The following is an 87,650-nucleotide window of genomic DNA, read 5'->3' as shown; positions in this document are numbered from 1 at the left end:
GGGCTCAAGGTCGGGCGGGACAGGCTGTTTCAGATATTGGCCGAGCACCGCCTGCTGGTGCAGCCCAGGCGGGCGTATCACAAGACCACCCACAGCTTTCACCGTTTCTACCGTCATCCCAACTTGCTCAAGGCAGGGCCGGAGCTGGTCACGCCGGTGGCTCCGGAGCAAGTCTGGGTCGCCGACATCACCTATCTGCCAGCCAGGAGCGGGCCGCTGTACCTGAGCCTGGTGACGGATGCCTACTCACGCAAGATAGTGCGTCATCACGTGCACGAAGGGATGCACGCCGAGTCGGTGGCGATGGCGTTCAGACAAGCGCTGAAGCAACGGCGTGGCGGCGGGGAGCTAATCCATCACTCAGACCGCGGGGTGCAGTATTGCTCGGGTCTGTATCAGTCATTGCATGAGCGGCATGGTGTGCGGTGCTCGATGACGGATGGTTATGACTGTTACCAGAATGCGTTGGCGGAGCGGGTGAACGGAATTTTGAAAGGAGAGTTGCTGCTGCAAAGCCCGCAGGACCTGGCGCAAGCGCGGGAGATGGTGCGTGAGGCGGTGGATATTTACAACCTGGAGCGACCGCATCATGCGTTGAAATACAGAACCCCCGATGCGGTGCATCGGGGGTTCTGAGTCACGTGAAGCTAGACAAAAATGTGTAAACCTATTTCAGGACTAGACAGCGGATACCTTGTGTCGATCGCGCGGTACAGATGAGCCAAGCGATTGAATGAATGGTGCGTTTCGTGATCTTGCGAGGGGTGGTTGCGGTGCAGACAGGATAGAATCAGCCGCAAACGGGCCTGTTAGCCCAAACGCCGATTGGACAGATTTAGGTGATGAGAGCAGTAAAATGGGTGGTCAGCTGTTGCCTGATGCTGGTGTGCGCCCTGGCGCTGGCGGCAGAGCCCCCGGTCAAGAAGAGCCGCAACGGCATCTGCCACCCCCAGGGTGGCACCTACTACGGCCGCACCAAGCATTATGTTCCCTACGACAGCATGCAGGCCTGTCTCGACAGCGGGGGCCGTGCACCCAAACGTTGAGCCAGACCCCAGGGCCTGCGCGGGTGTCTCCCTTACCGGGCTTGCAGGGTAAAGAAGGCTAGGGTGGTCTTTTTCCCGCACTCGAAGCGGATGCTCTCCTCGCCCTTGACCACCAGGGTCTCGTTGATGGCCACGGCCTGGCCTGCCACCGTCAGCTGGCCGCTCAGCAGGTGGCAGAGGTAGGTCTTGTCCGCCTCCAGGGTGAGGGTCAGGGGGAAGGGCACATTGAGCACCCGCACGTTGGCGCTGATGCGCGCGGGATCGTAGATGAGCCCCAGATCCGTCACCTCCTTTTTCAGCAGCTCGCAGTGGGTCTCGTCATCCCCGCTGAAATGGGCCGCCTCGAAGGTGGCATAGGGGTGGCCGTTGAGCACGAAACCGGCGCCGCTGACGGGCAGCAGGATGCGCTGATAGCCGGGAAACTTGGAGAAGGGGCCCGCCGCCTTGATGGGGGCCGAGCTCAGCCGGTAGTCAAAGTCGAGTTTTTCCAGGCTCGATCCCGGGGGGGAGACCAGGATCTGGGCCGTGGTGCCCTGCTTGTTTTTCCAGGGCATCTTCAGCTGGTCAGACTCTTTAATCAGGGTGATCACGTTGGCGCCTCGGCGAGGAGTGGGGAGAGTGAGGCCAAGTGATACCATCCCGCAGGCCCGCCCACAAGGCGTGGGGGCCTGGGGGCGGGCCGACTGCCCAGAATGTCGCCACTGCGGCCCCTGACCCTGACGGGCCCCCGGATGGGGTGCTCAAGATATCGCCGGTCGGCGGGGGGATGGCAGGCCAAAGGTCGAGGCTGTGATCCTGACGCTGTTAAACGGGCCCGAGGTCGCTACACTGGCACTTCTGCCGTATGGAGGCCCCATGACCCACAAGATCATTCTGGATACCGATCCCGGTATCGACGACGCCATGGCAATACTCTTTGCCGAAGCCCACCCCGCCATCGACTTGCTCGCCATCACCACAGTGTTTGGCAACGCCACCATAGAGAACGGGACCCGCAACGCCCTCTGGCTCAAGCAGAAATACGGCATGAAGGCAGAGGTAGCCCAGGGCGCCGCCGCGCCACTGCTGCGCGATCCCGTGGGGCCGACGACTGTGGTGCACGGCCCGAGCGGGCTGGGTGACGTGGAGGCGGGGGAGGTGACCCTGACCCCGGATCCCCGCCCGGCCTGGCAATACATAGTCGAGACGCTGAAGGCCAACCCCGGCGAGATCACCTTGGTGACAATCGGGCCGCTCACCAACCTGGCGCTGGCGCTCGAGGCTGCCCCCGAGATCACCGCGCTGGTGAAGCAGGTGGTGGTGATGGGAGGCGCCTTTGGCGTCAACGGCCATCGCGGCAACGTGACCCCCTATGCCGAGGCCAACATTCACGACGATCCCGAGGCGGCCGATCGGGTGTTCACCGCCCCCTGGCCCGTGGTGATCATAGGGCTGGATGTGACCCAGCAGAGCTTCTTCAGCAGCGCCTACCTGGATGCGCTACGGGACGATGCCGGTGAGCCCGGTCGCTTCCTGTGGGCGGTGAGCCGCTTCTACCTGCGTTTCTATTCCGAGCGCATCGGCCTCAATGGCTGCCACGTGCACGATCCGTCCGCCATCGCCTATGTGATCGATCCCGAGCTGTTCACCCTGCGGGAGGGCCCGGTGCGGGTCATCGACCATGGCCCCGCCATAGGCCACACCCTGCAGAAGTTCGACGGCAAGTCCCATCCCCACGATGAGTGGGCTGACTACCCGGCCCAGCGGGTCGGGGTGGCGGTGCGGGATCAAGCCCTGCTGGCGCTCTATCGCGACACCCTGGTGGCCTGGGGCAAGGATTGCTGACTCGGGGATGGGCAAAACGTGATGTCCGCCCACTCCTCGCCGGCCGTCGCCACATATACTGACGCACATCGAGGCTGGCAAAGGGAGAGAGAGATGGCCTGGTTGTCGTTGTTGGTGGCAGTCGCCCTGATCGGGTGGTTGATGACCCTGGGGCGCGGCGCCCTGTTCGAGATCCGGCTTGCCCCTGGCAAGGTGCAGGTGAAGCGAGGCTCTGTGCCGCCGCGCTTCCTGGCCCAGGCCAAACAGATCCTGCAGCAGGAGCCGGTGCGAGGGCGCATCCTGGGTCAGCGCGATGGCAACGGGGTCAGGCTCGTCTTCTCCCGCTCCATCCCGGAGCCCGTGGCCCAGCGCCTGCGCAACGTCTTTCCTTACGGGGACTATAGAGGTGCGGCCCAGACCCCGGATGGGCGTCATTCTCGCTGACCGCGTTCTCTTGACGCTGTCGTTCACTTCCGGCGCCGGGCACTTTGCCCGGCGTTTTCATTTCCCATAAGCCCTGGACAGGCCGCCGTTATCAGCGCGGCCCTTGCAAGGGCTTCATCACCTCTATCAGAAAGTCGATGAAGGCGCGGGTCTGGGGCTTCAAGAAGCGGCCGCCCCTAAACACCGCATGGATCTCGTCATGACGATCCTCGTACGGGGAAGCCAGCCACTCGGGCAGCAGGGGTTGCAATGTGCCGTTGTCCAGCCCCTGCTGCACCATCCAGCTCGACAGCAGCAGTATGCCGGAGCCCGCCTCGGCCGCGCACAGCAGCGGCGTGCCGCCGACCGAGGCGAGGTTGCCCCGCACCGGGACTTTGTGCCGCTGGGCCCCTTGCCGGAAATACCAGTGCTGGCGCTGACGGCCATGGCCGCGGATCAGGCAGTTGTGGTGCGCCAGTTCATCGGGATGGGCGGGCTCGCCGTGGCGGGCCAGATAGGCGGGGGAGGCGACCAGCAGGGTCCGGTTGGTGAGCAGGTGGCGGCTATGCAGACCGCTGTCCACTGGGCGTCCGACGCGCACCGCCACGTCCACGTTTTCAGCGTCGAGATCCACCAGCCGGTTGTCGAGCTCGATCTCGAGTCGCACCCCGGGGTAGCGGGCCAGGAAGGCCGGCAGGCGCGGCGCCAGCCAGCTGGTTCCGAAGCTCTCGAACACCGAGACCCGCAGCGGGCCCTCTGGTGCCACCGGCAGGGGTTGCAGGGATTGCACCAGCTGATCGGCCTCCTCCAGCAGGCGCACCGAGCGGGCAAGGAAGTACTCCCCCTGCTCGGTCAGCACCAGCTGGCGGGTGCTGCGCTTGAACAGCGGGATCCCCAGCTGTTGCTCCAGCGCATCTATGGTGCGGGTCACCGAGGAGGGGGCCAGGTTGAGGGCACGGGCGGCCCGGGAGAAACTCCCCGACTCCACCACCTGAGCCAGGATACGGACGCGATCCAGCATGGGAGCACCTTTGCGGTAAATGCAAAACTGTTGGAGCTTGTGGCGGTATTCTATCCATGGATGAAAGCGTGAACAATGTGCTCATCGCCCATGGGGCGCTCATCCAAGGAGTATTGCCATGTCAGAACGTATCCAGCTTGCCAGCCAGGTGCCCGCCGCCATCTCGGCCATGATGGGCCTCGAGTCCTATCTCGGCGGGACCGACATTCCGCTGTCGCTCAAGGAGCTCATCAAGTTGCGGGCCTCCATGCTCAACGGTTGCGCCTACTGCATCGAGATGCACGCCGAGGTGGCGATGAAGCAGGGGGAGAGCCCCCAGCGCTTGCTGGCGCTGTCCGCCTGGCGCGAATCCCCGCTGTTTGATGCGCGGGAGCGGGCGGTGCTGGCCCTGACCGACGAGGTGACTCTGATAGCCGAAAACGGGCTCACCGAGGAGACCTACCAGCAGGCCCTGGCCCTGCTGGGGGAAACCCTGCTGGCCCAGTGCCTGATGCAGGTGGTCACCATCAACGCCTGGAACCGCATCGCAGTGGCGACCCGGATGGAGCATAAACACCCCTGAGGGAGACCCTCCGGTGGGGAGTCGTCTTAAACGGGCCTATCCGAGGCCCGTTTTTCATGGTGGGTCTCAGACAGAGCAGCTCTTTCTGCGCTTCCGTCGGCCTCGGGAAGTTAATCATACATTCGTTTGATTAATTATTTTTTTATTCCCTCTCGGAATATACGCATCCAGATCAAGGAATGGAGAGGGCACCTGTGCATCAAGTGAGGTCTGAATGGCTCTTTTTTGTCCTGTTTTTCCCTCAAAAAATAAGGGTAATGGACCTGGTTGATTAATTGGTGAACGATTTTGGCGGGGAGATAAATTAACGGGAGATGAATCGAAGGTCTGTGAATTTAATAAATTGGTCGCTGTCAAGCGATTAACATCTGATACCTGTTTTCACCACCCTTGGAACATTTTTGGGATTAATTTTTCATGTTGTTCACATGCCGGTCTGATGCAATAAAATGCGGCATTTTTATTATACCAATAAGCCTTGAAACGATGAGGACATTGCATGAGACCTTTTGAAGTAAAGAGGGGCTTGGGCGCTTTGCTGTTGATGGCAACCGCTGGCTTGCTGAGTGGCTGCGACATGGCTCTGATGAGCCCCAAGGGGCAGGTTGGTCTGGAGCAGAAGTCACTGATATTGACCGCACTCGGGTTGATGTTAATCGTGGTGATTCCTGTGATTATTATGACGGTGGCATTTGCTCGTAAATACAGAGCATCCAATACCACTGCCAAATACACCCCGGATTGGTCCCACTCCAACAAGATTGAAGCGGTCGTCTGGACCGTGCCCGTCATTATTGTTGCCATCCTGGCGGTGATTACCTGGAAAACCTCCCACTCCCTCGATCCCTACAAGCCGTTGGAATCTGACGTCAAGCCGATCCAGGTCGATGTGATTTCGCTGGATTGGAAGTGGCTGTTCGTCTATCCGGAGCTGGGTATCGCCTCGGTCAACGAGCTGGCCTTCCCGGTCAACACCCCGATCAACTTCCGGGTGACCTCAGACACTGTGATGAACTCCTTCTTCATCCCCCAGCTGGGCGGTCAGATCTACGCCATGGCCGGGATGCAGACCAAGCTGCACCTGATTGCCAACGAGGCGGGTCAGTACAAGGGGATCTCCGGCAGTTACAGCGGTGCCGGTTTCTCTGGCATGAAGTTCAAGGCGATTGCCACCCAGGACCAGGCCGGTTTCGATGCCTGGGTCGCCAAGGTGAAACAGTCTCCCAAGATGCTGAGCACCATGGGTGAGTTCGATGCCCTGGCCAAGAAGAGCGAAAACCACCCGGTTGAGTACTTCGCCAGCGCCGATCCCAAGCTGTTCGTCAACGTGATCAACAAGTTCATGGGCGGCATGTCCCATGGCGGCCATGACGCTGCAAAAGACGGCGCCATGGACCACGAGGCCATGAACCATGACGCTGCAAAAGACGGCGCCATGGACCACAAGGCCATGAACCATGAGTCTGCAAAAGAAGGGAGCATGGACCACAAGGCCATGAACCATGACGCTGCGAACGAAGAGACCATGGACCACGCGGCCATGAGTCATGACGAGCATGCCGGACACATGGCCACGTCTATGGCTGACAAGAGTGTGAAAGCAGGATCCGAGGAATAATCGATGTTTGGAAAATTGACACTCGAGGCTGTTCCGTACCATGAACCCATCATCATGGTCACGATAGCCGGTATCATCTTGGGTGGGCTGGCGATTGCCGGTCTCATCACTTATTACAGCAAGTGGCAATATCTGTGGAAAGAGTGGTTCACCTCGGTGGACCACAAGCGCCTCGGTATCATGTATCTCATCCTGGGCATGGTCATGCTGCTGCGCGGCTTCGCCGATGCGGTCATGATGCGTGGTCAGCAGGTCATGGCCTCCGCCGGTAGCGAAGGCTACCTGAACGCACACCACTACGACCAGATCTTCACCGCCCACGGCGTCATCATGATCTTCTTCGTGGCCATGCCGCTGGTGATCGGCCTGATGAACATCGTAGTGCCGCTGCAGATCGGTGCCCGTGACGTCGCCTTCCCCTTCTTGAACAACCTGAGCTTCTGGTTTACCGCCGCGGCCGTGGTGCTGATCAACGTCTCCCTCGGGGTCGGTGAATTCGCCCAGACCGGCTGGCTGGCCTATCCGCCCTTGTCGGGGCTGGAGTTCAGTCCCGGGGTCGGGGTCGATTACTGGATCTGGAGTCTGCAGATCTCGGGTCTGGGTACCCTGCTGACCGGTGTCAACTTCTTTGCCACCATCATCCGGATGCGTGCCCCCGGCATGACCATGATGCGTCTGCCGGTGTTCACCTGGACCGCCCTGTGCGCCAACATCCTGATCATCGCCTCCTTCCCGATCCTGACCGTCACCATCGCCCTGCTGACCGCAGACCGCTACCTGGGTACCCATTTCTTTACCAATGACATGGGTGGCAACATGATGATGTACATCAACCTGATCTGGGCCTGGGGTCACCCCGAGGTGTATATCCTGGTGCTGCCGGTGTTCGGGATCTTCTCCGAAATCGTGGCGACCTTCTGCAAGAAGAAGCTGTTCGGCTACACCTCTCTGGTGTGGGCCACCGTGGCCATCACAGTGCTCTCCTTCGTGGTCTGGCTGCACCACTTCTTCACCATGGGGTCTGGCGCCAACGTGAATGCCTTCTTCGGCATCACCACCATGATCATCTCCATCCCGACCGGGGTGAAGATCTTCAACTGGCTGTTCACCATGTACCGCGGTCGCATCGAGTTCAGCTCCCCCATGCTGTGGACCGTCGGTTTCATCATCACCTTCACCGTGGGTGGCATGACGGGGGTACTGCTCTCCGTGCCGGCCGCCAACTTCGTGCTGCACAACAGCCTGTTCCTGATCGCCCACTTCCACAACGTCATCATCGGCGGCGTGGTGTTCGGTTGCTTCGCCGGTATCACCTACTGGTTCCCGAAGGCATTCGGCTTCAAGCTGGATGACGTCTGGGGCAAGCGTGCCTTCTGGTTCTGGATCACCGGTTTCTTCGTGGCCTTCATGCCGCTCTACGTGCTGGGCTTCATGGGCATGACCCGTCGTGTCAGCCAGAACATAGATCCCGAGTTCCACGGCTGGCTGGTGGTTGCCGCCTGCGGCGCCGGCCTCATCGCCATCGGCGTCTTGTGCCAGCTGATCCAGGTCGTGGTCAGTATCCGTGACCGCGAGAAGAACCGTGACTGGACCGGCGATCCCTGGGGTGGCCGTACCCTGGAGTGGGCCACCTCCTCTCCGCCCCCCTTCTACAACTTCGCCATCGAGCCCAAGGTGACCGGTCTGGACGCCTTCTGGGAAGCGAAAGAGGACGGCAGCGCCTATCGCCAGCCGGCCAAGTACGCCCCCATCCACATGCCGAAGAACTCAGGTGCCGGTGTCATCATCGCCGCCTTCAGCGTGGTGTTTGGCTTTGCCATGATCTGGCACATCTGGTGGATGGCCATCGCCGGCTTCGTCGGCATGATCGCCACCTGGATCATCCACAGCTTCAACGACGATGTGGACTACTACGTACAGGTTGACGAAATCGAGCGCATCGAAGGTCAGCATTTCGACAATATCAACAAGGTGGCTTAACTCCATGGCGACTGACGTTCTACATCACTCTCATGGTGCCCATGAGGATGGGCACCATGATGCCGGCGCCACCAAGGTGTTCGGCTTCTGGATCTACCTGATGAGCGACTGCATCCTGTTTGCGACCCTGTTCGCAACCTATGCAGTCCTGGTCAACGGCACCGCCGGCGGCCCCGCCGGCAAGGACATCTTCGAACTGCCGTTCGTGTTCGCCGAAACCATGCTGCTGCTGCTGAGCTCCATCACCTTCGGGTTCGGCATGCTGGCCATGAACAAGAACAAGGTCTCTGCGGTCAACACCTGGCTGCTGGTCACCTTCATTCTTGGCGCCGGCTTCATCGCCATGGAGATCTACGAGTTCCATCATCTGATCGTCAATGATGCGGGCCCGGATCGCAGCGGCTTCCTGTCCGCCTTCTTCACCCTGGTCGGTACCCACGGTATCCACGTGACCAGCGGCCTTATCTGGATCATCGTGATGATGGTACTGATCAGCAAGAAGGGGCTGACCGAGCGCAACCGCACGCGCCTGATGTGCCTGAGCCTGTTCTGGCACTTCCTGGACGTGGTGTGGATCTGCGTCTTCACCGTGGTTTATCTGATGGGGGTCATGTAAATGAGTCATTCTGTTGACAATCACGGCGCCAGCCACGGCAGCGTCAAGTCCTACATGACCGGCTTCGTGCTGTCACTCATCCTGACCGCGATCCCGTTCTGGATGGTGATGGACGGCTCCGCCTCCCATGCCATGGTGCTCGGCACCGTAGTGGCCATGGCGGTGGTGCAGATCTTCGTGCACCTGATCTACTTCCTGCACATGAACACCTCCTCCGAGGAGCGGTGGAACCTGGTGGCACTGGTCTTTACCGTGCTCATCATCGCCATCGTGGTCGTGGGCTCCCTGTGGATCATGTACAACCTCAACATCAACATGATGGTTCACTGAGCGGCTTGATGTGATGATGAAGCAATACCTGCAAGTGACCAAGCCGGGCATCATCTTCGGTAACCTCATCTCGGTTATCGGCGGCTTCCTGCTGGCCTCGAAGGGGAGCCTGGATGTGCCCCTGTTCATCCTGACCATGGCGGGGGTGTCACTGGTGGTCGCCTCCGGTTGTGTGTTCAACAACTACATCGACCGGGACATCGACTGCATCATGGAGCGTACCAAGAACCGCGCCCTGGTGAGGGGGCTCATCGCCCCCGGTGTGTCGCTCTGGTATGCGAGCGCGCTGGGCGTTGCGGGCATTGCACTGCTCTACTTTGCGGCCAATCCGTTGGCCGCCTTGCTGGCGGTGCTGGGCTTCCTGGTCTATGTGGGGGTCTACAGCCTCTACATGAAGCGTCATTCTGTCTATGGCACCCTGGTCGGCAGCCTCTCCGGCGCCGCGCCACCCGTCATCGGCTATTGCGCGGTGAGCGGCCAGTTCGACACCGGTGCGCTTATCCTGCTGGCGATCTTCAGCCTGTGGCAGATGCCGCACTCCTATGCGATTGCCATCTTCCGCTTCAAGGATTACCAGGCCGCCAACATCCCTGTGTTGCCGGTGGTGAAGGGGATATCTGTGGCCAAGCACCACATCACCCTCTACATACTGGCCTTCATGGTGCCGACCCTGATGCTGTTCCTCGGCGGCTACGCCGGTTACAAGTACCTGATAGTCGCCACCGCGGTGAGCGTCTGGTGGCTGGGGATGGCGCTGTCTGGCTACAAGGCGGCGGTGGATGACTCCCTCTGGGCCCGCAAGCTGTTCATGTTCTCCATCGTCACAATTACTTGCCTGAGCGTGATGATGTCGGTGGACTTCCAGCCGGACGCAACACCCGTGCTGGTGAGCATGCTGCCTTGAGTCACTGTGATATGACGCAGGAAAATCAATAGAATCCAGAGCCGGGAACCTTCCCGGCTCTGTTATTATGTGGCCCGCCCCACGGGGCGCATTGTCGGCTTTTTCGGGTGCGGCGTGCCTTGTCATCCGCCCCTTTGTGTCTCCTCTCTCTGACCTATCGAGGCCATCATGAATGATTTCACCATGACGAGGGGCGAGCGCCGCGCGACCTGGGCGCTCGGCTCCGTCTTCTCGTTGCGCATGCTCGGCATGTTTATGGTCCTGCCGGTGCTGACCACCTACGGCATGTCCCTGGCGGGCGCCTCAGAGGCGCTGATTGGTCTTGCCATCGGCATCTACGGCATGACCCAGGCCCTGTTCCAGATCCCCTTCGGACTGCTCTCCGATCGCATCGGCCGCAAACCCCTCATCGTCGGCGGCCTGCTGATGTTTGCCCTCGGTAGCGTCATCGCCGCCCTGAGCGACTCCATCTGGGGGGTCATCGTCGGCCGCGCCCTGCAGGGGAGCGGCGCCATCTCCGCCGCCGTCATGGCACTCTTGTCTGATCTCACCCGGGAGCAGAACCGCACCAAGGCCATGGCCTTCATCGGGGTGAGTTTTGGCATCACCTTCGCCATTGCCATGGTGACAGGCCCCCTGATCACCCAGGCGGTGGGGTTATCCGGCCTCTTCTGGCTCATCGCCCTGCTGGCGCTGGCGGCCATCGCCATGGTGATCTGGGTGGTGCCGACCCCGGCGGCCCACCTGCAAAATCGCGAGTCCGCCATGGTGCGCGGCGGTTTTCGCACCGTGCTCACCAATGGGCGTCTGCTCAAGCTCAACCTCGGCATCCTCTGCGTCCACACCCTGCTGATGTCGAGCTTCGTGGCGCTGCCGCCCCTGCTCGAACAAGCAGGCCTGGCCCGGGAGTACCAGTGGCAGGCCTATCTGGTCACCATGTTGATCGCCTTCGTGAGCGTGGTGCCCTTCATCATCTATGCCGAGAAGCACCGCCAGATGAAGCGGGTGTTCCAGGCCTGCGTACTGGTGATGCTGGTTGCCGAGCTGGTGCTGTGGCAGGCAGGCCTGCAGCTGTGGGGCCTGCTGCTGGGGCTGCAACTCTTCTTCGTCGGCTTCAACGTGATGGAGGCGCTGCTGCCGTCGCTCATCAGCAAGGAGTCGCCGCCGGGTTACAAGGGCACCGCCATGGGGGTCTACTCCACCAGCCAGTTCCTCGGCGTCGCCATCGGCGGCAGCCTGGGGGGGCTGCTCTACAGCCTGGGGGGCGGCCCTCTGGTGTTTGGCGGCTGCGCCCTGCTTGCCCTGCTCTGGTTTGGGGTCAGCCTCACCATGGCCGAGCCTCCCTACGTCAGCAGCCTGCGCATAGTGCTGCCGGAAGGGGTGGCCGCGACTCCCGCCCTGGAGCAGCGGATCCGCGCCTGCGAGGGGGTGAGCGACGTGCTGCTGGTGCCTGAGGAGCACTCTCTCTACGTGAAGGTGGACAGCAAGCGCCTGACCCGCAGCGATCTGGAGCGGCTGGTGGCCCTCTGAGGGCAGCCAGGGGCGCGGCTGCTATGCTGAGATCCTCAATCACAGGAGGAAAGGCTCATGTCATATGTGGACGGATTCGTGATCGCCGTGCCCACGGTCAACAAGCAGGCCCTGATCGACCATGCGGGGCTATTTGACCCCATCTTTCTCGAATATGGGGCCACCCGGGTGCTGGAGTGCTGGGGGGATGACGTGCCCCACGGCAAGCAGACCGACTTTTACCGCGCGGTGGCGGCCAAGGAGGACGAAAGCGTGGTCTTCTCCTGGGTGGAGTGGCCGAGCAAGGCGGTGCGTGACGAGGCCATGACCAAGATGATGCAGGACCCCAGGATGGATCCGGCCAGCCCCATGCACCAGACCATGCCCTTCGATGGCGCCCGCATGATCTTCGGAGGCTTCACCACAGTGCTGGAGCTCAAGGGTTGAGGGGCCGCCAGAGCCAAAAGCCCGACTGGTCTTTGAGGGCTTCACCATTGTGGCTGGAGCTCAAGGGCTGAAACCCCGCCAGCGACGCCTAGGTCCGTCAGATGATGAAAAAGCCCGCCATTTGGCGGGCTTTTTGTTGGGTCGGGGAGGGGATCAGCGCTCCAGCAGGGGGGCCGAGCGGTAACTCCAGAGGCCATAGGTGCGCAGGGCGTCGCGGTAGATGCCGAGCAGCTCCTCCGGGCTCGCCTTGGCGAGGGCCGAGAGGGGCTTGTCCGGGTAGGCGACGCTGTCGATGCGGATATTGGCCGGGCCGCTCTGCCAGCAGGCTATTTCCAGCAGGGTCTGGCCCCGGCGCACGTGGCTCGCCGAGCTCACCAGGGTGGCGTACTCAATCTCGTGGCGGGCGAGGGCATAGCCGCTGTAGAGGGCGTTCTCCACCGTGCTGGTGGCGTAGTTCTCCTCGATGATGCGGGAGCGGTCGATGCCCTTCTTCGCCAGCCAGTCCGCCATCAGCTTGCCCTCGGTCTGGCGGTTCTGGGGCACGCCGCCGGTCAGTATGATGAGGGCCGCCGGGTTGGCCTGGGCCAGGGCGCGGGTGGTCTCGAGGCGCCCCAGCAGGATCTCGTGCATGCTGCCGTCGGGGTTGAGGGCATAGCCCAGGGTGACGATGGCCTGTCGCCCCTTCTTCTCGCCGCGCCCCTGGCGCTCCTTGAGGGGGGTGGCAACCACCCGGTCGACGGTGTCGAACAGCCGCTGCAGATCGGCGGCCCGACCGGCATTGAGCTCGCCGACCCGCTTGACGTAGCCATCGGATTTGGCCTGGTTGCCCTTGAAGCGCTGCCAGGTGGCCAGATAGGTGTTGAGATCCAGATCGTCCGGCGCCGTGCTGAGGGCCTGCTCGAACAGGGCGATGGCCCTGTCCACGTTGCCGTTGTAGATCTGGGCGTTGGCCGCCGAGATGAGCAGGTCGGTGCGGTAGGGTTCGAGCTGGTGGGCCTGCAGCAGGAGCTCGGTGACCTGCTGCATGTTGCTCGGCATCTTGGCGGTGAAACCGGCATCGGAGACCCGGGCGGGGGAGTGGAAGATGCGGGCGGCATCCGCCAGCAGCTGATCCACTACCTGGCGTTTGCTGATGTACTGGTCGTAATTTTGCTCCTTTTGCAGGGAGCGCACCGGGGCGGCCCAGGCATCGGAGGCGGTGACCACCGGCAGCGCCAGCAGGCTGGCCAGGGTCAGGGCAATCGCAGTTTTCTTCATCATGGCGTTCCACCTAGGGGGAGGGGCGCTATGCCATGGCATGCTCCCCTGGAGCCTTTTTCAATTAAAACAGGCGCTTGGTAATTGCCTACTCTACTCCTTTCCTGATGAAAAAAACGTGAACCGCTTCGGTTATCCCGGTCACCCCCTAGCGCAGACCCAGACGCTCGTGGAGAAACCCCAGCCAGGCCTCCACCTTGGCGGGCAGGTGACGGCGCTTCGGATAGAGGCACCAGATGCCGTGCTCGGGCAGGGCGTGGTCTGGCAGCAGGGGCACCAGCCGACCGGTGGCGAGATCCCGCTCCACGATAAAGTCCGGCATGTTGCCTATGCCGAGCCCCGCCAGCAGCGCCGTGTGGATGGCGTCGCTGTTGTTGACCTCGAAATTGCCCCGCGGGGTGATGGCCACCTCCCCCTCGGGGCCTTGCAGCCGCCACTGGGTGCCGCCGCGAAACAGGGAGTAGAAGAGGCAGTTGTGGCGCTCGAGATCGGCCGGGGTGCGGGGCGTGCCGGCCCGCGCCAGGTAGGCGGGGGCGGCGCACAATGTGCTGTGACAGGGGGCGAGGCGACGGGCGACCAGGCTCGAATCTTCCAGCTCGCCGATGCGCACCGCCACGTCGAACCCCTCGGCCACCAGATCCTGTAGGGCGTCGCTCATCTCGAGCTGCAACTGCACCTCGGGATAGAGGGCGAGAAATTCGGGGATAAGGGGGGCTATGTGGCGCCGACCATAGACCATGGGCACAGTCACCCGCAGCAGGCCGCGGGGCGCCGATTGCAGGGCGCCGATGGCATCTTCCCCTTCGCTTGCCAGGCGCACCGCATGGCGCACCGTCTCGAAGTAGCGCTCCCCCGCCTCGGTCAGGGCGAGGGAGCGGGTGGTGCGGTAGATAAGCTGGCAACCGAGGGTTTGCTCGAGCTGGCTCACCTTCTTGCTCAGCACCGACTTGCTGAGGCCGAGCTGGCGGGCGGCGCCGGAGAAAGTGCCCGCCTCCACCACGGCGACGAAGGCGGGGAGCAGGGCGAAGGCATCCTGGTTCATGTTGTTCTCAATATGGAAACAATGTTGTTCCATAAGGGTAGATTATCCCGATATCGAAAACAATTTACCCTGCTCCTCTGTTCAACCAAGGAGTGACCCCATGATCCCCCCGCTTATTGACCGCCGCCCCGGACGCCTCGCCTTCGGCCAGACACTTGGCCAGACCATAGGTGCCCTGGCGGCCTTCGCCGCCGGCCTGCTGCTGGCGCTGATGATCGCCCAGAACGGCGCCCTGGCCCGCGCCACCGACCCCTGGCTCGGAAGCTGGCTGGCCCACGGGGTCGGCACCCTGGTGGCCGCGCTCCTGTGGTGTCTCGCCCCCCGATCTCCGACGCCGGAGGCGGCCCCGCCCTGGGCCTGGCTCGGCGGCCTGCCGGGGGCGCTCACCGTGGTGCTGGCGGCCCTCTGCCTCAACTCGCCCCTCGGCATGGCGGGCACCCTGGCCCTGCTGCTGCTCGGCCAGCTGCTGTTTGGTGCCCTGTGCGACGCCAGAGGCTGGTTCGGGCTGACCTGCCGCCGCCCCTCGGGGAAGGACGCGCTCGCCGCCCTGCTGGTGCTGGCCGGCGCCCTGTTCATAGTGCTCGGCTAGGAGACACACCATGACCCTTCTGATCCTGCTGGGACTGCTTAACGGCGTGGCGGTGAGTCTGTCGCGCACCCTCAATGGCCGCCTCGCCAGCGCCCGGGGTGCCATGACGGCCTCCCTTGCCAACCACCTGCTCGGCTTTGGGCTGCTCGGCGCCCTGCTCATCCTCAAGGGGGCGCCCTGGGAGCGGCTCGCCGGGCTCGATCCCTGGCTGCTGCTCGGCGGCGTGCTGGGGGCGCTGTTCGTGGCCATCAGCAGCTGGGCCATCGGCCGGGTCGGAGCCCTGGCCTGTGCCCTGCTGATCGTCGCGGGTCAACTGGCGGGGGGCGCGCTGCTCGATGCCCTGGCCGGACGGCTGGAAGGGAGCGATCTGCTCGGCATTCTGCTGGTGCTGGCGGGCGCCGCGCTGCAACGCTGGCAAGCCAGCAAGCCGCGCCCTTCAACATGAGGGGAGCTGGCGTGGCGACACCCGCAGTGTTAGGTGATAAGAGCGCCGCCCTTGCTTTGACGGGAAAGGCCGCACACCTGCCAGATCAGGGCCCTGGCGGAAGGGAAAAAGGCGAAAGAAAGGGAGGGAAAGGAAGAAAAAGGAGAACAAAGAAAGAGAGGCCGCCTGTGCGTCAGGGCCAGCCCCAAAAAGCAGAACACCGGCGCTCGGCCGGTGTTCTGGAATAACAGGGTCGCGCCCCTGCAGGGGGCACGCGGTCAGGGCGACTTAGGCGTAGAAGGCCTCGACGGTGCCCTTGACGGTGATCAGCATGGGGTTGCCGTAGCGATCCTTTGCCTTGGGGGAGGGGATCTTCACCCAACCTTCGCTGATGCAGTACTCCTCGACATTGGTGCGCTCCTTGCCGTTGAGGCGAATGCCGATCTCGTGCTCGAAGCACTCTGCCACATGGTGCGGGCTGCGCGGGTTGGCCGCCAGACGGTCGGGCAGTGCAGGTTTGTTGTCGCTCATTTTATTTACCTGAGTTTGATAAAAAGTGGGTCATTGTAGGCAATGCCCGCCATGGGCTCAAGGCTGGGTTGCGTCCCATGGGGGTGGACAAGGTCCGGCTACAGTTGCAGCTCGGGCAACAGCGCTGCCTGCTTCTGAAAATGGTGGCAACGGCGCTCAACGTCGTCTCGGTAGCCTGCCAGATAAGCCAGCTCGGCGGGATTGTCTGTCTCAACCATGGCGATGGCGGCAGCCAGATGGTGAAGGATGTCGTTGGCCACCTTGTGCAAGGTCTGTTGCAACAGGCGTTTGGGCAGCTCACATGCTTCGGCCATCTCCAGCAACTGCCATGCGTTGACCGCCTCGGGAGCAAACTCGTCGCCGATGGCCATGGCCAGATGCTGGTTGAACTCGGGGTAAAGCCCCACATTGACCAGATCGTACCAGGGGGTGGGCGTCAGCCCTGCTTTTGATACGAAGAAGCTGTAGTTCTTGCCGTGGGCATCGTGATTGTTGACGCAGATGTTGAAGAGCAGCCATTGCAGCATGTCCAGTCTGGCCTGCGCCGGATTGACACAGAGGGCGCTGAGGTTGAACAGCCGTGGCAGGCTCACCCCTTCCCGAATATGGGCCACGTCCCGCCCGTCACCGAAGTTGCGTTCATATTTTCGGGCGACGGGAAACCCCAATCCCTGACAGGCATCGATCATATGGCGACGGCGTACCCTAACGCCATCCTCATCGAGGCGCCGATCGAAGCGTTCTACCAGCAAGCCTCGGTGGGACTTATCGCCTTGGCCGACCCTGTGCAGTTCGACCTGTGCCACCTGCATGCCCAGCAGTGCGGCCAATCGCATGGTCACAAACTCATTGATCACCAGATGAGGATGGTGCTCGAACTTGAGGAGGTGGGTGGAACAGAGCTCGCCCTCGCCAAATCCCAGCGCCCCCTCGAGTCGCAGCAGGTTGAGCTTGGCCTGCACGCCCGCAACCGAGAGGCGGGGGCGACCATCCCAGACTTCCAGCGGCCAGATCTCGGGCTGATCGAGGCGCAGCAACAGCTCTTCCGGGGTGATGGGGCGAAAATGGGTGGGGACGTCGGGCTCTGCGGGCAGGGTAAAGGTGACAGCCCCTGAGACATCGCGGCCGATGCCGTGGATCAGGGCAAAGAGATTGCTGCGCGAAACGGAGAGCGCCTCAATCAGGTGCTCCAGCCCGCGATTTTCAGGCAGCAAGTTGCCGAGATATGCCCGGACTTGGGCGCTGCTGGCCGAGCCATCCAGCGCCAGCGGGGGTGAGAGCGGGAATCCGCGCGCCTGCCACGCAGGTGTATAGCCGAGCTGAAACGCATCCCGGCTGGAGTCATATTCGAGGTGGCCGATCAGCTGGTTACCCAGCCGAAGTTCCAGCCGATGGTGCTCAGAACCACTCATCATCACCGACCTCTGGTTGGCTGTTGCCGCTCGCTACCTGTGAGCCCGTTTCTTGCACCAGTTGCAACCTCAGCCCCAGCGCCTTCATCACCTGCAACAGGGTCGAGAGGTAGACATCACCCCCTTTTTCAATCTTGATCAGGGTCTTCTTGGAGATGCCGCACAGTGAGGCCGTCACCTCCTGGGTCATCCTGGCGGCCTTGCGCCTCTCGCGGATCGCCAGCCCCAGCGAGGCGGGATCCAGTTCTTTCGGGCCGGTTTGCAACGATGCGTCTGCCATCATGATCACGGAAAAAAGTGTAGGTTGTTACACCTTAACCCATGGTAAGAGAAAACAGCAATAAAAAGTGTACGATGATGCACTTTTTATGGTCCTGGTGCTGGTTGCGAGATAAAAGTGTAGAGGAGTTCACTTTTTAGGGCGGAAAAGTTGGTGAGGGATGGTCTGGGGGATGGCCGAGGGGCAGGGAGGGGCTCGCTTGCAGAGCCGCAGTGCACTTCATGTTCACTTCACCGAACGGGATTAGGGTAAGCACCAGTTTTCAGTTGGAGCTTTATTCTATGCCCACCATAGTTACTCACGCCGCCGTACCTCTCTGTCTTGGGCTCGGGCTTGGCAGCCGGATTATCCCGCCCCGCCTGCTGTTGGCTGGGGTTGCCTAGATTGGCCCCTGGAGGATCCAGACACTTCGTCCCTCTTAACTTAAGAGGTAGTCTTGGAACTATGTTCAGTACTAGTCGCAACGAGAAGATGGTCGAAGTGTTAACAGGGGCTGAGCGCCGTCGACGCCGGACTCCGCAGGAAAAGATCACCATCGTGCAGCAGACCTTTGAGCCCGGGATGACCGTCTCTCATGTCGCTCGCTTGCACGACGTCAACGCCAACCAGCTTTTCAAATGGCGTAAGCAATTCCAGGAAGGGTCTCTCACGGCGATCACCGCCGGTGAGGATGTGGTTCCAGCCTCAGAGTTGGCTGCTGCCATCAAGCAGATCCGAGAGCTCCAGCGTCTGCTCGGGAAGAAGACCATGGAGAACGAGATCCTCAAAGAAGCCGTGGAGTATGGTCGAGCAAAAAAATGGATTGCGCATGCGCCCTTGTTACCGGGGGACGACGATTAAGTGCTGTGAGCCAGGCTCTTAATGTATCGCGTGCGCAGCTATCCGTTCGTGTTCATCGAAAACCGGGTTGGCAAGATGGTCGTCATCATCGCCAGCGTGATGATGCTGCCTTACTTGGCCGGATCATGGAGGCGATGGCAGAGCTTCCCTCCTATGGCTATCGCCGAGTCTGGGCGCTGTTACGGCGTCAGTCAGAGGCAACACGACAGCCTGTGGTAAACGCCAAGCGGGTATATCGCGTCATGCGCGATAATGGCCTGCTGCTGGAAAGAAAACCGGCTGCGCCATTGACCCAGCGGGCACATAAGGGGCGTGTTGCCGTCAAAGAGAGCAATCGACGTTGGTGCTCAGATGGCTTCGAGTTTCGCTGCGATAACGGTGAAAAACTACGGGTCACGTTCGCCATGGACTGCTGTGACAGGGAAACCTTGGACTGGGCTGCCAGTACCGGGGGTTACGGCAGTGACACGGTGCAAGATGTCATGCTGAGGTCTGTCGAACGTCGCTTCGGGGATTCGTTGCCGGCATCACCGGTGGAGTGGCTGACTGATAATGGTTCGGCGTATCGAGCCCATGAGACCCGCGCGTTTGCACGAGAAATCGGGTTGGAGCCCAAAACGACTACGGTGAGAAGCCCACAGAGCAACGGTATAGCGGAGAGCTTCGTGAAGACGATGAAGCGAGACTATATCGAGATGATGCCGAAACCAGATAGCCGAACAGCGGTAGGCAATTTGGCCATCGCGTTTGAGCATTATAACGAGCACCACCCGCACAGCGCCTTAGGATACCGTTCACCCCGGGAATTTCTGCGCAGTCGGGTATCACAACCCTAAGCGGGAAAAAGTGTCTGGATCTATGGGGTCAAATCCATTGCCATCGCCATGCTGCCCGATGCCGACGTGCTTGCCTTTAAGCTCGGGGTCGCCTACGGCCATGTCTTTGGCCACCGCGGCGTTACCCACTCCCTGCTGTTTGCCTTTGCTCTGCCCACTCTGGCCATGCTGTTTCATCGCCAGCTTAGGGCGAGCGTCGCCACTGTCTGGTCGTTTCTGCTGGTCTCTCTGCTCTCCCACAGCCTGCTCGATTCCCTCACCACCGGCGGCAAGGGGGTTGGCTGGCTCTGGCCGTGGCTGGACGAGCGTTTCTTTGCCTCCTGGCAAGTGATCCGGGTCGCCCCCTTCAAGCTGGAGGCCTACCTCACCGCCCGAGGTGAGGCGGTGATCCTCTCCGAGGTCTACTGGGTCTGGCTGCCAGGGGTTGTATTGATGCTGGTGTTGATGGGATGGCGGGTGTGGGAAAAGGGTCCTAGGGGATGCTGAGACTGGCGGCCAGGTGATGAAGATAGCCATAGCTGTGCCACTGGACGGCACAGAGAGCTAGCATGGCTGAGGCTCCCAAGGCACCTTGATCCCAGTGCCGGAGTGATATCCACAGGGCATGCAGTATGCAGAGACCCAAGCTCACCAGATATATGAGGGCTAACACCACTTCAATCAAGTCCGATATACCGTATGGATCATTTGGATTGTGATAAAGCAGGTCATAGCCAAAGGCGCGAAATCCGAGTCTTAACAGAAACAGGGAAAAGCAGATGATGGCCAGTCGTTTTGTTTTTCGGCTTCTTTCTGTCATGCAACTTTTCAAATTTTCCCACGTTAATTTTTGGGGTTGAGATGCAGCGGAGCTGGGACATCCATCATTTGAATGTTGGCTATGTTATGCCTTGTTCAGAAAGGTGGGTGTCCCTGATTTGAGATTTATGTATTGTCCAGAAAGATGAGTGTTCTAAATTTTGGGGTCCTGATTTAGTGGTTTTGCAATAGAGTTACTTGGTGCATAAGAACGAATAACATTATTTTCACCACTGCTGTATGGCGATTTTTTATAGTCTGAGTGTTTTTTAACTTGAGTAAATTTTGTTCCTCTGAGTTCGAGTGCTGACCAACACTCCTGAGCTCCAGCACCATTACAGTAGCTACCGTGTAGAGCAAGTATTAGTTGATCTCTACCGTTTTGTTTCTTCCAAGTATGTTCTTGAACTGCAAGTTCACTGTCAAAGGCTATATCCCATTGACCATTTTGTGCTTTAATAAATACGACTAATGGCGTGCCTGCACTACCTCCCAGATAGCAATGTTCACCGTCCTTTTGTGCTGCGCCAATATCTAATACGATAATATCATTGCCATCGACCATTTTATGGTAGAGAAATTTTGAATCGTCGATATATTGGTTTGGATAGATTTGCCAGTCATCTAACTTAAGATTGCTACATTCTGTGTAGGCGAGTTGTTCTTTTACCTTTTCTCGGACGATTTGTGGTGCTTCTAAGGCTTGCGCGATACCGGGTAATAGCATAATAATAAAAGATATTATTCTGTTCATTTTATTTCCTTTGCTGGTAATTATAATGAAAATTTGAATTTCCTAACTCTCGCGTAATGGGCAGGAAATGCCAAACAAAGCTGAGGCCCCTATTTCGTGTTTTTTTGTGATCAGAAAGGTGGGCATCCTAATTTTTTACTCGTCTATAATGCCATGTTGCTCCAAATAACTAATGCCTTGTTTTGTAATGCTTAATTTCTCATTGGAGTACCAGGTTAGTAGGTTTTGATTGCATGCTTGTTCAATATACTTATCAAGCGTAAATCTATGCATAGATACGTTTAGCATAAGAGATTTATACCATATATAGTCATACTCTCTTCCTTCATAGCATCTAGCTACAGCTTTCATCACTTCTTTAACGCCATCAGCTGATCTATCTGGTCTAGCACTTTCCATTGGTTTGAATGGATTTTCACCGATTGCTGGCTTTTCATATAGCGGGGCATTTAGCAGTGTTCTAAGTAAATCGTCAAAACTATATTCAATATCTGAATTGTTAGAGAAATTGATATATAGCTTCGATTTTAAAAACGTTGGGCGATAATCAGTTCCAGACTGTCGAATAATTGGTATAACTTTACGGCTATCAATTTTTGATAACAACGAGGATGTCATAATCATTTTTTCATAGCCAACACCACCTTCTCCAGCATTAGCTTTTTCAACATATTTCTCAGTACATATCATAAGAATGTAGTCAGCTGCTTCTAGCTGTGTTTCCATGAAATGGGGTAAATCATCTCCTGGTTTCAAATCCCATTGGTCTAAGACTGCATCAATTCCTCGATTTCTAAGTGTGGTTGCAAAATCTAAAACCCACTCTTTATGTGGGGCTGTATCATGTGAGTATGAAATAAAAGCTCTTGGTGGATTCATTGTCTATCCTGATGTTTAAACTAGATGCAGTTAGATTTTTTCACTTCACATCTCGTATGTTGGGCTAAAAATAGTAGGTTGGTGCTGAATGAAGTGAAGCCCAACGTTTACCGCGGAATATATCTGTAAATCTGTTTTACGGATCTGCTACATCCTTGTTTATCCCACTCTGGTGGGGGCAATAATGCTCGCCTGTTGGGCTTCGCTCCGCTCTGCGCAAACCTACAAAAACCACGCTACCGCCCCTGAGTGACAGCTCCCAGTTCGCTGCTGTTAACCTGCGAGATAACAACAATCGCTGTCATGGCGTTCTTCCGAGAGATGGATTGTCGTTTGGCTATCTTAAGGGCTCTGATCGAGGCATGGGAAGGGGTGGTTGATAGAAATCTGAGCTGGTTCAATCAATTAGTGAGCAACCGCTGCTTTTTGTGGGCCGAGGGCTGGTAGAGAGTGTGGAACTCCCCTCACCCCAGCCCTCTCCCGAGGGGAGAGGGGGCATATCTGCGGTTAGACGGGGCTGTGGGCTGGTACGGTTTTGATCCCCCTCTTGTTCGCTGAGGTGAGCCCTCTTGTCCAGGCCGCGAGGCAGGATGCCGAGCGAGCGGCGCTGGGCCATGGACGGCCCATCGGCGCGTGCCGTTGGACAAGAGGGTGAGCCGAAGGAACCCGACGTCAGTCGGGCGAATAAGCGGGGGAGAAGACCTTTGGTGACTTTGGGTCTTTCCAAAGTCACTCGCCCCAGCCCGAAGGGCGGGCGAAACCCCGTCGAGGGCTGAGCCCTCGCGTCCTGCGTGGCGAAGCCGCGCCATCATATCAACTCCGCGAACGTCTGATTACGCTTCGCTAATCAGACCTACAGAGAAGCCAACCGCTGAAGCCGGATAACAAAAGGGAGCCTATCAGGCTCCCTTTCCTCAGACACGGCCAATGGCATTTGGCTAATGCCATTCCCTATCGATTGGTCGCGGCCTTCATCCCTTCCACAAATTCCTTCAGACGAGTGAGCATATGCTCCGGGTTCTTGTGGTGGGTCTCGATGATCTTCACCACGGCGGAGCCGGAGATGGCACCGGCGGCGCCGGCCTTGATGGCCTCGCGCACCTGGGCCGGTTCGCTGATGCCAAAGCCGAGCAGGGCGGGGGGGGCATTGAACTCGCGCAAGGTGTTGATGAGGCCATCCACCGGCATGCCGGCCTTGGTCTCGGCACCGGTTACGCCGGCGCGGCTCACCAGGTAGGTGTAACCAGAGCCGAGCTCGGCCACCGCTTTCAGGGTCTCGGTGTCACCGTTGGGCGGGGCGATAAAGATGCTGTCGATGCCGAACTTGTCGGCCGCCGCCTTGTAGGGGGCACACATCTGCACCGGCACGTCGGCGACCAGCACAGAGTCCACCCCTGCCTGCTGGCACTTCTCATAGAAGCCGTCGATATGGCGCACATAAACGAGATTCGCGTAGACCAGCAGGCCAATGGGGAGCTGCGGGTACTTGGCGCGGATGCGGGCGAGCAGGGTGAAGCAGTCGTCCGGGGTGGTGTGGCTGGCAAAGGCGCGCAGGGCAGCCCCCTGGATGGTGGGGCCGTCCGCTACCGGATCGGAGAAGGGAATGCCCAATTCGAGCGCATCGGCGCCCCCCTCGACCAGGGCATCGACGATGGCCAGGGAGAGTTCGGGGGTGGGGTCACCCAGCATCACGAAGGGCACGAAGGCGCCCTGATTGACGGCATCCAGCCGGGAGAAGAGTTGTGCGTAGCGATTCATGACAGGGTTCCTTCTTTCTCGAAAATGTCGGCGACGGTGAAGATGTCCTTGTCGCCACGGCCGGAGAGGTTGACGATCAGTACCTGCTCTTTCTCGGGTTCGCTGCGAGCCATCTTGAGGGCATGGGCCAGGGCGTGGGAGGACTCCAGCGCAGGGATAATCCCCTCGGATTTGGCCAGCTCCTGGAAGGCGTCCAGCGCCTCCTTGTCGGTGATGGAGACATAGTCGGCGCGGCCGATGGAAGCCAGATGGGCGTGCTGGGGGCCGACGGAGGGGAAGTCGAGCCCCGCTGAAACGGAGTAGGACTCCTGAATCTGCCCCTGCTTGTCCTGCATCAGGTAGGAGTGCATGCCAAAGAAGACCCCCTTGCTGCCGTGCCCCAGCGGTGCACCATGCTCGCCGCTCTCGATGCCGTGACCACCGGGTTCGACCCCGATCAGACGCACCGAAGGCTCATCGATAAAGTCAGCAAACATGCCGATGGCGTTGGATCCGCCGCCGACGCAGGCGATCACGGCGTCGGGCAAGCGCTCTTCTTTTTCGAAGCACTGGGCCTTGGCCTCCTCGCCGATCATCTTCTGGAACTCCCGCACGATTGTGGGGAAGGGGTGAGGGCCGGCTGCGGTGCCGAGCAGGTAGTGGGCGCTGTCGTAGTTGGCAGCCCAGTCACGCAGCGCCTCGTTGCAGGCATCTTTCAGGGTGGATGAGCCCGAATGCACAGGTATCACTGTGGCCCCCATCAGCTTCATGCGAAAGACGTTGGGCTTCTGGCGCTCGCAATCCTTGGCACCCATGTAGACCCGGCACTTGAGGCCGAGCAGGGCGCAGGCCAGTGCGGTGGCGACCCCGTGCTGACCGGCGCCGGTCTCGGCGATGATCTCGCTCTTGCCCATGCGCTTGGCGAGCAGGGCCTGGCCCAGCACCTGGTTGGTCTTGTGGGCGCCGCCGTGCAGCAGATCTTCACGCTTGAGGTAAAGGCGGGTCTTGGTGCCCTTGGTCAGATTGCGGGTCAGGGTGAGGGGGGTCGGGCGACCGGCATACTCGGTGAGCAGCTCCCCAAATTCGGCCACGAAGGCCGGGTCATCCTTGGCATCGACGAAGGCCTTCTCCAGCTGGAGCAGGGCGGGGATCAGGATCTGGGGTACGTACATACCACCAAATTCACCGAAAAACGGGTTGAGCAGGGTCATGGTTATCTTCCTTTACATTCTGCAATTGAGATCAGGTATGAGCCTTGGCGGGCTGAGGCGTATGGCTGGGGCACATACATGTCATCGACGAAATTCACCGAAAAACGGGTTGAGCAGAGTCATAGATTATTCCTTGTGCTTATAGGCAAATGCAGTTCATTAATTTGGTGCATGTTCAGAGGGCGCGCAGGGCACTCTTACAGTTGGCGCAGGGCGCCAAAGGCCGCCGCTATCTTGTGCGCATCCTTCTGGCCCGGGGCACTCTCCACCCCGGAGTTGAAATCGAGGCCGAGGCAACCCACCTGGGCGGCCTGCAGGGCGTTGTCGGGATTAAGCCCCCCCGCCAGCATCAGGCGAGATTTATCCAGGCTCGCCAGCATGGCCCAGTCGAACGCCTGACCTGTGCCGCCGCTCTGGCTGCCGACTTTCGTATCCAGCAGCAGGCGATCCGCCGGGTAGTCGAGGGCGGGCAGCGGCTCGCCGCTCGTGACGCCCACCGCCTTCCAGATCTGGCAAGCCGCCGGCAGCAGAGCGCGCAGGGTCTGGATATAGGCGGCGTCTTCATCCCCGTGCAGTTGCACGGCGGCGAGGTTCAGGGCCTCCACCGTCTTGGCGATGGTGGCGGGCTGGGCATTGCGAAACACCCCGACAAAGATAAGCGGCGCCCCGGCCATGACGGCGCGGGCGGCGGGAATGTCCACATAGCGCGGGCTTTTCGCGACAAAAATGAGGCCACCGAACAGGGCTCCCGCCTGATGGGCGGCGGCGGCATCTTCTGGGCGGGTGAGGCCGCACACCTTGTTCTGGCCCAGCACAAGCTTGCGTACCGCCGCCTCCAGATCCGGCTCGCTCATCAGGGAGGATCCCACCAGGAAGCCCTTGGCATGGGCGCGCAGATCCGCCACCTGGGCGCGGTGGTTGATGCCGGACTCGCTGATCACCACCCGATCGCTCGGAATATCTTTGGCCAACTGCTTGGTGCGGGCGAGATCCACGCTGAGATCCCGCAGATCCCGGTTGTTGATGCCAATCACGGGGGCGCCGAGGGCCAGGGCGCGATCCCGCTCCTCTGCATTGCTCACCTCGGTCAGCACCCCGAGGCCCAGCTCCTTGGCAACCTTGAACAGGGCGCGATAGCCCTCGTCGGTGAGCACCGAGAGCATCAGCAGTATGGCGTCCGCCTGATAGTGGCGCGCCAGATAGACCTGATAGGGGTCAATCATGAAGTCCTTGCACAGCACCGGCTGCTTGACCCGGGCACGCACCCTGGGCAGGAAGGCGAAATCCCCCTGGAAGAACTGCTCGTCGGTCAGTACAGAGATGGCGGTGGCGTAGTTGCCATAGATGTCGGCGATGGCCTCGGGGCTGAAGTCGTCGCGGATCAAGCCTTTGGAGGGGGAGGCCTTCTTGCATTCGAGAATGAAGCGGGTGGAGCCTGCGCGCAGGTCCCCCTCGAAGTCACGATCGCTTGGTACCAGGGTGCCCTGGAAGCTCGCCAGGGGCTGGGCCAGCTTGCGGGCCGCGACCCACTCCTGCTTGGCGGCCACGATTTTGCCGAGGATGGTCTGGTTGATGGAAGCCCGATTCAGGAAGGCATCGGGGGAGGAGAGGGGGTCGAGCATCTCGATATCCTTGCTAAGAGTGGTACTGCCTTGTTGGCTGCCGTGAGTGGTGACTGACATCATGCCTCCTGATGGCTCAGGGTGGCGAGTGCCTGGGCGAGCAGGCGGGTTTCACCGCTTGCAAGCTTGGCCAGCACCTGCGCGGCCGCCTGCTTGAAGTCCGGGGCCTTGCCCGCCATCACCAGCAGCGGCGCCACGTTGGCGGCGATGGCGGCGTTGTGAGCCGCTGTGCCTTCGCCCGCCAGTATGGCGTCCGTGATGGCGCGGTTCTCCTCCGGTTCCCCCCCTTGGATGGCGCTGACCGGGTAGGTCTCGAGGCCAAAGTCTGCCGGGGTGAGCAGGTATTCGCGAATTTCGCCGTCACGGATCTCGGCCACCTGGGTCGGACCGTGAATGGCCACTTCGTCCAGCCCGGCGCCGTGTACCACCATACCGGTTTTCAGCCCCAGTGCCAGCAGGGTTTCTGCGATGGGACGCACCAGCTCGGGGGCATAGACCCCCATCAGCTGGTAGCTGGGGCGGGCGGGGTTGATAAGCGGCCCCAAGACGTTGAATAGCGTCCTGGTTTTCAAGGCTTGGCGCACCGGCATGGCGTGGCGCACCCCGGCGTGGTACTGGGGGGCGAACAGGAAGCAGATGCCGAGCTGGTCCAGACAGCGGCGGGCCTGCTCCGGGCTCATGTCGAGCTTGATCCCCATCTTGTCCAGCAGATCGCTGGAACCCGACTTGCTCGAGACCGAGCGGTTGCCGTGCTTGGCCACCTTGAGGCCGCAGGCGGCGGCCACCAGGGCCGAGGTGGTGGAGACGTTGATGGTGTTGAGGCCATCGCCACCTGTGCCGACGATGTCGCAGAACGCATAGTCCGGACGCGGGAAATCACGGGCCTCCGCCAGCAGCGCCTCGGCGGCGCCGGCGATCTCCTCCGGGGTCTCCCCCTTGATCTTGAGAGCAGTCAACAAGCTTGCGAGGACGATGGGATCCACTTCGCCACGGACCACCTGGCCGAAGGCGTCGCGGGCGGCGTCGCGGGTCAGAGACTGCCCCTGATAGAGGGTGTTGAGATGATGATGCATGGGGTCTCCTTACCGCACGTGGCTTTCTGGACGGGTGATGTGGGCGAGCGCCTGGGTCAGCAGGCGGGCCCCTTCCGAGGTCATGATGGATTCCGGGTGGAACTGGAATCCCAGCACCCGCTCGTCCCGTTGCTCTATGGCCATGGGCATGCCCTGATAGTGGGCAATCACCTGCAGCTCTTCGGGTACATAGGTCGCCACCAGGGAGTGGTAGCGGGCCACCGGCAAGGGGCTTTGCAGCCCCGCGAAGGCGCCGTGGCCGTTGTGCTCAATCAGCGAGCGCTTGCCGTGGACTATCTCTCCTGCCGCCCCGACTGTGCCGCCGTAGGCTTCGCACAGGGCCTGATGACCGAGGCAGATGCCGAGGATGGGCACCCGGCCGCGGGCCAGCTTGATGAGATCGATGAGGCAACCGGCCTCATGGGGGGCGCCCGGTCCCGGGGAGAGCACCAGCACGGCGTCGCCGTCACAGGTTTCTATCTCCTGCATGATGCGGGTCGCCGGCAGGCTGTTGCGGTAGATGCGCACCGGATAGCCCAGGGTGCGGAACTGGTCCACCAGGTTGTAGGTAAACGAATCGAAGTTATCGAGCAGGAAGATGTTAGTCATGGCTCACGTCCTTATGTTGCTCCTGCTGGGCACTCAGAGCTTGCAGGGAGGTGCCATGGCTGGCGGCGATGGCGGCCAGCACGGCGGCCGCCTTGGCGCGGGTCTCGTCCGCTTCGGCCTGGGGCTTGGAGTCATAGACCACGCCGGCACCGGCCTGGACATGGGCCAGACCCGCTTTCACGAAGGCGGAGCGGATGACGATGCAGGTGTCCATCTCCCCCGCGCCGTTGAGGTAGCCCACGGCGCCGCCGTAGCTGCCGCGGCGCTTGCCTTCCACCATGCGGATAAGCTCGCTGGCCCGCAGCTTGGGGGCGCCGGTCAGGGTGCCCATGTTCATGCAGGCCTGATAGGCGTGCAGGGCATCGAGATCCGAGCGAAGGCGGCCCACCACCCGGGAGACCAGGTGCATCACGTGGCTGTAGCGATCCACTTTCAGCAGATCCTTGACGTAGCGGGTGCCGGGCTCGGAGATGCGGGCGATGTCGTTGCGACCCAGATCCACCAGCATCAGGTGCTCGGCCACCTCTTTCTCGTCCTGGCGCAGTTCGAGCTCGATGCGACCATCCAGATCCAGATTGATGCTGCCATCGGGGTTGAGGCCGCGGCGACGGGTACCGGCGATGGGGTACATCTCCACCTGGCGGCTGGCGGCGCAGAACTTGACCGCGCTCTCCGGGGAGGCGCCAAACAGGGTGAAACCCTCATCCTGCACATAGAACATGTAGGGGCTGGGGTTGGTCTGCTTGAGGCGGCGATAGGCGGCCAGCGGGTCAGGGCAGGGCAGGGAGAAGCTGCGGGACGGCACCACCTGGAAGATGTCGCCGCGGCGGATAAAGCCCTTGAGTTTTTCCACTTCGGCGCAGAACTGCTTGTCGCTCTTGTCGATATGGAGGTTGCCGGTGAGTGGCTTGGCACCTTGCGCCACCGGTTGCGGCTGCTGGCAGGCCTGCTTGAAGGCTTCGAGGCGCGCGGTCAGCTGTGCGTAACGCTCATCAAGCTGGCTCTCGTCCTGCTCGCCGCCAAAGAGGCAGGCCAGCAGCGCCGTGCTCTGCTTGATGTGATCTATGGTGATCAGGGTCTCGGCCACATAGAAGCAGTAGTCGGGGCAGTCGTTGCTCCCTTCCGGCACCTCGGGCAGGTCTTCAAAGGAGGCGATGAGGTCGTAGGCGAAGCTGCCTCCCATGAAGAGGGCCTCTTTACCCTGCTGGCACTGCAGCTCCTGTTGCAGGGTGCGCAGCACGTCCAGCACGCTGCTGCCCTTGAGGCGGCTGTCTTCGTCAAGGGTGCGATCGGAGGCCGGGAAGTCGAGTTGCAGCTCGTCCGCCACCCGGGTCTGGGTGATGACGGCGGGTAAACGCTGCTCGAGCAGGCGCTGCAACTGGACGCCGTTGCGGGTGAGGGCGCGGACCCGCACAGTGCGGCCACGGCACTCGATGCGCAGGCAGGCATCCACCAGCAGCAGGCTCTGGGTGCCGGCCTTGGAGTCTATCTCCACCGATTCCAGCAGCAGGTTGTTGGGGTTGTGCTGGCAGAGCTGGGTGTAGAGCGCCAGGGGATCTGTCACATAAGGGGCATTGAGCCGGATGGTATCGAATTCGCCCAGGGGTAACCGGGTCTTGTTGCCTGTCATAATGCCTTCCCTTGCATGTGTTGTGTGTAACCGATGGTCATGGCGTTTCTCTCGAATTGGGATTGGGTTTTCGTCACGTCAGCGAGTTCGCCATCGCCATGTCAGTGCACTTGTCTGAATTGTCGGTTTCATCACAGGTCCATTTGCCGGATAATAAAAAAGCCCGCTGGGGTCAGCGGGCTTTTTCTTTGGGTTCTTAATTTGCTGTCAGATTACAGGTACAGCAACGACCACACGCCCGCATGTCAGGGAGTGTGCCACCACCAGATGGTCAGGATGGAAGTCGTTTGCATAATAGAGTCCTGTAAAAAGATGTTTGCAATGAAGTGCCTACAGAAAACGATAAAGCCGCGGCCAAGTCAAGTCGCTTTTTTGCCTTCTTTTTCCCAAGCAGGCCCCCTGATGAGAGCGAAACAAGCCGATGAGATTCGATCTTCACTGTCATACCACGGCCTCAGATGGCGTGCTGAGTCCCGCCGATCTGGTGCGCCGCGCCGCCGAGAAAGGGGTGGAAGTGTTAGCGGTCACTGACCACGATACCCTTGACGGGCTTGATGAAGTCCGCGCAACGATCAAAGCCGAGCAGTTGCCGCTGCGACTGGTGAGCGGGGTCGAGATCTCCAGCGGTTGGGAGCACCACGAGATCCACATAGTGGCGCTCGGGGTGGATGAAAAAAATCCGCAGCTGGTCGCTTTCCTGGCCGGTCAGCGGGCCCGTCGCGAGGCGCGCGCCCTGGAAATAGGGCGTCGTCTGGAGAAGTGCCAGATCCCGGGCACCTATGAAGAGGCCAAGCAGCTCGCCGGTGACGCCGCCGTGACCCGGGCCCATTTTGCCCGGGTGCTGGTGGCGCGCGGGGTGGCCGACAACATGCAAAAGGTATTCAAGAAGTACCTGAGCCGGGGCAACAAGGGTTATGTGCCCGCCGAGTGGCCCGAGATGGGTGAGGCCATCACCGCCATTCACGCCGCAGGCGGGCTGGCGGTGCTGGCCCACCCCAGCCGCTACAGTCTCACCGCCAAGTGGATCAAGCGGCTGCTGGTGGCCTTCAAGGCGGCCGGTGGCGATGCCATGGAGGTCTCCCTGCCCCAGCAGAGCCCCCAGGAGCGGGCCAATCTCGGCCAGTGGGCCAAGGATCACGATCTCTACATCTCGGTGGGATCGGATTTTCATTTCCCCTCCAACTGGACCGAGCTGGGCCGCCATCTGTGGCTGCCCAAGGAGGGCATGCCACTCTGGCTCGGCCACCCCGATCACTTCGGGCTCAGCCAGGAGCAGCATGCCAGCCTGTTGGCCAGCCGCTGACAGGAGGAGGCCGATCCGGTCGGATCGCGTCTTTGGTACGGGCGAGTCTGTGCCAAACAGGTTAAGGTAGTGTCATGGGCCAGGCGGCCCGTGACCATGAAGTGGGCACCCGGTGTGCCCCTATCGCGAGAAGAGCATATGAGTCAGCATTTTTACGTACATCCGGACAATCCCCAGGTTCGCCTCATCGGTCAGGCGGTGCAGATACTGCAAAACGGCGGCGTCATCGTCTATCCCACCGACTCCGGCTATGCCCTGGGCTGCCAGATGGGCAACAAGGACGCGCTGGAGCGCATCTGCCGCATCCGCCGCATCGATCCGAACCACGACTTCACCCTGGTGTGCCGGGATCTCTCGGAGATCTCCACCTACGCCAAGGTGGACAACACCGCCTTCCGGCTGGTGAAGAACAACACCCCAGGCCCCTACACCTTCATCTTCAAGGCCACCAAGGAGGTGCCGCGCCGCCTCATGAACGAGAAGAAGAAGACCATCGGCATCCGGGTGCCCGCCAACAACATAGCCCTGGCCCTGCTGGAGGCCCTGGGTGAGCCGCTGCTCTCCACCACCCTGATCCTGCCGGGCTCCGAGATGGCGGAGTTCGATCCCGAAGAGATCGCCGACAAGCTCGGCAAGCAGCTGGATCTGGTGGTCAACGGCGGTTATCTGGGCGAGCAGCCCACCACTGTGGTGGACTTCTCCGACGACGAGCCCGTGTTGCGCCGTCGCGGTGCCGGGGATCCGACGCCGTTTGAGTGATACTGCCGAGCCCGTACCCGAGGCGATGATCGCGCCGGGTGCGACGGGGGAGGGCCTGCTTCCCCCGCCTATGGCCCCCTCGCCCATCGCCAAAGTGCTGGGGCAGCCCTACCATGAGCTGCCCCAGGATCTGTTTATTCCGCCCGATGCGCTCGAGGTGTTCCTCGACACCTTCGAGGGGCCGCTGGATCTGCTGCTCTACCTCATCCGGCGTCAGCAGCTCGACATCCTGAACCTGCCTATCCTGCAGATCACCGCCCAGTACATGGAGTACGTGGAGCTGATGCAGGGGCTCAATCTGGAGCTGGCGGCGGAATACCTGCTGATGGCGGCCTGGCTCGCGGAGATAAAATCCCGCCTGCTGCTGCCCAAGGCCCCGGAGCTGGAAGACGAGGAGGAGGGAGAAGACCCTCGCGTCACCCTGATCCGCCGGCTGCAGGAGTACGAGCGCTACAAGCTGGGCGCGGAGCGGGTCAACGCCTTGCCGAGGCTGGAGCGGGAGATCTTCATCGCCACCGCCCTGCCACCGGATTTTGGCGCCTTGAAGCCGCTGACCCCCGATGTTTCGCTGGTTGAGCTCGCCCTTTACATGCAAAGTGTGGTAAAACGCGCGACTCATTTTGAACATCACCAGATCCGCCGCGAGCAGATCCCGACCCGGGTGCGGATGGCGGAGATCCTCGCCATGCTCTCCCTGGGCCAGACCCTGCGGCTGGAGCAGGTGCTGCGGGCCGAAGAGGGACGTATGGGGGTGCTGGTGACCTTCCTGGCCCTGCTGGAGCTGTGCAAGGAGCAGCTTATCTGGATCCTGCAGGCCGAGCCCTTGGGGCCGATCCATTTTGCATTGGCGAGCCAGGGGGAAGGGGGAGAGCATGAGCAGGTACACTGAGTGGCGGTTCGCCCCGGGCAGTCCGGACGGGGAGGGCAACCGTGGTGCTGCCCACTGAACGACTCAATACCCTGATTCAGGGAGGGATGCGTGATGGCGCTGCCTGCTGAACGCTTAAAAACCCTGATCGAGGCGGCGCTGTTCGTGGCCGGTCGTCCGCTCAATGTCAGCGAGCTGAAAAGCAGCGTACTGGCGGATTATCCGGTGACCAGCCGCTATGTGCAGCTGCTGCTGGCGGAGCTCAGGCAGGACTACAGCGAGCGGGGGGTGGAGCTCAAGGAGGTCGCCTCCGGCTGGCGCTTCCAGGCCCGCCAGGAGTATGCCGAGGAGCTGTCGCGCCTGTGGAGTGAACGGGCGCCCCGCTATTCGCGCGCCGTGTTGGAGACGCTGACCCTGATTGCCTATCGTCAGCCCATCACCCGGGCCGAGATAGAGGCCATCCGCGGGGTGGCGGTATCGAGCCAGATCATCAATACCCTGAAAGAGCGCGGCTGGGTGCGCAGCATAGGTCACAAGGAGGTGGTGGGTCGCCCCGAGCTGCTCGCCACCACCCGAGAATTTCTGGACTATTTCAATCTGCAGAGTCTGGAGCAGCTCCCCGAGCTGGATCCCGAACTGCACTCCCCCTTGCCGGTCATGCTGGGCGAGGGGAGCGACGGTCAATAAGCGGCAGGCCGTCTTGAGAATGAACGTGGTGACGATGCCCAGAGGGCGCGTCACAGGAGTCAATGTTGTCCGCTATGTCAGCGGGCAGCGATCAACAATCAGGTAAACCCGATGAGTGAAAAACTGCAAAAAGTATTGGCCCGCGCGGGTCAAGGCTCCCGTCGTGAGATGGAGGCCCTGATCACCGCAGGTCGGGTCAGCGTGGATGGCAAGGTCGCCATGCTGGGGGATCGCGTCGAAGTGAACGCCGTGATCCGGGTGGATGGTCACCAGGTCAAGACCCGTGCGGCCGAGGAGCAGATCTGCCGCGTGCTGGCGTATCACAAGCCCGAAGGGGAGATGTGTACCCGTCACGATCCGGAAGGTCGTCCCACCGTGTTTGATCGTCTGCCCAAGATGGACGGGGCCCGCTGGATTGCGGTCGGCCGCCTCGACGTCAACACCTCCGGCCTCTTGCTGTTCACCACCGACGGCGAGCTGGCCAACCGGCTGATGCACCCGAGCCACGAAGTGGAGCGGGAATACGCGGTGCGCGTCTTTGGCGAGATCACCGAAGCCATGCTGCAGCGCCTGCGCAAGGGCGTGCAGCTTGAAGACGGCATGGCCAAGTTCAACAAGATCAAGCCGGCCGGCGGTGAAGGGCTGAACCAGTGGTTCAACGTCACCCTGACCGAGGGTCGCAACCGTGAAGTGCGCCGCCTGTGGGAATCCCAGGAAGTGCAGGTGAGCCGCCTGATGCGCATTCGCTACGGTGACGTCACCCTGGATCGCGGCATCCCCCGCGGTGGCTGGCAAGAGCTCAAACTGCCCGAGGTGAACTACCTGCGCGGCCTGGTCAACCTGCCCAACGAGACCGAGTCCAAGGTCGACCTGCAGCAGGATGGCAAGAGCACCCGCCACAAGCAGGCCGCCCAGATCCGTCGTGCCGTCAAGCGCCACAAGGATATGCAGGGCAAGGAGCCGCGCGCTCGCAGCACCACGGCCCGTCGCAAGCCGCAAGCCTCGACCCGCAACTCCGGCACCGGCAGCAAGTAAGCCGATGCCTGTGGCATGACGTGGTCGGCCCGGGCCAGGCAAAAGCCCGCACCATCTGGTGCGGGCTTTTTGTTTGTGGCGATTCTCCTCCCCCTTTTGAAGGAGGAGGTCGGAAAAGGGTGGCTTCGGGAGAATGGGTGTCAGCAAGGTTGCCCTGGCGGGGCGGGCTTGTTAGCCTTTCCCGCACTGAATACAGGAGATAAGAATGAGCAAGGTACTGGATGAGCTGCTGGCACTGCTGGCGCTGGAGAAAATAGAGGAGGGCCTGTTTCGGGGCCAGAGCCAGGATCTCGGTCTGCGGGCCGTGTTTGGCGGACAGGTAATGGGGCAGGCCTTGTCAGCCGCCAAGCAGACGGTGGCTAGCGATCGCCAGGTCCACAGCTTCCACTCCTACTTCCTGCGCCCCGGGGATGTGACTCGTCCCATCGTTTATGACGTTGAGAATATCCGCGACGGTCAGACAGTCTCCACCCGCCGGGTCAAGGCCATTCAGGGCGGCAAGCCCATCTTCTACCTCAACGCCTCGTTTCAGGTGGAGGCCAGCGGCTTCGAGCATCAGGCCCAAATGCCGGTGGGGATCACCCCGCCTGAACTGCTCAAGAGCGAGCTGGAGCTGGTGCGTCCCTACGAGCAGCTGATCCCGGCCACCCTGCGCGACAAGATCCTCTGCGAGCAGCCCATCGAAATCCGCCCGGTGACCCTGGTTGACCCCATCCGTCCGGCGATAGAGGCGCCCCTGCGTCACGTCTGGTTCAAGGCCAATGGGCAGATACCGGATGACCAGCGGGTGCACAACTACCTGCTGGCCTATGCCTCTGATTTCAACTTCCTGTTGACCGCCCTGCAGCCCCACGGGGTCTCCTACTGGGAGCCGGACATGCAGGTAGCGACCATAGATCACTCCATGTGGTTCCACCGGGAGTTCCGGCTGGATGACTGGCTGCTCTATGTGGTGGACAGCCCGAGCGCCAGCGGCGGCCGTGGTCTGGTACGCGGTCAGTTCTTCACCCGTGACGGCGTGCTGGTGGCGAGCACAGCGCAGGAGGGGGTTATCCGCCGCCGGGGCTGAGCCTTCCTTCACAGGCAGTCATCAACAAAAACGGGAGCCAGTGGCTCCCGTTTTTTTATTGCGGCGCAGGCCCTCAGGCGGCGTCCCGCTGTGGGGCGGCCAGGGTCTCTTCGCCCTGGGCGAAGCGATCGGCCCAGAGGGCGATGACGCCGTCACCTGTGACATTGCAGGCGGTGCCAAAGCTGTCCTGGGCCAGGTAGAGGGCGATCATCAGGGCGATGGAGGCTTCCCCGAAGCCGAGCATGGAGGTGAGCAGGCCGAGCGCCGACATGACGCCGCCGCCGGGGGCACCCGGCGCCGCAATCATGATGACTCCGAGCATCATGATGAAGGGCAGCATGGTGCCATAGCCCGGGATGGCCAGGTGCTCGGAGAGGAACATCACAGCGGTGGCGCAGGTCACTAGCGTGATGGTGGAGCCGCAGAGGTGAATGGTGGCGCACAGGGGCACGGTGAAGTTGGCGATGCCGTCGCTCACGCCGTTGTTCTTGCTGGCCTGCAGGGCCACCGGGATGGTGGCGGCGCTGGACATGGTGCCGAGCGCGGTGAAGTAGGCGGGCAGCATGTTCTTGATGAGCATGGCGGGGGAGCGGCCCAGCGCCAGCCCGGTGCCGATGAAGAGCACGGAGAGCCAGAGCCAGTGCATGACGATGGCCATCACCAGCACCACGCCGAAGGTCTTGAGGGTGGCGAAGACGGTGCCTTCCACCGTCATCTCGACGAAGACACCGGCGATGTAGAAGGGCAGCAGCGGGATGATCACGCGGGCCAGCAGGCGGTCTATGATGTCACGGCCCTGATCGGCGACCCGGCGCAGGTCGGTGGCCTGGGTGGCGCTGATGCCGATGCCGAACACGAAGGCGGCGGCCAGTGCCGACATCACCCCGAACAGCGGCGGTATCTCGAGGTTGATGTAGGAGCTGAGCTTGATGGCGGCTTGCGCCGTGGGCTCGGCGGCCGTGGTCAGCTGCGGGATCAGCTGGCTCGCCACCGTGAAGGCAAACAGGCCCGCCAGTATGGTGGAGCAGTAGGAGAGGGCCACCGTCTTGCCGAGCAGCTTGCCGGAGTTCTTCGGCAGGCTGGCGATGCCGCTCATGATGAAGAACAGGATGATGAGCGGAATGGTGAAGGTGATCAGCTGACCTATCACTGTCTTGGCCGTGAACAGCACCCGTGCGACCCATTCCGGGGCGTAGAGGCCGAGCAGGAGACCGGCGAGGATGCCGGCAATCAGATTGAGGACGAGTTTCATGGGGGAATCCAGGTGTTGGTGTCTGTTTTGTTATTTAATCTTGATTTTAATGCCGCTTTTTAACACAAACGCCGCATCTTGTCTGCCATCACCTGGTTAACTCAGAGTTAAATATTGTTATCTGGATGCTGAATCACGTCGGGCACCCTGTCTGGATCGACGGCCGCGATATTGATTAATTGTGGCGGGATTGGGGTCGCGGATCAGCAGGGCATGGAGCCAGCGGCCGTGTACCGCATCCTGGCTGCACCAGCTCTGATGCAGCTCAAACGGCAGGGGGGCGATCAGCTGCGTCAACCGGGCCTCATCGAGCCGGGTCAGCAGCGGATATTCCTCCTGTGAGGGGGGCAAGGGGCTGGCGGGTTCACTCTCGCCATAGGGGAAGGAGCAGTAGAGGAGTCCCTGGGGTTTGAGCAGGCCGGCGAGGTGCATCAGGGCAGGGGCCAGCTCATCCTCGGTCAGGCAGGGCAGCGAGCCGCTGGCCCAGATGCCGTCATAGGGCAGCACGTTGTGCATCTGCTCGAAGCGGCAGACCCGCACCGGTTGGCCGCACAGGCGCGAGGCGGCGCTGGCCTGGCTCAGGCTGGCATCGAAGGCGGTGACCATGAACCCCAGCTCCCGAAAATGGTGCAGATCCTCCCCCGCGCCGCAGCCGGCTTCCAGCAGATGGGCGCCCGGCTGCAGGCGGGCCAGAAAGGGGGAGTGGGCCTGGCCTATGAGGGCGGGACGGGGCGCCTGAAGGGCAGCGCTTTGGGTGCCTTGGGCGGGTGAGAGTGACAGTGGCATAGGGCTCGTCTCTAAGGTGGGCGGCTACTCTAGCAAATTTGCCCCGCTCTGTTCAGATCTGCTGAGGATCCTCCCCGGCCCTTGGCGGCGCCAGCACAATCAGGGGCGGCGCAGAAGCGAGGGCGAGGGGTTGGCGAGCAGGCCGAACAGGGTGTCGAGCAGGAAGTCGGCCTCCTGAACAAGGTTGATGCGCTCCGGGAAGTGCAGCCAGTTGATGATGTAACCATCCAGGGTGCAGTGCAGCAGCGTGGTGGCGCGGCGCAGATCCAGCCCTTGGGGCAGGTGGCCGAGGCGCACTGCGTTGCCCAGGGTGATCTCCAGATCCCGGAAGAAGTTGATGGATTGCTGACGCATGTGATCCCGCAGGGAGATGGCCTCTCCTTCCAGCGACTCCAGATTGAACATGATGGTGAACATCTGCTGGTGGGCGGGTTCTGTGCTGATCTTGCATATCACCTCCTTGAGGAAGAGGCGCAGCTTGCCGAGGGGATCCGGCTCCTGCTCATCCACACAGGCATCGAGCTGGTGGGAGAGGGGGGCGCACAGCTCCTCCCACAGGGTGACGAACAGCTCCTCCTTGTTCTTGAAATGCCAGTAGATGGCACCCCGGGTCAGGTCTGCCGCCTTGGCGATGTCGGTCAGGTTGGTCTTCGCCAATCCCTGTTGGCAGAACAGATTCAGGGCCGTGCTCATGATGTGGCAGCGGGTCTGCTGCGCTTCTTCTTTGGTTCTTCTGGCCATCGGATCTGTACCTGTTAAAAGGGGAAAAAGTTACTTACATACATTTATGAATGTATGTATATTGCCTCATCTTCGCAGTTTTACCAACAGGGGCCCTATAAACCCTGTGGTTTTGTGGTTTTTTTTGTTTGAAACAGAGGCTCAGAAACTCCATGCATAAACACATTCTCGCACGTTCGGTGGGCCTTGCCTTGTTGGCAAGCGGCCTGCTGGCTGGTTGTGGCGACAAGGGCGAGGCCGGGCAAGGGGCGGGCGAGATGCCGCCTGCCGCCGTGGACGTGGTCACTCTCCATGCCGCACCGCTGCAACTCATGTCCGAGCTCACCGGCCGCACCGCCCCCCTGCGGGTGGCCGAGGTGCGTCCCCAGGTGAATGGCATCATCCTCAAGCGCCTGTTCACCGAAGGCAGCGACGTCAAGGCCGGCCAGCTGTTGTACCAGATCGATCCCGCCGTCTATCAGGCCGCCGTCGCCAGCGCCAAGGCGAACCTGGCCAAGGCACAGGCCAACGAGCAGAGTGCCCGCCTCAAGGCCCAGCGTTATGCCGAGCTGGTAAAGGTGAAAGCCATCAGCCGCCAGGAGTATGACGACGCCGACGCGGCCTGGAAACAGCAGGTCGCCGAGATTGGGGCCGCCAAGGCCGCCCTGCAGAGCGCCAACATCAACCTGGCCTATACCAAGATCACCGCCCCCATCAGCGGTCGCATCGGCAAGTCCGCGGTGACCGAGGGTGCCCTGGTCACCGCCCAGCAGGCCGACAGCCTCACCTCCATCTCGCAGCTCGATCCCATGTATGTGGACGTGCGCCAGTCCACCGCCGATCTGCTGCGCCTCAAGCGCCAGGTCGCTGCCGGCAAGCTCGTCCAGGACGAGAGCAAGGGCGCCAAGGTGCGCTTCCAGCTGGAAGATGGCAGCCAGTACAGCGAAGAGGGCTCATTGCAGTTCTCCGACGTGACAGTGGACGAGACCACCGGCATGGTGACCCTGCGGGTCCTGGTCCCGAATCCCCATGATCTGCTGCTGCCCGGCATGTTCATGCGCGCCACCCTGCAAGAGGGCGAGCGCCCGCAAGGCCTGCTGGTGCCGCAGACCGCCGTGACCCGCACCCCCAAAGGCGGTGCCACCGTCATGGTGGTGACCGCGGACAACAAGGTCGAGCTGCGGGAAGTGCAGCTCAGCCGCGTGGTTGGCGACAGCTGGGTGGTGGAGTCCGGCCTCAAGGCCGGCGAGAAGGTGATAGTGGCTGGTCTGCAGAAGGTCAAACCCGGTGCCTTGGTGGCGCCCGCTGAGCGCGCCAGCAACACCACGACAGCACAAGCCGATCAGACCCAGGTCACCAAGCAGTAGGATGGAGTAGTCGCCTCATGGCACGATTTTTCATAGACAGACCCATTTTCGCCTGGGTAATCGCCCTGGTGATCATGCTGGCCGGGGCCATGGCCATCATAGGCCTGCCGGTCGCCCAGTACCCGACCATAGCCCCGCCGGCCGTTGGCATTTCCGCCAGCTACCCGGGGGCGTCCGCCAAGACGGTGGAAGACTCGGTGACCCAGATCATCGAGCAGAACATGACCGGGCTGGATCACCTGCTCTACATGTCTGCCCAGTCCGATTCGTCCGGCAACGTCAGCGTGACCCTCACCTTCAAGCCGGGCACGGATCCCGACATCGCCCAGGTGCAGGTGCAAAACAAGTTGCAGCAGGCCATGTCGCTCTTGCCCCAAGAGGTACAGCAGCAGGGTGTGCGGGTTCAGAAGACCTCCAGCAGCTTCCTGATGGTGGCCGCCTTCATCTCCACCGATGGCAGCATGACCAACGACGATCTCGCCGATTACGTGGTCTCCAACATCAAGGAGCCCCTGAGCCGACTGGATGGGGTGGGTGACATCACCTTGTTCGGCAGCCAGTACTCCATGCGTGTCTGGCTGGATCCCCACAAGCTCAACCGGGTACAGATGACCCCGGGAGACGTGCAGGCCGCCATCCAGGCCCAGAACGCCCAGGTGGCCTTCGGCAAGCTGGGGGGCACCCCTGCGGTGAACGATCAGCAGTTCACCGCCACCATCATGGGGCAGACCCGTCTCTCCACCCCGGAGGAGTTCAACAACATACTGCTGCGGGTGAATCAGGATGGCTCCAAGGTGCTGCTCAAGGACGTAGCCCGGGTCGAGCTCGCCGGCGAAAGCTACGATGCCTCCGCCCTCTACAATGGTCAGGCCACGGCGGCGCTGGCGATCAAGCTGGCCACCGGGGCCAATGCCCTGGATACCGCGGACGAGGTGCGCGGCAAGCTCGATGAGCTGTCGGGCTACTTCCCGGCCAACATGAAGATCGTCTACCCCTACGACACCACGCCCTTTGTGAAGATCTCCATCGAGGAGGTGGTGCAGACGCTGATCGAGGCCATCTTCCTGGTGTTCTGCGTCATGTATCTGTTCCTGCAGAACTTCCGGGCGACCCTGATCCCGACCATAGCGGTGCCCGTGGTGCTGCTCGGTACCTTCGGGGTCATGGCGGCCTTCGGCTTCTCCATCAACACCCTGACCATGTTCGGTCTGGTGCTCGCCATCGGCTTGCTGGTGGATGACGCCATCGTCGTGGTGGAGAACGTGGAGCGGCTGATGAGCGAGGAGGGGCTCTCCCCGCTTGAGGCGACCCGCAAGTCCATGACCCAGATCACCGGCGCCCTGGTGGGCATCGCCCTGGTGCTGTCGGCGGTATTCGTGCCCATGGCCTTCTTCGGCGGTTCGACCGGCGCCATCTATCGCCAGTTCTCCCTCACCATCGTCTCGGCCATGGTGCTCTCTGTGCTGGTGGCGTTGATCCTGACCCCGGCGCTCTGTGCCACCCTACTCAAACCCATGAAACACGGGGAGTTCGGTGCCCAGCGCGGCTTCTTCGGCTGGTTCAACCGCTTCTTCGACACCAATGCCAACCGTTACCAGAACGGCGTGCGCAAGGTGATCAAGCAGGGGACCCGTTACAGCATCATCTATCTGGCCATGCTGGCGGTGCTGGCGGTGCTGTTCATGCGCCTGCCTACCTCCTTCCTGCCGGAAGAGGATCAGGGGGTCATCATGTCCATGGTGCAGCTGCCGGTGGGGGCCACCAAGGAGCGTACCGAGGTGGTGCTGGCCGACATGCGCGACTACTTCCTCAAGAACGAGAAGGACAACGTCGATTCGGTGCTGACGGTGGCGGGCTTCAGCTTCGCCGGTAGCGGCCAGAACAGCGGCATGGCCTTCATCAAGTTGAAGGACTGGAGCGAGCGTAAAGGCGAGGAGCGCAGTGCCAATGCCATCATAGGCCGCGCCATGGGCTATCTGTTCAGCATCAAGGAAGCCCAGGTCTTCGCCTTCAACCTGCCTCCCATTCCTGAGCTCGGCACGGCCACCGGCTTCGACTTCTTCCTGCAGGACCGCGGTGGTCTGGGGCACGAGAAGCTGATGCAGGCCCGTAACCAGCTGCTCGGCATGGCGGCGCAGGATCCCAACCTGGTGCGGGTGCGCCCGAACGGGATGGAAGACACCCCCCAGCTCGACATCAAGATAGATTACGAGAAGGCGCTGGCCCAGGGGCTCTCCATCAGCGACATCAACAACACGCTGTCGGCGGCCTGGGGCTCTTCTTACGTGAACGACTTCGTCGACAGAGGCCGGGTCAAGAAGGTCTACCTGCAGGCGGATGCCCCCTTCCGGATGAACCCGGAGGATCTGAAGCTGTGGTACGTGCGCAACAGCGCGGGCCAGATGGTGCCCTTCTCCGCCTTCGCCAGCACAGAGTGGAGCTTCGGCTCGCCGCGCCTGGAGCGCTACAACGGCGTCTCCGCCATGGAGATCGTCGGTGAAGCGGCCCCCGGCAAGAGTACCGGTGACGCCATGGCGGCCATCGAGCAGATGGTGAAACAGCTGCCGGAAGGCATTGGCATAGAGTGGACAGGGCTCTCCTTCCAGGAGCGTCAGGCAGGCTCCCAGGCGCCGGCGCTCTACGCCATCTCGCTCTTGGTGGTCTTCCTCTGTCTGGCGGCCCTCTACGAGAGCTGGAGCATTCCGTTCTCCGTCATGCTGGTGGTGCCGCTCGGGGTGCTGGGCGCCATACTGGCGGCCACCCTGCGGGGCCTGGAGAATGACGTCTATTTCCAGGTGGGCCTGCTCACCACTATCGGGCTGTCGGCCAAGAACGCCATCCTGATCGTGGAGTTCGCCAAGGAGCTCCATGACAAGGGGATGAAGCTCGGCGATGCGGTGGTGGAAGCCTCCCGCCAGCGTCTGCGTCCGATCCTGATGACCTCCCTCGCCTTCATCCTCGGCGTCTTGCCGCTGGTGATAAGCACTGGTGCCGGCGCCAGCAGCCGCAACGCCATCGGTACCGGCGTCATGGGGGGGATGATCACGGCCACAGTGCTCGCCATCTTCTTCGTGCCGCTCTTCTTCGTGCTGGTGATGCGTTACTTCACCAAGCAGAGTTCAGCCGAGGAGCGCGCCGCGCTGACCAAGGAGACCCAACATGACTAAGACCCTGGTCGCCCTGAGTGTGACGCTGCTGCTGGGGGCCTGCTCCATGGCCCCCGATTACCAACGCCCTGAGGTGCCGCAAGGGGCCTCCTGGCAAGAGAACCTCGCCACCCAGGGGGCGCTGGCGCCCTGGCAGCAACAGTTCCTCGATCCGGCGCTGCAAAAGCTGATCGACACCGCCCTGGAGAACAACCGGGATCTGCGGCTCGCGGCCCTCAACGTCGAGGCCTATGAGGCCAGATACCGGATCCAGCGGGCGGCTCAATTGCCGACCCTGGCCGCCAGCGGCTCCGGCACCCGTCAGCAGGGATCCGACGATCTCAGCGGCACGGGGCAGGGGGGCATCAGCAGCCAGTACGGCGCCGACATCGGCATCACCGCCTATGAGCTGGACCTGTTTGGCCGGATCCAGAGCCTGAAAGATCAGGCGCTGGAGAACTACCTGGCGCAAATCGAGACCCAGCGCAGCACCCAGATAGCGCTGATCGCCTCGGTGGCGAATGCCTACCTCACCCTGCTGGCGGATCAGGAGCTGCTGGCGCTGAGCCAGGCGACCCTTGCGACCGAGCAGGAGAGCTATGCCCTGACCCAGCACAAGTACCGGCTGGGGGCCGCCTCCGAGATGGAGCTGGCGCAGGGGCGTACGGCACTTGAGAACGCCCGTGTCAGCCAGGCGCAATACCAGCGTCAGGTGAAACAGGACAGAAATGGTCTGGCCCTGCTGCTCGGCACGGATGTGCCGGTGCTGGAGGGGCAACCGGCGACCCTGGCCGAGGTTCAACTGGCGGCCATCCCGGTGGGCGCCCCCTCCAGCCTGCTGCAACAGCGGCCCGACATACTGGCGGCGGAGCACAGCCTGAAGGCGGCCAACGCCAATATAGGCGCGGCCCGTGCCGCCTTCTTCCCGACCATCTCGCTCACCGCGACGGCGGGTACCGCCAGCAACCAGCTGAGCGGGCTGTTTGACGGCGGCACCGGCACCTGGACCTTCATGCCCCAGATAAACCTGCCCATCTTCGACGGTGGCAAGCGGGTGGCGGATCTGGACGTGGCCGAGGTCGGCACCAAGCAGGCGGTGGCGAGCTACGAGAAGAGCATCCAGACCGCCTTCAAGGAGGTCGCAGATACCCTCGGCGCCCAGGCGGACTACCAGCAACAGTTGCAGGCCCAGCAGGATCTGGTGGATGCCAACCAGACCTACTTCAAGCTGGCGGAGTTCCGCTACGAGCAAGGGGTGGACAGCTATCTGACGAGGCTGGATGCCCAGCGCTCTCTGTTCAGCGCCAGACAGGGGCTGATCAGCACCCGCCTGGCCCAGCTCAGCAACCAGGTCGCCCTCTACAAGGCGGTCGGTGGCGGCTGGCAGGCACCCAAGGAGGCCCCGGTGGCCTCCGAAGGGCAGGGCTAGTCTCTCTCGCCGACAACGTCACAGCCACAGGGCGAACCATACGGTTCGCCCTGTTTTTTTAGGTACGATTGACCATGCAAAGCCCAGCCTGGTCGCGGGGAGAAACCCGCCCAGACCGGGAGCAAGCCTGCACAAGCGCCTTCCATGATGTGTACCAGCCCTTACCGTCATCACCGGCCAGAGAAAACCGGCGACCGACTCGCAGCCGGCATCCGGCTCGTTCGCTGAGCCCGGCCGAGGGGATGCCATTAATCGCATAAGCTGCGCACTAATTATTCTTTCAAAGAATAAATGGGTGGCTCTTATAGTTGGTCACTCGACTCTCATTCCAAGGATGTGCAATGAAACGACTCCTGCCCGCCACCCTGCTCGCCGCAGGACTGGCCCTCACCCCGATGGCCCAGGCCGCCACCCTGCTCAACGCCTCCTACGACGTGATGCGTGACTTCTACAAGGACTACAACGCCGCCTTCCAGAAACACTGGCAGGCGGAAGGCGGCGAGCCGCTGCAGATCAATATGTCCCACGGCGGCTCTAGCAAGCAGGCGCGGGCAGTCATCGACGGCCTGCCCGCCGATGTCATCACCATGAACATGGCCACCGACATCAACGCCCTGGCCGAGCATGGCGGCCTGGTCCCGAAAGAGTGGGCGGCCCGCCTGCCGGACAACAGCGCGCCCTTCACCTCGGCCACTGTGTTCATCGTGCGCAAGGGCAACCCCAAGGGGCTGAAGGACTGGCCTGATCTGCTCAAGGAGGGGGTGCAGGTGATAGTGCCCAACCCCAAGACCTCGGGTAACGGCCGCTACACCTACCTGTCGGCCTGGGGCTATGTACTGGAGCAGGGGGGCGATGAGAAGGCGGCCAGGGCGTTCGTCGGCAAGCTGTTCAAGCAAGTCCCCGTGCTCGACACCGGTGGCCGCGCGGCCACCACCACCTTCATCCAGAACCGCATAGGCGACGTGCTGGTCACCTTCGAGAACGAAGCCGAGATGATAGCCCGCGAGTTCGGCCGCGGCAGCTTCGAGGTGGTCTACCCCAGCGTCACCGCCGTGGCCGAGCTCCCGGTGGCGGTCGTCGACAAGGTGGTCGACAAGCAGGGCACCCGCAAGGAGGCCGAGGCCTACCTGACTTACCTGTGGTCTGACGAAGGCCAGCGCATCGCCGCCAACAACTACCTGCGCCCACGAAGCCCGGCTATCCTCGCCGAATTTGCCGATCGCTTCCCGAACGCCACCTTCCTGAACGTGGTGAAGACCTTTGGCGAGTGGCCTGTTATCCAGAGCACCCACTTCAAGGAGGGCGGGGTGTTCGACCAGATCTATGCCGTGCAATAAGACGCACCCGAGCGGCCAAAGCCCGGCCAGGTGCCGCCATCTTGGGGCCATTCGCCTGGGGATCACGCCTTGATTGCTCAGCCTCCCGGCGGGCGTGTCAGGGCAGAATGGAAGAGCCGGACATCGCCGGTATATGAAAGAAATGGGCTGGGCGCTCGCGGGACAATCAGGGGCCCTGGCGGGGGCCCACATCACAAAAAGCACAAAGGGTTAGCGTCTGAACGAAGCTAACCCTTTGTTTTACCTGGTGCCGGAAACAGGAGTCGAACCTGCGACCTTCGCATTACGAATCCAGATTTTTCCAATTTCAATCGGTTTCACCTCGTCTCATAGAAAGACATAAATAGGCAATAAAATCATGAAATTACACGCCATTTCCCGTATCGGGTTGTGTCATAAAATATCACCCTATACCATGTAATCTGTTGGGCCCAATGTTGGGCCATAAATGGAGTGAGGTATGAGCGGGAAAGCGTCCAAGGTGGCAATCCGGCAAGATAGAGAGATCCCTTCACTAGTGGTGGATGAAGGGAAGGCGGTTAAGCGGGTATCGGTTCACTCCCGCCACGGGGGCGGACTTCACATGGAGATCCGCGCCGATGGCCGCAAACGCTTTGTGTATCGTGCCCGAGTGGGTGGGAAACAGATCGATTTTCAGATTGGATATTATCCAGCCGTAACCTTAGCCGCAGCTCGTCTCGCTCATGCCGATGCGGTGGCGTTAGTTAAACAGGGTATAGACCCTAGACAAACTGCCAAGCAAGCAAAGGCTAAGAACATCGAGATGCCGACTCTTGGCGAAATTTACCGCGATTGGCTGGCGATGCGAGCCAAGTCAAAGCCCATAGGCCCGCGCACCCTGCGCGATTATGAGGGGACGTTCACCCGCCACATTGAATCGGCCATTGGCAATACCCGAGTGTGTGATCTCTCCCGTGCCGTACTGTATGAGCACTTCCGCCGAGTAGAGACCGCAGAGGGCGCACGCAAGGGGCTGATAGTCCTGAACCAGTGTCTTGATCATGCGGTGTTACAAGGTCACATCGAGATCAACCCAGCTCGCCTGCTCAAACCCGCCATGTTTGGCGCATCTATGCCCCCACCCCGTGAACGCTGGTTGGCCCGCGATGAATTGCGCCAGTTATGGGGAGCACTTGAACAAGCGACTGCTGGCGGCGGTTCTGTGGCTGCTGGTGGCCGTGGGATCGCGTCTAACGTAGTGCTATCGATTGCGGTGGCAAACTGTTTGCGTTTGATAACCCTGACCGCTGTACGCCGTTCTGAGGCTGTAGGGATGCGCTGGGAGCAGATTAACGGCGACCGCTGGACGATACCCGAAACCAAGAACGGACGCGCCCACGTTGTAACCCTGTGCCCGCTGGCGCTGGATATTATCGAGCAGCAAAAGGCGTTATCTAATGGCCCTTATGTGTTCGAATCCACCAGCAAGGCCGGACACCCGATCACAGGGGATGCTGTAACCAAAGCGCTAGAGCGTGTTCGCATCAAGTACCTTGCCGAGCTTGTACCATTCAGCCCGCACGACCTGCGCCGCAGTGTAGCAACTGGGGCCGCTGAATATCTGGATGCCCCCGAGCGCCTGATCGAGCTGATGCTAAACCACATCCCCAAAGACAGGCTAATCCGCACCTATCAGGTGGGCGGCATGGCCGAGAAATTGCGGGCGCTGTTTCTGCGCTGGGGGGATTTCATGGCAACCATAACGCAACCTAAGCAAGCCAAGCCGGATAACGTGGTCAGTGTAAAGTTTGGGGATCAGCGATGAGCCAGTCAGTAATCAGCCACCTACTGAAGGAACCATTGACCGCTGAAGAACTAAAAAAACATTGGTGGGATCTGGGCTGCTGTGAACTTGGTGCCGTGCCTGCCCGTTCCGGTGGCCTGATGGAGAACTGCGAAATTTTGGAGCTCTTACAGACAAGGGCATTGACCGCAATCAACAACCGAGGAGACACGATAGACAAATTCAGAGGAGATTGGAGAACAAAGCGAAAACAGCTAACACCTGAGCAGGCAAGATGGTGTGAAGTGAGTCTTTGTGTTCAGTTAGCTGAATTAGCACCCGATATGAGAACAGGCCACGAAAGTATGTGGAGAGTGGGGCATCAAGGCACCAGAGGGGTAAAGCCCAGTCATCAAACTGATCTCATCAATGATTGGCTTCGTGGCATAGTTAAAAACTATGAACGCTTGATAGAAAATGAAGAGCGGATTGGCTTGTCGATAATTTTGCATGGTGAGGAAAATGTTTATCCGAGCGAGATCGTCAATGCGGCCAAGTTACTCGCCAAGGTCAAGAAAACTGAGGAAAAGGAGCTTGATGAAAACACCAAAGCTTTGCTGACTTCAATAGAAGAGGCTAGGGCCAAATTTGCGGAATTTGGAATCGGTACACGTGGTAGTAAAGAAAGCGCCTGCTGGATTCTGCTGTTAGCCGATGCTTGGGAACTCGAACCCGATCAGATACGCAACACTGTAAGGTCGATTACTCGTCGCACTAAGGGACAAAAATAGCTGAACTATTGTCCCTCTGATTTTTACGAATTCTGTTTTCATAGCTCCGAAGCCACGGCAAGAGACCCGATGGCATTAGGAGATGTGTCATGCTAATCCCGATTTCAGAAGTAACCCGCCACCTTGGTGTTAGCCGTTCTACCGTCGAACGGCTGCGAAGAAGTCCCGATGCCCAATTCCCCCAACCGATCTACATCGGTCCCAACTCTATCAGATTCGACATGACAGAGCTTGAGCAGTGGATTTTCGCTCGTCGCCAAAAAAGGGGGTGAGCAATGAGCCTTTTGTTAAATGCCAAAAACTGCATTTTGCTGGGGCTACCAGAGCCCCGTAAGCAAGAGACCCAGCGGGAATACATAAGGCGGATTTTACTGGCGGGGCATTCAATCAACACCAGACAATGCCGCTTTATCGGCATCGGCAATCTTCACTCTGTGGTATCGGCGCTAGGCAAGCGGCGCTTTCCACTCCGAGTAGAGCACAAGCCCGCAATAGATCCCCGTTCTGGTGAGCTGTTACCCCAACCAGTGGATCACGTTTCCGCTGATTTTGCTGAGGTGGCCAGCATAGAAAACGCCCCGAGCGAACCCGAGGCGTAATCAATAACCTGCTGGTGGCCCTACTTTGGCGAGGACGGCCACCAGCACCATCGAGCATATCACCCATGATGAAAACCACCAACGGCAAGCCTTGCCGCCCGTTGCTGTGCCCGTTCGCTGGCCTGATACAGCGTGAAACTATTTACGCTAATTGGGACATGCTAATTGGGATCTATGAACAGGGTAAACCCCAGCATTGGTGCGGTTTGGCGGGGAGAGTAAAACCGGAAAATCGAGCGGTATTTTATAATATCTATGAGGGAAGAGACCTCTTTATGGGGGGTAATCAAACCAAGCTGGGGCTAGAACAGGGAACGGCCCCATGATGTTAGCTGATGGCCTGCCCAGTGCTGTTGCTGCCAAGGTAACAGGCAAAGCCAAGCGGAAGCAGGGCAAGCGCTATGGCCATGTAACCCACCAGTGCGTTTACCGTTATCAAGGTATCGAGTACCCGATCAACACCACGCCTGCGAGCGGCGGCTACACCAAACCACTGAGCGAGATGATCCGGCGGATTGTGGAAGCTGTTAGGCGTTATCGGCGGGTGCTGTTTGTTCGGCTCGACCTGAGCATGGGAGAGGGAGAAGCCACTAGCGAGCGCCTGAGCGCATTCCTAAAGCAAGCTGGCCGCTATGTAACGAGAGAGCACGGGACGCGATTAGAATACGTGTGGTGTCGTGAGCAGGAGAAAGCTAAGCGCCAGCACTACCATTTGGCCCTTCTCATAGACGGCGACAAGTTACGCCACCCCGCCCGATTGTATGAAGCATTGGCCGAGATCTGGCAGCGCAAAGGGGGGCGGTTATCCATTCCCGAGAACGGCTATCTGATGACTGACAGCCACAATATCACCGAGGCTGTTTACCGTATCTCATACCTTGCCAAGGAGCGGGGCAAAGGCTACCGACCGGATGGGGTGCGTGACTTCGGCTATTCACGGATTGGGCGGGGCATTCACTTTGAATGAGTTTGAACAGGCCCGCCCCCGTTGAGGAAAATTTGAGGGAGTTGAACAGGAATTGAAGAGGCCACGGCCAGACCACTTAAGGCTCTATCTATGACTTTTTAGCCAACCAGACTACAAAAATTGTGAGCAGTAAGCCACTCATCCACAGCAACCAGAAAGGGAAGAAGATGATCACGTACAACAGGCGGTAGATATTCCTAACGCTGTCGGCCTCAATTAATGCGCAAGTGAATCCAACTCCTGCCACTAAATACGCAGCCCAGAACATTACATCCAATTTTATCCATCCTTTTATCCGCTCACTCCTAACGCATCTGCACAAATAGTGTGGAGAAATCACTAAGTAGTAGGCCCAGAAAAGCCCCCCTTTACCAATCTGACATGAGCAAGTCGCGCCATCACTGCGACAAGATATTCTTGACCCACACGAAGGGGTAGCAAATCGCAAAGGAGGGTCATGGATTGTATTATGTTGGGCCCAGCGTTGGGCCAAATTACAAAAAAGCACAATGGGTTAGCTTCACCAACAAGCTAACCCATTGTTTTATATGGTGCCGATAAGGGGAATCGAACTCCTGACCTTCGCATTACGAATGCGCTGCTCTACCAACTGAGCTACACCGGCTTGGCCCTAGATTCCCGAAAATGTGCTGGCAAGTCAATGAGCCCGGACTCTTTTTATGAGCCTGCTCATGGAGTTACGGGCACACCTCAGAGATCGACAAATTCCGGAATGTGGGCGCGGCCACGGCTCTCGAGAAACGCGAGCAGGGCACGGGGGGAGCGCGCCAGGATCCGCTCCTCGGGGAAGCCAGCCTCGGTCACCAGCCGGTGGCAGTGGTCAAAATCCCCCAGGCTGAAGGCCACGTGGGAGTCTGAGCCGAAGGTGAGGTAAGCACCCAGATCCCTCGCCGCCTCGACGATGGCGCGGCAGTTGCCTTCACTGCCCGGACGGGAGTGACTGAAGGAGGAGTTGTTGATCTCCAGCGCCACCCTGTACTCGGCGGCGGCCTTGACTACTGCCTGGATGTCGATGGGAAAGGCGGGGTTGCCGGGGTGGCTTATCATGTCGACCCGGCCGCTTCGGATGGCGTTGATCATGGCCTGGGTATGGGTTGCCTGATCGCAGGGGGGGAACACGGGCTCATGAAAGCCGGCCATGATCATGTCGAGGCGCGACTCGTAGCGCTCGGGGAAGTCTATTTCGCCGTCTATGTTCTTGATGTTGGCCTCGATGCCGCGCAGTATGCCGACCCCGTCCACCACCCGTGGCAGGACGTGCAGATTGACGAAATGCCAGAAGTGGGGCGCATCGGCCATGTCGGGACCGTGATCCGTGGTGGCAAAGAGCTTGATCCCCTTGGCCTTGGCAATGGGCAGGTAATCGTGAATGGTGCTGTAGGCATGGGTGCTGGCGACGGTGTGCGTGTGGGTATCGACCTGGTACTTCATCTTTTCTCCCCTCTGGCATGAGGCGCCAGCATAGCAAGATTGGCGGAGTCGGGCCATGTGGCGGCCTGCCATACTTTGTCACAAATTACGCCAGGACTGACAAAGTCTGACCATCTTTGTCTGCGAGCATAGCCCCATCGATGCAAGCCTGAACTCTCATCGATGAGTCGAAACTGGATGATTCGACTCACTTTTCCCCACCGTCGCCCCTGCGACGGTTTTTTTTCGCCCGCAATTCTCGCCGCCATCCGGATAAAAAAATGCCCAACTAGCATGGCGCAAGTTGGGCGAGACTTAATGTTTAATTGCAGTGGCATAGATATAGAGTCCTGCCTGGCCGCTAAGTTCCCATCTTGTTCCCGCTTTTTTGGTTGAAAACATTTCGCCAACACCGTTCACATTCTCTTGACATGACTGGGCGTGAAACGTACTTTTTAAACATTCGTTTAAGTGAGGTGTCCAGTGAGTAAAATCGATACCAAAAACCGTATTCTCGATGCCGCCGAGGTGCTGTTTGCCGAGCGGGGATTCGCCGATACCTCGTTGCGTCTGATCACCAGCGAGGCCGATGTGAACCTGGCCTCGGTCAACTATCACTTCGGCTCCAAAAAGGAGCTGATCCAGGCAGTGCTCGATCGCTACCTGAGTATCTTCATGCCTGAGCTGGATGCTCGCCTGCAGACCCTGATGGCCCAGGAGCAGCTGACCCTGCTGCAGGTGTTCGAAAGTTTCGTCGACCCCCTGATGAAGCTGGTGGCGGTGCGGGCCAACGGCCCGGCGCTCTTCATGCAGTTGCTGGGGCGCGGCTACATCGACAGCCAGGGCCACCTGCGTCGCTTCATCACCACCCACTACGGGGCGACCCTGCACGGGATCACCCAGGCGATTTCCAAGGCCAACCCGGCCCTGTCGCCGGCGGATCTCTTCTGGCGCCTGCACTTCACCCTGGGCACAGTGGTGTTCACCATGGCTTCCGCCGATGCCCTGCGTGACATCGCCCAGGCCGATTTTGGTCAGCAGCTCGATGTGGAAGGGCTGGTGCGCAACGTTATTCCTTATCTGGCGTCCGGTGTCGGGGCGCCCGTGGAGTCGACCAGGCTCTCCCTGGCCGTGTAACACCTAACAATAATCAACGGAAACAGTGAAATAGAAGGAACTTCGGTATGATCACATTGCTTGTCCTGCTGGTGCTGGCGATAGCCGTGGTACTCGGCGTGCCCGCCATCCGTAAAAAGGTGGTAACCCGTCCTGTGTTCGGCATCTTCAAAAAGATACTGCCGCCCTTGTCAGCTACCGAGCGGGAGGCCATGGAAGCCGGCTCCGTCTGGTGGGATGGCGAGTTGTTTCGCGGCAACCCCGACTGGAAAAAACTGCACGGCTACGGCAAGGCCGAACTGAGCGCCGAAGAGCAGGCCTTTATCGACAATCAGGTCGAAACCCTGCTCGCCATGGTTGACGACTTCAAGATCGTCAACGAAACCAAAGACCTGCCAGAGCCGGTGTGGGACTATCTGAAGAAGGAAGGCTTCTTCTCCCTGATCATCCCGAAATCCTACGGCGGCCGCGAATTCTCGGCGATTGCCAACTCCACCATAGTCACCCGCATTGCCACCAAGAGCCTGAGCGTGGCGGTCACTGTCATGGTGCCGAACTCCCTCGGCCCGGGCGAGCTGCTGATGCACTACGGTACCCAGGCCCAGAAGGACTTCTGGCTGCCGGGGCTGGCCAACGGCAAGGAAGTGCCCTGCTTCGCCCTGACCGGGCCGGAAGCGGGCTCGGACGCTGGCGCCATTCCTGACAAGGGGATCGTCTGCAAGGGCATGTACAAGGGTGAAGAGGTGCTGGGTATTCGCCTGAACTGGAACAAGCGCTACATCACCCTGGCGCCGCGCGCCACAGTGCTGGGCCTGGCGTTCAAGCTCTATGACCCGGAAAAACTGCTGGGTGACAAGGAAGAGCTCGGCATCACCTGCGCCCTCATCCCCACCAGCCACCCGGGCGTGCGGGTTGGTGATCGCCACTACCCCATGGGGCTGGCGTTCCTGAACGGCCCGACCTTCGGCAAGGATGTGTTCATTCCGCTCGACTGGATCATAGGTGGCCCGGATTACGCCGGCCGCGGCTGGCGCATGCTGGTGGAGTGTCTCTCCGCCGGTCGCGGCATCTCGCTGCCTGCCCTCGGCACCGCTTGCGGTCACATGGCGAGCCGCACCGTGGGGGCCTACTCCTACGTGCGCAAGCAGTTCGGCATGTCCATCGGCAAGTTTGAAGGGGTGCAGGAAGCGCTGGCCCGCATCGGCGGCCTCACCTATCAGCTGGAAGGGGCCCGTCGCATGACCGCCGGTTCCCTGGACTTGGGTCAGGCCCCGGCCATAGTCACCGCCATCTCCAAGTACCACATGACCGAAATGGCGCGCCAGATCATGGATGATTCCATGGACATCCACGCCGGTCGTGCCATCCAGCTCGGTCCGAAAAACTACACCGGCTACGCCTACATGGGCATTCCTGTGGCCATCACGGTGGAAGGGGCCAACATACTGACCCGCAACCTGATGATCTTCGGGCAGGGGGCCACCCGTTGCCATCCTTATGTGTTTGCCGAGCTGGAAGCCGCTGCCGACACCGATGTGGAGCGTGGCCTCGAGAAGTTTGATGCCCTGCTGATGAAGCACATCGCCTTCGGTACCGGCAACTTCTTCGGCGCCCTGTTCCAGGGGCTGACCCTGGGTCAGTTCAACAATGCCCCTGTGGCTGGCGAAACCGCCCGCTACTACAAGCAGCTTTCTCGCATGAGTAAAGGGCTGGCCCTGTGCGCCGACGTATCCATGCTGATGCTGGGTGGCGATCTCAAGCGCAAGGAGATGATCTCCGCCCGTCTGGGCGACGTGCTGAGCCACCTCTACCTGGCCTCCGCCACCCTCAAGCACTACGAGGATCAGGGCCGCATGGTCTCGGATCTGCCGTTCGTGCAGTACGCGGTGGAGCGCAACCTCTATCTCATCGGCAAGGCGTTCGAGGGCTTCTTCCAGAACTTCCCGAACAAGGTGGTGGGCGCCGTGCTCAAACGCGTGGTCTTCCCGTTCGGCGTGGGCTACAAGATGCCGGCAGACGAGCGTTGCCACGCCATCTGTCTGGCCATGATGACGCCGGGCGAGTTCCGCGACCGTCTGACTGCACTGTGCTACGTGGGCAAGGATGACGCTGATCCGGTCGGTCTGATGGAACGCGCCTTCCAGGCCATGGTGGCGGTGCAGCCCATCGAGAAGAAGCTGGTACAGGCCCAGAAAGAGGGCAAACTGCCCCGCAAGATGGCCCTGCCGGAGCTGGTGGCCGCGGCCCTGTCCCAGTCCATCCTCGGCAAGGATGAGGCAGACAAGCTGCTGGCTGCCGATGCCCTGCGCTACGAGGCGATCCAGGTGGACAACTTCGCCCCTGGCGAGCTGGAAGGGTTGTCTCAACCGAACCCGGTTGTGCACGCCGCCTGACCCCGAGAGTGAACCGACAACCGGCCCATGTGGCCGGTTTTTTTGTTTGTTAACCAGGCATTTACAACCTCGATTAATTCCAGTTAAATGCAATGGCCCCCACCCTTGGGGCAGGAAGCAAGGCCAGCGGAATGGCCGATAACAACAACTCAGGAAGAGTGAATGAACCTCGCCAAAACGGCGATCGAACGCCCCATCTGGGTGGCGGTCTCGGTCGTGCTTATTTTTTTGCTGGGCCTGCTCAGCATCCGGGGACTGCCTGTCCAGCTGTTTCCCGACATCGATCGTCCGCACCTCAACATCTCGGTGGACTGGCGCTCGGCCTCGCCCCAGGAGATGGAGTCGGAAATCACCGACCCCATAGAGCAGGAGATGCAGGGGGTACAGGGGCTGAAAAACCTCACCAGCAACAGCTATCCCGGCTTTACCGAAATCGACATGGAGTTTGCCCTCGGCACCGACATGCAGCGGGCCCAGCTCGACGTCATCTCGCGCCTGAACCGGGTCTCCGGCCTGCCGGACAAGATCGGCGGCCCCTACGTCAACAACTACAGCAGCAACGACACCCTCACCTTCTTCTTCATCCAGCAACTGCCGGGTGCCAAGGGGGCGATCGACGATCACCAGGCGCTGATCGAGGCGAGGGTCAAGCCTGAGCTTGAGCGGATCCCCGGGGTATCGACGGTCGAGATCGAGGGGATCAACGAACGCCAGATCCAGATCCGTTTCGACCCCTATCGTGCCGCCGAGCTGGGGGTGGAGATACCCGTGCTCGCCAGCCGGGCAACCACTGGCTGGGACGTGTCGGCCGGCACCCTCGATATAGGCCGCTGGGAATACAAGCTGCGCTTCGCCGGTCGCTACGATGTCGAGACGCTGGGGGACAAGGTGGTGGACTGGCGCGATGGCCTGCCCATCTACCTGCGGGATGTGGCGGAAGTAAGGGTGGCCCGGGAGGAGAACCCTGTGCTGCGCATCCAGAACGGCAACACCGCCATAGCGGCGCAGATCTTCAAGGAGAGCGGGGCCAATGCCCTGGCGGCGCTGGAGGGGATCAAGCTCAAGGTGGAGGAACTCAACCGCGAGGTGCTGGAGCCGGTCGGGCTGCACATGGAGCAGTCGTTCGACGCCTCCCTCTACATCAACCGGGCTGTGGGCATGGTGACCGCCAACCTGGGGCTGGGGGTGCTGCTCTCCTGCGCCATCCTCTGGGTCTTCCTGCGCCAGCTCAAGGCGACCCTGATGATAGCGGTCGCCATCCCCATAAGCATCATGCTCACCTTCTGCCTGCTCAAGGTGATGGGCAGGACGTTGAACATCATCTCCCTTGCGGGGATCGCCTTCGCCGTCGGCATGGTTCTGGATGCCGCCATAGTGGTGCTGGAGAGCATCTACCGGCGCCATGAGCGGGGGGATCTGAGCAAGGCCGAGGCGGCGCTCGAAGGCACCCGCCGGGTGTGGACCGCCCTGGTGGCCTCCACCCTCACCACTGTCGCCATCTTCCTGCCGGTGCTCTTGCTCAACGATGTAGAGGGGCAGCTGTTTGCGGATCTCGCGCTCACCATCGCCTGCGCCGTCACCGTCTCCATGCTGGTGGCGGTGACAGTGCTGCCTGCCGTGGCGGCGCGCTGGATGGGGCGCGAGCGGCTGGTCGATCCCTATGACGGGCTCTGGCGGCGCACCACCCGCCACGTGATCCGCTGGACCGGCACTGCCCCCCGGCGCTGGGCCCTCATCGTACTGATGATGAGCGGGCCCGTGCTGGCCAGCTGGCTGCTGCTGCCCAAGATGAACTACCTGCCGGACGTGAAGCGGGATGCCATCGATGTGTGGATGAGCTTCACCCCAGGGGTCAACCTCAAGGCCCAGCGGGAGGAGGTGATAGACACGCTCATTGCCAGGCTGGATCCCTACATGAAGGGGGAGCAGGAGCCGGCCCTCAAGAACTACTACATATTGCGCTACCCGGGCGGCGCCCAGATCGGGGTGCGTCCCAGGGACGAGACCCGGATCAAGGCGCTGGAGCAGCTCCTGATGAAACAGCTGCTGGTGGGCATACCCGATACCCGGGCCTTCGGCGGTCAGGGCTCCCTGTTTGGCGGCTTCGACAGCGAGAACGGCATCTCGCTGCTGATCCAGGGGGGCGAGTTGCCGGCGCTCTATCAGGCAGCCAGAGAGAGCATGGCCATGGTGCAGCGCGACTTGCCGGGGGCCCAGGTCAGGCCTGAGCCCGGGCTCGACTTCACCGCCCCCGAGCTCAAACTGGTGCCCCAAGACAGGCGTCTTGCCGAGGTGGGTTGGGATCGCAGCCCCTTGCCTGCCATCATCCAGACCTTCGGCGACGGCCTGCGGGTCGGCGAGTATTTCGACGGGGAGGAGCGGCTCGACATCCTGCTGATGGGCCAGGCCTCCGCCAATCCGGACGAGCTGAAGGCGGTGCCGCTCGCGACCCCGTCCGGGCGCATAGTCCCCCTCGGCGAGCTGCTGCGGGTGGAGCCTGGCCTCGGGCCTGAGAGCATCTTCCGGGCCGACGGGCGGCGCAGCATCAGCCTGCGGATCACCCCGCCTGAGGGGATGAGCATGGAGCAGGTGCTGGAGACCCTGCAGACCAAGAGTTTCTCCGCCATCCGGCCGCTGTTGCCAGTCGGGGGCGAGCTGAGGGTCGCCGGCAATGCCGACAGCCTGCAGCAGGCGCTGGACAACCTCGGCGGCATCTTCCTGTTCGCCGTGATGATACTGCTCATCTTGCTGTGGGGGGTCTTCGCCTCCCTCAAGGATGCCGTGCTGGTGCTGCTGACCCTGCCGCTCGCCACAGTGGGCGGCGTGCTGGCGTTGCACCTGAGCGGCCTGCTGGTGCCGCTGCCGATGGACTTGCTCACCATCATCGGCTTCGTGATCCTGCTGGGGCTGGTAGTCAACAACGCCATCCTGCTGGTGCACCAGACCCGCATGGCCGAGCGGGAAGGAATGAGCCGCCAGTCGGCGGTGGCCGATGCCCTGCAAAGCCGGATGAGGCCCATCGCCATGACCAGCCTCACCAGCATCTTCGGCATGCTGCCGCTGATGTTGAGCCCGAGCGAGGGCAGCGAAATCTACCGGGGGCTCGCCACCGTCATCGTCGGCGGCATGAGTTGCAGCACCCTGTTTACCCTGATCCTGTTACCCGCCTTCCTGCGGCTGGGTGAGCGGGTCGACGCGCCCCACGCCATCCGGCAGCGGGCCTGAGAAGGAGCCTATCGATGATGCAGATGTTCACAAGGATGATGATGACCCTGGCCCTGCTGGCAGCAGGGCCTGCCGGGGCAAAGGTGGTGACCCTGGCGGAGGTTACCCAGGGGGAGGCGGGGGCCAGCATCTGGGTCAGCGGCACTGTCGCGAGCCGCCAGCAGGCGGCCCTCAGCGCCGAGGTAAGCGGGCGGGTGGAGTGGATTGCCGAGTTCGGCAGCCGGGTGAAGGCGGGGGACGAGCTGCTGCGCCTGGACGCCGCCACCCTGCGCCTCTCCCTCGAGCAGTCCCGGGCCGAGCAGGGGAGGGAGGCGAGCAAGCTGCGCTATGCTCGCGCCGAGTTCCAGCGCCTCGAGCGGCTGCACCAGCAGAAGAGTGCCTCCCAGAGCCAGTACGACAAGGCGCGCTATGAGGTGGAGCAGGCAGAGCTGGCGGAGCAGCTGGCCCGGGTGCAGGTGCGCCAGATCGAGGCTCAGTTGCAAAGGACCCACATCTTCGCCCCCTTCGATGGGGTGGTGAACGAGCACTTCATCCAGCCGGGGGAGCATGTGGACGCGGGGGAGCGGGCGCTGGAGCTGGTCAACCCGGCGCAGCCTGACATCCGGTTGCGGGCACCCATCGTCTGGGCCAGCCAGCTGGAAGCTAAGGCCAGGTTGCGGGTGGAAGGGGATCAGCTCAGCGGCCACGCCGTCTATTACCAGCGGGCGGCGAGCGCCGATCCCAAATCGCGCCTCATCGAGCTGCGCCTCAGGCCAGAGCCGGGCCGTTTCATCATCGGCTCGCCGGTGCGGGTGGCGCTGCCGCTCGGGGAACAGCAGACCATGTTGCTGCCGCGGGATGCCCTGGTGCTCGGCACCGAGGGGAGCGTGGTCTATCAGGTGGAGCAGCGCGGCGAGGCGCTGACCGTGAACCGGGTGCCGGTGACTGTGCTGTTCGGGGACAACCGGCAGGTGGCGGTGAGCGGCGCCCTCAAGCTGGGGGACAGAGTGGTGGTACGCGGCGCCGGCAGCCTGCAGGATGGGGACAAGGTGGAGCTGTTTCGTGGCTGAACCTGGTCTGGCGCCATAAAAAACGGCTCCCGCGGGAGCCGTTGTTGTCGATGTCCAAGCGAGGGATTACTCGACCATCATCACCTTGCAGGTGTTGGTACTGCCCACGGTTTCCATCTTGTCGCCGTGGGTCAGCAGCACCATGTCGCCGCTCTGGACCAGGCCCTTGGCCTTGAGCACGTCCAGCGCCTCGCGGCACACCTCGTAGACCGGCTTGCTCTCGTCGCCGTCGAACAGCACAGGGGTGACACCACGGTAGAGGTTGGTCCAGGCCAGCGTCTTGTTGTGGGGGGACATGGCGAAGATCGGCAGGCCTGAGCTGATGCGGGACATCAGCAGCGGTGTGGTGCCGGACTCGGTCAGTGCCACTATCGCCTTGACCCCTTCCAGGTGGTTAGCCGCATACATGGTGGACATGGCTACGGCCTCTTCCACCGAGGTGAAGGTGTAGCTCATGCGGTGGTTGGAGACGTTCAGGCTAGGGTGCTTCTCGGCGCCCACGCAGACGCTGGCCATGGAGGTGACCGTCTCTATGGGGAACTGACCAGCGGCGGTCTCGGCGGAGAGCATCACAGCATCTGTGCCATCCAGCACGGCGTTGGCCACGTCCATTACCTCGGCGCGGGTCGGCAGCGGGGCGTTGATCATGGACTCCATCATCTGGGTCGCGGTGATGACCACGCGGTTCAGGCGACGGGAGTGACGAATGAGCTTCTTCTGCACGCCCACCAGCTCGGGGTCGCCGATCTCGACGCCGAGATCGCCACGGGCCACCATGACGGCATCGGAGCCGAGGATGATGTCTTCCATCGCCTCGTCGCTGGCGACGGTTTCGGCGCGCTCGACCTTGGCCACTATCTTGGCGTTGGAGCCGGCTTCGCGGGCCAGTTCGCGGGCATAGCGCAGATCATCGCCGCTGCGGGGGAAGGAGACGGCCAGGTAGTCCACGTTCATGCGGGCGGCGGTCTTGATGTCTTCCTTGTCCTTCTCGGTCAGGGCCGGTGCGGAGAGACCGCCCCCTTTCTTGTTGATGCCCTTGTTGTTGGAGAGAGGCCCGGCCACTGTGACTGTGGTGTGAATGCGGGTGCCTTCGACCTGCTCGACTTTCAGTTGCACGCGGCCATCGTCCAGCAGCAGGATGTCGCCGGCCACCACGTCGTTTGGCAGACTCTTGTAGTCGATGCCGACCTGCTCCTGGCAGCCTTCACCCTTGCCGAGGGCGGCATCGAGCACGAATTTGTCACCGATGGCGAGGTAGATCTTGCCATCCTTGAAGGTGGAAACGCGGATCTTGGGGCCTTGCAGGTCCCCCATGATGGCCACATGACGGCCCAGCTTGGCGGCGATTTCACGCACCTGGTTGGCGCGCAGGATATGATCTTCAGGAGTGCCGTGAGAGAAGTTCATCCGCACCATGTCGGCACCGGCGCGGATGATCCCCTCGAGGATGCCGTCGCGATCGGTCGCCGGACCGAGTGTGGTTACAATCTTTGTACGTCTTGGCATGAAAGACTCCAATGTGAAGTTGATATGACTTGAAATACTGCCCCGTCAAGCATGTGGCATGGCGCCTGCTTGCAGGCCATCTGGGTGGCCTTGTGTTATTAAATTACGATACTACACCAAGCCCGGTGGCATAGACAGTCGGGGGCGGACCCCCGAATGATTCAGGAATTATGCGGGGTATCAAAGCGGGATTCGCGCAAACCTTCTTTGACTTTCTTCAGGTTTTCGCGAAATTTCATGCCACGGCGCAGGGTAAAGCCGGTTGCCAGCACGTCCACCAGGGCCAGCTGGGCGATGCGGGACGCCATCGGCATATAGACGTCGGTGTCTTCCGGCACGTCCATGGAGAGCACCAGGTTGCACTCCCGGGCCAGGGGGGAATCCTTGGCGGTCATGCCGATGACGGTGGCATCGTTTTCACGGGCCAGGGCCGCGATTTCCACCAGCGCCTTGGTGCGGCCGGTGTGGGAGATCAGCACCACCACATCCCCTTCACTGCTGTTGATGCAGCTCATGCGCATCATGACGATGTCGTCGAAGCTCACCACGGGGATGTTGAAGCGGAAGAATTTGTTCTGGGCATCGCGGGCCACGGCGGAAGAGGCGCCCAGGCCGAAGAAGCTGATCTTCTTGGACTGGGTCAGGATATCGACGCAGCGGTTGATGGCGGAGATGTCCAGGCTGTTCTTGGCGGCATCGAGACAGGCCATGGTGGATTCGAAGATCTTGGCGGTATAGGTGTCGGGCCCGTCTTCCGCTTCCACGTGGCGGTTCACATAAGGGGTGCCGTTGGCCAGGCTCTGGGCCAGGTGCAGCTTGAAGTCGGGGAAGCCCTTGGTATCGAGACGACGGCAGAAGCGATTGACGGTCGGTTCGCTGACATCGGCCAGCTTGGCGAGGGTGGCAATGCTGGAGTGAATGGCGGTCTGGGGCGACGCCAGGATCACTTCAGCCACCTTACGCTCTGATTTACTGAAACTTTCCAAATTGTTCGTAATTTTATCGAGGGTATTCATCATTACCACCAGGCATTTTTGTAATTTAACTTCAGTGTCTGTGCACTAAATTCACAGCTCAAGCAGGTTTCCAATCTACTTGATGACTATACAAGACAAGCGCTTATCGGAACTAATCTCGTCCCCACAAAGTATGACTCATGTCTAATTATTTCGTGCTTTTGGTTACAAACTTCCATTCGACCCTTGAAAACGCTTACAAATGTTGCAAAGCAACAACACTGTGAGCGGGCGCACAGTTGCATTCATCCGACGCGCCGCAAGGGAAGGGGCTCGGGTAGTATTGCAACCAAATAACAATGTCGGGACGGTAAGGGCCGCCCCGAGTCGGTAACGAAGGAGTTTGTTATGCAGCATACCCATGCGCTGGTGGGCGACGTAGGCGGTACCAATGCCCGGCTGGCCCTCTGCGAGTTGGCGACCGGCGCCATTTCCCAGGCAAAGACCTATTCCGGGCTGGCCCACCCCAGCCTCGAGGCCGTGGTGCGCCTCTATCTGGAGGAGCATGGCGTCAAGGTGGGCGAGGCCTGCATCGCCATCGCCTGTCCCATCAACGGCGACTGGGTCGCCATGACCAACCACAGCTGGGAGTTCTCCATCCGCGAGATGCAGAGCAACCTGGGCCTGGATCGCCTGCAGGTGATCAACGATTTCACCGCCGTCTCCATGGCGGTGCCCGTGCTCGGTGAGAGTGACCGCATCCAGCTCGGCGGCGCGGCGCCCGTGGCCGGCAAGCCCATCGCCATCTATGGCGCAGGCACCGGCCTTGGGGTGGCGCACCTGGTGCAGGCGGGCGAGCAGTGGCTCAGTCTGCCGGGGGAGGGCGGTCACGTGGACTTTGCCGCCAACACGGAAGAGGAAGATGTGGTGCTGCAGGTGATGCGTGGCGAGTTGGGCCATGTGTCGGCCGAGCGTTTCCTCTCGGGCCCGGGGCTGGTCAATCTCTATCGCGGCCTGGTCAAATCCGACGGCCGTGAACCCGAGCCCTTTGCCCCCAAAGACATCACCGAGCGGGCGCTGGCGGGTGACTGCCTCGATTGCCGCCGTACCCTGAGCCTGTTCTGCGTGCTCATGGGCCGCTTTGCTGGCAACCTGGCCCTCAATATGGGCACCTTCGGCGGCGTCTACATCGCTGGCGGTATTGTGCCCCGCTTCCAGGAGTTCTTCATCGGCTCCGGCTTTCGGGTCGCCTTCGAGGACAAGGGGCGCTTCAAGCCTTATCTGAAGGACATCCCGGTGTTCCTCATCACCCATGAGGGCCCCGGCCTGCTGGGGGCGGGCGCCTATCTGCGCCAGTCCCTCGGGTTCCGCCTCTGAGGCGGATAAAGAATGCACAAATGGTTCAGTCCCGATTCAGTGACCCTAGCGTAGAGTGACATCACGTACTCAAGAGGGCAGGGTTTCACAGGGAATTGGAAGCTGTCTTCATCCGCTGGGTGCGAATTGTCACCTGACAAGCCTGAACTGTTTCACCGGCCCTTGCGGCCGGTTTTTTTATGTCTGTCTACCTGATGTCGTGGCATTCCCCCTATGAGGGCACCATAGGGGACGCCGTATCCAGGAGGATGTGGCAGGGCCGGTGAACCCTCATAAAGTGGTCTGGGAATGATGGAAGGATCTGGAGCCAGGCAGGGCAGAGCCAGCATGGAGATAGAGGTAAGGAAGGGCCCATGGCATGGGCCCTTATCGCGGTATCAGGGGAGGGTGATATGGAACCTGGCGCCGCCGAGTGGTGACTCGTCCACCCGGATCTTGCCGCCATAGCTGTGCACGATTTCGGTCACTACCGCTAGCCCTATTCCCTGGCCGGGGGAGCTGTCTGCCCGCACGCCGCGCTGGAAGATCTGCTGCGATTTGCCGGGGTCTATGCCGGGGCCGTCGTCTTCCACCACGATGAGCAGGCCGCTGCCCTGGCGGTTGACCCGCACCTGGATCTCGCTGATGGCGAACTTGCAGGCGTTGTCGAGCAGGTTGCCCATCAGTTCCATCAGATCGCCCTGTTCACCGTGAAAGAAGACGTCGTCATCAAACTGGAAGACGGTCTGCAGCTTCTTGTGGCGGTAGACCTTGGTGAGGCTGGCCAGCAGCTTCTCGATGAGGGGCACAGGCTCGGTACCCTTGCTGGCAAGGCGTTTTCGTCCGGTGACGGCCCGGCGCAGCTGGTACTGGATGATCTGATCCATGGTGGTGATCTGTTCACTGATGTTGTCATGGATATCGTGGCCGAGCTTGAGCTCCTGGGCGGTGATCTGGATGAGCGCCAGCCGGGTTTTCAGGCTGTGGGCCAGATCGTTCAGGGCGTGCTGATAACGCTGGGTCTGCTGGCGTTCGTTCTCCAGCAACTGGTTGACCGACTCGGTCAGCGGTGTCAGCTCCCGCTCGTAGTCGTTGGAGAGCGACTCCCGGGAGCCTGCGCGGATCTCGTCAATCTGCCGCGCCATGGTGCGCAGGGAGGAGAGACTCCAGAAGCTGGTCAGCAGCAGCAGGGCCCCGAGCAGGCAATAAGAGAGCAGCGCCTGACGAATGCAGCGGTAGAGATACTCCCGGGTCTGGGCCTGGTAACGCTTGGCGGAATCGACCATGACCACGTAGTAGGTGGTGGGGCCGTCGCCGTGATTGCGCAGGAAGCGCAGGCTGTAGATGAAGTAGCTCTCGCCGTTCTTGATGGTGTGCAGCTTGAAGAAATAGTCCTGATCCAGGCCGCCAAGGTATTTCATCAGATCCCGGCAGATGGTCCCCTTCATGGTGATCACCTCAGGCATGTGCAGGCTGGACCAGCTCAGCTCACCGTCGGAGCGGCAGATCAGGGTGTCGAGATTGGGGTCTATGGCATCCGGGGTGATGTTGCCGAGATCCGTGATGGCATGGGGATCGGGCTGCTTGGAGGAGAAGAGCTTGGAGAGATTCTCCTGCATGCGGATGCTGGCCTTCTGCGCCTGCTCCTCGGCGTGACCAAGATAGAGGATATAGACGGAGAAGGTCATGATAAGCGCGATGACCAGCATGGCGCTCAGCATCAGCTTGAGGTGCAGCGAGCGACGGATCAGTTGCATGGGGTGCAGCATGAAACGGGGCATCAGCTGCAGGAGAGGTTGAAGATGTAACCCTGACGGCGGATGGTGGAGATGGGTGATATGACCCCTTCCGGATCCAGCTTCTTGCGCAGTCGGCTCACCATCACCTCTATGGTGTTCGGATCCCCTTCGCCATCGCCATAGAGTTGATCCAGCAGCTGTTGCTTGGAAACCACCTGGCGGGCGTTGCGCATCAGGTATTCCAGGATCAGATACTCGAAACTGGTGAGTACAGTGACTTCGCCAGCGACGGTGAGCTCCTTGCGGGAGAGATCCAGCTCGTAGTCACCCGCCTTCACCCTGGGGGAGATGAAACCGGCGCTGCGGCGAACCAGGGCATTGAGGCGGGCCAGCAGCTCGTCTTTCTGGAAGGGCTTGACCAGATAATCGTCGGCGCCGGCCTCCAGACCCTCCACCTTGTCTTGCCAGTTGCCCCGGGCCGTCAGGACTATGATGGGGAAGGGGATCTGCTGTTCGCGCAGCCGGCTGATGAGCTGCAGACCGTCCATGTCCGGCAGGCCCAGATCGATGATGCCAACGTCGATGGGGTAGTCGGCCGCATAGTGCAGCGCCACCTGGGCACTGTCAGTGCTGTGGACTTGATTCTGGGCCTCGGTCAACAGCGTGGTGAGGTGATGATTGAGCAGCTTGTCGTCTTCGACCAGTAGGATTTTCATAAGATGCATGATGATAAGGGTCCAGGCTGTCAATTAGAGGGTGTCTAAGGGGGAGAGTCAACGAGGATCCTACATAACCCCCCTGTATCGGGACTGAATCGTGTCTGCCTTTATTATCATCGCTCCGCCTCACTCCGTGACCAGGCAGATCCATGACCCCTCAACCAAAGCTATCGGCAACCTTGGGCTCACCCAGCACTTCAGTACCAAGGGTTGCGACCGTTCCTATCGCACGGGCCGGGGCCGAGAAATCCTCATGCTTTAGGCGGTTTACAGCGTGGAGGCCATGCCTGGCAACACAATCTTGGTTCTGATGTCATGTCCACTCACATCGTTTGTAAGAATTTGAAAACAAGTGACTTTTCTCTTCTATAATAGTTACGGCTAGGTAAGTCTATGTCTCCCATTGTTGGGATTAGGATTCTTTGGTGGAGCGTTAACAATAGCTACAAAGATATCAATGAGTCCGTCGTGGATATGAAGCCTGTGATGTTTTGACTGTTCATTCACAGGCCAAACGAGATAGAATCTGGCCCAAAATCGGGTTAACTGCCCAAGATGTGGGCAATGCAGGCACCAGGAATACCTAGTGAGCAATGTGATGTGACGCCATTGTCAAACATCAAGTAAAACAAGAAGCTGGAGGATATGATGACCAACAGCGCGCACAATCAGGTTAAAAGCAGTATGTTGGGAGCTGTAACTCAAGGGCGGTAGCGTAACTTTTTGCCGGTCTTAATCTTGTTTTGAGCGATATTGGTTTCTCTTGTAGCAAGAGAAAGCAAACTTAGCCTGCTATATATTATATTCCTTCACCAGATTATGACCAATTGCCACCATGACTGCGCGTTTTTTATACGTAAAGTAAAAATGAAGCGAAGTTACTCTCGTACTCCCGGTAGTAAAATACAAAATATTGTCTTTTCATTTCGTTATTATATTGAAATCAGGAACCTTTAAATGAAAATCCTTGTGACTGGTGGTGCCGGTTTTATTGGTTCTGCCGTGGTTCGCCATATCATCCAGCATACCCACGACTCAGTGGTCAACCTCGACAAGCTGACCTATGCGGGTAATCTGGAGTCCTTGGCAGAGGTTTCAGCCAACGCTCGTTATGCGTTCGAGCAGGTAGATATCTGCAACCGCGCCGAGCTGGATCGCGTCTTTGCCGCCCACCAACCCGATGCAGTGATGCATCTGGCGGCAGAGAGCCACGTCGATCGCTCCATCACCGGACCTGCCGATTTCATCGAAACCAATATCGTCGGCACCTATATGCTGCTGGAAGCCGCCCGTGCATATTGGAACGGCCTGGACGAGACACGCAAAGCGGCCTTCCGCTTCCACCATATCTCCACCGACGAGGTGTATGGCGACCTGCCCCATCCCGATGAAGTGGCTCCCGGTGAGGCGTTGCCGCTCTTTACCGAAACTACACCTTACGCCCCCAGTAGCCCCTACTCTGCGTCCAAGGCCTCCAGCGACCATCTGGTGCGCGCTTGGCGTCGTACCTACGGTTTGCCGACCGTGGTCACCAACTGCTCCAACAACTACGGCCCCTATCACTTCCCCGAGAAACTGATCCCGCTGGTGATCCTGAACGCACTGGATGGCAAGCCGCTGCCTGTCTATGGCAAGGGCGATCAAATCCGTGACTGGCTCTATGTGGAAGACCATGCCCGTGCACTCTATACCGTGGTCACCACTGGCGTGATGGGCGAGACCTACAACATCGGTGGGCACAACGAGAAGCAGAACCTGGAAGTGGTACACACCATCTGCGATCTGCTCGATGAGATGGTGCCGAAAGCCGGGTCCTATCGTGATCAAATCACCTATGTGACCGACCGCCCCGGTCACGATCGCCGTTATGCCATCGATGCCAGCAAGATGAGTGCCGAGCTGGATTGGCAGCCACAAGAGACCTTCGAATCCGGCATCCGCAAGACCGTACTGTGGTATCTGGAAAACCAGCAGTGGGTCGGCAACGTCAAGAGCGGGGCTTATCAATCCTGGATCAAGCAGAACTACGGAGAGCGTGCCTGATGCATATCCTGTTGTTCGGCAAGAATGGCCAAGTAGGCTGGGAGTTGCAGCGGGCATTGGCGCCCCTTGGGCTCGTCACCGCAGTCGACTTCGATTCCACCGACTATTGCGGCGATTTCAGCAACCCGGCTGGCGTGGCTGAAACGGTACGCCTGCTCAAGCCGAATGTGATTGTCAATGCAGCGGCCCACACCGCCGTCGACAAGGCGGAAAGCGAGCGAGAATTCGCCGAACTGCTCAACGCCACCAGCGTGGCTGCGATTGCCAAAGAAGCCGAAGCGCTGGGCGCCTGGCTAGTCCACTACTCTACCGATTACGTATTCGATGGCAGTGGCGATCGCCCCTGGGTCGAGAGCGATGAGACTGCACCGCTCAACGTCTATGGGGAAACCAAGCTGGCTGGGGAACAGGCGGCAGCGCTTTGCTCTCGCCATTTTATCTTCCGTACCAGCTGGGTGTATGCCGCCCGTGGCGCCAACTTCGCCAAGACTATGCTGCGCATTGGCAAGGAACGCAGCGAGATGTCAGTCATCAATGACCAGTTTGGTGCGCCGACCGGCGCGGAGTTACTGGCCGACTGCACGGCCCATGCGATCCGTACTGCGCAAAGTAGGCCTGAGGTGGCGGGTCTCTATCATCTGATCGCCTCTGGCACCACCACCTGGTTTGATTACGCCCAGCTAGTGTTTGCCAAAGCAAGGGAAGCAGGTGTTGAACTGGCGGTCACGCAACTAAATGCCGTACAAACTAACGCCTTCCCGACACCAGCCAAGCGCCCACATAACTCACGCCTGGATACCAGCAAATTCCAGCGCACCTTTGATCTGGTACTGCCAGATTGGACCGTTGGTGTGGAGCGTATGTTGACCGAGATCCTGGGCAAGTAAATCAGTGGCAAGGGCTAAACGTAAAGGTTAGCCATCAAACCACCCTTTTCTTTTGCAGTTTAAAAATAAGAAATAAGCATCATGACCAAACGTAAAGGCATTATTCTGGCCGGTGGTTCAGGCACCCGTCTCTATCCGGTAACCATGGCGGTGAGCAAGCAGCTGCTGCCTATCTACGACAAGCCGATGATCTATTACCCGCTGAGCACCCTGATGCTGGCGGGGATCCGCGATATCTTGATCATCAGCACCCCGCAAGATACCCCTCGCTTTGAACAACTGCTGGGTGATGGCAGCCAGTGGGGCTTGAATCTGCAATACAAAGTGCAACCGAGCCCGGATGGTCTGGCACAAGCCTTTATTTTGGGCGAAGAATTTATCGGCTCAGACCCTTGTGCACTGGTGTTGGGCGACAATATCTTCTACGGCCACGACCTGCAAAAGCAGCTGGAAGGTGCAGCGGCCAAAGAAAGTGGTGCTACCGTCTTCGCTTATCACGTTCATGACCCGGAGCGCTATGGCGTGGTGGAGTTTGATAGCAAGGGAACGGCTATTTCGCTGGAAGAAAAGCCGCTGGAGCCCAAGAGCAATTATGCGGTGACTGGCCTCTATTTCTACGACAACAGCGTGGTCGAGATCGCCAAGAGCTTGAAGCCATCCCCCCGCGGCGAGCTGGAGATCACCGACGTTAACCGTATCTACCTTGAGCAGGGCAACCTGTCGGTAGCCATGATGGGCCGTGGCTATGCCTGGCTGGATACCGGTACTCATGAAAGCCTGATTGAGGCGAGCAACTTCATTCAGACCATCGAAACTCGTCAGGGGTTGAAGGTGGCCTGTCCAGAAGAGATCGCGTATCGCCAGAAATTTATCGACGCAGACAAAGTAAGGGAATTAGCCGTACCGCTGGCCAAGAATGCATATGGCCAATATCTGCTGAAAATCATCAAGTAATAACAATTTACCATGGGGTTATCTGCCCAATTTTTAAATCAGGTATTAATGATGAATGTGATCCAAACCAATATCCCCGGCGTGTTGATTTTCGAACCAAAAGTATTTGGCGATGAGCGTGGTTTTTTCTTTGAGAGTTTTAACCACCAGCAATTTGAAGCGGCGATTGGCCATCAAGTGACGTTTGTGCAGGATAATCATTCCAAGTCATCCAAAGGTGTATTGCGCGGCTTACACTATCAACTTCCTCCTCACGCCCAAGGGAAACTGGTGCGCTGCATTGCGGGTGAGGTGTTCGATGTGGCGGTGGATATCAGAAAAACCTCCTCGACATTTGGTCAATGGGTTGGTGTACATCTTTCTGGTGAAAACAAGCGTCAATTATGGATCCCTGAAGGCTTTGCTCATGGTTTTTTGACTTTAAGTGAGACTGCAGAATTTTTATATAAAACTACTGGTTATTACAATACGAGTTGTGAACGTGCAATATCATTCAATGATGCTGAGATAAATATTGATTGGCCATTTAATAACGTATTGTTATCAGATAAAGATAAATTGGCAAAAAGTCTAAATGATGCAGATTTATTTTGAGGTATTGCAATGTTGATCAATCTTATAAATTTTAATGCTCTCGGTGATGATAGAGGGCATCTAGTCGCGATTGAAGAAAATCGACATGTCCCATTTGAGATAAAACGTGTTTACTATTTGTTTGATACTAAGCTCGATGTGGCCCGTGGTTTTCATGCCCACAAAGCGGTCAAGCAAGTGGCAATATGTTTAACAGGTTCTTGCCGGTTTGTGATGGATGACGGTTCAAATAAACAAAGTGTCGTACTGGACTCGCCAGCTCAAGGGTTGTTAATAGATATTATGCAGTGGCATGAAATGTATGACTTCAGCCATGACTGTGTATTACTTGTACTGGCAAGTGATATCTACGATGAGTCTGATTACATCAGAAATTATGATGAATTCATTGCTGCTAGTAAGGTTGGTGCATGATGTTCATACATCAACTAAGCGATGTGAAATCTCTTGATATTGGTGCGGGCACCCGAGTTTGGCAATTTTCAGTGATACTTGAAGGTGCAAAGATAGGTAAGGACTGCAATATCTGTGCACACACTCTGATTGAAAATGATGTCATTATTGGGGATCGCGTTACAATAAAGTCAGGTGCTTATATCTGGGATGGCATCACGCTAGAAGATGATGTCTTCATTGGCCCTTGTGTCGCGTTCACAAACGATAAGCAGCCAAGATCCAAGTTGTACCCTGAGCAGTTTTCTAAAATTCTCATTAAGCACAATGCTTCGATTGGTGCAAATGCTACCTTATTACCTGGTATAACCATTGGTAAATACGCAATGGTAGGTGCCGGTGCAGTTGTCACCAAAGATGTACCAGATTATGCGGTTGTTGTTGGTAACCCCGCAAAGATAGTTCGCTATGTTGAGACAGATAAATGATTCCTTTTCTTGATTTAAAGTCAATTAATAACCAATGCCAGCAAGAGTTGAAAGATGCATGTGCCCGAGTGATTGATTCTGGCTGGTATATTATGGGTAATGAGTTGGCAGAATTTGAAACCGAGTTTGCGGCCTACTGTGGCACTAAACATGCTATTGGCGTGGCTAATGGCTTGGATGCTCTGATATTGGTGCTGCGGGCATGGAAAGAACTTGGCAAGTTGCAAGCTGGCGATGAGGTGATCGTACAGGCAAATACTTATATTGCATCCATTCTCGCAATTACTGAAAATGATCTGGTTCCGGTATTGGTTGAACCAAACCTGACCACTTATAATCTCGATCCTGAAGTTGTTCGTGCTGCCATTACGCCTAAAACAAAGGCAATATTGCCCGTGCATCTTTATGGGCTGCTATCCTCTATGCCTGAGTTAATGATGATTGCTTCAGAACATAACCTATTGGTGCTAGAAGATTGTGCTCAAGCACATGGTGCTGAAATGCAAGGTCGGCGTGCTGGGAATTGGGGGCATGCAGCAGGCTTCAGCTTCTATCCTGGTAAAAACCTGGGGGCATTGGGTGATGCTGGGGCAATCACAACGAATGATGATAAACTGGCCGAAACCCTAAAAGCACTGCGTAATTACGGCTCTCACAAAAAATATGAAAATTTGTACCAAGGTAGCAATAGTCGTCTGGATGAAATCCAAGCCGCTATGCTTCGGGTAAAAATGAACAATCTGGATGCTGAAACGAAGCGTCGACAGCAAATCTCTTTGCGTTATCGTTCAGGCATCAACAATCCGTTGGTTACTTTGCCACAAGTAGCAGTAGAAGAGTTGCATGTATGGCACCTGTTTGTGGTACGTTGCGAGTTGCGTGAGTCATTACAGCAATGGCTCACCGCCCAAGGAGTTCAGACGTTGATCCACTATCCTGTGGCTCCACACAAACAACCCGCTTATAGCGAGTATGCAGATAAATATTTGCCGTTGACGGAGCTAATCCATCAACAAGTTATCTCATTGCCATTATATCCAACTATGTCTGATGACGCGATTGAGAAAGTTATCACTGCAATAAATGATTTCAATGAATGAAGCGTTTACTTAAAGTCACAGCCATGACTGGACTACTGACTTTGCTGAGAATGGCGATGGGGTTTGTTATTGCCAAGGTGGTGGCCGTGTATACCGGCCCCACCGGAATGGCCATGCTCGGGCAAATACAAAGTATGGTAGCTAGTCTCAATGGGATTATTAATGCCCCAGTTGGCAACGGTATTGTACGATACACCGCAGAAAAGCAGGTCGAAGGTTTTTATGCCTGTTCCCCATGGTGGAAAGCCGCCCTTCAATGGGTATTGATCATCTCTGCTATAATCATTCCTGCTGGCTTGCTGTTGGCAGATCATATCGCTATTTGGTTATTCCAAGATAAAGAGCTGGCTTGGATTGTGATGGCAACGATCTGCGTATTACCCCTAGCAGCCATGGGCACTTTATGTAATTCAGTGATAAATGGTCTGCAACATTATCGTCGTTATGTGTGCCTTGGAATGCTATCTGTTTTGATATCTGGGGCGTTGATGCTAGCCATGATAGTAAAGGCGAATATTCAAGGTGCTTTACTTGCAGCCGCATTGCAGGGGGCTTTGGTCGGAGTGGTAATGCTTATTGCCAACCTTCGTCAACCCTGGCTGAGATTGCGTTATTGGTGGGGAGGAACTGATAAAGAGGCTAGGAAGGCGATTGGTGGTTATATGGTAATGGCCATCACCAGTGCTTTGACCGTACCAATATCACAGATTATAGTTCGTACTATTTTGATCGAGCAAGTCGGTTGGGATGCTGCCGGACAGTGGCAAGCGGTATGGAAGATATCAGAAGTCTATTTAGGCGTCATAACGATGGCGCTAGGGACATATTATTTACCTCGTTTGTCATCTTTGGTCGGTGTTGATGCTATAGTTAATGAAATCCATAAAACAGTAATGGTTATCATCCCAATCGTTGCCGCTATGGCATTAGGGGTTTATTTGTTGCGAGATGTTGCAATATTACTACTGTTCACTAAAGATTTCAGTGCGGCTAGAGATTTATTCCTAGTTCAGTTGTGTGGTGATGTAATTAAAGTTGTTAGCTGGCTATATGCATATCCAATGTTATCTCGTGGGGCTGTTCGCTGGTATGTGTCTACCGAAATTATATTCTCTGCTATATTAATTGGCTTGAGCTATTATTTTATTTTTATGTATGGTGTAGAAGGTGCTCCTATAGCATATGCGATTAATTATACACTGTATTTTTCTTTTGTGTTTTTAAATATAAAGAAGTTTTCTAAATAACTACAATGACAGTTTACATTGTATTTTGTAGTGCCATGCATTCATATGCTTTAGTTTTAATGTTCAAGGGTCTATATGAGGATTGTAATACCTATTCTTCGCTTTGGCCGTTCTGGTGGTGAGCGTGTAATATCAAAATTAGCTTCTGGTTTGAGTTCAGAGGGGCATGATGTTACATTTATTGTTCCTAAAGGAAATGATGTTCCTTATTATGCAACTACTGCCAAAATAATTACTTTTGAAGGTTCAAAGTCGCATTTTAAAATATTTAGGTGGATAAGTAACTATTTTAATATGCTAGTGTCGTGCAAAAATGTAAATGCTGATGCTGTAATAGCTACATATCATCAGATGGCTTATATAGCACTTTTTCTGCCTCGAAAGATGAGACGAATTTATTATATTCAAGCATATGAGGTTAATTTTTACACCAATATTATTGGTAAGTTTTTTGCTGGGTTTACATATATGATGCCATTTGAAAAAATTGTTAACTCTGAATGTATATTACCTCGTTTTATCAATAATTATCGCGCATGCATTCCCGCAGGAGTAGACTACAATTTATTTTTTGGCGAGCGTCGAAACGCAACTAGTGGATCTAGGCCAATCAATATTGGCATCATAGGTAGAAAGGAGCCGTATAAAGGAACAAAGGAGGTTCTGGATACCCTCTTAAAATATATAAAATATAATAAACTAGAGAATAAAGTTGTCATTAATGTTGCTGTATATTTAGCAGATGAGTATAAATCAAAGGGTATTAAATACCACGAAGTTAATAATGATGTCGAATTGGCTGGCTTTTACAAGTTGAATGATATTTTTGTTGCTACAGGATTGGTTGAGTATGGAGCATTTCATTATCCATGTGCTGAATCGATGGTGGCAGGTTGTTTGACGATATCTAATTATGCACCGCTGACAGATACTGATAGTTGTTTGAAAATAATTGGTTTTTCACAAAATGAAATTATTGAGAAACTAAATAAAGCAATGAATATCTATTTAAGTGGGGAGTATTTTGAGATTGAAAGAAATCAAAATGCAATGCTTAAATATTCATGGGATAATATATCACGCAGCTTCAATGACATTGTGAATGAACGCTAAAGGGATTAGACCGTTGTGGTATATATACTATTGTGGTGTGTGACCTTCTTAAATACATTAGCATACTCGAAAGCTATAAAGAGTTGTTTTGTTTTTATCTTGTCTCTCTTGTTTTTTATGTTGATTATATTACGTGGAGATGCTGTTGATAGAGATTATCTAACTTACTTAGAGTATATTAATAATATTAAAAATGGAAATGTTCCTACATTAGGAGGTGCATTTTTTGATTCACTGGTTACTATAACATTTACTCTTGGTATTCCAGTAGTTATGGTTTTCGTGTTTTATGCTTTAGCATTACCAATTAAAGTTGCTTTGTTTTATAAGGCTGGAATTGATATCGGTTCTGTTTTTTTAGTGTATGTTGGTTTTTTTGTATATTTACACGACTTTACGCAAATAAGAGTTAGCCTGGCAATAGCGATAGCCTATTTCGCACTTTATCTAATGGTTGTATTAAAACGAAGAAAGAGCGCTTTAATACTCCTAGCAGTCAGTACCATGGTTCATCCATCACTCATTTTTTTATGTTTAGTTAGTTTGTTTATAAGAGGGGTTTCGTTTTCATTCTTGACTATTGCATTGGTTGTCAGTGTTGTTTTTTGTTATTTTGATTTGTTTGATTTGGTTTTAAATTCATTTATTACATTTACCAACATCCCTATACTATTAATGTATCAGGGGTTGGCCAATGAAGGTGCTAATATTATCAATGTTTTTGGACTGTTCCCTCTCCTTAATGTCAGCATTGCATTGGTAGTAGGTTATTATGGTATTAGAAATAGAGGTGTAAACGATCCTTGGATTGTACTGATGATGAAGTATGTGATACTTTCACAAATAATATGGTTTTCCATGTCAGCAATTCCAGTATTGTCCGGACGGATTAGTCAAATATTTTTGTTTTCGATTGTATTTGTAGTTCCATATATTTCATTGAAAATGACAGGAAAAACATTTATCATTTCGTCCATATACAGTCTGCTAGGGTTTATTGCTTTTCTTTATAAAGGCAATTTGCTAAATGACTATTACTTTTTCTTCTCGTGAAAACTCTTCTTATGTCAATGTTAGTTTCAGTAAATTGAAAATTTAAAGCGATTATGTTGGCAGTTTTTTGTGGTAGTTAAAGAATAAATAAAAAGTGATATATTAAATCATGTTCAATTACCTTAATTGGTTATGATCGGTTGTTACGCTACACCTACGAGGGGGCGTCATGGTCACGAGCAAGATACAGTCCCGGTGTGAGAATGCTCTGCTTTAGCGCGTTCTACAAAAATTTATCTGCCCTGAGTATGACCACAAGACCCTTCAATAGCCGACCTCAGGTAATGTAATAAAATCACTACAGCCATCAGTTGTTACCTCACCTTTTTGCCATCATCAAGTTTGACCTATAGACATCCACCCATCCAGGTCAAGTTCAGTCGGTGATAGGGCTAAACGTAAGTGATACGACGATTTATGGATGAAAGGACATCATGTAGCGCAGCTACATTACTCATGAGCAAATGAGGGAACCGTGCCATTAGGAATCATTACCATGTTTGGATATGCATTTAGGAGTCGCTATGACTTCTATTAAAATAGTAATAGTTTTGTATAATAAAAAAATTGTTGATAGTGCATCAATTAACAGTATTCTAAAACAGAAATACTCGAAAGATAATATCTGCGTGTCACTGTCAATTCATGATAATAGTCCATTGGCGATGATTAATGATAATGAACTATCTGAAATTGGAAGGGAGCTAAAGGTAAGTTATATCCATGATGGAAATAATAATGGTTTGAATGTGATTTATGAAGCTGAATTTAAAAATTTCGACAGTGATTATATATTGATATTGGATGATGATACATCACTTCCCTATGATTATCTTGATAAGTTTCATCAGGCTCAACAAGAATTTGGTACGAAAAGTATTTTTGTACCAAAAGTTATCGTTTTCGATAAGTTAGTTAGTCCATATAAATCATGGTTGTTTTTCTCTCGGGCTATTCGTGACCTTGTTCATGGCACATGTAAAAATATATATGCAATAAATAGTGGTGTTTTCTTGCCAAATATTAAAGAGATAAAAAACTATAGTTATCCCCCTTATGTCAGCTTTTATGGTACAGATACTGTTCTTTTTGAGTATGTCCACAGTGCTGATATACCAGTTGTTGTTATGGATTCACGCATTCAGCATGAGCTATCCTTTCATCCTAAAGGAAACTCAGAGCAGTATCATCGAGCTCTGTTTAACGTTGTTCGTTTTTGGAAATCCCATTATGGGAAAAATATTTTTCATTTGATTATTTTGTATGCTTATCTATTTTATTTAAGCTTTAGAGAATCAGTGAAAAATAAAAAACTTATAAATTTCATGGCAAAAATATAATCTCGGTGAGCAGTATGAATAAATGTAAAGTATTTCCTTTTTATTTTCCCCAGTTTTATGCGACCCCGGAGAATGATCTTTGGTGGGGTGAGGGGTTTACTGATTGGCAATTGGTGGAGAATGCTAAAGCAGTATCAACAAAGCAAAGGCAGCCTAGGATACCGTATGGAACGGATTTTTACGATCAATCAATAGTTATGACTTTATCAGAGCAAGCTGCTCTCGCTAAGCGTTATGGTATTTCTGGATTCAATTTTTACCATTATTGGTTTGATGGGAAATTAATCTTGGAAAAACCAGCGGAAAATCTTTTGGAAAATAAAGATATTGATATCGAGTACTTTTTTACTTGGGCGAATGAAACATGGACCCGTCAGTGGGTAGGTAAGCCAAAAGATATTCTAATAAAACAGCAGCATATAGTCGACACTGAACTTTGGAAAGCACATTATCAATATTTAAATCAGCACTTCCAAGATATAAGATATCTTAAGGTTTCAAATAAACCAGTTTTTTGTATTTATAGGCCTGAGCTGATAAATAATTTAGATAAATTTATGTCTTTTTTTAACGATGAAGCTATAAAGTCAGGGTTTGACGGTGTTCATTTTATTGCACTCCGAGCATATGATGTAATTAATGCAGAGAATCTGTATAAAAACTTCAGTGCAATCGTTAATTTTCAACCTCGTTATGCCATCAACAAATACCTTAAAAAGAATGGTGTTGTAAAAAATGTACTGGGAAAGATAGCTAGGCGTTTACCTGAATCTATGCAATTAAATATTGCAACAATGTTAAAGAATAAGACGTATAGTGAATTCTCCTATGATTCATATCTAGACACATTGAAAGTTCGCTCTGACTTGAATTTCCTTGACAAACCTGTATATCAAGTCGCATTCCCTGACTGGGATAATGCTCCTAGGTATAATGAGCGCGCAACGTTTTTTTATAATGTGAAGCTTGAAAAATTTGTTGAGGCACTAGAGATTATAAAATCACAGCTTAATGAATATGATGAAAAAATAGTCTTTATTAATGCGTGGAATGAATGGTCTGAAGGTGCTTATCTTGAACCTGACACAGTCAACGGGCATAAATATCTCGAAGCTGTTAATGATGTCTTTAGATGTGAATCTTAGTTATGGATAGTCGCAACAATTATAGTATTGCTGTTCTTTTGGCTGCCTATAATGGTGAAAAGTGGCTCACGGAGCAGATCGATAGCATCTTAGTGCAAAAGCAAGTTGATATTCATATATATATTAGCCTTGACCATTCCAATGATGACTCACTGGAGTTGTGTGTTTTTTATGCGTCCAAGTATGATAATATCACCTTGCTGCCTTATGGAGAGAGATTCGGTGGTGCAGGGCAGAATTTTTTCAGATTAGTTATGGATGTTGATTTCAATAGATATGATTTTATAGCCTTTAGTGACCAGGATGATATTTGGCATGCGGATAAGTTGATTGGTGCTGTGAGGAAGTTAGACAGATATGATTGCTATTCCTCTAACGTAATCGCCTTTTGGGATGACGACCGAGAGTTACTCATTGACAAGGCTCAATCGCAGCGAAAATGGGATTTCTTATTTGAAGCTGCTGGACCGGGTTGTACCTATGTATTTAAGCGTGACTTGGCTATTGTCTTTCAAAGATGGCTTATAAAAAATCATGATGAAGTCGTAAGTAAAGTATCGTTGCACGATTGGTTACTGTATGCCTTTGCACGTTATCATGGCTATCGTTGGATTATAGATTCTGAGCCGAGTATGCGCTATCGCCAGCATGCTAATAATCAGGTAGGCACGAATAGTAATTGGCTTGCAGCTAAAAAAAGATTGCAATTAATTAAAAGCCATTGGTACAGAGAACAGGTTGTAAACATTGCAGGCTTATTGGAGTTACATGATATTGCTATCATAAAGTATGGTTTATCTGGCAATTACTTAGGTAATTTATACTTACTGACAAAAATTAACGAATTGCGAAGGCGGGGACGCGATAGGTTGGCTTTAGCTATCGCATTGCTGTTTAATTTATTCTGAATGTTGAGAACCAATATGATTCTATTGACAGGGGCCACTGGGTTTATTGGTAGTGCTATTTTGAAGCGTTTAAGTGGTACTTCTGGCACGCACATTCGTACTTATGGCCGCAAAATAATAAATGGTCAATCTATATCACATGTGATGGGGACAATTGATGCTGTAACGGATTACTCATCGGCTTTGACTGGTGTTGATGTAATTATTCATGCTGCGGCTAGATCTCATGTAATGGATGACGTTGAAACTGACCCATTGATTGCATACCGTAATGTCAATGTGGCTGGAACATTGAATTTGGCGCGGCAGGCGGTGAATTCAGGGGTTAGACGCTTTATTTTCATTAGCAGTATTAAAGTAAATGGTGAATCGACAGAGATTGATGCCCCATTTAAAAATACTGACTGCATCCATGCCAACGATCCATATGGTGTCTCGAAAGCTGAAGCTGAAGCTGGGTTGAGGAAAATATCTATCGAGTCTGGAATGGAGGTTGTAATCATCCGCCCTCCACTGGTATACGGACCGGGCGTCAAAGCTAACTTTTCCGCGATGATGAATTTAGCTAAGAAAAATTTACCTCTTCCTTTTGGTGCGATACACAATAAGCGTAGTTTAGTGGCTCTCGATAATCTGGTCGATTTGATTATCACCTGTCTTGATCATCCCAGAGCAGCTAATCAAATTTTTTTGGTCAGTGATGATCGTGATGTGTCTACCACTGAGTTGCTAGAGTTTATGACCCGAGCGGCAGGGAAAGTGCCACGGTTGTTGCCAGTACCCGTAAGGTGGTTAAGGTTGGCTGGCAGACTTACAGGTAAGCAGGCGGTGATCGATAGGCTGTGTGGTAACTTGCAGGTAGATATTACACATACTAAAGAGACTTTGGGTTGGCTACCGCCAATCTCGCTGGAAGAAGGCATTGGGCGTTGTTTTTTCGAGGATAAATCATGTTGATTCGATTACTAGATTTTTTGGCTGCCTTTTTTGGTTTACTATTGCTTTGTCCTATTCTGTTGGTTGTTATAATAATTGGTCAATTTGACACTGGTTCTCCTATTTTTGTACAAACTCGAGTTGGTAAGCATAAGAAACCATTCAAGCTCATTAAATTCCGTACTATGGCGGTTGATACCAAGTCGGTTGCAAGTCATTTGGCTAGCGCAGCTTCTATTACAAAGCTTGGCGCTTTTCTGCGTAAAACAAAGATTGATGAATTGCCGCAGCTGATCAATGTTCTGAAAGGAGATATGAGTTTAGTTGGACCTCGTCCAAATTTATTTAATCAAGATGAACTTATTGCCGAGCGTGATGCCTTGGGTGTATATGATGTTTTACCTGGAATTACCGGGCTTGCTCAAATTCAGAATATCGATATGTCTACTCCTAGACTTTTAGCTAAAACAGATCGTGACATGATCGACTCCCTGAATGTGCGAAGCTATTTTAGTTATATCATCATGACAATAAGTGGTAGTGGTAGTGGTGATGCTGTTAGACCAAAATAGTTTATAACCATTTAAATTTCATAATCATCATGGTGTGATAATGTTCACTTCATTTCTTGGCATTCCTCGTTTATACAAACGAATCATTAGTGTTCTTGTCGATAGTGTACTGCTCTCACTGGCATTCTGGGGAGGGTTCTGGGTTCGGCTGGATGCCGCAATTCCTATTAAGAGTGTATTGCATTGGCAAACACTGCTTTTATTAATTCCAGTTACTATCATCATTTTTATGCGCTTGGGGCTTTATCGAGCAGTATTACGTTATGTCGGGTTTAAAGTGTTATGGACAGTTATGCTTGGTGTGTCTCTTTCCACCATGTTTTTAGTTATGTTGGCCTTCTTTTTGGAAGCCCCATTACCAAGAACGGTATCTGTGATTTATTTTGCTTTTGCTGTATTACTAGTGGGTGGAGCCAGACTGTTTTTTAGAATGCTGGTCAATCGTGGTAATCATAACCGGATTCCTGTATTAATTTACGGTGCAGGCTCATCTGGTCGTCAGTTACAGCTTGCTCTTAATCAAGGTCATGAATTTTTCCCTGTTGCTTTTGTGGATGATGATCCTGCAATTCGTAAGGCAGTCATTCAAGGAATCAATGTTTACAGTCCGGATCTGATAGGTGAACTAGTCGCTCGCTTTGGTCTCAAGAAAATCTTGCTGGCAATGCCCAGTGCACCACGTTCAGTGCGCCAGGAAGTGATTCACCGCTTGGAGCATTTTCCATGCGAGGTTCTCTCGATTCCAGGTATGTCTGACTTGGTTGGTGGTAGGGCTCTGATCGACGAACTCAAGGAGGTCTCTATTGAAGATCTACTTGGAAGGGATCCCGTTGACCCCATTCCGGAGCTGATCAATGCCAATATCTGTGGTAAGCGAGTGATGGTTACCGGTGCTGGTGGTTCAATAGGTTCTGAGTTGTGTCGCCAGATCGCGTGTTGCAAGCCAGCTAAGCTAGTATTATATGAGTTGTCAGAATATGGCTTATATGCCATTGATAAAGAGCTGAATGAGCTTTGTTTACGTGAAAATATTGATTTGGAAATAATTCCATTATTGGGTTCGGTGCAGCGCCAGCACCGCTTAAGTGCAGTAATGAGTAATTTCCAGATTCAAACAGTTTATCATGCCGCAGCTTATAAGCATGTGCCATTGGTTGAATATAATGTGGTGGAAGGGGTACGTAATAACGTATTTGGAACACTCTATTGTGCTCAGGCCGCTATTGAGAGCGGTGTTGAGACATTTGTACTGATCTCGACGGATAAGGCGGTACGCCCGACTAATACAATGGGGGCGACCAAACGCTTGGCTGAGCTCGTATTACAAGCCTTAGCATCTGCTCAAAATAAAACTCGTTTTTGTATGGTTCGTTTTGGTAATGTACTAGGATCGTCTGGTTCTGTCGTCCCTTTATTTCGTAAACAGATTCTGGATGGGGGGCCACTCACAGTCACCCACCCAGATATAATTCGCTATTTTATGACTATTCCTGAAGCATCTCAATTGGTTATCCAAGCCGGGGCAATGGGCAATGGTGGTGACGTTTTTGTGCTAGATATGGGGCAACCAGTTAAAATTTTGGATCTAGCCCATCGAATGATTCGTTTAAGCGGTTTAACATTAAAGAATGAGAAAAATCCCAATGGGGATATTGCAGTAAAAATTACTGGATTACGCCCAGGAGAAAAATTGTTTGAAGAGTTACTCATTGGTGATGATGTTCAAGGGACAGACCATCCCCGAATCATGACTGCTCATGAAGGCATGCTGCCATGGGAAGAACTTCGCGAAATTCTTCTTGAACTTGATAAGGCTTGCCACTCTTTTGAACATGATGAAATACGGCGAATTTTGCTAACTGCACCAACAGGCTTTAGCCCTACTGATGGTATTTGTGATCTTGTTTGGCATGCGCGTCAGGAGGGCAATCTTAACACTGCAAAAGTTCATTCTCATGGAATTAATTTTTTAACAGTTGACGCTGATAACGCTCCCAATCAACTGAACTAATGCTCATTTATAAAATCAGTTGTGACTTTCTCGTGTAGTTAAAACTTTAATTCATTTTTGGCTTTTGCATTTAATAGATAAGAGATAGCAAATGAAAGAGAGAACCCCAGATGTACCATCTCAGTGGGTACAGCCCGCTGGATCCGATGAGATTGATCTACGCGAGCTAATTCTGGTGTTATGGCGCCAGAAACTCATGATCCTGCTGGTCGCAGGCGTCTTTGCCGCGGCAGGTATCGCTTATGCCCTGCTGGCCTCCCAGGTCTGGGTCAGCCAAGCCGAGATCAAGCAGCCCACCCTCAAGGAGGTAGAATCACTCGAGCTCAATATCAACCAGCTGATCAACGCTCAGATACCGGCGACAGCCTTTACCTCCTTTGACAAGAAGGCACTTTACGGTGATTTTGTAAACAGCTTCAACAGCTTCAATAACAAGCGACAGTTCCTGATGGAGAAAGGCTATCTGGATGCCGAGGCGGTGGAGTCCGGGGCAACGGATGCGCAAGACAAGCGGCGCTTGCTCAAGAAAATGACAGAGGGGATCAGCGCAAAAGTGCTGGACAAGCTGAGTGAGAATATCACCCTCTCCTTTGCTGCCAGCACGGCAGAGGATGCCATACAGCGTCTGGAGCAATACATCGCCTTCATCCAGCTGCAGGAGTCGGCGGCCAAGGGCAAGGAGCTAAACACTATCTGGCAGAACCGTCTCAAGACGCTGCAGACCCAGTATGAGAGCGCGCGTGCCGATACCCTCAAACAGCTGCAAGACGACATCTTGCGTACCGAATACAGCTTGCGTATCACTCAGGCGGCCGGGCTGGAGGCGCCGGTGCAGAACCTGCAGGATCAGGGCAGCCTGGCCATCGATCTGGGGGCTCGCGCCCTGGCGGAGAAGCTCAAGATCCTCAAGGAGATCAAGAACCCTGAGTTCATGAATCCAGGGATCGGCGATCTGCGTTTGCAACTGAGCAGTCTCCAGGCTATCAAGCTTGAGGCGCTGCCGTTCCAGTCCTTCGCCTATCTGGCTTCGCCGAGTGAACCCCTGAGCCGTGACAAGCCCAAGCGTCCCTTGGTCGTGGTATTGGCTACCTTGCTCGGCGGCATGCTGGGAGTGGGCATAGTGCTGGTGCGTCATATGTTTCGTAGGCCAGAGTCGGCATGATGGCAAGGAAGTGAACAAGGGGGCGATTGCCCCCTTTTACGTATTGGTTGCTTGGTGACGACACATGGAAATGACACTGCAGGGATCAGGGACGATGAGGACAACAACAGGGATCTTCGGCATGCTCAGCATCCTCTATTGGCTACTGGGCATGCACTTTTTCATGCACAACCCGGGCGGGGCCGGGCTCTATCTGCCCTTCAACGCCTGGGGCTGGATATTCGCGAGCCTGGTGATGGCGCTGGGACTGTGGCAGGTCACCCTCAGCCAGCGGCTGGTGGTCTCTCCGCTGCTGACGGCGTTGTGGCTGGGGGCCTTGCTGCTGCTGCTGCCCGTGGCCTATCCGGGCTTCGAGCTCAAGGACTATGCCATCCCCCGCCTGTTGGGGCTGTTTGCCGGTCTGCTGTTTCTCGCTTGCCTCTATCAATGGCGACTGGACCGTCAGATGCGGGATCGGCTGCTCTACCTGCTGCTGGGGGCAGTAGCCATAGAGGCGCTGCTCGGCCTGGTACAGTACTACCTGCTGGTACCGGGCAACTGGATAGGCTACGACACCCGGACCAATCGCCCTTACGGCATCTTCCAGCAACCCAACGTGATGGCGACCTTTATGGCGACCGGGCTTGCCTTGGCGATCTGGCTTCAGATGCGGGGGCACGCCAACCACTGGCTCAAGGGGCTGCGTCATGCCGTGATCCTGGCGACCGCCTTGCTGCTGGTGGTACTGCAGTCCCGGGTGGGCCAATTGGGCGGGGCCTTGGCTCTGATCCTGCTGCTGCCGCAGTTGCATCGCGAGCGGCAGCTGGGCCGGGTGTTGGGGCTGGTTGGGCTGGGCATAGCGCTCGGGCTGGCATCCCAGTACTGGATGGCGGGGGCCAGGCGGGGGCTGGAGATGTATCAGTCCGGCGGCATGAGATCCATCTACTGGCCCTATGCCGCCAGGCTGATTGCTGAGGCGCCTTGGACCGGCTGGGGCTATGGCAGTTTCGAGTCCGTGTTCCTCCAGCATTACATGGCGGACAAGGCGCTCAATCCCGCCATGGTGCAGATCGAGTACAACCTGGATCACCCCCACAACGAGTTTCTCTACTGGGCGGTGGAAGGGGGGCTCGCCCCCATGCTCGGCATGGCGCTGATGGGCGGGGCTCTGCTGTGGCGACTGGGTAGGGCTGGCTGGGTGAAGGGGGCAGCCTTGCTGGCGCTGGTGATCCCCATACTGCTGCACACCCAGACCGAGTATCCCTTCTACCACGCCATCGCCCTGTGGTGGGCGCTGCTGCTGCTCATCCATGTGCTGGATGCGGAAGTGGAGGAGGGGGGAACGGCTGGCCACGCCAACTGGCGGGAGTATGTCTACCGCCCCTGGCTCTTGCTGCGTTTCCTGGCCATTGGCATTCCCCTGATCGTCGTCCCCTTCATGCTGACGGCTCTGCATACCGCCTGGGTGGTGACCAAGTATGAGCGCGGCGGCTACAAGCAGCCTGCGTTGCTGCTCGACATCGTCAACCCCATGGCCTGGCTGACCCGGGTGGAGTTCGACGTCAACGCGGTGCGCCTGATGGTGGGCTTGCAGGCCAACAACAAGGCAGAGCTGGAAGCCTATCTCGACTGGGGGCAGGCGTTCGTGCGTCATACCCCCAGGGCCAACATCTACGCCAACATGGTGATTGCCCTCAATGCGCTGGGGCGGACCGAGGAGGCCGACCGCCTGCGCACCCAGGCGCTGATGCTCTATCCGGGTGAGCCCTTGCTCACCGCCTCGGCGGCCAAGTCGGTCGCCGCGACCCTGGAGCCCAAGCCCTCCTCATGAGCAGGCCGGGCACCGCTTTCTCTTCTCCCATCACGGCCGCCTTGCGGCCGTGATCATTTCCACCTCAGGCAAGCTCACAGTCAGGATCGGCGGTGTAGTCTCCCGAATGGGGATGGCGGGGCCGCGCAGGTGCGGTGCCGGCGCCATCGGGTCTCAGTCGTCATCGGAGTCGACATAGTGAAGAAGATTGCATTCATGGTTACCAGCCTGCTCATTCTGATGGGCACACCGGCCCTGGCAGGCACCAGCGCCCAGGTGGAATACGGCACGGTGCAAGAGAGCCGCATCCTGACCCAGGAGGCGGCGCCCCAGCAGGGCGGAACCCGGCCACTTCGCACCATAGGGGCCGCCGCCCTGGGGGCGGCAGTCGGCAGCCAATTTGGTGGTGGCTCGGGCCAGACCGTCGCCACCACTGTGGGGGCAGTGGCGGGGGCCGAGGCTTCCCGTCGCCGTCAGGGCAACCAGCAGAGCGTGCAGGGCAAGCAGACGGTCGAGCTGCTGATCAAGACCGAGGCGGGAAAACTGCTCCGCGTCGTGCAGGATCAGGAGCCCGCGCTCACGTTCAACAAGGGGGACAAGGTGCGCATCCTGACCACGGGAACGGATACCCGGGTCGACAAGTCCGTCTAGGGGGGGCTGCCTGGCGTTGGCTTCCTGGCGGTATGATGCCAGGGGCTAGCCCCCTGGTTGCGGCCGGATTGTACGATGTTTCATCAAGGGTTTCATCGGCTCGCAAAAATGCGGTTCAGTGCTGGACGGCGAGAGCGCCTTGGCTAAGATAACCGTCTTAACGTCTTGTTTGGCAAGGGAGTATGAAATGGAGATAGTACTAGGCCCATTAGAGGCTCGCGTGATCGGCTGCCTGATAGAGAAAGAGATCTGCACGCCGGATCAGTACCCTCTCTCTCTCAATGCACTGGTCAATGCCTGCAATCAGAAGAGCAATCGCGAACCCGTGCTCGAGCTCGCCGAGCTGGATATCCGCGCCGTCATCGACGAGCTGATCCGCCGCCGTCTGGTGGTCAACACCGCCGGCTTCAATGCCCGGGTGCCGCGCTATCAGCACCGTTTCTGCAACACCGAGTTCGGTGAACTGAAGTTCAGCGCCCAGGAGCTCGGCATTATCTGCGAGCTCTTGCTGCGGGGCCCCCAGACCCCGGGTGAGCTGCGCTCGCGCACCAATCGGCTGTGCAGCTTCGACGATGTGACCGAGGTGGATGCGGTGCTGGCCGCGCTGGTCGAGCGGGGACCCTATGTGGTCAAGCTGCCCCGGGAGCCGGGCAAGCGGGAATCTCGCTATGCCCACCTGTTTGGTGGCGAAATCGATCTGGAAGCCCTGGCCGAGGCCGCCCCCGCCAGCAGCTATGCCTCTCCTGCCGCCGATCGCCTGAGCCAGCTGGAAGAGGAGGTTGAGCGCCTCAAGTCGCAGTTGCAGGCCCTGGAGGCCCGTCTGGCGCACCTGGAAGGCTGAATCCTGCGAGTTTGCTTACCCCATCAAGAGGCGCTGCGGCGCCTTTTTTCATGCCCCGTTGGTCGCTCGCAGAGGATGGCCCGCCCGGCCCCCTGTCACCGCTTTTATGAGCCTGGCCGCTTTTTTTGTACTAATTCGCGGTTAAGGGTCGAGCCGCCGCCGCTTTCCCGTTAAAATTCCGCCTTTGCACCTGCCCGCGAGTTCTGATGTCAGCCTTCACCCTCTCTTCGGATTGCCATGCCCTGCTCAGCGAGCTGCAACTGCAGCGCGCCGCCAGTACCCGTTATTTGCAAGATACGCTGTACGCGCAGCGCTCGCCCGGGCAGGCGCTGACGGACGCGCTGAACCAGTTGCAGCAACAGGGACTGATACGGCTGCGCAACGAGCAACAGTGGAGCCTGACGGCGGAGGGCACCCTGACCCTGATCCTGGCGGTGCGGGGAGGTGCCTGCCCCATGCCAGACTGGACCCGGGTCCCCTCGGTCACGGGTCAGGAGATGGCACAAGGGGTGGTGCGCGAACTCTGCCTGGGGGAGGCGGGGCAGATCCCCGCCTACTACCAGAGCGCGGATCTCTTGAGCCTGCTGGACCTTCCCGATGCCCACCGCCTGCTGCCGGGCTCAAGCCCCGCCTGGCAACAACTGTTGCTGGAACACTTCGCCCTGCAGACCCTGCTCGATGCCGAGCCCGAAGCGCACTGGCCGCTGGCGTCCGTGACCGCGGCCTGCGCCCCTGCGCTGGCAAGCCGGCTTGAGGCGCTGGCCAGCGAGTGGGACTGGCTCTGCGGCCCGCTGGCCGGCGAGGTGACCACTCACTGGCCGGCCCTGCAGCAACAGGCCGAGCGGGGGGATGAACAGCCCCTGGCGGAGCGGCTGCTCGGCGCACTGGGACAGTGGCAGGCTACGGCGGCGCAAGAGCCCTGGCCCAGGATGTTCAGCGCCCTGCTCTGGCTTGGCTGGCTGCAGCAGGCCGATCCCGTGCTCGCCAGCGAGCAGCGCAAGAAGTGGCAGCGCAGCCTAGGCAACCATTTCCCCCTGCTTTCGGATCTGCTGGGACAGTGGGCCGGTGATCGCCACGGTCAGGCGATAGGCCTGTTCGATACCCTGCAACTGCCGCTGGAGGAGCTCCACTGGGGCTACCTCTGGCTGGATCTCTGCGCCCTCGCGCGCCACGGCGAGCAGAGCCCCCAGGTGGCCATACTGCACAAGTGGGATCTCTCCCATGTGCTGGAGGCCGAGCCCCGTCATCGCTTGATGGCCTTCTGCCAGGATCTGTTGCGCCTCTTGCTGGG

General features: G+C 57.5%; 79 protein-coding genes, 1 tRNA gene and 3 pseudogenes (1 of these 83 cut by a window edge). 59 read left to right on the top strand and 24 right to left on the bottom strand.

What is annotated here, in order from left to right; translation table 11 throughout:
• Positions 1–636: IS3 family transposase (locus AB5Y91_RS01680; RefSeq protein WP_368168922.1), on the top strand; the 636-nt coding region annotated here is incomplete at its 5' end.
• 206 nt (positions 637–842) lie between these two features.
• Positions 843–1,046, top strand: coding sequence for a hypothetical protein (locus AB5Y91_RS01675; RefSeq protein ID WP_106886293.1), 204 nt, complete (start codon positions 843–845; stop codon positions 1,044–1,046).
• Positions 1,047–1,078: 32 nt separating this feature from the next.
• Here the strand turns inward: AB5Y91_RS01675 and AB5Y91_RS01670 are convergent, their stop codons facing one another.
• Entirely contained in the window at positions 1,079–1,636 is a 558-nt protein-coding gene (locus AB5Y91_RS01670; protein WP_111910189.1) for a HutD family protein, read from the bottom strand.
• Positions 1,637–1,901: 265 nt separating this feature from the next.
• Between AB5Y91_RS01670 and AB5Y91_RS01665 the strand changes: the two genes are divergently transcribed.
• Together AB5Y91_RS01665 and AB5Y91_RS01660 are read left to right on the top strand one after the other, a co-directional pair.
• Positions 1,902–2,870, top strand: coding sequence for a nucleoside hydrolase (locus AB5Y91_RS01665; protein WP_368168921.1), 969 nt, complete (start codon positions 1,902–1,904; stop codon positions 2,868–2,870).
• A 93-nt stretch (positions 2,871–2,963) separates the two neighbouring features.
• On the top strand, positions 2,964–3,293 hold the full coding sequence (locus AB5Y91_RS01660) for a DUF3634 family protein (protein ID WP_163154040.1): 330 nt from the start codon (positions 2,964–2,966) through the stop codon (positions 3,291–3,293).
• Between the two features lie 91 nt (positions 3,294–3,384).
• Here the strand turns inward: AB5Y91_RS01660 and AB5Y91_RS01655 are convergent, their stop codons facing one another.
• Positions 3,385–4,293, bottom strand: coding sequence for a LysR family transcriptional regulator (locus tag AB5Y91_RS01655; RefSeq protein WP_368168920.1), 909 nt, complete (start codon positions 4,291–4,293; stop codon positions 3,385–3,387).
• 118 nt (positions 4,294–4,411) lie between these two features.
• Here AB5Y91_RS01655 and AB5Y91_RS01650 point away from each other — a divergent pair, with 118 nt between their 5' ends.
• The 8 genes and pseudogenes from AB5Y91_RS01650 (at position 4,412) to AB5Y91_RS01615 (ending at position 12,259) form a co-directional block, all read left to right on the top strand.
• Complete coding sequence (locus tag AB5Y91_RS01650; protein WP_368168919.1) at positions 4,412–4,855, top strand: carboxymuconolactone decarboxylase family protein; 444 nt, start codon at positions 4,412–4,414, stop codon at positions 4,853–4,855.
• A 499-nt stretch (positions 4,856–5,354) separates the two neighbouring features.
• Entirely contained in the window at positions 5,355–6,473 is a 1,119-nt protein-coding gene (gene cyoA, locus AB5Y91_RS01645) for a cytochrome o ubiquinol oxidase subunit II (RefSeq protein WP_368168918.1), read from the top strand.
• 3 nt (positions 6,474–6,476) lie between these two features.
• On the top strand, positions 6,477–8,453 hold the full coding sequence (gene cyoB / locus AB5Y91_RS01640; protein ID WP_163135290.1) for a cytochrome o ubiquinol oxidase subunit I: 1,977 nt from the start codon (positions 6,477–6,479) through the stop codon (positions 8,451–8,453).
• Positions 8,422–9,069 (top strand): annotated as a pseudogene (locus tag AB5Y91_RS01635) (cytochrome o ubiquinol oxidase subunit III); the annotation flags it as partial. The gene cyoB and the pseudogene AB5Y91_RS01635, both read left to right, overlap by 32 nt.
• Positions 9,070–9,399 carry a cytochrome o ubiquinol oxidase subunit IV gene (locus AB5Y91_RS01630; protein WP_025327639.1) on the top strand — a complete coding sequence of 110 codons (330 nt, stop codon included), beginning with the start codon at positions 9,070–9,072 and terminating at the stop codon, positions 9,397–9,399.
• Between the two features lie 10 nt (positions 9,400–9,409).
• Positions 9,410–10,303, top strand: a complete 894-nt coding sequence (cyoE, locus tag AB5Y91_RS01625; protein WP_368168917.1) for a heme o synthase — start codon at positions 9,410–9,412, stop codon at positions 10,301–10,303.
• A 168-nt stretch (positions 10,304–10,471) separates the two neighbouring features.
• Positions 10,472–11,833, top strand: coding sequence for an MFS transporter (locus AB5Y91_RS01620; protein ID WP_368168916.1), 1,362 nt, complete (start codon positions 10,472–10,474; stop codon positions 11,831–11,833).
• Positions 11,834–11,890: 57 nt separating this feature from the next.
• Positions 11,891–12,259: a DUF1428 domain-containing protein gene (locus tag AB5Y91_RS01615; protein WP_103244539.1), complete on the top strand. Its 369-nt coding sequence runs from the start codon at positions 11,891–11,893 to the stop codon at positions 12,257–12,259.
• Between the two features lie 153 nt (positions 12,260–12,412).
• On the opposite strand, the gene AB5Y91_RS01610 is transcribed toward AB5Y91_RS01615, so the two are convergent.
• Positions 12,413–13,516 carry an ElyC/SanA/YdcF family protein gene (locus AB5Y91_RS01610; RefSeq protein WP_368168923.1) on the bottom strand — a complete coding sequence of 368 codons (1,104 nt, stop codon included), beginning with the start codon at positions 13,514–13,516 and terminating at the stop codon, positions 12,413–12,415.
• 148 nt (positions 13,517–13,664) lie between these two features.
• The gene (locus AB5Y91_RS01605) at positions 13,665–14,558 is read right to left on the bottom strand and encodes a LysR family transcriptional regulator (RefSeq protein ID WP_171276485.1); all 894 of its coding nucleotides are present in this window, start codon (positions 14,556–14,558) and stop codon (positions 13,665–13,667) included.
• A gap of 100 nt (positions 14,559–14,658) precedes the next feature.
• Between AB5Y91_RS01605 and AB5Y91_RS01600 the strand changes: the two genes are divergently transcribed.
• On the top strand, positions 14,659–15,147 hold the full coding sequence (locus AB5Y91_RS01600; RefSeq protein ID WP_368168915.1) for a DMT family transporter: 489 nt from the start codon (positions 14,659–14,661) through the stop codon (positions 15,145–15,147).
• Between the two features lie 10 nt (positions 15,148–15,157).
• Complete coding sequence (locus AB5Y91_RS01595; RefSeq protein ID WP_290070291.1) at positions 15,158–15,592, top strand: DMT family transporter; 435 nt, start codon at positions 15,158–15,160, stop codon at positions 15,590–15,592.
• Positions 15,593–15,859: 267 nt separating this feature from the next.
• Here AB5Y91_RS01595 and AB5Y91_RS01590 read toward each other — a convergent pair whose 3' ends face one another.
• The 3 genes from AB5Y91_RS01590 to AB5Y91_RS01580 form a co-directional block, all read right to left on the bottom strand.
• Positions 15,860–16,102: a DUF3297 family protein gene (locus AB5Y91_RS01590; RefSeq protein ID WP_042040288.1), complete on the bottom strand. Its 243-nt coding sequence runs from the start codon at positions 16,100–16,102 to the stop codon at positions 15,860–15,862.
• Between the two features lie 98 nt (positions 16,103–16,200).
• Positions 16,201–17,517 (bottom strand): HipA domain-containing protein, encoded by a 1,317-nt coding sequence (locus tag AB5Y91_RS01585; RefSeq protein WP_368168914.1) that lies wholly within the window; start codon positions 17,515–17,517, stop codon positions 16,201–16,203.
• Positions 17,501–17,794, bottom strand: coding sequence for a helix-turn-helix domain-containing protein (locus AB5Y91_RS01580; RefSeq protein ID WP_232301917.1), 294 nt, complete (start codon positions 17,792–17,794; stop codon positions 17,501–17,503). The genes AB5Y91_RS01585 and AB5Y91_RS01580 overlap by 17 nt, the downstream gene beginning before the upstream one ends.
• A gap of 281 nt (positions 17,795–18,075) precedes the next feature.
• Between AB5Y91_RS01580 and AB5Y91_RS01575 the strand changes: the two are divergent.
• The 3 genes and pseudogenes from AB5Y91_RS01575 to AB5Y91_RS01565 all read left to right on the top strand — a co-directional run.
• Positions 18,076–18,174: pseudogene (locus AB5Y91_RS01575) on the top strand (metal-dependent hydrolase); the annotation flags it as partial.
• A gap of 91 nt (positions 18,175–18,265) precedes the next feature.
• A protein-coding gene (locus AB5Y91_RS01570) for an IS3 family transposase (protein WP_368168913.1) occupies positions 18,266–19,470 on the top strand; the annotation gives its coding sequence in 2 pieces (ribosomal slippage) (positions 18,266–18,584 and positions 18,584–19,470; 1,206 coding nt in all).
• Positions 19,471–19,509: 39 nt separating this feature from the next.
• Positions 19,510–19,956 (top strand): annotated as a pseudogene (locus tag AB5Y91_RS01565) (metal-dependent hydrolase); the annotation flags it as partial.
• Between the two features lie 466 nt (positions 19,957–20,422).
• On the opposite strand, the gene AB5Y91_RS01560 reads toward AB5Y91_RS01565, so the two are convergent.
• From AB5Y91_RS01560 to AB5Y91_RS01525, 8 genes are all read right to left on the bottom strand, one after another.
• Positions 20,423–21,022 carry a hypothetical protein gene (locus AB5Y91_RS01560; protein ID WP_368168912.1) on the bottom strand — a complete coding sequence of 200 codons (600 nt, stop codon included), beginning with the start codon at positions 21,020–21,022 and terminating at the stop codon, positions 20,423–20,425.
• A gap of 135 nt (positions 21,023–21,157) precedes the next feature.
• On the bottom strand, positions 21,158–21,901 hold the full coding sequence (locus AB5Y91_RS01555) for a toll/interleukin-1 receptor domain-containing protein (RefSeq protein WP_290043833.1): 744 nt from the start codon (positions 21,899–21,901) through the stop codon (positions 21,158–21,160).
• A gap of 951 nt (positions 21,902–22,852) precedes the next feature.
• A complete protein-coding gene (gene trpA, locus AB5Y91_RS01550) occupies positions 22,853–23,659 on the bottom strand; it encodes a tryptophan synthase subunit alpha (protein ID WP_368168911.1) in 807 nt (268 codons plus the stop codon).
• Positions 23,656–24,849: a tryptophan synthase subunit beta gene (gene trpB, locus AB5Y91_RS01545; protein WP_368168910.1), complete on the bottom strand. Its 1,194-nt coding sequence runs from the start codon at positions 24,847–24,849 to the stop codon at positions 23,656–23,658. The genes trpA and trpB overlap by 4 nt, the downstream gene beginning before the upstream one ends.
• A gap of 197 nt (positions 24,850–25,046) precedes the next feature.
• Entirely contained in the window at positions 25,047–26,534 is a 1,488-nt protein-coding gene (gene trpCF, locus AB5Y91_RS01540; protein ID WP_368168909.1) for a bifunctional indole-3-glycerol-phosphate synthase TrpC/phosphoribosylanthranilate isomerase TrpF, read from the bottom strand.
• A complete protein-coding gene (trpD, locus tag AB5Y91_RS01535; protein ID WP_163154004.1) occupies positions 26,531–27,544 on the bottom strand; it encodes an anthranilate phosphoribosyltransferase in 1,014 nt (337 codons plus the stop codon). Before trpD ends, trpCF begins: the two co-directional genes overlap by 4 nt.
• Before the next feature lie 9 nt (positions 27,545–27,553).
• Positions 27,554–28,153 carry an aminodeoxychorismate/anthranilate synthase component II gene (locus AB5Y91_RS01530; protein ID WP_103244552.1) on the bottom strand — a complete coding sequence of 200 codons (600 nt, stop codon included), beginning with the start codon at positions 28,151–28,153 and terminating at the stop codon, positions 27,554–27,556.
• Positions 28,146–29,783, bottom strand: a complete 1,638-nt coding sequence (locus AB5Y91_RS01525; RefSeq protein ID WP_103244553.1) for an anthranilate synthase component 1 — start codon at positions 29,781–29,783, stop codon at positions 28,146–28,148. Before AB5Y91_RS01525 ends, AB5Y91_RS01530 begins: the two co-directional genes overlap by 8 nt.
• A gap of 421 nt (positions 29,784–30,204) precedes the next feature.
• Here AB5Y91_RS01525 and AB5Y91_RS01520 point away from each other — a divergent pair, with 421 nt between their 5' ends.
• The 6 genes from AB5Y91_RS01520 (at position 30,205) to tesB (ending at position 35,504) form a co-directional block, all read left to right on the top strand.
• Positions 30,205–31,086: a PHP domain-containing protein gene (locus AB5Y91_RS01520; RefSeq protein WP_289984127.1), complete on the top strand. Its 882-nt coding sequence runs from the start codon at positions 30,205–30,207 to the stop codon at positions 31,084–31,086.
• Between the two features lie 138 nt (positions 31,087–31,224).
• Positions 31,225–31,845, top strand: coding sequence for an L-threonylcarbamoyladenylate synthase (locus AB5Y91_RS01515; RefSeq protein ID WP_103244556.1), 621 nt, complete (start codon positions 31,225–31,227; stop codon positions 31,843–31,845).
• A 25-nt stretch (positions 31,846–31,870) separates the two neighbouring features.
• Entirely contained in the window at positions 31,871–32,734 is an 864-nt protein-coding gene (locus tag AB5Y91_RS01510; RefSeq protein WP_041204511.1) for a ScpA family protein, read from the top strand.
• 93 nt (positions 32,735–32,827) lie between these two features.
• Positions 32,828–33,400 (top strand): SMC-Scp complex subunit ScpB, encoded by a 573-nt coding sequence (gene scpB, locus AB5Y91_RS01505; RefSeq protein WP_025327615.1) that lies wholly within the window; start codon positions 32,828–32,830, stop codon positions 33,398–33,400.
• 111 nt (positions 33,401–33,511) lie between these two features.
• A complete protein-coding gene (rluB, locus tag AB5Y91_RS01500) occupies positions 33,512–34,435 on the top strand; it encodes a 23S rRNA pseudouridine(2605) synthase RluB (RefSeq protein ID WP_005323472.1) in 924 nt (307 codons plus the stop codon).
• A gap of 205 nt (positions 34,436–34,640) precedes the next feature.
• Entirely contained in the window at positions 34,641–35,504 is an 864-nt protein-coding gene (gene tesB, locus AB5Y91_RS01495) for an acyl-CoA thioesterase II (protein WP_139744958.1), read from the top strand.
• A 73-nt stretch (positions 35,505–35,577) separates the two neighbouring features.
• Here tesB and AB5Y91_RS01490 read toward each other — a convergent pair whose 3' ends face one another.
• The 3 genes from AB5Y91_RS01490 to AB5Y91_RS01480 form a co-directional block, all read right to left on the bottom strand.
• Positions 35,578–36,756 (bottom strand): dicarboxylate/amino acid:cation symporter, encoded by a 1,179-nt coding sequence (locus tag AB5Y91_RS01490; RefSeq protein ID WP_025327613.1) that lies wholly within the window; start codon positions 36,754–36,756, stop codon positions 35,578–35,580.
• A 117-nt stretch (positions 36,757–36,873) separates the two neighbouring features.
• Positions 36,874–37,542: a class I SAM-dependent methyltransferase gene (locus tag AB5Y91_RS01485; protein ID WP_368168908.1), complete on the bottom strand. Its 669-nt coding sequence runs from the start codon at positions 37,540–37,542 to the stop codon at positions 36,874–36,876.
• A 99-nt stretch (positions 37,543–37,641) separates the two neighbouring features.
• Complete coding sequence (locus tag AB5Y91_RS01480; protein WP_059168626.1) at positions 37,642–38,283, bottom strand: TetR family transcriptional regulator; 642 nt, start codon at positions 38,281–38,283, stop codon at positions 37,642–37,644.
• Positions 38,284–38,435: 152 nt separating this feature from the next.
• Here AB5Y91_RS01480 and AB5Y91_RS01475 point away from each other — a divergent pair, with 152 nt between their 5' ends.
• The 10 genes from AB5Y91_RS01475 to AB5Y91_RS01430 all read left to right on the top strand — a co-directional run bounded on the left by AB5Y91_RS01475 (position 38,436) and on the right by AB5Y91_RS01430 (position 49,642).
• Complete coding sequence (locus AB5Y91_RS01475; RefSeq protein ID WP_163135250.1) at positions 38,436–39,629, top strand: efflux RND transporter periplasmic adaptor subunit; 1,194 nt, start codon at positions 38,436–38,438, stop codon at positions 39,627–39,629.
• A gap of 17 nt (positions 39,630–39,646) precedes the next feature.
• On the top strand, positions 39,647–42,796 hold the full coding sequence (locus tag AB5Y91_RS01470) for an efflux RND transporter permease subunit (RefSeq protein ID WP_059168624.1): 3,150 nt from the start codon (positions 39,647–39,649) through the stop codon (positions 42,794–42,796).
• A complete protein-coding gene (locus AB5Y91_RS01465; RefSeq protein ID WP_368168907.1) occupies positions 42,789–44,204 on the top strand; it encodes an efflux transporter outer membrane subunit in 1,416 nt (471 codons plus the stop codon). The genes AB5Y91_RS01470 and AB5Y91_RS01465 overlap by 8 nt, the downstream gene beginning before the upstream one ends.
• Before the next feature lie 341 nt (positions 44,205–44,545).
• The gene (locus AB5Y91_RS01460) at positions 44,546–45,541 is read left to right on the top strand and encodes a sulfate ABC transporter substrate-binding protein (protein WP_368168906.1); all 996 of its coding nucleotides are present in this window, start codon (positions 44,546–44,548) and stop codon (positions 45,539–45,541) included.
• 460 nt (positions 45,542–46,001) lie between these two features.
• Positions 46,002–47,327 (top strand): tyrosine-type recombinase/integrase, encoded by a 1,326-nt coding sequence (locus tag AB5Y91_RS01455; protein WP_368168905.1) that lies wholly within the window; start codon positions 46,002–46,004, stop codon positions 47,325–47,327.
• Positions 47,324–48,076: a hypothetical protein gene (locus tag AB5Y91_RS01450; protein WP_216987191.1), complete on the top strand. Its 753-nt coding sequence runs from the start codon at positions 47,324–47,326 to the stop codon at positions 48,074–48,076. Before AB5Y91_RS01455 ends, AB5Y91_RS01450 begins: the two co-directional genes overlap by 4 nt.
• An 89-nt stretch (positions 48,077–48,165) precedes the next feature.
• Positions 48,166–48,348, top strand: coding sequence for an AlpA family transcriptional regulator (locus tag AB5Y91_RS01445; protein ID WP_216987192.1), 183 nt, complete (start codon positions 48,166–48,168; stop codon positions 48,346–48,348).
• Positions 48,349–48,351: 3 nt separating this feature from the next.
• Positions 48,352–48,675 (top strand): hypothetical protein, encoded by a 324-nt coding sequence (locus AB5Y91_RS01440; protein ID WP_216987193.1) that lies wholly within the window; start codon positions 48,352–48,354, stop codon positions 48,673–48,675.
• 65 nt (positions 48,676–48,740) lie between these two features.
• Positions 48,741–49,001: a hypothetical protein gene (locus AB5Y91_RS01435; protein ID WP_111900804.1), complete on the top strand. Its 261-nt coding sequence runs from the start codon at positions 48,741–48,743 to the stop codon at positions 48,999–49,001.
• Complete coding sequence (locus tag AB5Y91_RS01430) at positions 48,998–49,642, top strand: inovirus-type Gp2 protein (RefSeq protein ID WP_216987194.1); 645 nt, start codon at positions 48,998–49,000, stop codon at positions 49,640–49,642. The genes AB5Y91_RS01435 and AB5Y91_RS01430 overlap by 4 nt, the downstream gene beginning before the upstream one ends.
• Positions 49,643–50,191: 549 nt before the next feature.
• On the opposite strand, the gene AB5Y91_RS01425 is transcribed toward AB5Y91_RS01430, so the two are convergent.
• A tRNA-Thr gene (locus AB5Y91_RS01425) sits at positions 50,192–50,267 on the bottom strand.
• Between the two features lie 86 nt (positions 50,268–50,353).
• Positions 50,354–51,094, bottom strand: a complete 741-nt coding sequence (locus AB5Y91_RS01420) for a phosphatase (RefSeq protein WP_368168904.1) — start codon at positions 51,092–51,094, stop codon at positions 50,354–50,356.
• Positions 51,095–51,556: 462 nt separating this feature from the next.
• Between AB5Y91_RS01420 and AB5Y91_RS01415 the strand changes: the two genes are divergently transcribed.
• From AB5Y91_RS01415 to AB5Y91_RS01400, 4 genes are all read left to right on the top strand, one after another.
• Positions 51,557–52,210 carry a TetR/AcrR family transcriptional regulator gene (locus AB5Y91_RS01415; RefSeq protein ID WP_106886326.1) on the top strand — a complete coding sequence of 218 codons (654 nt, stop codon included), beginning with the start codon at positions 51,557–51,559 and terminating at the stop codon, positions 52,208–52,210.
• A gap of 47 nt (positions 52,211–52,257) precedes the next feature.
• Positions 52,258–54,582 (top strand): acyl-CoA dehydrogenase, encoded by a 2,325-nt coding sequence (locus AB5Y91_RS01410; protein WP_303805707.1) that lies wholly within the window; start codon positions 52,258–52,260, stop codon positions 54,580–54,582.
• A gap of 162 nt (positions 54,583–54,744) precedes the next feature.
• Positions 54,745–57,807, top strand: a complete 3,063-nt coding sequence (locus AB5Y91_RS01405) for an efflux RND transporter permease subunit (protein ID WP_368168903.1) — start codon at positions 54,745–54,747, stop codon at positions 57,805–57,807.
• Positions 57,808–57,821: 14 nt separating this feature from the next.
• Positions 57,822–58,856 carry an efflux RND transporter periplasmic adaptor subunit gene (locus AB5Y91_RS01400; protein WP_368168902.1) on the top strand — a complete coding sequence of 345 codons (1,035 nt, stop codon included), beginning with the start codon at positions 57,822–57,824 and terminating at the stop codon, positions 58,854–58,856.
• Between the two features lie 66 nt (positions 58,857–58,922).
• Here the strand turns inward: AB5Y91_RS01400 and pyk are convergent, their stop codons facing one another.
• Positions 58,923–60,362 carry a pyruvate kinase gene (pyk, locus tag AB5Y91_RS01395; RefSeq protein WP_368168901.1) on the bottom strand — a complete coding sequence of 480 codons (1,440 nt, stop codon included), beginning with the start codon at positions 60,360–60,362 and terminating at the stop codon, positions 58,923–58,925.
• 161 nt (positions 60,363–60,523) lie between these two features.
• Entirely contained in the window at positions 60,524–61,378 is an 855-nt protein-coding gene (locus AB5Y91_RS01390; protein ID WP_167402227.1) for a MurR/RpiR family transcriptional regulator, read from the bottom strand.
• 348 nt (positions 61,379–61,726) lie between these two features.
• Between AB5Y91_RS01390 and glk the strand changes: the two genes are divergently transcribed.
• A complete protein-coding gene (gene glk / locus AB5Y91_RS01385) occupies positions 61,727–62,695 on the top strand; it encodes a glucokinase (protein ID WP_368168900.1) in 969 nt (322 codons plus the stop codon).
• Between the two features lie 377 nt (positions 62,696–63,072).
• On the opposite strand, the gene AB5Y91_RS01380 is transcribed toward glk, so the two are convergent.
• Together AB5Y91_RS01380 and AB5Y91_RS01375 are read right to left on the bottom strand one after the other, a co-directional pair.
• A complete protein-coding gene (locus AB5Y91_RS01380; RefSeq protein ID WP_162627184.1) occupies positions 63,073–64,455 on the bottom strand; it encodes an ATP-binding protein in 1,383 nt (460 codons plus the stop codon).
• Positions 64,455–65,129, bottom strand: coding sequence for a response regulator (locus AB5Y91_RS01375; RefSeq protein ID WP_042649691.1), 675 nt, complete (start codon positions 65,127–65,129; stop codon positions 64,455–64,457). The genes AB5Y91_RS01380 and AB5Y91_RS01375 overlap by 1 nt, the downstream gene beginning before the upstream one ends.
• Positions 65,130–66,089: 960 nt before the next feature.
• Between AB5Y91_RS01375 and rfbB the strand changes: the two genes are divergently transcribed.
• The 21 genes from rfbB to AB5Y91_RS01270 form a co-directional block, all read left to right on the top strand.
• Positions 66,090–67,175: a dTDP-glucose 4,6-dehydratase gene (gene rfbB / locus AB5Y91_RS01370; RefSeq protein WP_368168899.1), complete on the top strand. Its 1,086-nt coding sequence runs from the start codon at positions 66,090–66,092 to the stop codon at positions 67,173–67,175.
• A complete protein-coding gene (rfbD, locus tag AB5Y91_RS01365) occupies positions 67,175–68,062 on the top strand; it encodes a dTDP-4-dehydrorhamnose reductase (protein ID WP_368168898.1) in 888 nt (295 codons plus the stop codon). Before rfbB ends, rfbD begins: the two co-directional genes overlap by 1 nt.
• 81 nt (positions 68,063–68,143) lie before the next feature.
• On the top strand, positions 68,144–69,016 hold the full coding sequence (rfbA, locus tag AB5Y91_RS01360; RefSeq protein WP_368168897.1) for a glucose-1-phosphate thymidylyltransferase RfbA: 873 nt from the start codon (positions 68,144–68,146) through the stop codon (positions 69,014–69,016).
• A 51-nt stretch (positions 69,017–69,067) separates the two neighbouring features.
• Entirely contained in the window at positions 69,068–69,610 is a 543-nt protein-coding gene (gene rfbC / locus AB5Y91_RS01355) for a dTDP-4-dehydrorhamnose 3,5-epimerase (RefSeq protein WP_368168896.1), read from the top strand.
• A gap of 9 nt (positions 69,611–69,619) precedes the next feature.
• Entirely contained in the window at positions 69,620–70,024 is a 405-nt protein-coding gene (locus AB5Y91_RS01350; protein ID WP_368168895.1) for an FdtA/QdtA family cupin domain-containing protein, read from the top strand.
• Entirely contained in the window at positions 70,021–70,491 is a 471-nt protein-coding gene (locus AB5Y91_RS01345; protein ID WP_368168894.1) for an acyltransferase, read from the top strand. The genes AB5Y91_RS01350 and AB5Y91_RS01345 overlap by 4 nt, the downstream gene beginning before the upstream one ends.
• On the top strand, positions 70,488–71,591 hold the full coding sequence (locus AB5Y91_RS01340) for a DegT/DnrJ/EryC1/StrS family aminotransferase (RefSeq protein WP_368168893.1): 1,104 nt from the start codon (positions 70,488–70,490) through the stop codon (positions 71,589–71,591). Before AB5Y91_RS01345 ends, AB5Y91_RS01340 begins: the two co-directional genes overlap by 4 nt.
• Positions 71,588–72,838, top strand: a complete 1,251-nt coding sequence (locus tag AB5Y91_RS01335) for an O-antigen translocase (protein WP_368168892.1) — start codon at positions 71,588–71,590, stop codon at positions 72,836–72,838. The genes AB5Y91_RS01340 and AB5Y91_RS01335 overlap by 4 nt, the downstream gene beginning before the upstream one ends.
• A gap of 75 nt (positions 72,839–72,913) precedes the next feature.
• On the top strand, positions 72,914–73,951 hold the full coding sequence (locus tag AB5Y91_RS01330; RefSeq protein ID WP_368168891.1) for a hypothetical protein: 1,038 nt from the start codon (positions 72,914–72,916) through the stop codon (positions 73,949–73,951).
• Positions 73,952–73,966: 15 nt separating this feature from the next.
• A complete protein-coding gene (locus tag AB5Y91_RS01325) occupies positions 73,967–75,004 on the top strand; it encodes an EpsG family protein (RefSeq protein WP_368168890.1) in 1,038 nt (345 codons plus the stop codon).
• A 524-nt stretch (positions 75,005–75,528) separates the two neighbouring features.
• On the top strand, positions 75,529–76,344 hold the full coding sequence (locus tag AB5Y91_RS01320) for a glycosyltransferase (RefSeq protein ID WP_368168889.1): 816 nt from the start codon (positions 75,529–75,531) through the stop codon (positions 76,342–76,344).
• 14 nt (positions 76,345–76,358) lie between these two features.
• Entirely contained in the window at positions 76,359–77,489 is a 1,131-nt protein-coding gene (locus AB5Y91_RS01315) for a glycoside hydrolase family 99-like domain-containing protein (protein ID WP_368168888.1), read from the top strand.
• 2 nt (positions 77,490–77,491) lie between these two features.
• Positions 77,492–78,397, top strand: coding sequence for a glycosyltransferase (locus tag AB5Y91_RS01310; RefSeq protein ID WP_368168887.1), 906 nt, complete (start codon positions 77,492–77,494; stop codon positions 78,395–78,397).
• 15 nt (positions 78,398–78,412) lie between these two features.
• Positions 78,413–79,354, top strand: coding sequence for a UDP-glucose 4-epimerase family protein (locus tag AB5Y91_RS01305; RefSeq protein WP_368168886.1), 942 nt, complete (start codon positions 78,413–78,415; stop codon positions 79,352–79,354).
• Positions 79,348–79,905: a sugar transferase gene (locus tag AB5Y91_RS01300; RefSeq protein WP_368168885.1), complete on the top strand. Its 558-nt coding sequence runs from the start codon at positions 79,348–79,350 to the stop codon at positions 79,903–79,905. The genes AB5Y91_RS01305 and AB5Y91_RS01300 overlap by 7 nt, the downstream gene beginning before the upstream one ends.
• Before the next feature lie 40 nt (positions 79,906–79,945).
• Positions 79,946–81,916 (top strand): polysaccharide biosynthesis protein, encoded by a 1,971-nt coding sequence (locus AB5Y91_RS01295; protein ID WP_368168884.1) that lies wholly within the window; start codon positions 79,946–79,948, stop codon positions 81,914–81,916.
• A gap of 91 nt (positions 81,917–82,007) precedes the next feature.
• Entirely contained in the window at positions 82,008–83,078 is a 1,071-nt protein-coding gene (locus AB5Y91_RS01290) for an LPS O-antigen chain length determinant protein WzzB (RefSeq protein ID WP_368168883.1), read from the top strand.
• Positions 83,079–83,172: 94 nt separating this feature from the next.
• Positions 83,173–84,888, top strand: a complete 1,716-nt coding sequence (locus AB5Y91_RS01285; protein WP_368168882.1) for a Wzy polymerase domain-containing protein — start codon at positions 83,173–83,175, stop codon at positions 84,886–84,888.
• 177 nt (positions 84,889–85,065) lie between these two features.
• The gene (locus tag AB5Y91_RS01280) at positions 85,066–85,518 is read left to right on the top strand and encodes a glycine zipper 2TM domain-containing protein (protein ID WP_368168881.1); all 453 of its coding nucleotides are present in this window, start codon (positions 85,066–85,068) and stop codon (positions 85,516–85,518) included.
• A gap of 187 nt (positions 85,519–85,705) precedes the next feature.
• The gene (locus tag AB5Y91_RS01275; RefSeq protein WP_042649459.1) at positions 85,706–86,359 is read left to right on the top strand and encodes a YceH family protein; all 654 of its coding nucleotides are present in this window, start codon (positions 85,706–85,708) and stop codon (positions 86,357–86,359) included.
• Between the two features lie 206 nt (positions 86,360–86,565).
• Positions 86,566–87,650 carry the 5' end (the start) of a DEAD/DEAH box helicase gene (locus AB5Y91_RS01270; RefSeq protein ID WP_368168880.1) on the top strand. The gene runs 2,758 nt beyond the window's last position, so the window shows 1,085 of its 3,843 coding nt (coding positions 1–1,085); it begins with the start codon at positions 86,566–86,568; its stop codon lies off the right edge, out of view.

This window comes from Aeromonas sp. R4-3 (assembly GCF_040908275.1).
GTDB lineage: Bacteria > Pseudomonadota > Gammaproteobacteria > Enterobacterales > Aeromonadaceae > Aeromonas > Aeromonas rivipollensis.
This window is presented reverse-complemented; position numbering and strand designations above follow the sequence as displayed.

Bases quoted from the DNA above. Each gene is read 5' to 3' on its own strand.
- AB5Y91_RS01675 (WP_106886293.1), top strand. From the start codon at position 843: ATGAGAGCAGTAAAATGGGTGGTCAGCTGTTGCCTGATGCTGGTGTGC.
- AB5Y91_RS01665 (WP_368168921.1), top strand. From the start codon at position 1,902: ATGACCCACAAGATCATTCTGGATACCGATCCCGGTATCGACGACGCC.
- AB5Y91_RS01660 (WP_163154040.1), top strand. From the start codon at position 2,964: ATGGCCTGGTTGTCGTTGTTGGTGGCAGTCGCCCTGATCGGGTGGTTG.
- AB5Y91_RS01655 (WP_368168920.1), bottom strand. From the start codon at position 4,293: ATGCTGGATCGCGTCCGTATCCTGGCTCAGGTGGTGGAGTCGGGGAGT.
- AB5Y91_RS01650 (WP_368168919.1), top strand. From the start codon at position 4,412: ATGTCAGAACGTATCCAGCTTGCCAGCCAGGTGCCCGCCGCCATCTCG.
- cyoA (WP_368168918.1), top strand. From the start codon at position 5,355: ATGAGACCTTTTGAAGTAAAGAGGGGCTTGGGCGCTTTGCTGTTGATG.
- cyoB (WP_163135290.1), top strand. From the start codon at position 6,477: ATGTTTGGAAAATTGACACTCGAGGCTGTTCCGTACCATGAACCCATC.
- AB5Y91_RS01630 (WP_025327639.1), top strand. From the start codon at position 9,070: ATGAGTCATTCTGTTGACAATCACGGCGCCAGCCACGGCAGCGTCAAG.
- AB5Y91_RS01620 (WP_368168916.1), top strand. From the start codon at position 10,472: ATGAATGATTTCACCATGACGAGGGGCGAGCGCCGCGCGACCTGGGCG.
- AB5Y91_RS01615 (WP_103244539.1), top strand. From the start codon at position 11,891: ATGTCATATGTGGACGGATTCGTGATCGCCGTGCCCACGGTCAACAAG.
- AB5Y91_RS01610 (WP_368168923.1), bottom strand. From the start codon at position 13,516: ATGAAGAAAACTGCGATTGCCCTGACCCTGGCCAGCCTGCTGGCGCTG.
- AB5Y91_RS01605 (WP_171276485.1), bottom strand. From the start codon at position 14,558: ATGAACCAGGATGCCTTCGCCCTGCTCCCCGCCTTCGTCGCCGTGGTG.
- AB5Y91_RS01600 (WP_368168915.1), top strand. From the start codon at position 14,659: ATGATCCCCCCGCTTATTGACCGCCGCCCCGGACGCCTCGCCTTCGGC.
- AB5Y91_RS01595 (WP_290070291.1), top strand. From the start codon at position 15,158: ATGACCCTTCTGATCCTGCTGGGACTGCTTAACGGCGTGGCGGTGAGT.
- AB5Y91_RS01590 (WP_042040288.1), bottom strand. From the start codon at position 16,102: ATGAGCGACAACAAACCTGCACTGCCCGACCGTCTGGCGGCCAACCCG.
- AB5Y91_RS01585 (WP_368168914.1), bottom strand. From the start codon at position 17,517: ATGATGAGTGGTTCTGAGCACCATCGGCTGGAACTTCGGCTGGGTAAC.
- AB5Y91_RS01580 (WP_232301917.1), bottom strand. From the start codon at position 17,794: ATGGCAGACGCATCGTTGCAAACCGGCCCGAAAGAACTGGATCCCGCC.
- AB5Y91_RS01560 (WP_368168912.1), bottom strand. From the start codon at position 21,022: ATGAACAGAATAATATCTTTTATTATTATGCTATTACCCGGTATCGCG.
- AB5Y91_RS01555 (WP_290043833.1), bottom strand. From the start codon at position 21,901: ATGAATCCACCAAGAGCTTTTATTTCATACTCACATGATACAGCCCCA.
- trpA (WP_368168911.1), bottom strand. From the start codon at position 23,659: ATGAATCGCTACGCACAACTCTTCTCCCGGCTGGATGCCGTCAATCAG.
- trpB (WP_368168910.1), bottom strand. From the start codon at position 24,849: ATGACCCTGCTCAACCCGTTTTTCGGTGAATTTGGTGGTATGTACGTA.
- trpCF (WP_368168909.1), bottom strand. From the start codon at position 26,534: ATGATGTCAGTCACCACTCACGGCAGCCAACAAGGCAGTACCACTCTT.
- trpD (WP_163154004.1), bottom strand. From the start codon at position 27,544: ATGCATCATCATCTCAACACCCTCTATCAGGGGCAGTCTCTGACCCGC.
- AB5Y91_RS01530 (WP_103244552.1), bottom strand. From the start codon at position 28,153: ATGACTAACATCTTCCTGCTCGATAACTTCGATTCGTTTACCTACAAC.
- AB5Y91_RS01525 (WP_103244553.1), bottom strand. From the start codon at position 29,783: ATGACAGGCAACAAGACCCGGTTACCCCTGGGCGAATTCGATACCATC.
- AB5Y91_RS01520 (WP_289984127.1), top strand. From the start codon at position 30,205: ATGAGATTCGATCTTCACTGTCATACCACGGCCTCAGATGGCGTGCTG.
- AB5Y91_RS01515 (WP_103244556.1), top strand. From the start codon at position 31,225: ATGAGTCAGCATTTTTACGTACATCCGGACAATCCCCAGGTTCGCCTC.
- AB5Y91_RS01510 (WP_041204511.1), top strand. From the start codon at position 31,871: ATGATCGCGCCGGGTGCGACGGGGGAGGGCCTGCTTCCCCCGCCTATG.
- scpB (WP_025327615.1), top strand. From the start codon at position 32,828: ATGGCGCTGCCTGCTGAACGCTTAAAAACCCTGATCGAGGCGGCGCTG.
- rluB (WP_005323472.1), top strand. From the start codon at position 33,512: ATGAGTGAAAAACTGCAAAAAGTATTGGCCCGCGCGGGTCAAGGCTCC.
- tesB (WP_139744958.1), top strand. From the start codon at position 34,641: ATGAGCAAGGTACTGGATGAGCTGCTGGCACTGCTGGCGCTGGAGAAA.
- AB5Y91_RS01490 (WP_025327613.1), bottom strand. From the start codon at position 36,756: ATGAAACTCGTCCTCAATCTGATTGCCGGCATCCTCGCCGGTCTCCTG.
- AB5Y91_RS01485 (WP_368168908.1), bottom strand. From the start codon at position 37,542: ATGCCACTGTCACTCTCACCCGCCCAAGGCACCCAAAGCGCTGCCCTT.
- AB5Y91_RS01480 (WP_059168626.1), bottom strand. From the start codon at position 38,283: ATGGCCAGAAGAACCAAAGAAGAAGCGCAGCAGACCCGCTGCCACATC.
- AB5Y91_RS01475 (WP_163135250.1), top strand. From the start codon at position 38,436: ATGCATAAACACATTCTCGCACGTTCGGTGGGCCTTGCCTTGTTGGCA.
- AB5Y91_RS01470 (WP_059168624.1), top strand. From the start codon at position 39,647: ATGGCACGATTTTTCATAGACAGACCCATTTTCGCCTGGGTAATCGCC.
- AB5Y91_RS01465 (WP_368168907.1), top strand. From the start codon at position 42,789: ATGACTAAGACCCTGGTCGCCCTGAGTGTGACGCTGCTGCTGGGGGCC.
- AB5Y91_RS01460 (WP_368168906.1), top strand. From the start codon at position 44,546: ATGAAACGACTCCTGCCCGCCACCCTGCTCGCCGCAGGACTGGCCCTC.
- AB5Y91_RS01455 (WP_368168905.1), top strand. From the start codon at position 46,002: ATGAGCGGGAAAGCGTCCAAGGTGGCAATCCGGCAAGATAGAGAGATC.
- AB5Y91_RS01450 (WP_216987191.1), top strand. From the start codon at position 47,324: ATGAGCCAGTCAGTAATCAGCCACCTACTGAAGGAACCATTGACCGCT.
- AB5Y91_RS01445 (WP_216987192.1), top strand. From the start codon at position 48,166: ATGCTAATCCCGATTTCAGAAGTAACCCGCCACCTTGGTGTTAGCCGT.
- AB5Y91_RS01440 (WP_216987193.1), top strand. From the start codon at position 48,352: ATGAGCCTTTTGTTAAATGCCAAAAACTGCATTTTGCTGGGGCTACCA.
- AB5Y91_RS01435 (WP_111900804.1), top strand. From the start codon at position 48,741: ATGATGAAAACCACCAACGGCAAGCCTTGCCGCCCGTTGCTGTGCCCG.
- AB5Y91_RS01430 (WP_216987194.1), top strand. From the start codon at position 48,998: ATGATGTTAGCTGATGGCCTGCCCAGTGCTGTTGCTGCCAAGGTAACA.
- AB5Y91_RS01420 (WP_368168904.1), bottom strand. From the start codon at position 51,094: ATGAAGTACCAGGTCGATACCCACACGCACACCGTCGCCAGCACCCAT.
- AB5Y91_RS01410 (WP_303805707.1), top strand. From the start codon at position 52,258: ATGATCACATTGCTTGTCCTGCTGGTGCTGGCGATAGCCGTGGTACTC.
- AB5Y91_RS01405 (WP_368168903.1), top strand. From the start codon at position 54,745: ATGAACCTCGCCAAAACGGCGATCGAACGCCCCATCTGGGTGGCGGTC.
- AB5Y91_RS01400 (WP_368168902.1), top strand. From the start codon at position 57,822: ATGATGCAGATGTTCACAAGGATGATGATGACCCTGGCCCTGCTGGCA.
- pyk (WP_368168901.1), bottom strand. From the start codon at position 60,362: ATGCCAAGACGTACAAAGATTGTAACCACACTCGGTCCGGCGACCGAT.
- AB5Y91_RS01390 (WP_167402227.1), bottom strand. From the start codon at position 61,378: ATGAATACCCTCGATAAAATTACGAACAATTTGGAAAGTTTCAGTAAA.
- glk (WP_368168900.1), top strand. From the start codon at position 61,727: ATGCAGCATACCCATGCGCTGGTGGGCGACGTAGGCGGTACCAATGCC.
- AB5Y91_RS01380 (WP_162627184.1), bottom strand. From the start codon at position 64,455: ATGCCCCGTTTCATGCTGCACCCCATGCAACTGATCCGTCGCTCGCTG.
- AB5Y91_RS01375 (WP_042649691.1), bottom strand. From the start codon at position 65,129: ATGAAAATCCTACTGGTCGAAGACGACAAGCTGCTCAATCATCACCTC.
- rfbB (WP_368168899.1), top strand. From the start codon at position 66,090: ATGAAAATCCTTGTGACTGGTGGTGCCGGTTTTATTGGTTCTGCCGTG.
- rfbD (WP_368168898.1), top strand. From the start codon at position 67,175: ATGCATATCCTGTTGTTCGGCAAGAATGGCCAAGTAGGCTGGGAGTTG.
- rfbA (WP_368168897.1), top strand. From the start codon at position 68,144: ATGACCAAACGTAAAGGCATTATTCTGGCCGGTGGTTCAGGCACCCGT.
- rfbC (WP_368168896.1), top strand. From the start codon at position 69,068: ATGAATGTGATCCAAACCAATATCCCCGGCGTGTTGATTTTCGAACCA.
- AB5Y91_RS01350 (WP_368168895.1), top strand. From the start codon at position 69,620: ATGTTGATCAATCTTATAAATTTTAATGCTCTCGGTGATGATAGAGGG.
- AB5Y91_RS01345 (WP_368168894.1), top strand. From the start codon at position 70,021: ATGATGTTCATACATCAACTAAGCGATGTGAAATCTCTTGATATTGGT.
- AB5Y91_RS01340 (WP_368168893.1), top strand. From the start codon at position 70,488: ATGATTCCTTTTCTTGATTTAAAGTCAATTAATAACCAATGCCAGCAA.
- AB5Y91_RS01335 (WP_368168892.1), top strand. From the start codon at position 71,588: ATGAAGCGTTTACTTAAAGTCACAGCCATGACTGGACTACTGACTTTG.
- AB5Y91_RS01330 (WP_368168891.1), top strand. From the start codon at position 72,914: ATGAGGATTGTAATACCTATTCTTCGCTTTGGCCGTTCTGGTGGTGAG.
- AB5Y91_RS01320 (WP_368168889.1), top strand. From the start codon at position 75,529: ATGACTTCTATTAAAATAGTAATAGTTTTGTATAATAAAAAAATTGTT.
- AB5Y91_RS01315 (WP_368168888.1), top strand. From the start codon at position 76,359: ATGAATAAATGTAAAGTATTTCCTTTTTATTTTCCCCAGTTTTATGCG.
- AB5Y91_RS01310 (WP_368168887.1), top strand. From the start codon at position 77,492: ATGGATAGTCGCAACAATTATAGTATTGCTGTTCTTTTGGCTGCCTAT.
- AB5Y91_RS01305 (WP_368168886.1), top strand. From the start codon at position 78,413: ATGATTCTATTGACAGGGGCCACTGGGTTTATTGGTAGTGCTATTTTG.
- AB5Y91_RS01300 (WP_368168885.1), top strand. From the start codon at position 79,348: ATGTTGATTCGATTACTAGATTTTTTGGCTGCCTTTTTTGGTTTACTA.
- AB5Y91_RS01295 (WP_368168884.1), top strand. From the start codon at position 79,946: ATGTTCACTTCATTTCTTGGCATTCCTCGTTTATACAAACGAATCATT.
- AB5Y91_RS01290 (WP_368168883.1), top strand. From the start codon at position 82,008: ATGAAAGAGAGAACCCCAGATGTACCATCTCAGTGGGTACAGCCCGCT.
- AB5Y91_RS01285 (WP_368168882.1), top strand. From the start codon at position 83,173: ATGAGGACAACAACAGGGATCTTCGGCATGCTCAGCATCCTCTATTGG.
- AB5Y91_RS01275 (WP_042649459.1), top strand. From the start codon at position 85,706: ATGGAGATAGTACTAGGCCCATTAGAGGCTCGCGTGATCGGCTGCCTG.